Raw genomic sequence first — 115343 nt, 5'->3', positions numbered from 1 at the left:
TCCTTCACACTGCTTTCTAAAAATTGGCTCAAAAAGCGAGCGATTTCTTCCCTCAGTTCAAAAACCACCAAGGCATTTTCAGATTCGATACAAAAATCGTGTTCCGCCAAGCCGTCATCTGCCATGAGTAAATAGCGAAACCCGCTGATCGTCTGTTTTTTGGTTTCCAACAATTCTCGCAACCCTGCAAGGTGCTGCTCTTGGCTGCGAATAGTCACAAATTGATCGGGTTGTTCAAATTGCCATAGCACAGACTCCACAAAAGGCAGGAAGCCTGCTTGCTCGTCTGTAAAACGTTGATTGATCAAGGCTTCGGCGATTGCCGTGCCGTAAGCGATCATTTCTTGCTTTTTCTCTGAGCGAAAGGTGTTGATTTCAGAAACGGCTTCAGCGACATTGGCTTGGGCTTGTGTCATCAATGCTTGCGCGGCTTCTTTGCTGGCATTGAGTCCTTCTTGATAGCCTTGTTGAAAGCCGTCTGCTTGTCCTGCTTGAAAGCCTTCCGTTCTCGCTTCTGCTAGAATTTGCGCCGCTTGCGCTTGTGCATCGGTCAAGATTTGCTGTTTCAAGGCTTCCATTTGCTGCAGATGCCGTTCCTGCTCCAACTGGCGTGCACGTCTAGCCGCTTGCAGTTCTGGGTCTAAGCTCGGTTTCTCAATCGGCGCTTTGATGGTCGTATCCGTCAAAATACTGCGAGCAGCTTCAGTCGTTTTGACCGCCTGCTGCTTCAATAAACTGCTATTTGACCACTGCATCTTGGTCGCCCCTTCCGATGTAGATCTCACCGGTTTCATCTAGCCGTCGAATCACAGCCACCACACTTTGTTGGGCTTCTTCTACAGCAGACAAGCGGGTAGGACCCATAAATTGAATTTCTTCTTGCAGATTTTCCACCGCCCGTGATGAGAGGTTGGAGAAAATAAAGTTCTTGATGTCGTCGGTCGTGCCTTTAAGCGCTAAGACTAAGACATCGTTTTGAACATCTCGCAAGACTTTTTGAACATCCAAGCGATCGAGGGTCACGATATCCTCGAAAGTAAACAAGCTTGATTTCACTTCGTTGGATAGTTCCGGTTGCCGCTTTTCCAAGTCGTTCAAAATGTTCTTTTCAGTACTGCGGCTGACTGAGTTCAAGATTTCTACCAGTGTATGCACACCACCGACATTTTCCGTATCGTTCTCAATGTAATTCGAGAATTTGTTCTCGATCACTTTTTCAATCCGTTCGATCACCAAAGGCGACGTACTGGAGATCGTCCCGATCCGTTCAGCGATCTCCACTTGCAAATGATCGGGAAACTGTGACAAGACGCTGGCCGCTTTGTCCGGCTGCATGTAGCACAAAATCAACGCTACCGTTTGTGGATGTTCGCCGATCAACAGATTGGTCAACTGTTGAACATCGGCTTTGCGAGCGATATTAAAGGGCCGTTCCCGCAGCTGAATCTGAGTCAATACGTCAATGACTTCTTTGGCTTTTTGAGGGCCTAATGCTTGGTTCAGCAAATTTTTGGCATAATCGATCCCGCCGTCTAAGACATATTTGCGGGCCGTTGCGGTATGAGAAAATTCCTCCAACACTTGATCCCGCTCTTCGGGACTGACAAAGTCGATGTTGGCGATCTCATAGCTCACTTTTTGTATAAATGATTCTGGCAGCAGCTTCATGATCTTTGCAGAGGTATCTGATCCTAGAGAAATCAGAAGAATCGCTGCTTTTTTTACCCCGTCTATTGTATCCATGGCTGCCCCCTTATTTTTCTTTCATCCAAGCTTTGATCAATTCCGCCGCTACTTCAGGATTGCTTTCGGCATAATTTCTAGCCGTTTGATCCAATGTTGGTTCTCCTGTATGTTCTGCTGTGGCTTCTTGTGTGGATGCTTCTGGCACCGCTGGTTTCGTTTCAGCAGACCGGTTGCCGACACCGCCAAAAACGACTTCTTGTGCAACTGGGTTACTCGCTCCGATGCTAGCAGCGGACGGTTGTGCAAAAGTGACCATTTCATCCGTCACATCCACTTCCAACTCGTCTTCTTTGCGTCGGCGTCGGATCACGCCAACGATCATTAAGATCACCAAGAACAAGGTCAACACGATACCGCCGATGATGGCATACTTGACATAACCTTTGGCAGCTGCAATCTGTTCATTCCCTTGAGGATCAGCGGCTGGATCAACCTCTGCTTGGGCAAAGTCAAACCCTTGGATCGCAATTTGATCGCCACGGTCATTGTCATAGCCGACGGCGCTAGCAATCAACTGCTGCAATTCTGCTTGATCCGCTTGCGAAAGGTTCGCATTGATCACGATTGAGCTGGTCATTCGTTCGATCATGCCAGGAGCCGTAATGGTCGTAGTGGTCTCGGTATCCAATTCATTTTCAACGGAGCGACTGTAGGAATTGTTCCCCTCTCCGTCCGTGCCCGTCACATTGGAGACATTGTCATCCACAGTCCCTGTTTGGGCTTCTTGGACGGTCCCTTGCGAACCAGCAGCCTGCACTGTTTCACTCTTGATCTCTGGGTCATCATAAGTGACTTTCTTCCGCTCGATCGAATCAAAATTCAAGTCTAAATTGATCGACACTTGGAATTTGTCTGCACCATAGATCGGTGTCAGCAACTTCGCTACTTTTTCTTCTAGCGTTTTTTCATAGGAATCTTTGATGGCAATGTATTTATTGTTTAAGCCACTTAATTGACTGGCTTCATCTTCGGTTCTAGTCAACGTATTGCCCGCGCTATCAACGACTTTTACATTTTCAGGCTTCAGCTTTTCCACTGCGCCGGAAGTCAAGGTAACGATCCCTTGCACGGACTCGTCTGAGATTTGCTGATTTTTCAAGGACAACACGATAGAGGCCGTCGGCGCACTTTCCTCCGAAGAAAAGACACTTTCTTCTGGCATCACGAGTAAAACTTTGGCGGATTTGACCGCATCGATCGACTCGATTGCTCGCTGTAGTTCGCCCGTTACTGCCCGCTGATACATGATTTTGCGGTCTTCATCCGTTGTCATCATGTTGGCATCATCAAATAATTCAAAGCCTGTACTGGTATTTGGTAACTTATTGTCCACGGCAAGATTGATGCGGTATTCATCGACTTGGTCCTTATCGATCAAAATAGTCGTCCCATTGTCGGCTAATTTGTAGGCGATCTGCTGTTCATCCAAATCCTTGCTGATCGTTCCCGCATCGGCATCGCTTAGATCCGTAAACAAGATACCGTATTCAATTCGCGTATTTAAATAATAAACAGCTGCTGTGATTCCGAGAACGCTGATAACGGAAAGAACAACGATCATTTTCTTTAAAGAGCTTTGCATTTGCCAACGGTCTTTGAGTTGTTCTGTCCATTCTTTCACTTTATCCATCATTTATTCTTATTCCCTCACCCACTGCTAAAACTGCATATTTTTCACGTCATTGTAAGCTTCTAAACACTTGTTTCGTACTTGAACGGCTGTTTGTAGCGCCAATTGCGCCTCCGTCATGCGAATCATCACATTGCCTAGATCGCTTTCATCGCCGGTGATCAAATTGACAGTATCTTGATCCATGACCGCCGTTTTTTGATTCAACTGATCGACCGCATTGGTCAAGTAGGAAGAAAACTGGTTTTCCTTGGTGCCCACAACACTAGTCTCTTTTGAAGTAGCCCCCGTGCCTAGTGTCCGCAAAACGTTTTGGTAGTCTGTTAATCCTGTCGTTAAAAGTCCATCCATTTTCTCGTTACCCCTTTGATATTTCTAATGCTTTTTTCAAGATTGTTTTATTCATTTCTGAAGCAGAAACATTGGCTTCGTACGTTCGAACCGCTTGCAACATTGCCACCATTTCATCGGCAATATCCACATTTGATTGACCGACATATCCCTCAGCGTTGGCAGCGGGATTGGTAGGATCATAGGTCAGTTTTTCCGTCTCATCGGCAGCGATCCCCGTCACTTTGACACCGTATGTAGCCGGTGTTCCTTCACGACTATTTTTTAAATTTTCTGAAAAAAGAATACTCTTTTTTTGATAAGCCGCGGTTGTTTGTGTTTGATTTGTATTTACATTTGCGATATTGCTGGAGATCGTATCTAGTTTTAACCGTTCCAATGCTAGACCGCTCGCGTTGATCGTTAGTCCGTTAAATATACCCATTTGTTTTTCCTGCGCTTTCTATCAATTACTCAAGACAAGGTTCATCATTTGCAAGCGTCCGTTGACTTGTGCGGTCAATGCACTGTAATACAACCCATTGGCTGCTTGATCCAACATCTCTACCTCAAGATCCACGTTATTGCCGTTGTCTTTGATACTGGTAGTTGCATTTTCAGTGATTTTCGGTTTTACTTGAGAAACTGACGCTTCTGTTACAGCGTCGGTCCCTGACGAAGCGAGTGCCTGCTTTAATTCGCTTTCAAACACGATGCGTTTTGCTTTGTACCCATCCGTGTTGACATTGGCGATATTAGACGAAATCAATTCTGCGCGTTGTGCAGAAACGTTCATAGCTGTTTTTAATAAATCATAGGTATCCAACAATAATTGCTCCTTCCACCTTCTGTACCAAACGTTTTTTTCATCGATGGAACAGAAACAAATATATTTATTTATTTTTTTGTTATAGATTAAAAAAACAAGAAGACGTGATGTCATTATAGTAGAATTATTTTTATTTTACAATTTGATTTTTGCAACTTTACGGATATGACATTTAAGTTACAGACGTGTTATGTTATTTGTTAAACACTGTTTCATCGCAATTTCGTCCCCAGTTATAAAAAGCAAACGATCGATATAAAGCGTTTTACAAGCATATCTATGCCTTTTGATCAAAATCAGTTTTTTGATAAAAAAACAAGCATTATTCGAAAAATTGATTAAAAAATTTTCATTTGTGCCTGATGACATGACAAACCCTGAGAAGCGCTTCACGAAAAAAAACGGTACCATCTATAAATATTCACAAAAATTGCAAGCTGTACCATTTCAACAATTTGACGAAACTTGTCAAAAAAAGAACAAAAAAAGGAGAAACAGAAAATTTATTTTAGTTATTTTTTGGATTATTTTTTTTTGCTATTAAGAATGATTTTAATTCACCGATAAAATAAATGAGGGTTTAAAACCTGGAAATAGAATTTAGGAGGACGCAACAAATGGATTTTTTCTTGCTGATCGGTATTATTTTAGGATTGATATCTGTGGTGGTTGGGATGATTGTAAAAGGTGCCAATGTGGCCGTTTTGATCAATCCGGCAGCCGCGATTATCATTTTCGTCGGTGTGATCGCAGCCGTTATCAATTCATTTCCCAGCAGTGATATCAAAAAAATCCCGAAGATCTTCGGCGTTCTGCTGAAAAATAAAGAATACGACTTAAAAACAACCATCAATACCATCGTTGAATTAGCTAACCAAGCTCGGCGCGATGGCCTACTATCTCTTGAAGGTGCTATCCAAAACTTAGAAGATCCTTTTTTAAAAAAGGGCTTGGAAATGGTGGTGGATGGCATCGCTGCCGAACAGATCCAAGAAATCATGGAAAATGAGATCTATGGGATCGAAGAACGGCATCGCATCGGCTCGGCTATTTTTAAAACCGCCGGCACGAGTTCCCCGACCTTAGGGGTGTTAGGAGCCGTGATCGGGCTGATAGGGGCGCTAGGCAATTTAGAGGATGTAGAAGCACTGGGTCATATGATCTCGGCGGCTTTTGTGGCGACCCTTTATGGTATTTTCTTCGGTTATGTGCTGTTCATTCCTTTTAGCTCACGATTAACTTTGAAATCGGAGCAAGAAGTCCAAATGATGTCGATCATCGTTGAAGGAGTCTTAGCGATCCAAGCCGGACAATCGCCGAAAAGTATTGAGAAAAAATTATACAGCTTGATCGATCCGAAAAAACGGCAAGAACAATTATAAAGGGTGAAGCGACATGAAGCGAAAAAAGAAACATGAAGAACATGTAGACGAAGCGTGGCTTTTGCCTTACTCGGATATGTTGACCTTGCTGCTGGCCTTATTCATCGTCATGTTTGCCATGGCGAAAGTCGATGATGAGAAGTTTCAAGAAATCCGAAGCGAATTCGGCACCATCCTTTCCAGCCACCACAGCAACGCCTCCGTCATCGGGTCAGTGATCGATATGGGCGAGACCACGCCGCGAAAAAAAGCCGCCACTTCTGCCGAAGCACAAGCGCAAGAAGCAGCGGTCCGGACCCAACTGGAAAATCAGCAGCTAGAAAAAATCAGCGACCAGCTGTCACAAGAACTCGCCGCTTCTGGCTTAAAAGACCAGACAGAAGTCCGCTTGGAATCCGATGGCTTGCATATCACGCTAGCCAGCAGCATCTTGTTTGCCTCTGGTAGCGCCGAGATCACGGACACCACTCGTCAGTCACTGGATCTACTATCGGACTCACTGAAAAAACTAAAAGCCAACAAAATCGTGATCGCCGGGCATACCGATAACGTACCGGAAAAAGGCAATGGCCGCTACCAATCTAACTGGGATCTTAGTTCCGCTCGTGCGATTACCGTTATGGAATACTTCATCAGCAAAGGCGCCGTTTTAGAAAAAAATGCTGCCATCCAAGCCTTTGCCGATACCGAACCGAAAGCCGATAACAACACCCCACAAGGCCGCTCGGAAAACCGCCGCGTGGAGATGATCATCCAGCGGACCGAAACGACACAATAGCCCGTAATAAGGTTTTATAAATATCATTATGAAAAGCCAAGATGAGCAACATTCGTCTTGGCTTTTTTGTAGTCTCCTCCTCAACAAACAAAAATCACTCATCAGCCATTCTTGCGAATAGCTGATGAGTGATTTTTTTGCTTGATTTATTTCTCCACTTCAAAACGATTGGTCAATCGCTTCAACTCTTCTGCAATGTCTCTGAGGTCTGCCACATGGTTGGTAAATTCATCCATGGTTGCCAAGACTTCTTCTGCATTTGCGGAAACTTCTTGTGTGCCAGCGGCATTTTCTTCCGTTGATGCGGAAATGTTTTCTAAGTTTTCCAGTACACTGTTTTGAATATTTTCGATACGGGCACTGGCTGCTTCAATATGATGGATGCCTTCGATCATATAGCTGCTGCGTTGGAAAACTTCTTTTGAAGATGAGATCGCTTCTTTGATCAAGTTGGTTTGGCGAACGCCGCCTTTGACAGACGCCGACGTTTGTTTGACCATTTGACTAGACTGCTCACGAATTTCTTCAATGATCGCTTCGATTTCTTTGGTAGAAGCTTTGCTTTGTTCCGCCAATTTACGGATCTCAGCAGCCACGACGGCAAAGCCTTTGCCAGACTCGCCAGCACTTGCGGCTTCGATCGATGCATTCAAGGCTAGCAAGTTGGTTTGGTAAGAAATATCGTTGATGACCCCAATGATCGAGTTGATATTTTGGATACTATCATTCATTCCCGTCATATTCGACATCAAGCGCTCCATCTGTGCCAACTCTTGTCGCCAACTGTCATCGACTTGATCCATGATCGTTAAGTTTTCTTGATTGATCTTCGTAGATTCTTGCGACTTGCTGCTCATGCCGCCAACATTTTCTCGTAATTCTTTCACGACTTGCGAAAGGTTTTGCATTTGAGACACGCTGTATTCTGTTTCTTGGGCTTGAGCACCGGTCACTTCAGCAATACCCGTAATGGTTTGAGAGACTTCTTCTGTCGCAATATTGGTTTGTTTTGACAATTCTAATAAAGAATCCGACATTCCTGCGACACTGTTGCTTTCTTTTTGTACTTTTTGGATCAATGCACCCGTGCCTTCGATCATCACATTGTAATTGTCCGCCATTTGCTGGATCTCATTGCCTGCTTTGTCTGGATAAACAACTCGGCGTGCCCATTGATCCCATGTCCATTTTTCGCCTTTGGCTCTTTTGGTTTTGCTCATCTTCTCTAGTTTGCCTTCACCGACTTTTCTAAAGTAGCGATTGAAGCAATCGATGATTGCTGCGACTACTTTGATCGCGGCATAAGAAACCAGTCCTACAAAGAGCAGCATCAAGATCGTAACGATAATGGTGGTACGGACCAACGCTCCTAACTCTTTGTCTAGATCACTAGCTTTGACTTCGGAGTACGCCCAAACATTGGAATCAGCAGACTTGTCATACAACACATCATTGACTTTATTCGAGTCGCCTAAACCAACCATGCCTGTCGGATCTTTGGCTTCTTTGATTTTTTGGAACACTTCTTCTTCTTTGATATTCTTACCGATTTGCTTGGTATTTTTTGAGGTCACGATGACCCCAGATTCTGAAACTAAGGTGACATTCCCAGTCCGCCCCACGGTAAAGGAAGACAAGATGTTTTGAATGCTTTCATAGGAAACATCGACGCTTAAAACCCCCACTTGATTATGGGAATTTTTGACCCGGATCGAAGCCGACGTCACAAATTGATTCGACACCGTATCTAAATAAGGTGCTGTCCAATACACTTCTCCTTCGGCTTTTACAGCCCCTTTGTACCACGGCCGAATTGTGGGTTTATAGTCATCCGGTAAGGGATTGAAGGTCACATACTCATCATCTTCTGTCCCAAAAGTTACTGCTAAGAAGCTGTTGCTCCCAGCAATCGCTAAAGAAAGATCTGAACGGATACGTCCCATGCTGAATTCTGTTTTCATCGCTGGCAGTTCAGCCATTGATTTCAATTTGCTTTCCGTCGATCGGCGCAAACTCTTTTCTTCCGCCAAGATCAAATTGACGGCACTTTCTTTGTTCAAATCATTTCGTTCAATCAATAAGTTCTTGGTGGTTAGATAGGAACTTGTCAGCATGACAATGATCGGGATCCCCGCAACCAGCATCAAGGTGATCATCACATAAATTCCTATCGTCTTTTTTCTTTTTTTCACAACTGTGCCACTCCTTCATTTCCAATTTCACACGATCCACTGAAGACTCGTCCGTAGACGACCCTTAGTAAGGATAATCGGTCATTTCTTTGAATATTTAAGAGGATTCATTGTCAGAAACGGCTGCAAGCGCATTTTCTTTTTTGCTAAGGCTTACGGTTGCTGTTGTAACGAATAGAAAAGCTCCTCAGTCATCAAGGAGCGTTACGACTGCATAAAAATAGCCAGCACGGAAGTTTCCGCACTGGCTGTAGGGTCCCTTTAATAGGACCGCTTCTATTGCCTATAATTCTTTGATGACGGCTTTTTCTTCCGCCGTCAAAGCGAAATCAAAGAGCGCTAAATTTTCGGCTTGATGTTTTTCTGAATGGGATTTCGGAATCACGATCACCCCACGCTCGATTTGGTAACGCAAGACCACTTGGCTCCAGTTTTTTTGATGCGCTTCCCCGATTTGGGTCAAGGTTTCCCGTGCCGCTTCCGAAATCCGGGAAAGCGGACCCCAGGCTTCTGGAACTACCTGATTGTCTAAGGAATACGAGATGATCGCATCATTCCACTTGCCTGGATGCGATTCGATCTGATTGACCGCTGGTTTGATCCGACTGTTTGCCAATAAATAGCTGAGTTCTTCTTCTTGGAAATTGGACACCCCGATCGCTTTTAAGACTCCTTTATCGACATAAGCCTCAAGAACCGCCCAGACAGCGGCGATCTCTGCCAAGTTGTCCCACGGATGATGGATCAAATAAAGATCGATCGATTCCGTCTGCAAGGCTGCTAAACTCGCTTCGACAGACGCTTTCACGGCAGCTGCATCTTGCGTATGCTCTGGTTTGCCAGGAATCTTAGAAGTCAGGAAAAATTCGCTGCGGTCAATCCCGCTTTCCTTGATGGCTTTGCCAACCACGGCTTCGTTGCGGTAAGAAATTGCCGTATCAAAATGCCGATACCCAAGCTTGATGGCAGTCAACAGCTCTGTCGTATCATCATTGATCGCACCTTGGTATTCTCGGTTTTCTTTCCCAAATGTATTCGTCCCGCTGCCGATCACTGGAATCTGAATGCCGGTATTCAATTCAATCGTTTCCATGCTGCTTCCCCCTTTGTGTTGTTTCTAGTCTATCAAAAAAGCAGGAGTAAGGGGTAGAAAAACTCTTATTGCCGCTAAAAAACGGGGAAAAGCACAAAACGCATGTTCAAGCAGCCCCTCCTCCGTTATACTGAGGGTAAGATGCGAAACACCCAAATAAGGAGGGTTACTTTTGAAAAAAACACTGTTTTTTCTTTGTGGATCACTGACATTCGGTTTAGGTACTTTAGGAATATTTTTGCCTTTCTTACCTACAACCGTCTTTTACTTGCTGACGGCTTATTTCTGGCTGCGGAGTTCCGATACCTATTATCAACGCTTGGTTCAATCAGAAAATTATCAAAAATACATTGAAAAACCACTCGTACAAAAACAGCTGAGCACCAAAGGAATGCTCCGGATGTTTGCCATGATGCTGGTAGTCTTTGCAATTCCTGCACTATTGATCTCCAATCTGCTGGTACGTTTCGTCCTCGCTGCCATCTACCTCGCCCATGTCATTGGGATCACTTGGTATTTAAAAGGACGCAAACCTGCGATCCAAAAAACGGATCAGCCCCTGTAAGGACAAAACTGTACGTACACACCGTAATCCACCAAGCAAGTGAACCTTGCTAGTGGACTGCGGTGTATTTTTTTCTCCTATTTTAGCGGGTACTCACTGACGCCTCTTCGATAATGGGGGCTGATTGGGCGATCGCTAACCAAGCAGCAGGGATCCGGTATGGGGAACAAGAAACATAGTCGATGCCGATCTCTCGCAAAAACGCAATAGAATAGGGATCGCTGCCGACTTCGCCACAAACACCGATCGAGTGCTCTGGCTGCCGATCTCTTACGCCGGCGATTGCTTGACGCATCAACGCGCCAACACCTACCTGATCTAAGTGCTGGTAAGGATCTTGTTGTAAGATCCCCGACTGCAAATAGGCTTGAATAAAGCTGCCGGCATCATCCCGCGAAAAGCCAAAGGTCATTTGGGTCAAGTCATTGGTACCAAAACTAAAGAACGCCGCCTCTTCAGCACACTCCCCAGCAATCAAGCACGCTCTAGGCGTCTCGATCATCATCCCGATCTCGATGTGCAATGGTTGCTTCAAGGTTGCTTCTGCTTGAGTGATCACCTGTGTCAACGTCTCTTTCAACACCTGCAGCTCTGCGGGCAAACTGATCAGGGGCAATAAGATCGCCGCCTCTACCTCGACTCCTTGCTGCCGCAACTCCACAGCCGCTTCACAAATCGCCGCTGTTTGCATTTCATAAATTTCTGGATAGCTGAGTCCTAAACGGCTGCCGCGATGCCCCATCATAGGATTGACCTCTTGCAGTTCGTCAATTCGCCGCTCGATCACTGCCAATGATTTTTTACTGCGGCGGGCCATCTCAAGGCGTTCATGCTCATGGGGCAAGAATTCATGGAGTGGTGGATCTAATAAACGAATCGTGCACTTCTTTCCTTGCGCGGCCTGCAGCATTTCTTGGAAATCGGCTTTTTGATAAGCCTTGATCTCAGCCAAAGCCGCCAATCGTTCCGCCTTCGTTTCTGCCAAGATGACTTCCCGCATTTTCCACAAACGCGCTTCCCCAAAAAACATATGCTCCGTCCGTGCTAAGCCGATGCCCGCTGCACCAAAGGCCAGCGCAGCCTCAATGTCATTTTTCGTTTCCGCATTTGCGTAAACCTTTAGATCTGCCTGGGCTTGTGCCCACGTCAAAAGCTGATCCAGCAAAACCCGCTCCTGTACACTGGTCATAGGCAGCTGCCCTTGATACAGTTTGCCAGTGCTGCCGTCTACGGAAAGTACGTCACCTTCTTCAATCCACAGCTCGCCGCAGCGGGCCTGTTTCAAAAATGTATCGACACTTAATGCCTCGCACCCTACCACACAGCATACCCCCAGACCACGGGCGACCACCGCCGCATGAGAAGTCATCCCCCCACGAGCGGTAATGATCGCTTCACTCACCACCATGCCTTCAATATCTTCAGGTGAGGTTTCCTGCCGCAGCAGCAGGACTTTTTCTCCTGTGCGGCTGGCTTTTTCCGCCGCCTCTGCAGTGAAATAGACATGTCCTGAAGCTGCCCCTGGACTAGCCGGCAAGCCCTGCGCAAAAGCTTCGGCTTGCTGCAAGGCTTCGGGGGCAAATAACGGGTGCAACAATTGATCGATCATTTCTGGTGTGATTCGGTCTAAGGCTTGCCTGATGGTGATCCGACCTTCTGCGACCATATCCGTTGCAATTTGCGCTGCCGCAGCGGCGGTTCGTTTGCCGTTTCTTGTTTGCAAGACAAATAACTGGCCGTCATCGATGGTAAATTCAATGTCTTGCATGTCTTGATAGTGATCTTCCAAACCCTCAGCCAGTTGCTTTAGTTCCTGATAAATCACAGGATGTTGTTGCGCCAACGCTTGGATCGGTTGTGGTGTACGAATGCCAGCAACCACATCTTCCCCTTGAGCACACACTAGAAATTCGCCGAAAAGTCCCGGTTCCCCGGTTGCTGGATTGCGGGTGAAGGCGACACCCGTCCCACTATTAATCCCGCTGTTGCCAAAAACCATTTCTTGAATCGTTACGGCAGTCCCTAGATCGTCAGGGATCCGATGGAGGGAACGGTAGGTCTTAGCCCGTAGGTTATTCCATGAGCGAAAAACTGCCGTGATGGCTGCCAATAATTGCTGAAACGGGTCTTGGGGAAACGCTTCTTGGGTATGTTCCATATAAATACTTTGAAACACGCGGCAGATCATTTGCCAGTCATTGCCGGTCATCATTTGGTCTGACACATAATTCTGCCGTTTCTTATAATCTGTCAAATAGGCTTCAAAGTGTTCTTTTGCTACACCTTTCACCACATCCCCATACATCTGGATCAAACGGCGGTAACAATCATAAGCAAAGACGGGGTCCCCCGTCTGCTGAGCCAACCCTTGGACGGTTTCATCATTCAACCCAAGGTTTAAGATCGTATCCATCATCCCTGGCATGGAAAACTTGGCACCACTGCGGACAGAAACCAATAACGGCGACTGCAGTCCGCCAAATGTTTTGTTCCTGCGGACTGCCAATTCTTCGATGGCAGCTTTGACTTGCTTGATGATCGCCTCAGGAAGAACCTGTTCTTCTAAATAGGTCAGGCAAATGGTGGCCGGGACGATAAATCCCTGAGGAACAGGCAAACCCAAATTGGTCATCTCCGCAAGATTTGCCCCTTTCCCGCCTAATAATGCTTTTTGCTCTTTCGTGCCTTCTGAAAACCATACGACTGCTTTTTCCATCATGTTCCTCCTTTTAAATGTTATATACTATTTCGATTAATTAGCAGTATATAGTATGACATATTTAATCGTCAAGCCAAAAAAGAAAACTTTTAAGGGATTAATCCTTTTTAAAAGAGAAGGATTGCCTTTTCGTTCGGAAAATCATATAATAAATAGCATAGCACATAAAAGAAAGAAGGTGACACATTGGAATTAAGCCAAAGACAAATGAAAATCATTGAGATCGTCAAAGAGCATCAGCCGATCAGTGGGGAGACCATTGCGAAGCAGTTGGGTTTGAGCCGCGCAACCTTGCGGAATGACTTATCGATTTTGACCATGACCGGTTTATTAGACGCCCGACCGAAAGTCGGCTATTTCTACACAGGACAAACCGTTGAGCCTTTGCTTTTCGAAAAACTCTATCATACCAAAGTTGCAGAAGTCATGATCCCACCGTTGCTGATCTCACAAACGGTCTCCGTTTATGAAGCAGTCACGACTTTGTTTATGTACGATGTCGGTTCCCTCTATGTCAAAAATGACCAAGACGAACTGATTGGGGTACTCTCCCGCAAAGATCTGCTGCGCTTTGCGATCAGCAATGCCGCACCGGAAAAAACACCCGTAGCGATGATCATGACTCGCATGCCAAACATCGTGACCATCACACCGGAAGAAACGATCTTGACGGCTGGTACGTTGTTAGGACGACATGAAGTCGATACCTTGCCAGTGGTCGATCCACAGGAACCAAAAAAAGTCATCGGCAAAATCACGAAGACGCGGCTGATGAATTACTTTATTCAAGCAGGCAATGACAGCGACAACACACACTTTTAGGGGGCAAAAACAATGAAGAACGTTCGAATATATTTGATTTCAGATTCCGTAGGCGAAACGGCACAAAAGCTGATCGCCGCCGTTTCCGCGCAGTTTCCCACGATCGACCTTTCAGATATCCAGCTCTTTCCCTTTACTAATGATGAAGAGAGCTTAGGCGAGATCCTCAAAGATGCCTTGCTAGACAAATCGATCGTCGTTACCACCTTAGTCAATAAAGAATTAGTCGCTTTTGTTGATGCCTTTGCCAAACGGACTGGCTTGCAGCATGTCGACTTTATGTCGCCCTTGACCACGATGCTGGAAAAAACATTCGGTGTAGAAGCCGTCCAAGAGCCTGGTGCCTTGCATCGCTTGAACCAAGCATATTTCAGCCGGGTGGCCGCGATGGAATTTGCGGTGAAATACGACGACGGCAAAGACCCACGGGGATTTCTCGATGCTGACTTTGTCCTATTAGGGGTTTCGCGAACCTCAAAGACCCCATTGAGCCTATACATGGCAAATCGCGGCTACAAAGTGGCGAATCTGCCTTTGATTCCTGAAGTCGCTTTGCCAGCCGAAGTGCACCAAGTAGACCCACGGAAAATGGTCGGTTTGACTACGAATCCAGAATCCCTTACGGAAATCCGGCGGTCCCGGATGCATTCATTGGGCTTGAAAGAAGAAACCCATTACACCAATTGTGAACGAATCGAAGCAGAATTAGCCTACGCGAATGAATGGTTCAAAAAGCTGAACATTCCGGTGATCGATGTCAGCAAACGCTCCATTGAAGAAAGCGCGATGCTGATTGAAGAACAAGCCAAAGAACAGGCCCATGTTCAATAAAGACACCTTGGCAAACCTGACCGAGATCATCAACTTGGAAGCCATCCAGCAGCTGCCGAAAGCTACCGAGCATTTTGTCAGCGATCTGCATGGCGAATACGATGCCTTTGACCATATTTTGCGGAATGGTTCTGGCAGTATTCGAGAAAAAGTCGAGACTTTGTTTACCGGTGTCTTGACGAAAGAAGAACAGACCGAACTCTGTTTTGTCATTTATTATCCAGAGGAGCTATTACAAGAACAGGCCTGGACCCCTGCCGATTGGCGCTTGAAGATGGCACAGCTAGTGAAAGTTGCCCGCTTTACTTCCAGTAAATACACACGCTCCAAGGTACGCAAAGCATTGCCGACTTCTTTTGCTTACATCTTAGAAGAACTGTTGTACCAATATGATGCCGACTTCAATAAAGAAGCTTACTATCAGGCGATTTTTGATAAGATCATTGAATTAGAGGCAGCCCCGCTTTTTTGCCAAGAACTGGCGTACTTGATTCAGCGTTTCGTAGTGGACCATCTCCATGTCTTAGGCGATATCTATGATCGAGGACCGGCGCCAGACAAAATCGTCGATCGCTTGATGACTTTGCCTTCACTGGATATTCAGCTAGGCAACCATGATATCTTGTGGATCGGTAGCTTTTGCGGCTCGCTGCCCTGTTTGGCCAATACGATCCGCATCGCTGCTCGCTACGGCAATTTGGCATTATTACAAGATGGTTATGGGATCGATCTATCAAAAGCACTGGCTTTTAGCCAAAAATATTACACAGAAAATGCCGGCTTTTATCCGCAAAAAACAGTGGACCCTTTATCAAGCCAGCAAAAAAAAGCCGCCATGCTTTTGCAGCAGGCATTTGCCATCATCCAATTCAAAGTCGAAGCAGCCGTGATCCAGCGGCGACCGGCATTTGCGATGGCAGAGCGCTGCTTATTGCATCGCTTGTCTCAAGATCGACAACAAATCCAGCTATACCAGACCTATCCTTTGATCAACGGCTGTTTTCAACTAGTAGATCCCGATGATCCTTACCGTTTGACAGCCGAAGAACATGAAGTATTGCAAGATTTGCTGAGCCAATTTCAACGCTCGCCCCGCTTAGCTGCGCATATGCGCTTTTTGGTCGAGCATGGCACCTTGTACCAGCGCTTCAACGACAACCTACTGTATCACGGCTGCCTGCCTTGTCGGGAAAACGGCGATTTCCTGGCCTTTACTTTCCAGCAGCAGCCCTTAGCAGGCAAAGCGTTGATGGACTTTTTTCAGCAATGTTTGCAGGAAAGTTTTGCCCAACCAGAAAACCAAACAGACCTTGCCACCGATATGATCTGGTATCTTTGGTGTGGCGAAGGCTCTTCCCTCTTCGGCAAAAAAGCCATGAAAACCTTTGAGCGCTACTTTATAGCAGATCGCAACACTCATACGGAACAAAAAAATGCCTATTATTCTTTAAGGGAAAACGAAGACTTCTGCTGCCGTGTCCTAGCTGCCTTCGGTCTGCCGCCGACAGGCCACATCATCAATGGCCACACCCCTGTCAAAGTGCGTAAAGGAGAGACGCCCATTAAGGCAAATGGTCGTTTATTGGTGATCGATGGCGGACTCTCTCGCTCCTACCAATCCGTCACAGGCATTGCTGGTTACACGCTGTTGTCAAATTCCTTCGGCATGACCTTAGCAGCCCATCAACCCTTTACAGATCGCCAGCAAGCCATCCAGCAGCGACGTGACATCGTCACTCAGAAAAAAATCGTCGTGCGGCAAACGGAAAGAACAACGGTAGGGCAAACAGATATCGGCAAGCGGCTGCAGCAAGAAAGCCGAGTGCTTTTTGAAGAATTAAAAAATCATCCGATCCCTTGACGAGTCATTCGTCAACCAATCGGATGATTTTTTTTACAGTCCTTTGGAACTATGAAAGGCTTTGAGTTTTTCCAACGCCTGCAGCACAATGATCAAGACCAAGATCGCTAACGCCAAAAAGAGCGTTTCTAACCCTTTTCCTTGCGCTAAAAGCAGCTCTCTTAAAATTGCTGTGATACTGATCAAAATCAAGTAACGCACCGGAATATGGTGACCTTCTTTTACGTAACGCAATAACATCAAAATAATTTCCAGTAAAATAAACAATGTCGCGATCTCTTCGATCAATAAAGAAAGATCGCTAACTTCATGCAGTGGGATCACATGGACAACGATTTTGTAGATCGCTTCCGCCATCACCACCAAAACCAACAGAACCAACAGTCCTAACATAATATCAACCACAACACTAATCAATTTTTCGAAGTGCTTAAAATACTTTCCCATAACACCCCTCCTCGCACTTATTATAGCGAAACTACTCAGAATCACTTTATGATATGCTTGCAAGTGCAGCTTTTTTTATGGAGGCAGTGAATAAAAACGTAAGACAGCTCTTTTCTGTTCCAGCAATCCTCCAAAAAACCTTCCTCTTTGCTACTTTTTGAAGTCTCAGAGTGAGGAATCGCGCATCCTTCGTGCACTTGGTGTGTTCGTGGCTCTGAACATAAGCAAATAAAAAAGCTAGGCTCAAGGCCTAGCTGAAATGGTCCCTTTAGATGAGATTGATTTTTACAGTCAGGCTCAGTGAGCCCCTTCGACTGTTAGATCAACATTTTCACTCGTATCTTCCGCGGCTTCGTCGTCGCTATTGGAGGTTTCTGAAGACGGCTCAGTCGATTCACTGCTGGAGCTGCTTGTTGTAGTACTGGTCGAACTCGTACTGGAAGAGCTTGAAGAACTGCTGCTAGCGCTACTGCTAGACGTATCGCTGGTGGTGGTTGATCCGCCACTCGGCGCGGTACTCGAACTGCTTTCGCTACTTGCAGAAGTGCTGACGCTAGGCTCTGTCTCTGCTTCACTTACGGAAACAGACGTGTCTTCATTTGTCGACGCTTCGATCGAGCGACTAGTCGTTGAAGACGATGTGTAAGAACTAACACTGGCTTCATAAAAAATCTGACTGGAATCAGAGGTTTCTTCGATACTGCTGCTTGCTGTCTGGTAAGGTGGCTCGGAGGAACTACTGGAAGAATCTCGTACAAAGGGCGCGGCCACAAAGGCATTGGCATCTTGATTGATCGCCACACTTAAAAAAACCGCAACAAAACAACTGACTAATGCCGACTGCATATTGAACTTGAATTTCATCGCACTCCCCATCCTTTCCCCAAAAATGTGGTTGGACCTTCCGATAACGCTCTATCTCATTCTTATATTATACAAAAAAAAGCAATCGTCAACAAATTAAGTTTTATTTTCAAAGATGACAAAGACATGAATGCCCGTTGCGCAACAAAAAAAGCCCGAGGGCGACGGATGCTTGTTCCTCTGGCTTTAATGATTCCTTTATTGTTTAACCCCTTCTATTTATAAGTTACGCAGATGGTTGGGGTCATGGATCGGTGCTTCAATATCGCTGTCTCCCATGCGGGGCGTTGGATGGACGGACTCATCTGGCATTGCTGTTTCGCCTGGTAACGGTTGATCGATGATCGGACCAGTATCTGCATCACGATCGGTTATTTTGTCCATCGGCTGATAATCGTAGACGCCGACAACGAGTTTGTCTCGTTCAAGGTCATCACGATAACCATATAACGGATCATGCTCATCATGCCTATGATCGGAATCGCCGAAAGAAAAAGCATCTTTGATTTTTTCCCAAAGCGAACGATCTTCATCCTCACTAGCTGCCTGCTCCACTTCCACATCATCGATGGATTCTAACCCAAATTGATCGATGACTGTTTGATTCGCAAACAGCCCGATATCCTCTTTGCCATAGCCTTCGTTTGTCAATTGCTCAATAACCGGTAATACTTCTGTTCGAGTGTCGTAACTGCCAATAATCGTTAGGTTTCTGTTGTGCATGTGAAATCCTCCTTATTTTGTGTACGCTTCGATCGTTCTGGTTCTGAAGCAATTCTTTTAAAACTAGCAATTTCTATTGCTTCTTTCATTCTAACGCAGGGTTCTATGATTGACCAAATAGTTTGATTGCGCTTACGAAAAAAAAGTAGTTTCTTGAAAAACCGCTAATAGCTTAGTAAAAGCTTGATCCATCATAAAAAAACCGCGTGAGCCAATGGCTTGCACGCGGTTTTTTTGCTTGTTACTTGGAAACGATCAGTTTTTGACCGACAAAGATCGTATAGCTGCTGTTGATGTTGTTCCATGATGCGAGTTGGCTGATGCTGGTGTTATATTTTTGTGCCAGTGACCATAAGCTGTCCCCTGATTTCACCGTGTGCGTCTTCGTTGAACTGCTGCTGGTATTCGTATTAGAAGACCCACTGCTAGCAGACGTCAAGTAGGCACCACTGACCCAGCCTTTGCCAGAAACATAATACCATTTGTTCGTGCCATTGACGGTCGTCCCGGTTTTTGTTGCGGTAACCGTGACGGTTGCTCCTTTACTTAAAGAACCAGTAATACTACTGCTGGTAGAAGCATCGGAACGAACATTTAAAATCTCGGTGGTTTTCATTTGCTGATTTGTGGTTGTTGAACCGTTATTATTGGAAGAGCTGCTGGTTGTTGTCAAGTAGGCACCACTGACCCAACCTTTGCCAGAAACGTAGTACCACGTTTTATTGCCTTCCACTGAAGTGCCGTTCTTTTTCGCTGTCACGGTAACGGTCACCCCTTGACCAAGCGTTGTCACGACACGGCTGCTGGTAGAAGCATCGGAGCGGACATTCAATGCGGCCGTCGTTTTCATTTGTTGATTGATACTTGAACCATTGTCTTCTTTTTCCGCTTCAGAAGAATTATTGTTGGTCACTTCAGTAAGGTAGGCACCGCTGACCCAACCTTTGCCAGAGACATAATACCAATTTTTGTTGCCATTGACTGATGTGCCGGTTTTCATGGAAGTGGCAGTAAAGGTCGTGCCTTTGCTAAGTGACCCTACCACTGATCCGCTAGTGGACGCGCTAGAACGAATATTCATCGCTTCCGTCGTCTTCATTTGCTTGTTGATCGTCGTACCGGAATTGCCATTGTCAGAACCGGTGTTGCCTGATCCGCTATTGTTGTTTGAAGAGTCGGTCGAAACCTTCGTCAAATACGCGCCGCTGACCCAACCTTTGCCAGAAATCTTATACCACGTGGTGTTGCCATTGACGCTGGTGCCGGTTTTGGTCGCCGTTGCCGTAAACGTCGTATTAGCTGCTAACGAACCAGTAATAGAGGCACTGGTGGAAGCATCGGAACGAATATTCATAGATGACGTGGTTTTCATCTGCTGATTGATCGCTGTTTCATCACTGACGATCGTTTCATTGCTATTGCCGCCACCTGTGTTTGAGCTGCCAGTATCATATTGCGTTAAATTATACGTACTGATCAAATTGTTTAATTTGCTGGCATAAGAAGTATCGGTTGCATACCGCCCTTGTAGCCAAGCGGTTGCTTGCGTGTAAGAGGTCGTATTGCTTTTCCATGCACCGCTGTAATAGTAGTTGCCGCTAGAAAAACTCGTGTTGCGCAACACATATGCATTGTCTTCAAAAGACTCTTTTAATGATGGGTATTTCCGAAACTTAGCGCTGATCAAATAATAATTGCCGGAACCATCATCTTCATAGGTATCCATCGTCACGTATTGGCCGTTGTAGCTGCCTTTGATCCCAAACATATTGTTGGCTGTGGTCGTCAAAGTCGAGGCGCCCCAACCTGATTCCAAAATCGCTTGTGCCATCATAACAGAGGCATACAGATCGTTTGCTGCCGCCACTTCCGTTGCATAGCCGCAAATCTGACTGATAAAGGCAGCCGGATCGATCGTTGCCCGTGAAAATAATGCCCGACTAGTCAAATCAGAAAGGGCTGATGGTACTTCATCTGCTTCTAAGACTTCATCACTAGCGACTGTTGTGCTTTCTGTCGTCGCTGTTTCTGATCCCTCAGTAACTGCTTCAGCTCCTGACTCCTCCGTTATTTCCGAAGTTTCTTCGGTCACAACAGGTGCTGTCGTCGATTCTGTCGTTTCCTCAACCGGCGTGCTGTCGGTTTCTGGTGTAGTGTTTGTTGTTTGTTCAACGACCTTAAGGTCATTGCTGGTCTCTGTCGTTGCCGTTTCAGCCGCATGCCCTAAGGTCGGGATAAACGTTGATCCCGCTACTAAAGTAGTAGCCATCGTAATACTTTTTTGGGTATATTGCGTGCGCTTCAAGCGCTTTTCTAAGCGGCGTCGTTCTTTACGAATTGTCATTTAATCCCTCCGTCGTATTAGCCTTTTTTTATTGTAACACGATTTATTAAAAAATGGGGGGTTAAGATGAAAAAACAGTGAAATCAACGAGATAAATTCTTGCTATGAAACAGTTTTCTCTTTTGCTTCATCAGCCAATACTCTGTTCTAAAAAAAGAAAAAAGAGTTGTTTTAGCACCAAAAAAGCAGCCTTTATCAAAAAGACTACTTTTGGTGAATTGTTATTTAATAACAGGTGCGGGCTTTTTGGTTTTTTTTAGCATCGCATAGCCTATGTTGAGAACAAGCCCAAAAACGGCCAAGAAAATTGCCGTATAGAAGGCTTTTGTATAATCTCCTTGGTTACTTTCTGCGATTGCTGCTGCCACTCTGGGGCCAAAGAATGCCGCCGTAGAATAACCAATAAAGACGATTCCATAGTTGACCCCTTGATTGATCGGTCCGTAATTTTCCATAACGATCGATGGGAATACCCCCATCACGCCCCCGAAGCACAGTCCTAAACCGATGATCCCGACAGTGAAGATCACAGTTGTTTGACCAAGCGTCAATAAGAATAAGGACAATGCCACCACGCCATAGATGATCATCAACGTATTCGTCCGACCAATTTTATCAGAAACGGTGCCCCAAAGGACACGACCAAAACAGTTGCTCAATGAGTACAAGCTGACATAAAAGGCAGCGGCCGCTGCCGTCAAACCAAACATACTTTGCCCGATCACTGAGGCGTTGGAAGCAATCATCAAACCTGAGAAAGCCCCTACCCCTAACATAACAATAATCAAGTAAAAAGTTGGTGTCTTCAGCATGTCCAACCAATTTAGATTGATTTGAGGACCATTTTTTCCTTGATCCGCTGGTTGCCAACCTGCTGGACGGTAATTTTCTGGTGCTTTACGAATAAATAGACTAGCCACCAAGACGATCACGATATAGGCAATTCCTAAAATCCGAAACGCCGCTAAGACATCTTGTGATTCGATCAAACGATTCGCAATCGGTGCGGCAATAATCGCTGCCCCACCCATACCTGCTGTGATCAAGCCCGAAGCCAGTCCCCGTTTATCCGGGAATAACCGAATCGTATTGCTTAAACAAGCCGAATAGGCAAAGCCTTGCCCTAAACCAGCAAAGACTCCATAAGTCAGGTACAGCATAGCGGGTGAGTTGACCAAACCCGTCAGGAAGAAACCTGCTCCGAACAACACGCCTCCACCAGCGATGACCCATCTAGCGGCTCCTCGGTCTGTCAGCAAACCACCCAAAATCATGGTAATCGGGCCAACTGCGGCATTGATGGTAAAGGCTAGCATGATCTCTTCCATGGACCAACCTTTTAATTGACTAAGAGGTCCTGCAAAGACACTAAAGGCATATACAGCGCCCGTACACAGCAACACTGCGGTCGAAGCGATCAGAATCAGCCAGCGATTGATTTTTGTTTCCATTTTTTCTCTCCTTTGTTTTAAGCATGTTACTTTATTCACATGTTTTTTCAAAAGCTAGCGCGCGTGACGAGTCACAACGCGCAAGGCTTTTTATTCGAGATGTTCTGCGACTGCTGTCTTTCCAGCAATCCGGCCAAAAGTGAAGATGTCTGTCAACGAATTGCCGCCTAAGCGATTGCCGGCATGGATCCCCCCAGCAACTTCTCCTGCTGCATACAGTCCTTCAATGATTTGATTTTCCTTCGTCAACACATGGGTTTGCGGATCGATCTTCAATCCTCCCATCGTGTGGTGAACCGCTGGTTTTCTTGGTGTGGCATAGAAAGGCGCTTTTTCCACTTTCAAGTCGAAAACATCTTTGCCAAACTCTGGGTCTTTCCCAGCATCCACATAGCTGTTGTATTTCGCAACGGTCGCTTCTAAGACGGTTGGATCGACATTGATCTGCTCTGCCAGGCCAGCCAAGGTCTCACTACGGAACAGCGTACCAGCAGCTACTTGCTTATCGATTTTTTCTTGGCTCGTGTTATAAGCGGTTTTCTTGATCTCTTCATCCGCGATCAAATAGAACAATCCGCCATTATCGATCGCCGCTTGGGTCAATACATCGCGGCTTTCGTACTCATTGACAAAGCGCTCCCCCTTTTGATTGACCATCACAAAGTTAGCTGGCGGCACTTGCAGCCCACTGAATAAAGCCCCTGTGCTCGGATCAGATACGGGCATCATTTGTGAAAAGCCCATGCCAACAAGGTCCGCGCCAGCACTTTCCCCTAGTTTGATCCCGTCACCAGTGATCGCTGGTGAATTTGACGTTTTGATATCGTCTTCGATCTCTGTCCAATAGGTATTGTATTGTTTCAACATTTTGGTGTTCGCTCCGAACCCGCCGGAAGCCAAAATCACTGCTTTGGCATGGATTGTGATTTTTTGACCGTTACGGCCTTCCCCGATGATTCCAGTAACCTTACCATCTTCGATCAATAATTCTTTGACAGGCGTATCGGTTAAGATCGTTCCGCCATGTTCTTTCACGAATTGATGCAAAGCCGATACAAAGGCATACCCTTCGTTTTTGACTGGTTTATGCCCACGGCGCCATTTCGCTCCTACTGGCATATCGACATTGTTCATATCAAATTCTACGCCGATTTCTTCTAACCATTTCACTGAGGCCAATGCTTGATCCGTCAAGATTTTCACTAGCTCGTACTTCCCATGGATCGGTTGCCCATTCAAATCTTTGCGTTTTCCGCCTAGATAAGTTTGGATTCGATGCCACAAAGCAGAATCAAACAAGTATTCTTTTTCTGGCGTCGTTTCTGAAAGATACGCAGTGATTTGTGCCTTCAAAGCTTTGAAGTCTGGCAAGTATTCTGCATCGATGTCTTGTTCATCGATCGTCAGCACTTCTTCTAAAGCACTGCGTTCGCCAGGCAATGCGGAGAAGCCGTTTTGCCATTTTGGATCCGCAGCATTCATCGGTCCGCCAGTACGTACGGTATTGCCGCCGATCGCTGGGAATTTTTCTACTAAGATCACGTCTTTATTGGCTTGCAGCACACTGGCAGCTGCACTCAGACCTGCGCCGCCGCCACCTACGACAACGACGTCGGTAGTATACGTTTCATCTTCTGTTTGCAAAGCACTGGCGGCTTTTGGACGTTTGCGCAAGACATCTGGGTTCGCACCAGCCATTTTCACGGCTTTTGCTACCCCATCGACGACACCGTTACTAGTAACCGAAGCACCAGAGATCGCATCGACATTTAAGGTTTGCCCTTCAATGATCTCTTGAGGGATCCGTACGAAAACGACATCAGCGATCCCTTCTGATTCACCAGACGTATCGATATCGATGGCTTCGATCCGTTCTTCGCTCAATTTGACGACCATTGGTAGATCCCCGTTATGTCCTGGTGCTGTGACGGTATATTCGCCAGGCTCATAAACGACTTCTTCTGGTACGTTCAACAAATTAGCGACTTCCGTAAACCGAACGAACTTGCGGAAACAGCTTTCCAAAAAGTCGATCGTTCGTTGATCTTTTAAATTGCCTTGTTCATCAAAGGCTTGATGCGCACGTCCCAACAAGAACTCATTTCCTGGCATGACTGTCGCATTGACACCTGGAGCGTCAAGGATTTGGCGCAAATGAAGCTGTGCTCGGGAGGAGCCTTGCACATCGTAGGATGCGCCGACGATCATCACTGGTTTGCCATCAAAGGGATGGAGATTGAAGGAGAGCCATTCCAAGACGCTTTTCAATGCGGAAGGAATCGAATGGTTATGCTCTGGTGTCGCAATGATCACCCCATCGGCTGCTAAAATCTTGCTATTTAACCGTTGGATCACTTCACTATTGGTTTGATCTTGTGTTTCATTGAACATTGGAACATCCTTGATTTCCAGCAGTTCAATTTCTGCTAGGGCAGCAAATTCTCGCTGCATAAACGCTACTAATTGGCGATTGGTCGATTTTTTGGCGTTCGTTCCGATTAGGCCGACAAATTTCATGACTAGTTCCTCTCTTTCTTATGCTTGTTCCCACGAAAATTTCTTTGCTCGTTCTTTAGCCGTTGAATATTCACTGACCAGACGGTTCGTGATTTCGACGAACAAGACAAATTCATTGAAACAGTCTTCTAGTTCGGCAACTTTTTCGTTATCGATCAAGTTTCCTTGTTCATCGAAGGCTTGCATGGAATGCCCTAACAAAAATTCCGCACTCGGCATGATTCGGGCTTTTACTTCAGGCGCATCTAAGATCTGACGCAAGTGGGCTTGGGCTCTCGATGAACCTAATGCACCAAGAGAAGCACCCGTGATCATCACTGGTTTATCGATCAAAGGCCGCGTCGTATAAGAAAGCCATTCGATCATGCTTTTTAACACCGCTGGGATCGAGTGGTCGTATTCTGGTGTACTGATGATTACCCCATCTGCTGCTTCGATCTTCTCTGACAAGGCTTGGACTGCCGCTGGTGCCGTCCGATCTTCTGGTTCATTAAATGCCGGCAGATCACTGATTTCGCAAAGTTCGATCTCCGCTTGGTCACTAAAATGGCTTTGAATAAATTGCAGTAAGCGACGGTTGGTCGAACGCGTCGAGTTGGTTCCTACGATTCCAATCAATTTCATTATCATCTCTCCTAATTGTGAATAATTTAACATTTAACAAAAAATAAAAAGTTTTTGACCATTGGCTTTGATTTCTTTTTTCAATCGTTTCTCAAGTTGATTTTTACGACCTACTGAGATGAAAGGCTTCTTCCTAAACAAAAAAATCTTCCCCAAGTACCCATTAAGTGTACGGCTGAATTCTTTATTTGTGAAATATTTATTTAATTATCTATCGATAACAAATTTGTTATAATGAGAGAAATGACTAGGAGGACAACGCGATGGCACTTAAAGATTCCCATCTGATGCTGCAATACCTCGATACCTTGTTAAAGCATAGCAACTACACCAAAGCCGCCAAAGATCTCTACATTTCACAGCCTTACTTGACGCAAACCGTGAAACGAGCCGAGCAAGAGCTAGGGACCCCCATCATCAATCGGCAGCCGGGACATTTTCAACTGACGGAAGCTGGTAAAATCTATTATCAATATCTAGAAACCTTGGAAACAGAATCTGCCAAATTGAAAAGTCGGCTGTCTTGGTATACCGCGACCGAGAAGCGTTCTTTGCGCTTAGGCATCTTGCCAAGCCTTGGTTCTTACCTGCTGCCGCTCTTTTTGCCTGCGTATTATGAACACTATCCCAACGTGCACTTTTTCTTGCGGGAAGACCTGCCGAAGCACAATGAAAAACGCCTGCTGAATGGGCAGCTGGACTTTTTTATCGGACAAAATCCTGAGACGATCGCACCGAATCTAACGGTCCACAGTACCAATCAAGAACGGTATCTAGCGATCATTCCGCCTTGTTCTTCCCTGTATCAACCAGAGAAGCGGTATTTAGCGCCTGATTCATTGGCCGTCAAAAACTTGCTGCAAAGTCCATTGATTTTGACCGCCAGCGGCTCGGCGATTCGGCGCCAAATCGATCAATTGCTGCAAAAATACAAAGTAGAGGCGACGGTTCTCATAGAAAGCAGCAATATTTATACAGCAGCGGCATTGGCAGAAAACAACCTTGGGATTGCGATCGTACCAGAAAGCGTGCTACAAGCAGCGACCGCGACCCCTTTTAATCTTTATCCAATGCCAGAGGAACTCTTGTCCCTCACCTATTTTATTGCCCACCAAGCCGAACGGGCATTGTCAAACAGCGAAGCCGCCTTGATCGAGACCTTTTTGCACCACGTCTAACTTTCTTTTTTTACAAAAAAAACAAGCAGCGATCACCTATATTCCTAGGTAGTCGCTGCTTGTTTTCATTCTGCTGTTGGCGTTTCGATCAAACGTGCTAATTCTTGCGGATAGATCAATTCACCTTGTTTGGTAATGACTAATCCAGTGATCCCTTCTAACGGCGCCAGCTCCTGCAAGATGGCTGGTGGCTCTTTGCCGAATAAGCGGGTCGTCCAAATCTCTCCATCAACCGATTTGTCGGATAGAATCGTGACACTGGCAATGGCTGACTCTAACGGATAGCCCGTTTCTCGATCAAAGATATGATGATAGGTCTTGCCCGCTACCTGATAGGTTCGTTCATAGATCCCTGATGTAACGACTGACTGATTGTGTACCTTCAACGCGGCGACAAAATTCCCTCTTGGCAAGAAAGGATTTTGGATCCCGATCCGCCAATAGCCATCAGCATGGCTCGGGGCATCGCCGTAAGTCACCACATTGCCCCCAAGATCGATCAAAGCGGCTGTGACACCGACCTGCTTGAAATACGCCATCAACAAATCAGCAAAATACCCTTTCGCAACGGCCCCTAGATCAAGCTTCATGCCGGCAGCTAACCCAACGGTCTGCAGCGTTTCATCCAAAACGATCTTGGCGGGATCAGTCTTTGGCAGCAGTTCAGCGATTTTCTCAGGCGTTGGTAGATGGGCATCTTGAAACCCGATTCGCCATTCCTGCACTAAAGGACCGATGGCAACATTTAAGTAGCTATCTTTTGGCAAGCTATGGGTTTTCCCTAGTGCGATCAATTCAACCAATTCCGGTGTGGCGGCGATCGCTCCTTGTCCTGCCTGCTGATTGATCTGCATCAACTCCGACGTAGGGTCATTGGCACTAAAACGCTGTTCAAAGGCCGCGGCTCTTTTCGCTGCTTCCTCTAAGATCACTTCTGGGGTTTCATGCTGCACCCAAATCGTGATCACCGTTCCCATTCCCTGTAACACTCGTTGACCTTCTGCCATTGTCCTTGCTCCTTTGTCCTCTTCTTTTGGCTATCATAGCAGTTTCTGGGAGAAAAAAGTAGTCTGCGGGATGCCGCCACTGCTTTTTTTGAAAAAAAAACTGCGAGGTCACCCTCGCAGTCTGCTGTCTCTATTGCTCAATGATAAAAGTCGAAGCGGCCTTTCGCCAATACTTCTTTGACCCCACCGGTTTGGTACAAGGAACGGTCCATAATGGCTTTTTTCACCACGGAAGCGGGATAGCCTTTGATGCCCATTTTCCCTACTAAGCCAAAGGCATGGGTATTGCCGATAGACGCCACTGAACCTAATGATTCAAAGTGGAAATCTGTTGGTTTTTCCCCGTTCATTTGACGTAAGATATTTTTACCCGCATGCTGCCCCATCTTCAAAGCGATTTGAGCTGTTGTTGGATACGGGCGATTGGTCGCTGGGTCCATGACTGCTGAAACATCACCGACAACATAGACGTTACTATGATCAGGGTCTGTTAGGTCTTGATTGACCATCACACGACCACGACGAGCAGAAAAGTCTGATTCAGCCATCACATGGCTGCCGCTGACGCCTGTGGTCCAAACGATGGTTTTGGCTGATAATTCAGCTGTTGCTCCTGTATCGGCATCATCTTGATAGACAACGACACCCGGTTTGATTGATTTGATGGGTTTACCAGTCAGGAAGTTCACGCCCCATTTAACGAGATTTTTGATCCCATAATCCGATAGTTTTTCATCAAACATCGGTAATAAACGAGTCACTGCTTCGACACAATACAGTTTGATGTCTTCTGGCTTGACGCCTGCTGCTTTCGCAAAGGTTTTACGGTTTTCCACCAATGAACCTAGCAATTCGATTCCGGTAAAACCAGCACCGCAGACAACGATTTTTAGGTAGTCAGGATTTTGTGTTTCTTTGTATGCCTTCATTTGTTTCAACAAATGATGATAGATGTTTTCTGCGGAGTCGACATCCACCATTTCCAACGCATGCTCCTCGACACCAGGGATCCCAAATGATTCTGATTCAAAGCCTAACGCCACGATCAAATAATCATACGTGCACGTGGATTGATCTTTAAAAACGATCACTTGCTGGTTACGATCGATCGACGCCACTTCCTTTTGAACAAAGGTAGTCTTTTGGGGACGAACGACATCATTGATGGGATAGCAAATGCGGTCTCTTGGTTGCGTACCGGCCGCAACTTCATGAAGATCGGTTGCCTCATAATGATAATCGTTTTTGTCGATCAATGTGATGTGAAACGCTTCTTTTGCTCCTTGCAGTACGTGCAATGCTCGCAATCCAGCATACCCTGCTCCTAAAATGACAACTTCCTTCATGTTTCCTTACTTCCTTTCTTTGCTGTAAAAATTATAAAATCAAACCAATCGCAAAACTCAGCACTTGTACGCATGCTCCGACCGCAAGGATCCGAACGGCACAAATGAAGGTCTCTCTTTTGATTTGTTTTTGCATAAATCGTTTTGTCTGTTGCCAGACAAAGGGCGCCGCGAAAAAGGTCAGAACCAGTGACCAAGGCGCAATGTTGAGGGCAACTGAGGCAATGATCGCAACAAACGCCAAGACGTTCATTGTGATAAATAATTTCAACGCACGGGCTTTACCAAGGTAATGCACCAGCGTATAGCGCTCATTTTTTTCATCCTCTTCCAGATCACAAATGTTGTTTGCCAGCATCAAGTTGGCGATCCATAATGTGTTGGGTAATGAGACCAAGAAAATACTGCCAATCGTGGCAATATTCCATTCAAAGGTTTGATAGGCATTAAGGTAGACACAGATCAATGAGATCATAAAGCCCATCGTAAAGCCAGAAAAGAACTCGCCTAAAGGCAAACTAGAAAGCGGCCGTGGACCAGAGGAATAAAAGATCCCGACTAGGTAACAATACAGTCCCATCCAAAAGAGCGGCCAACCAACCACCATTGCCAAGGCGATTCCCATGGCGGCGGAAACGATGATCATGGAGACCATCAACCAAAAAACCAATTTGACAGACAACTGTTCCCGACCAATGATATTGGTCTTTTCTTTGTAATCATGCCCTTCTGTGGCATGATGGTAATCGTTGTAGTTATCTAAAATATCCACCGCCATATTGAAGATCAGCATGGCAATGAAATACAATAGGACATAGCCAAGATGAATCGTTTGATAATTGTACCAGCTGTAGCAGACACCAATGAAAAATGGCAAAATACTGGCGGTTTTTGCTTTAAATTCGACAAGTTCTAAAAATACAGGTAGCGTCACAACTTCACCTCCTTTAGTGAGTGCATTAAACTAGTCAATCACGCCCCTTTACGCTAGAATAAGGGCTGAATGACTGTTAGAAAGGGTTATACTATGTTTGACTTTTGGATCGATTATCCGACGATCGAACAACGATTGAAAACCGTATGTTCCATCATTGAAGAACACGTTACTGTTCGTAACAAAGAGATACAAGATGTTTTGATCGACTTTACTTATTCAGGTGGAAAAATGCTGCGGCCAGCGCTCTTTTTTTTGTTTGCTGACTTAGGCGATCCCCATTATAAAAAAACCGACCAATTAACAAAAATTGCTGCTTCTCTAGAAATTTTACACATGGCCACTTTGATCCACGACGACATCATTGACGATTCGCCGCTGCGGCGCAGTCAAGTCACTGTTCAAGCCAAATACGGCAAGGATATCGCGGTCTACACGGGTGATCTTTTGTTCACCCAATTTTTTGAGCTTTTGATCGAAAGTATGAATGGCTCCCCGTTTTTAAAAACCAACGCACAAGCCATGAAACGACTCCTTTTAGGTGAACTTGATCAAATGCACACTCGCTACAACATCCATGAATCGATTGACGACTATCTGCAAAGCATCAACGGCAAAACCGCTGAACTGTTTTGGCTCGCTTGTCTCGAAGGCGCTCATTTTGGCGGCCTCGACACAGAAAACCAAGAGCGGGCGGGTGAGATCGGTCGCAACATCGGGATCGCCTTTCAAGTATTCGACGATATTCTCGACTACACCTCTGATAGTGGCACCTTGAAAAAACCGATTCTAGAAGATTTGGCACAAGGAGTCTATACCTTACCGCTGCTATTTGCCAAAGAACAGGCACCTGCAGCATTCGCTCCTTATTTGAATAAAAAAGCAGCACTCTCCTTGGCAGAAGCCCAAGAAGTTGCGGATCTTGTCGTCCGTTACGGCGGTGTCGAAAAAGCGCGCGCTTTCGCGGTCACCTACACGCAAAAAGCCTTAGACGACATCGATCTGCTGCCCGAAGCACCTAGCAAAGCCAAAATTCGTTCATTAACTGAACTGCTCTTGCAGCGCAATTACTGAGCCATAGAGCAATGAGAAGAAAAGCGTCCATCACTGATTGATGGACGCTTTTTTTTATCGTCGTCCTTGGTCAATGGCCAATAAGTGTTGAAAATGTTTGTTTTCTGCTGCCAATTCGGCAGGTGTTCCGCTCATGGTCAACTGACCATCTTCAATAAAGAGCACACGGTCCATCATCGAAATTCCTTGCAAGTGGTGGGTGATCCAAATGATCGTTTTGTTCTCCAGCACTTGGAAAAAGGTTTCGAGCACGCCTTGCTCCGTGATTGGGTCTAAGCCGACGGTTGGCTCATCCAATAAGATGATCGGGGTGTCTTTTAGCAAGATCCGCGCCAATGCCAGACGATGCCGTTCTCCACCAGAAAAACGCAAGCCGGCTTCATCCACCATCGTCGCCAAGCCGTTAGGCAAAGCTGCCACCATTTCTTTCAACCCGACTTGCTCCAGTACGCGCCAGACTTCTTCTTCCGAAGCCGACTCATTGCCTAGCCGAATATTATTCAAGACGGTCGTATGGAAAAGATAGGGACTTTGATTGATGACACCGATCAAGTCACTGATCGACTCACTCAATGCCGTCACAGGCACGTCGTTTAAGGTGATCGACCCTTGCGTCGGTTGCAGATCGCCTCGCAACAAGGAGGCAAATGTACTTTTCCCAGAACCGCTGCGACCAAGGATCGCTAGTTTTTGATGCGCAGGAATCGTTAGATCCAACCCATGAAGCACTTCTTTGCCTTCAGGATACTGAAAATGCAAGTCCTTGACTGTGATCGACACGAGGCCCGTCACTTCAGGTACTGACGGTTGCTCCATGGAGACTTGGCGATTTTCTTCTGGTAATGCATTGAAGCGATCGATAGAGTCTTTGTAGCGATTGGTTTCTTGAGCAGCAGACGGTAATGGCGCAAATGCATCAACTAAAGGAAAGACACACAGGACAAAGGCAGCGATCCAGTTGGCTGCTCCTCCGTGGTTACCTGGAAAGCGAATGCTGGTCCAAAGCAGCAATGCGACAGCGATCACTCCAAAGATGCTTTGTAAAAGAAAATCACGCCGGCGATCAAAGGACAGCATCTGTTCATCCACCGCCCGCAACTGTGTTTCCAGTTCCTTATGGGCAGCCACGTACTCGCTGCCTCTTTGAGAGAAGACCCAATCAGAAACCCCTAATACATTATCCGTCAGTGTCGTATACAAGTTGTTTTTCATGTGTTTTTGCTTTTCTTGCCGCGCGCCGTTGATGATCACCGACCAAAGCGGCAAGACAAAGACGATGATCCCTAATAGCAGCAGCATCACCAAAGCAAACCACCAAGAAAAATAGCCGAGTCCAATGATCAAGAACGCATACAAGATCCAAGCGATCACGGTAGGAAAGATCGTCCGCAAATACAGGTTTTGAATATGGTTGATATCTTCTGCCAATAAGCCCAAGATATCCCCCGTGCGATGCGCTTGCTTAAAGAATATCGCATCTTTTTCTACTACGTTGTACAATTTCAATCGTAAATTAGAGGTCATGCGCAAGACCCAGCTATGACTGGTCAACCGTTCCAAATAGCGAAAGACTGGACGGCCGATCCCAAACGCTCGGGTCAGTACGATGGGGATGTAAACCAATAGAATGTTTTCTGGGATCGATGCCGAGCGGCTGATCAGGTACCCAGAATTAAACATCAGTGCCCCACCACAGAAAAAGGTCAAGAAGCCTAGGAATAAGGCCAGCGCCAAAACGTTTTTGTATTTTGACAAGAAAGGCTTGACCCACGTATCAGTTTTCAATGAGCGCAATAAGCCGATTTTATTCAAGCTGTTCCCTCCTCATTCCATTGACTAGTTCTGTAAAAGCACCTTGCTTTTGCTGCAGTTGTGCCAAGGTTCCTTGTTCCACGATTCTTCCTTGATCCATCACGATGATTTCATCCATTTCTTCCATCCAGTGCAAGCGATGGGTTGCAAAAAAGACTAAACGGTTTTCCATCAGCGGCAGCATCCGTTCCTTTAAGGCAACTTCGGTTTCAATATCCAAATGAGCCGTTGGTTCATCAAACAAAAGAATCTTTCGTTGCTGGTCTAAAAAGGCACGGGCTAGAGCGATCCGTTGGGCTTGTCCGCCACTTAGATGCCGTTCCCCTTCTCCTAACATCGTGTCCAACCCTTGCGGCAGCTCCGCCAAAAGCTCAGTCAAGCCTGCCACTTCAATGGCCTTCAGTACGGCTTCTTTGGTAGCTGTCGGCTGATAAAACGCGACATTTTCCTGCAAGGTCAACCGATAGATATAAGGATTTTGCGGAATATAGATCAGCTGTTCTTGCCAGCTTGCTTGGCGAAAGGCCGTGGTCTTCGCCCCTCCGAGAGTGATCTCGCCACTGTCTGGCACGAGAAAGCCACTCAAGGTATTGATCAAGGTAGACTTGCCAGAACCGCTCAAACCGATGATCCCGATCTTTTTGAAGCCAGTCACGTTCAAGTTGATATCCGTCAAAGCCGCTTTTTCCTCGTAGGAAAAAGCCAGCTGATCGATCGTTAACTGGGCGTCTTCCTGCCAACGAGGAACCGTTACTGCCGGTACTTGGGCTTCGGGCTGATGCAAGATCTCCGTCACCGCAGTCATCGCATTTTTTCCGTCTAAGGTTGCATGGTAATCACTGGAAAAGTCGCGGATCGGCAAGAAGTATTCTGGCGCTAAAATCAAGATGGTTAACGCTGGAAACAGCAAGATTCCTTCATTGATCAGCCGCAAGCCTAGCAAGACTGCCACGACGGCAATCGATAAGGTCGTGAAAAAGTCTAAGGCGAAGGTCGATAAAATACCGACTTTTAATGAAGCCATCGTCGCTTTGCGAAACCGTTCGCTGGAAGCAAAGATACTTTTACCGTATTTTTTACTGACCCCAAACAATTTCAGCGTGTCGATCCCTCGCAGGGAGTCGATGAAATGATTGGACAGTAATTGAAACGTTCGGTATTGTTTTTCCGCTTTGCTTTGCGCGGCATAGCCCAAGATGATCATAAAAATGATGATCAAGGGGAACACCAACAGCAAGACCAAGCCGGATTCCCAATCCAGATAAAAAACGAGTGCCAAAATGACCCAAGGAATGATCGACATATTCATGATTTTGGCAAGAATCAATTTCAAGTAGTTTTCGACTTGGTTGATCCCTTCCAAGACCATCGTTGTTACATTCCCCGTCCCTTGCTGTTGTGCGATCTGAGGACCGACCCGAAACAATTTCTCCAACAATTGATCCCGCAGATCGGCGGCTTGCTGGTAACTGTAATCATCAAGTCTTTTGGAACGGAAATAGATAACGGCTTGTCGGGCGATAAACGAACAAAAGAACAGCAGAATCCAGCCCCACTGTTCCTCTAATGGTAGTCCTTCCCATAAGCCAGTGATGGCACGTGCCAATCCATACGCCTGCCCAATAATGAAGAGCGCCTGCAGGAACGAAAGTCCCGCAAGCAGCCCTAAAAGTTGTTTCATTCCTGGGAGCTTCATGATTTGTTTATCAATCATTTATACCCCTCCAACGCCTCCGTATGACTGATCCGTTTACGGAAGATATAGTAACTCCAAGCCGTATAGGCCAAGACGAACGGCAAGATCGTCAGTGAAAGATAACTCATGATCTTCAATGTGTAGCGGCTTGAAGACGCATCAGCGATCAACAGGTCATAGCTTGAATCGATCGAACTGATCAAGACTCTTGGGAATAACCCTGTGAAGATCAATGCCACCAAAGCGATCAACGTCAAGCCGCTTGCAATGAAAGCCATCATTTCTTTGCCTTTAAAGACGCCGATATTTGCAATCAGTGTCAGGACAACGATCACAAGCAACAAACCAAGCGTTGTCGCAAAATGATTCTCAAAGAAATCCGTTTGGAAGTAAAGCATCACAGCAAAGACGAGTAAGCCTGCATATAGGATGCCATAAAAAATACTTGCATAGTTGCGTGCCCGTGCCCGAATCGGACCTTCCGTTTTCAAAGCGATATAGTTTAATCCGTGCAAGTAGCACAACAAGGTCAACGCGATCCCGCCAACGATTGAAAAGGGATTGACGTAATCCGTAAAGGTTGCGGTCATGTTGCCATCTTCACCCAAAGGCATTCCTTGGATCATGCTGACAAACATCAGACCGAAGAAAAACGGTACGATCGTACTGCCGATCGTCAACGTCCAGTTCCAAATGTTTTTGTGCTCTTTCGGGAAGTTCGCTCGAAACTCAAAGGAGACACCACGAATGATCAACCCAACTAAGATCAACAGCAAAATCAAATAAAACCCGCTGAACAAAGAAGCATACCAGTATGGAAATGAGGCGAACATCGCTCCGCCGGCGGTCAATAGCCACACTTCATTGCCATCCCAGACAGGCCCGATCGTTTTAACGATCTGGTCTTTTTCCTCTTCATTGTGAGCCAATGTCTGCACAGACATCCCCACACCAAAGTCAAACCCTTCTAAGAAGAAGAATCCGGAAAATAAAAGCCCAATCAACGTGAACCATAGTAATTGCAGACCGGTCATCCTTCAAACGCCTCCTTATCAAATGGGTCTTCGTACCCTTCTTGGTTGTCTCCTTGGCTGATTTCGCCGAAAGCTTCTTTTTCAGGTCCATGATCCATTTCCCGTTTCACCAGATAGACCATCGTTCCGCCTAAGCCAGAGAACAAGAGGAAGTAAACGATGTTTGAGATCAAGAGTGAGGTCACGGAAACGTTTGGTGACACACTATCTTCGATCGTAAACAAGCCGTAAACCGTCCATGGGTAACGCCCTAACTCCGTGATCAGCCAACCAGCTGTATTGGCAATAAATGGGGTGAACAAAGTGATTGCCACTACCCAAAGTAACCAGCGTTTTTCAAAGAGCCATGGTTTCTTCTTACGCGTAAAATACAACCCCAGACCAGAAACCAACAGCATCAAGGCACCAAAACCAGCCATGATCCGAAAGCTCCAAAAGAGTGTGTTGACCGGCGGGTAGTAATTACGGTCGCCGTAGGTTTCAATCAATTGCTGATTGACCGTATCCATCCCATCGATGGAGCCGAAGGGTTCATTGAAGGCTAAGATACTCAACATATATGGAATCGAAATACCGAAGACTTGGTGATGTTCCGCTTCATTCGCCCAAGCAACGACAGTCCAAGCCGCAGGACTCCCGGTATCTTCATAAGTTCCTTCCATTGCGGCAAATTTCATTGGTTGTTCTTCAACCAAGTATTTCATTTGTTCATCCCCGGCTAGCAAGACGGTGAATGAACCGAACAATGCCACCGCAAAACCGATCCGCATTGATTTTTTGAAGAAATCGCGGTCAATGTCTTTGTCTTTCTTCAATAGACGAAAGGCTGATAAACCAGCAACAATGATTCCGCCCATCGTGATGGCTGCGGTGATCACGTGTAAAAACTCATACCACACCTGTGGATTTGCCAATAATGCACCGAAGTCAGTCATTTCTGCCCGGCCATTGTTCAAGGTATACCCCACTGGATGCTGCATAAAACTATTGGCAGCTAAGATCCAAAACGCCGATAGCATCGAACCCAGCGTCACCAACCAGAAAAAGGTGGCGTGCAGCTTGGGACTGACCCGATCCCATGTAAAGATCCACAGTCCTAAGAACGTCGATTCTAAGAAGAACGCCAACAAAGCTTCTAAAGCCAAGGGCGCACCAAAAATATCCCCGACAAAACGAGAATAGTCTGACCAGTTCATCCCAAATTGAAATTCTTGAATGATCCCTGTCACGACCCCGACAGCAAAACTCAATAGAAAAATATTTCCCCAAAACTTCGTCATCCGGCGATATTTTTCATCTTTTTTGATCACATAAAGTGTCTCCATAATTGCAACGACGACACCAGTTCCGATCGAAAACGGTACAAAGAAAAAGTGAAAAATCGTCGTCATCGCAAACTGGATTCGCGCTAGTGTCACAATATCCATCCTACATCCTCCTATTTCATAAAAAAGTGCATTAAAATAATTCTAAAGAAAGAAAAATTCCAACTTCGAATATACTCCTCTAATCAGTAAAAAAGAAGCAAATTGCTTGCATTTACTGATTTTTAATCACTTCCTCTCCGATTCTTAAACATAAGGCGCTTTCATCAGCGGAATATAGCTTTTTAGGGCTCTTCCCACCCGTAACGAGTTCCCTCAGAAAGCAAAGGATCACTCAATAAAATTCCCGGGAAATCCTCCTTTAAAACAAACGTGCTTAATGATTGATACATGGAAAACGTGGTCTTCATCCCTAATCTTTCCAATTGATCTAACGTTTGTTGCATTAAGTCCGCCGCTTTTGGCTTGTTTTGTTTTAATAGACATGTCCAGCCTTCAAAAAACGGCATAAAGATCGCTTGCTCAATGTGTTCTTTTTCATAAACATGATCTCGCCATAAATGAAAGGTCTTTTCCGCATAATCCACCTCATCAAAAACAGCAAAGACGGAAAACACCGTCTCAAACGTGTTGTATAGAATATCTTTGTTGCCGGGGATTTTTGCAAAGCGCTGACTCTTTTTGATGGCGATCGTCAAACAGCGCCAAAGCAAAGCTGGCTCCATCGAAACTGCTACGCGGGCAAATAGCCGCAGCTCATAAACACCCCATGTATCGGTATTCAGCAAGTAATGTTTCGCAGAGTCCAAACAATAATTGTGTTTCGGGTACGCCTCCTGGATGGGCATCCCTTTAAAAAGCTCCTCTTTCATCAAGTAGTCAAAACGGATCAGTTGTAAGAAGTGGTCCAGCTCCAAGGAGTAATGTCGTTGAAAGTAGGCGGTCAGCTTTTGATATTTCTTTTTTAGTTTAGGTACTTCATCAATAGATTCGATCCCCATCGAACGGACATAGTCGACCATTAGCTTTTGAGCCTCCGAATGATGCTCCCCAGTATGCAGCAGTTGAAATTCGGCAAAACTCACTTCTAGTTTATCTAGCAAACGATGAAATCGTTCGCAGGAAATCGTCGTTTTGCCATTTTCAAATTGCGATAACAAAGACATCGACAATTGTTCGTCCACTAATTCCTTCAATAGTAAGCCTTTGCTTTTGCGAAGCTCTTTCACTGTCGCACCATAATTGTTCATTTTTTCACCTTCTTTTTCAATATATTGAAATAAGCAGTTGCTTTTTCCGAAGAGCCTTTATAGTTGAATTATCTTATAGAAACGAGGGAAAAGCTATGGATACCCATATAAAAAAGAAAATGCTTCACGTGAAACATTTACAAAAGAGCTTCAAAGACAAAACCGTTTTGAAAGAGGTCACTTTTGACGTCACTCCTGGCGAAGTATTTGTCTTACTAGGATCAAACGGCGCTGGAAAAACCACTCTAGTCAAAATTTTGTCTACCATCCTGCCTTTTGACCAAGGAACCACGCTGATCGATGGGATCGACTTGACTAAAGATCCAGCAGCGATTCGCGAGAAAATCAGTCTGACGGGGCAATTTTCCGCCGTCGATCAAGAACTAACCGGACGAGAAAACTTGCTGATGATTGCTGCCTTGCGCCATGTCAAAAACAAACAATTGATCGTCCAACAGTTGTTAGAGCGTTTTGATTTGGTGGATGCCAGCAACAGACTAGTCAAAAACTATTCTGGTGGCATGCGACGGCGCTTAGACATCGCCATGAGTTTTATCGGCGAACCTGACCTGCTCTTTTTAGATGAACCGACGACCGGGTTAGACCCGCAAAACCGCTTAGCCACATGGCACATGATCAAAGAGATCGCCGCTCAAGGACGAACGATTTTCCTGACGACCCAATACCTAGAAGAAGCTGAATTTTTAGCAGACCAAGTCGCCATTTTGCATGAAGGGAAAATCATCTTGCAAGGAACACCAACGGAAGTCAAAGCACTGCACCCTTCGCAAACGATGGAAATCAGCGTATTGACAAAAGAACACTTGCAAACCGTGCGTCAGCATCTGTCTGATTTTCCGCTGCAAGTCAATGAGTCCAGTCTCTCTCTGGCATTTCCCGTCAGTCAAGACTTCCAGCATTCCTTCACGCTGTTGCAGGAACTCAATCAACTACCGATCACCATCACCAGTTTTAATCAAAAGAATGCTTCTTTAGAAGATATTTTTCTAACACTTGTCCAAGGAGGAAACCAATGAAAGCAATTATAGAAACCAACACCTTATTCAAGCGCAACCTCTTGCTATCGATTCGCAGTATGGAGACTCTGCTAAGTGGAATTTTGACCCCAGCGATTTTAATGATCCTCTTTGTCTATGTTTTTGGTGGCGCTATGAACGTCGGTGATACCTCTTATGTCGATTTTGTCGTTCCCGGTGTCCTCGTCCAATGTATCGCCCAAAGTGCTTCCTCCGTTGGGGTAACGGTGACGGAAGATTTGAAATCCGGCATGGTGGAACGGCTGATGACCTTGAATATTTCTAACTCAGCCTTTTTAAACGGCCATGTCTTCGCCGCGACCCTTCGGAGCTTGATCAGTACCTTGGTCGTATTGATCGTTGCCATGGTCATCGGTTTTCGCCCTCAAGCCACAGTTGCTGGCTGGGGGCTCGCCTTCCTATTGATCTTTTGCTTCACCTTCGCTTTTACTTGGGTCTCAGTTCTGGTTGGTCTCATCGCCAAAAGCCCCGAGACAGCTACCTTGTTTACTGTCTTGATCACCCTGTTGCCCTACTTAAGCTCTGGTTTCGTCCCTACGGAAACCATGCCGCGCCCGTTAGCCATTTTTGCTGAATACCAACCAATGTCGCCGATCATCCATTCTTTGCGAGGGCTTTTGTTAAACTTGAAAGATACCACCTTGATCAGTGCCTTTAGCTGGTGCGGTGGTATCGTAGTCGTGAGCTGGTTCTTGGCACGAATGCTTTATCAGAAACGGATACGCTAGGTAAAAGGAATCAGTGGTATAATATAAGTAGTTTTCTATTATAAAAAGGCAGGGATACCCATGGATCTTAAAAACCGGCTGATCGCCTTCGCTCAGACCTTCAATGATGTTCAGATCGACCATCCATTTGCAAAGTTTCCCGAGTACCAAGTCTTGCGGCACCGTAAAAGCGGCAAATGGTTTGGCTTGCTGATGACTGTAGAAAAGCAAAAATTAGGCTTGGAAGGAACGGAAATGATCGAAATTTTAGATGTCAAAGCAGCGCCCGAAATGGTTTCGATCATCAATCAAAGTCGCGGCTATTTACCCGCTTATCACATGAATAAAAACCATTGGCTCACCGCATTACTAGATGGCTCTGTATCAGAAAAACAACTCCAATCTTTGTTACGAGACAGCTATGAACGTACCCGTTAAAACTAAATATCAAAAAAAACCGATCAACGATGCGCCTATATAGGAGCACCGTTGATCGGTTTTCTTTTATAACGGATCCTGTGTCATCCGTGAGTCTAACGAAACACTTAGGCCAACTCTTCTCCGTTTGTTGCAATGACTTGTTTGTACCAATCGAAGGATTTTTTCTTGGAACGATCCATCGTGCCGTTGCCTTCGTCATCAAAGTCAACATAAATAAAGCCATAGCGTTTGCTCATTTCGCCTGTTGAAGCACTGACAAGGTCGATACAGCCCCATGGCGTGTAACCGATCAAGTCTACGCCATCAGCAATCGCTTCGCCCATTGCTTCAATGTGGCGGCGCAAGTAATCGATACGATAGTCATCTTCGATCTTACCTTCTTCGTTAAAGGTATCAATGGCTCCTAGGCCGTTTTCCACGATAAACAACGGTTTTTGGTAACGATCATACAATTCATTCAACGCGATGCGCAGCCCTTCTGGGTCGATTTGCCAGCCCCATTCACTTGCTTCTAAGAATGGATTCCGGACGCCGCCCAACAAGTTTCCTTGCACTTCATCGGCTTCTTCTGTGGTGATATCCACGGCAGAAGACATGTAGTAGCTGAAGCCAACATAGTCAACAGTATGTTCAGCAATCAAGGCTAAGTCTTCTTCGGTAATCTCAAGATCCTCTTTATTGACGCCGTGTTCTTTGTACAAACGATCCGTAAAGGATGGGTATTTGCCACGTACCTGCACGTCGGCACAGTAGTAGTTGAAGGCTTGATTATGGATCATCGTCGCCACTTGGTTGACTGGGTTCGCATCAATGCTGTAAGTCGTTGCATAAATGATCATACAACCGATCTGTAACTCTGGGTTTAATTCATGGCCGATTTTGACTGCTTTACTGCTGGCAACAAATTGGTTGTGCCACGCTTGGATCACGTTTGTAAAGTCGCTGGCCCCCGTGCTGTTGACCATTCCTTGACTCAATGCAGAGAAATGGAAAGCAGAGTTGATCTCATTGAAGGTCATCCAGTATTTGACTTTGCTGTGGAAACGTTCCAAGACGACTTTTGCAAAACGTTCATAGAAATCGATCAATGCTCGATTTTTCCAGCCACCGTATTCTTTGGCTAAATGCAAAGGCATTTCATAGTGGGAGATCGTAACCACTGGCTCGATCCCGTATTTCAAACATTCATCGATCAGCGCATCGTAAAATGCTAGCCCAGCTTCGTTTGGTGTCGTTTCATCGCCTTTTGGAAAGATACGTGTCCAAGCGATAGAAAAACGATAGCTCTTGAAGCCCATTTCTGCAAACAACGCAATGTCTTCTTTGAAACGGTCATAATGGTCGATCCCGCGATGATTTGGGTAGGTGTATTTGTCCTCATCGATCGTCCAATCAAACGTATCACTGCCTAAAATCGCTAAACGCTGTTTGCCGCCAGGCATTGCATCCGCCACTGACAAGCCTTTGCCATCGCGATCGAACGCCCCTTCTAATTGATTCGCTGCGGTCGCGCCGCCCCATAAGAAATTTTCTGGAAATTTTGCCATTTGCTCGTTCTCCTTTTGTTTTCTTTTGATAAACCTACCTAGCTGGTTACTGAAAAATCTCCGATAAAAAACAAAAAACCTAAATAAGAGCCGCTGCTAAAACGAGAATAGCGCTTTCTTATTTAGGTCTTGCCTGATCGAGTCAGTAACAATCCACGTGGGTTTTCTTTCTTTAACTATAGCACTAACTCGTTGGCTTGTCATCATAAAATCGGTTTCTTTTAAACCGTTTCCCCCGTTGCATCGATACTTTCAGTTTGTGGGTGACCCTCCGCTTGCGCAGCTTCTGCTTCGGTTTTTAATTTTCCTTTATCTAAGACTTTAACAAAAGGAATGTACAGCAAGCAGCCTGCCAAAACGCAAACGACTTGTAGAACTGCGACCTGCCAGCCTCCAGCTAGAAACCCATTTAGAAAAATCGGTGTGCCAAAGGGAACTTGTACGCCACTAAGTCGTGGAACGATCCCACTCCAGATCGCTAGGTACGCCACAAGCACTTGAACCAATGGTGTTAATATGAACGGAATCGCCATGATTGGATTCAAAATCAGCGGTAAGCCAAAAATCACCGGCTCATTAATGGTGAACAATCCAGGAACGGCACTTAGGTTAGCGACTGTCCGTGATTGTTTTGATTTCGCCAACAGCAAAATAACGATAATCAATGACAATGTTCCCCCAGCCCCACCAATACCAGCAAACAAATCATAAAACGACTTGCTCAAAATATTTGGCAGCTCGGAACGAGCAACACCGCTAGCTAAAGCATCCATATTTTCTACATCCATTGGTAAGTACAAAGCGGTGACAAAGCTACCCACCACCAACGAACCATGGATACCGAAGAACCATAGCACCATTTGGATCAGTACAATAAATAGCAACGAACCGACACTAGAAGACAAGCTTTGCAGCGGCATTGCCAAGATTTGATAGATGAAATCTGAAAATGAGCCATAAGAAGTAAAACTGAATGCCCAGCTAATGACGATCGCGGTAAACCCAGAAATAATTGCTGGAATCAAACCGGCGAAGGTATCCGTCACAAATTGCGGCACGCCTGCTGGCATTTTGATGGCGATATTTTTTTCTAAAATAAAGCAGTACAAACGAGCAAAAACTAAGCCGCAGATCATAGCGGTAAACAAGCCTTGAGCGCCGAGTTTGCTCATGTCGAGGGTCGTTGTTTCCTCCAAGGTGACCATTGGCGTCATCATCAAAAAGGCAAACAACGAAACGATGCCGGCAGGGACTGCCGACTGCTTAAATTCTGTCGCTAAACGGTGACCGACAAGAAAGGAAGCGTACACTGAGATAACCCCAACGGTCATACTGTAACCGACGGAAAAATAACCGCCAATATTGATCGAGTTGATAAAATCTGTCCACCCTTGAATCGGCAAAACTGCTAACAACAAGGCGATCGAGCCAATAATGTTGATCGGCAGCGTCGCCATCAACCCGTTTGAAATTGCCTTTAAATACCGATTGTTGGAGATTTTATCTGCAAATACTAATACCTTATCCATATATTTATCCATTTTCTTTTCACTCCTTTATTTGGATGACGAACAATACATCTTCGTGACAATTGTGGGGATGGAAAACAGTGATACCATCAGTAACTGTCAGTTTTGGTTTCAAGAAACGATTGGTGTTCAAATCGATCAATGTGACGGTCGCTGTAGAAAGATCTCCTTGCAGGCGAACTGTTGTATTGCTTGGCAAGTAAAGCAAGGCATCCTTCCTTCCTGCGATAGCTGCCATACGAATCTGTTCATCTGCATCGATCAAGCGCTCTTGGCAAGGCACAAGCTCCTGAATATTTAATAATTCAAATAATTGCTTGATAAAGCTATAATCATCTGCCCCAGGAAAAGACAAAGCTTCTGGCCAAATCATCGGACGATCAAACGCTTCCCCGATTTCTTCCGCAAAGGTTGCCGTCGGGGTTTGCCAACTCCAGATGCCGTGGGCACCGTACGTGATCCCAGCCGAGCCGCCGGCTAACAATGATTGCCATGCTGCTTTGCGGACATCTTTTTGACCAAATCGACCGTATACGTGACGGGCATAGCCCATTTGTTCATAGCAAGGTTCTGAGTTGATGATCGGCAGTTGCGGTTCTCGTTGATAAAAACGCTCTGCCAAATAATAAGGCATATTCAAAAAGGCGCTGTTATGACCTGATTGGTATAAAAATAAGTCCAAATGTTCGACGATAGGTTCAGGGATTTCTTCAAAACGTCCCTTGATATGAATCGTTTTCAAGGTATTGGGCGAATGCTTTTCAAAGAAAACAAAGGCTTCTAGATACGTATCGATGGTTGGCTGTGTTGGGAAGTCCGTATCGCCACCAATAAAGTAGATCGGATGGAAGGCATCAAACGTCTTAATCACTTTTTGATAGTAGGCCTGGCGGCAATCCTCCGGCAACACGTTGCGTTCTTTGTCCAACTGGCTAGCCCAAGTGCCAGCGACATAGTTTGACCACAAGACAACCAATGCTAAATTAAAGCCTTTTTCATCGGCAATTTTACAAAGACGCTGAGCCCGTTCGAAATAGGCATCCTCCCAAACCGTAAAATCAAAGACACCCGCATCAAGGGGAAACGGCAAGCAGTCAAATTGACCACGGCTGCGATCCCATTGCGGTAACACATTGATTTGAAGGGTGTTGAATCCCTGCTCTTTGCGTTTGTCTAAGTAGGTGATCCAGTCATTTTCTTGAATACTAGTAAAAGCACTCCAGCAAGTATCGGCTAAATAAAAGAAATGCTGTCCGTCTCGCAATAAGGTGCGTTTGTTTTGGTTTACGGTGATTTTCACGGTGGAGCTCTCCTTTCATCGGCACAAGTTGTGCACTGGCGGTTATTAATCAATATAACTACTGAGCCAGCCTTCGCACAGCTCAAACCATTTGGCGACATGGGCATTGAGGTGACTTGACTTGCGTGCCGTTGTTCGATCCGCTAATGCCAGTCCGTGTTCGCCTTTTTCAAAAATATGCAGTTCGAATGGAATTTCTGCTTCTCTTAATTTGACCGCCAACTTCAACGAGTGCGCCACATCGACTAAGACGTCTTCCGTCGTATGCCAGAGAAACATCGGAGGTGTCCACTGATCGACATGATGCAAAATGTTCATGGATTGAATGGCTTCTTCCGTCGGTTGTTTACTCCCAAAAAAGCGCTCGTTGGCAGTTAAAGGTGTTTCGATTAGACGAGCGGCAAAGCCTAGCTCATCGATTGGGAAAGCATGCTCTTGATAAACCAATGGGTAGCCAGCGATCGCCAAATTCACTTTCAGTAAGTCACTGCTGACGCCCAACGCTTCTGCCAGCTCAGCATCGTGCCAGCGCGTCGCTAGCTGCAACGCTAGATGTCCGCCTGCTGAAAAACCGCAAACGATGATTTGCTCCTCATCCACCAACCATTCTTGAGCATGCGCACGAATGATTTTGACGGTTTGGGCGGCTTCCATCAAGGCATTGTGGGGAACGTTTTTCACCTGATCACCGGTGGTGTACCATAAAACAACGCTATTTAGCCCGATACTATTGAATTTCAAGGCAATGACTTCCGCCTCTCGATCACTGGTAAAGGCGTAGCCGCCGCCTGGACAGACGATCACTAGCGGTCGTTTCTTGCCGACATTGTACTCTTTGGATTGGTGCAATAAATAGGTATCCACGTAAGCCGTTTGATTCAGTTGAATTCGTTGAATCTCCATATAGTTCCTCCTTTATCCTTCACTAAAAGCAGCTGACTTCTCAATGAACCGTTTCCATTTTTCATATTTCAAACGGATCACGGCCTGTTCGGCTTGCGGAACGATCGTGGTTTGCTGAATAGCTGGTTCATTCATGGTTGGTTTGGCAACAAGCATTGTGCCGATGGCTGAAAATTCTTCGACTTCGCTGACGATGACGGGTTTATTGATCAAAGTCGCCAATAAGCTCATCAAGGCGCGGTTTTTCGAAACACCGCCATCGATCATTACCTGATTGATCAGTCGTTCAGCGACTTCTTCCATCACATCGATCACTGCTTTGATTTGAAAAATGATGCTTTCTAAAACGGCTTTCAACAGCTCATGAGTCGTCGTTGTGCGTTTCATGCCGACAAAGCTGGCAGTCATCGTATTATCCCAAAAAGGGGCACCCATTCCTTGCAATGCTGGGATAAAATAGATGTCTTCTTGACTGTCACTGGTCAGCACTTCTTGACAGATCTCAGCTACATCTGGCAGCGGAGCCACTTGCTCACTGAACCAGTTGATGGCGTCACCACAGGAACGGATGATGCCTTCTAGCGCAAACGCTGTTTCCTGGCTAGTTTGCCAGCCGACCGTCGTCAAAATGCGGCGATCCCGCAACGTCTGCTCCTGCTGCACTTGCATCATGATCGAACAACCGGTGCCCATCGTGATTTTTACATCCCCAAGGCTTTGACAACCTTCCCCAAATAATGCCGCTTGTGAATCGGCTAAGATCCCTTTGATAGGGATTCCGTGATAGCTACCGAAAACCGTATCAGCAGGTTTGATCGCTGGCAAGTCTGCTAAATGGATGCCAAAAAGTTTGACGAGTTCTGCATCCCAACGGCCCTCTTCAATATTGTAAAACAATGTTCGGCAAGCGTTGCTGGCTTCTGTCGCAAATACTGTCCCTTGCGTTAAATTCCACAACAGCCAGCTGTCCATCGTACCGATCGCCAATTCGCCAGTCCCCGACTTTTCTTTGATGGCTGATAATTCTTGGGCCAACCATTTCACTTTGGTGCCGGAAAAATACGGATCTAAACGCAAACCGGTCTTTTGATTGATCGTCTTTTCCCAGCCTTGTGCCGTCAATTCTTCACAAATCGTAGCGCTGCGGTTGCATTGCCACACGATCGCATTGTACAGGGGATTGCCGGTCAATCGATCCCAAGCAACGATCGTTTCTCGCTGATTGGTCAATGACAAGGAAACGATTTGATCTGCAGTGATCGCTTGTTCTTGCAACACTTGTGCCAGCAATTCTTGGACATTTTGCCAAATCTCAAGGGGATCATGTTCGACCCACCCGACTTTTGGATAAATTTGGCGATGTTTTTTATCGTAACGCTGCAGGATTTTCCCTTCTTGAAACAGTAAGAGCTTGGTACCGGATGTACTCTGATCTAAAACAAGCTGATAGGTCTTGTCCATCTTAAGCTCCTAGAAACGCAACCGCTGTTTTCGCTATGGAGCCACCGTCTAAGCCATAATGGGCAAACAGTTCTGACGAAGAACCAGTAATCAAGGCTTCATCCGGAAAAGCAATGATTTTTTGTCGAATGCCCGTTTCTTCTGCCAGCGTTTCCGCCACGGCAGCTCCTAAGCCGTTGTATCGGCTGTGTTCTTCCACAGTGATCACGGTGCCTGTTTCTTTCGCCACTCGTTTGACCGTTTCTGAATCAAAGGGCTTCAAGGAATGAACATTTAAAACGGTAGCAGTGATACCTTGTCTTTCCAATAGCTCAGCAGCATCCAACGCTTGGCGCACGGTTTCGCCAGTGGCGAGCAATGCGACATCTTGACCGCTTCTCAGCTCAATGGCTTTGCCGATCTCAAAAGGATAATCTGCAGAATCATAACAATCTTCAACAGGATTGCGACCGAGACGGATATAGGCTGGTTCATTTGATGCCGCTAAGGCTTTAAACATTTGGATCGTTTCAAAGCGATCTGCTGGCAACAGCACTTGCAAATTAGGGATCGCTCGTGCCACTGCGATGTCTTGCAAGGAATGATGACTCATGCCTAATGCCCCATAGCTGACACCGCCGCTGATGCCTACGAGTTTGACATTTTTATTCGAATACGCGACATCGACTTTGATCTGCTCGATACTGCGCATGCTGAGAAAACAAGCAGGGGATGCAACGAAAGGGCGTTTGCCCATATGGGCTAAGCCGGCCGCAATACTGACGATGTTTTGCTCTGCGATCCCTACTTCCACCAATTGTGTCGGTAATTCCTTGGCAAAAGGTGCTAACGAAGCGGAACCACGAGAATCACTGGTCAACACCGTGATCGCAGGATTCTTTTTTCCTTCTTCAATCAATACGTCGCACATCGCTTGGCGATTGGCAATATTATTTTTTCCCATGAGTCAAAACCTCCATTTGCTGATCAAGTTCGGCAATAGCTTGTGCAAGCTCTTCTGCCGTTGGCACTTTATGATGCCATTGCGCTTGATTTTCGGCTGCAGAATAGCCTTTGCCTTTGATGGTTTTAGCAATGACCAGCTTCGGTTGATTGGGCTGATGCGGTTTTTCTAATGCAGCCACCAAGGCAGCCATATCATTGCCATCAACGATATGCACATCCCAACCAAAGGCACGCCATTTTTCATCTAGCGGCTCCACTGCCATCACATCTTCCGAGGCTCCAGTGATCTGCAAGCCGTTGCGATCAATGATGGCGGTCAAATTGTCCAGCTGGTAGTTGGCAGCCGCCATGGCTCCTTCCCATACCGAGCCTTCTGCTAATTCGCCATCTCCCAACAACGTATAGGTTTGATACGTGCGGTGATCCAGTTTGCCTGCCAAGGCGATCCCTACTGCGACGGGTAAGCCGTGACCTAGCGAACCAGTATTCATCTCAACCCCAGCTACTTTATTGTTTGGATGACCGATCAGTCGTGAACCAAATTGCGAAAAGGTGGCTAATTCTTCTTTCGGCAAAAAACCTTTGTCCGCTAAAACGGCCCATAGTACTTCTGCCGCATGTCCTTTACTTTGGATATACTGGTCACGATCTTGCTTTTGGGGATCTTTCGCATCCACATTCATTATCTGATAATACAGGGCCACTAAAATATCGGTACAAGAAAGATCCGAACCAGTATGACCCGTTTTTGCTTGATAGATCAGCTCTAACACGGATTTTCGAATCGTTAAAGCCTTCATTTCCAGCTCGTTTATTTCCATGATTGATCCCCTCTCAAGTATGCTTTGACGTCTTCTTCGATCGGATCATAAAAATCTGGCTGCACGCCGATATATTTGCACGCTTCGTACAAGATCGGCACCACATTTTTTCTGACCGCCGCAACATGATGAATATAAGGTCCTTCAACGAGTTTGAATTCCAAGCGATTCAAATTCGCAAATTCTAGATAGAGATAGGTCCCTTGATTGTATGGTCCATCGATCCCTTTGCCGGTGCCCATCAGCAACGAATACTCGCCGTTGTCTCCATCAAAGCGACACAACGTATACTCGTCTTTGATTGCCCGAAAAGCGACTGATCCCGGATAGTCAAAAACAAAATGCCGTTGCGGCAAAATGGGTTTGGTCTCCGCGGTGGAATAAGCAAAAACCCCTAAGTGCTGCAGCAATTCGCCATTCTCGTTTTCTGGATGGCGGCAGTTGACATCCGCAAAGATCGCACGGTGTTCCCCCAACGAAGCGGCTTCGACCAACAGTTCCGAGATCGCCCCATGAACATCCGTCTCACAGACAAAAGGCAGACCTTCTTCTTGTAAAAGCGACAGGGAGGCATACGGTAAAATACCGATTTCGTCTTGTAAAGCCGTCCAACACTGGATGACCCCTGCATTGCAGCCGTAGCTTTCACATAAGTTTTGCAAGGCCACTTTAAGGGCTGCCACCATCTCCAAATCTTTCGCCGAAATTTGGACTTCCGTATTGGTTTCGAAATAATCAATGACTGCTTGCAATTTATCTGGCTGCTGTTCTTTGACTTTCTTGATTTCTTGCACCACTTCTTGGATCGGTACTGGTGATAGCGAGATATTGAAACGCTCCAATAGTTCGCCTTCGTTGCAGATCACGGTCCAAAAATCAAAGGGGCGTGGGCCAACTTGCAAGATTCGTGTTTGTTTGAAGGTCTTGACGACATTGCAGACTTTGATAAAGTCTTGCAAGCCGCGGGCAAATTCCGGTGAATCAATATCAGAATTTTTGACATAGGTGAAAGGTACCTTGAAACGGCGCAAGACTTTCCCGATAGCGAAAAGACCGCATTGCGTATCCCGCAAACGTGAACCATCGGCGGCTGGTGTCTCGTCTTTGGGTCCCCATAGTAAGACGGGGACATCTAGTTTTTTGGCTAGACGAGCACAGGCATATTCCGTACCAAAGTTTTCATTGGCTAGAAAAAGACCGTCGATTTTTGCTGCTTTGAATTTTTCGGCGATTTTTTCAACCCCTTCATCATCGTATAGCAAGCCATCTTCGTTGATATCTAAAATATCTACATAATCAATGGCCAGTTCGTCCATTTTTTGTCGTGTCAGATTGGCGTACTCAATGGCTGCTTCTGCACTAAATAAATTTCTTCTAGTCGGGGCGAACCCGATTGTTACTTTATCCATAAAACCACCCTTTGCGTTTTAGTATATTTAGCTAAATTTTTATTTCTTCGACGATTCGTGCTACATTTCTGCTCAGAAATTCCTTATCCGTCAGTAAAACGATTTTTTTATTAGGAAAGGCTGTTACGACTTTCGCTTGATTGAAGCGGGTTTGAGGAGCTAAAATCAAAAAATCATAGTCATTTCCCACCATAAATATTTCTGAAAAAGGCGCGGAATTCACTTGGTAATGCTGATCATCCGCTAGTTGTTCTTTGAGCGCTTTGACGAGCAGTGCGCTGGAGAGCCCAGTTGCACAAAAGAGACCGATCTGTGTCATCTATTCACTTCCTCAAAATGTAATCCCTTACTTTTTACACCTTAAATATAGCATAAGCTAAATATTTTGCAACAGTTTTAGATAAATATTTTTGTTTAATAACTAAAAAAAGACAAAACGCTTGCTAAACGTTTTGTCTTCTTCTTATTTTTTTCTTATTTGATGCTTTCGCGTTCGACGATCGTCGTGGCGACCAGCATTTTCAGATGGTTTTCATCTTCACTGGTGATTTTCTCGATCAAGCGTCGCACGGCTTGGCGACCAAGGTACACTTTATCTACTTTGACGGTGGTCAGCGGTGGGTTGCAAAATTCCGCCAAAGGAATATCATCGAACCCAACGATGGCCAACGGATGATCGGGGAACACTTCGCGAATGGCTTTCATTGCACCGATGGCGATATTGTCATTGACCGCAAAAAAGGCGCTTGGTAACGGCCGCTGATCGGCACGCAAGGATTCCAAATAGACCTTCATGTCTTGATATGAGCCCTCCAAGGTGGGTTCTACTAAGGCTTCCGTCTCTTCATAATGGATCAGATCATGCTCTTGGATCGCTTGAATAAACCCTTGCTTGCGTTCACGGAAATTGTTGATTTGAAAGGTTGAGTTGATGATGCCAATGTCTCGGTGGCCTTTTTCGATCATCTTTTCAACGATCTCATAGGCGCTGTCACGATTATTGATGGCGACAAAATCAAAGTCCTGCGAATTAAAAATCGTATCTAAAATCACTAAGGGTACTTCCAAATGACGGAAGACTGCTAAATCTTGTTTTTCCAATTCCGTTCCTAACAATAGCAAACCATCTACTAATTCTGGGCGGATCTTTTCGATCGGGTCTTCCTCTGGCGCCAATGTGATATGGGAAATGACCAATTCATAGCCTAACGCGCTGCATTCCATTTCGATCCCCCGGATCAATTCAGAAAAGAAAGGCGTATCCCCTACGACATTTCCTTGTTTGTTCATTACAACAAATTTGATCTTTTGGCTTTCCGTTTTTTTAATTTCTCGCTGATCAAAATACCCCATCTCACGAGCGATCTTCAAGATCGCTTGCCGTTTTTGTTCACTGATCCCCTTACGATTGTTGATTGCATTAGAGACAGTTCCGCTGGAAACGCCAGCTTTTCGGGCAATATCAGAGATCACAACTTTCATTTGCTCACCGCTTTCTGCTTCTCATTCTGTTAAAAGTATAGCAAAAGAATTGTTTTTTTACTACCAAAAAAGCTAAAACAAACTAAAATTTTTAGTTTGTTTTAGCTTCTACTTTGATTAGTTACTTTGTTCCGCCAAAATGCAGAAGGACAAGGGGTCGATGGTTATTCTTGGCGCTGCTACGCCGCGAGAAGTGATCCCAGCTCCTTTGGGGTCAGCAATGATGTGCCAAGAAGCATTTTCTGTTGCCGTCGGTAAGTCAAAGGACCAGCTTTCTTCCGTGCTATTGAGTATAACGAATAAAGAACGCCATGGATGCTGTTTGTCACGATTGGGTACTTGATACGCCAAGCGATTTTCATTCTTTGTCTCATAAAAGACCATGCTTTCAGCCGTTTGGGTCGTGGCATCTCTCAATGGTGCATAGGACTGCCGCAATGCCCACAAGCCCCGATACAGCTCGCGCAACTCTTTGAAGGTTTTGGCACGTGACCAATCCAGCTGATTGACTGCCAGTGGCGAACGGAAGGAATTTTCATCGCCTTCTTTGGTACGGCCAAATTCTTCCCCAGCTTGAGTCAGCACTGCTCCTTGGCTAGTAAACAAAATGGCTGCTGCTAGTTTATTGCGGGCTAAAAGCTCAGGATCAAACTCATAATTTCTTTCCTTCACTGAAGCCTGCATGGTTGCCACCAGCTTGTCCCATAAGGTCAAATTATCATGGACTGAAGCATAGGCGATCACTTGGCGGGGCGATTTTGCCCAGCGCTCGGCGCCTTCTTGTGCGGCAACTTTCGTATTTCCTTGAATCGCCGTTGCCAAATTTGCTGCATAAAAGGTTTGCTTGACTTGCGGTTGACCATTCATTCCTTGAATAAACGCGCCGTCTGTTTCTTCAAAGACATCGCCTTTGATACTGTCTCTTAAATCATTGCTAAAAACCGCAACGCCTTCTGACAGTGCCCAAACATTACTTTTATTTGCTGGGATATTCGGCTGAATAATTTGATTGCTGCCGGCATCCCATGGCTCGCCGTATAAAATCACATGGCTGAAGCCGGCATCATCTAGGCGTTGACGCAATTGGTTCATGGTTTCCACATCGATCAAGCCCATCAAATCAAAACGAAAGCCGTCGATTTTGTATTCTTGCGCCCAATATAAAACTGAATCAATGATAAATTTACGCATCATTTTCCGTTCAGAAGCCACTTCATTGCCGCAAGCAGAACCGTCCGCAAAATTCCCTGCATCATCTTGACGGTAGTAATAATCAGGAACCGTCAAATTAAACCATGATTCTTCCGTGATCGCAGTGTGATTAAAGACCACATCCATCACAACGCCGATGGCTTCTTCGTGCAGCGATTGGATCATTTGCTTGCATTCACGAATCCGCGCCTTGGGATCACTAGGATCAGAAGCGTATCGTCCTTCAGGTACATTGTAATTTTTCGGATCATAGCCCCAGTTGTAGGCAGACGAAGTTTCATCATTGTCAAAATCGAAGATCGGCAGCAGATGAACATAATTGATCCCCAGCTCTTTTAAATAGGCCATGCCAGTTGGTTGACTTTCATCTCCCACCAGATGGGTCTTTTTTTCAGTGAAGGCTAAATATTTTCCGCTATTTTCTGGTGAAATACCGCTGTTTTCGGCACCACTGAAATCTTCGACATGTAATTCCCAAATATAGGCATCTGTGATCGACTGCTGACCGACGCCGTGACTTTCCTGCCAACCTTCAGGATCTGTTTCCTTTAAATCAATGATCGCACCGCGGTTTCCGTTGATCCCTACTGCCTTGGCATAAAGATCCATCGCTTCTATTTTCTGCCCATCTCGTTGAAACTCAAAGGTATAAAACAGCTCCTTGACGTTTTCTTCCGTCGTGACTTGCCAACAGTTGTCTTCTTGAACCATCGGCAGCGTCAGCAGACGATCGTCAGTCCCAGCAACACCGCTTTGATAAAGCAATACTGAAACGGCCTCTGCCTCTGGTGACCAGCATTTGAACGTGGTTTGCTGTCCTTGAAAAGTCACACCAAGATCATTCCCGTGATACGTATGTTCTTCTAAAAAACCGATCCTGCGATCGATCGCAATCTTTTTTTCTCCATACTGCGTGTTTTGTCCCATCAAAATTCCTCCATTCAACGTTTCTAACTATAAAAGCCAGTTACTTTTCTGCTATTTCTACCTTCTCATATTTCTTGAAAATTGCCAACAATAACTGACAGCGTGCATACAAAAAACAGCTAAGACCAAAAAAGCAGGCAATGTACATGCTGAAAACCAGCGCATAGGGTGAAAGAAGCATGATGACAATAGGGGCTGCAGTCAGAATATGAAGACTAAGTATTTTAAAAGGGTGCTTTGCGGCGACTTTTATGCTGTTCAAAAGGATCGTTTTGATTCCGCTATCGTAACGTGCGAGTAAGAAAAACGAAACTTGGAAAAATTGAAGCCACATGAACGTACAAATTACTAAGCCTACGGTAAAAAGATCAGGCGTCCCTTTTAGTTGGAAATAATACAACCAATCAGCAGTCAAAAGCCACAAAGAAAAAAGTAGACTGAGCCAGATAAGAGTGCTCTTTCGAAAGCTTTGGCAAAAGACCGACCAAAACTGCTGAACAACAGCCGGTGCTTTTCCTTCTATCAGATCAGTCGCCACTTTAGAACCCGCAGTAATGGCTGCACCGATCGTGAAGAGCGGCAAACTAAAAAACAAGAGTAGTACATTTAATAGGAGCAACTGGCTGAATTTCCAAGCGATTCGTGCGAAGAAGTTTTCTGAATGAAAAAAGTGTATCATGTGGGTTTACTCCTTTACTGATCCGACAACGATTCCTTGAACGAAATATTTTTGTAGAAGCGGATAAATAATCAATAACGGCACCACTGCCACCACGATCTTCGCTGCATTCAAGTTTCGATCAGAGACCGCTAGTAGACTTTGTAGCTGCTCGGAAGTCAAATTCCCGGCTTGTTGCATTGTTTCAGCAATGTTGACTGATAGTGTTTGGATATAGGTCATTAAAGGATAGTTTTCAGTCTTGGTCATATAGATCAGTCCACTAAAAAAATCATTCCAACTACCGACAATACTGAATAGAGAAACGGTTGCCAAACACGGCAAAGACATTGGAATATAGATTCGTCCCAAAATCTGCAGTGGGTTGGCCCCATCGATCCGAGCAGATTCTTCCAATGATTTGGGAATTCCCCGAAAGAAATTCATCACCAAGATCACACTGCCGATAGGGACTGCACTAGGTAAAATCAGGGACCAAATCGTATTCAATAATCCTAGATTGCGAACGACCAAATACGTTGGAATCATGCCGCCACTGAAGAGCATAGCGAAAACCATCACACTCATGAATAATTTTCTCGTTCGAAATACTTTTTTTGATTTAGATAGCGGGTAAGCCATCGTTACGATCATCACCAAATTCAGCAATAAAGAGATCACCACACGAATGACTGAAATACCAAAAGAACGCCAAAACTGCTGATCGCTCATGATGCGCTCATAAGCCGCTAAGGTCAGATCCACTGGCCATAGCCCCACAGCATTTGCAGCGACCGCACTGCTGCTGCTTAAAGAAAGTGCCACGACATTCAACATCGGTACTAAACAAGAAAGAGCCAAAACAATGACGATCAAATAAATTACTGCATGCCGTATACTAAATTTTTCTTTCATCTCTTTTTTCCTTTCCTTAAAACATCACTCTGTCAGTCTTCTTCTCCGCAATTTTGTTGGAAGACCAAATCAAGAATAGACCGATCACCGATTTGACCAGACCAACGGCGGTTCCTAAGCTATAGTCTCTACCGATCAGACCGATTCGGTAGACATAGGTATCGATAATATCGCCGCTTTGATACACAACCGGAGAATACAGGTTATAAATTTGGTCGAAGCCGGCATTCAAGATATTAGGCAGCGACAAAATCGTCATCAGCAAAATAAAAGGCATCATCCCCGGCAGGGTTACGTGCCAGACTTTTTTTGACCAAGAAGCACCATCCATCGTTGCTGCTTCATATAATCCCGGATCAATCGAGGTAATGGCAGCAAGGTACACGATTGAACTGTAACCAAAACTTTTCCAAACATCGGTCCCGATCAGCAAACGAGGAAACAGCTGATTACTACCCAAAAAGTTTAATGGTTCTACACCAAAGTTTTGTAAAATCTGATTCACCGTTCCATCAAGACTGAATAAATTGACCACTACTGAAGCCAATATGACCCATGAAAGAAAATGGGGCAAATATACGATGGTCTGAATGGAGCGTTTCATCCACTTTACACGTACTTCATTTAATAGAATCGCAAAAAGAATCGGTACGATCGTATTAAAGACAATTTTCCAGAAAGCGATGAAAATCGTGTTTTTAGTTACTAAGAAAATATCCGGTAAACTGAACAAATAGCGAAAGTGCTCGAATCCCACAAATTCAGAACCAAATACACCTTTCGCTGGCACATAATCTTGAAATGCCATCAACAACCCAAACATAGGACCATAAGAAAAAATCAAAATAAAAATTATGCCTGGTAAAATCATCCCTAGAAAGAAAAGCTGATCTCGAGAAAACCACTTTTTCTTTTCTTTTTTGCTTTCTTTTTCAACAGAAAGTTCCATTTACTTACTCCTCCATAAATTTTTTGCCTCACCAGCCGCTTGATGAAAAAATTCGAACAAAGAAAAGGCACCTGCAGTCGGTTTTCCTGCATACAACCTTGCTTTTCTTTGTTCGAAAGACGAGTGTCAGAACCGCTGGAGTGGCCGCTTAATTATCTGCTCGCTGATCTACTACTTCTTGCATTTCTTCAAGTATGGCTGTCCCACCCTGGCTATTCCAGGTTTCAACATAGTTGTCGAAGTTTTCCAGGGGTTCTTCTCCAGTGATAAACTTAATGAAGGTCTCTTCCTCCAGTTTCCCTACTTGTGCGCCGTTTCGTTCATTGGCTTTGATCGAATCAAAACGCGGTGGTTTCACTTCATTCAAGCGTCCTTGCTCTCTGATACCGCCCATCACATTATTGACGGCTAAATAGCGGGAGGCATAGCGGGTCCAGTCCACCGGATCAGTTTCTTCAGGGCTATCCAGATATTGCTTGATTTTTTCGGCGTTTTCTTTGATGAAGAAGTTGGAGATATCCTCGATAGATGTTTCGCCAACCGCCGCCTTGGAAGCTTCTACTGCATCATCAATCTCACTATAGGCTTTTAAGAAAACAACATTCCATGGACGAACCGTCCCATCGACATCCACTTTCGCATAGTCATAAATTTCCGGAAACTCGGTTTCAATATCTTCCGAGTTGGCAACTTCACCATAAATCAGATTGATCATCTCCATGATTTTTTCCGGCTCAGAAAAACCTTTGCGCACCACGATGTATTGCCCAGTGCCGCGGTTAGCCACGGCATTGACCCCTCCATCGCCGTTAGCATTTTCAAGGGCATAAGGAACAAATTCAGCATTTGGATCATTTTGTTTGGCTTGTACTAAGCCCCAGTCAGGCATGTGCCAAGGACCAAAAGCGATGCCCGTTTCTCCATTAACCATCATGGCATGGATATCGTCATACGTGCGGGTACCAAATTGCGGATCCATGAACCCTTCATCTTGCCAGTCCTTCAGTAGCGTTAGTGCTTCTTTCATTTCTGGCGTATTGGATCCATAAAACATCTGCCCATTCTCATCTTGGAGATACGATTTTGGGTAGGCTCCAAACGCATTCATGATGGCTGTTCCGGTATATGCCGTGCCGCCATGATTTGGCGAAGACAACCAGAAGGCCAATGGCAAACCAACTGCTTTTCCGGTATTGGCTAAATCATTTTCTTGAAAAGCAATCGCTGTTTCCTTCAACTCATCCAATGTAATTGAGCGATTGCCATCTTTATCCAGTTCAATACCTAGCTCATCTAGCCAGTCCTGGCGCAACCAGACAAGATTGGGCCCGAAGTCATCGCTAGTAGATGGGATCGCCATCAAGCGATCATCAAGCGTGGCTGCTTCTAACTGAATCCCATCAAACGAATCATAGATGTCTTTTAGAAAATCGTCGGCATGCTCCTCAAATACTTCGGTCAAGTCTTCCACTAAATCATTGTTAACTAATTCTTCCAATTCATCTCTTGATCCGACGATCATCGTATCCGGTAGTTCCCCTGAAGCGATCGCTAGCGATACTTGACGATCATAGTCTTCCCCATGGGCTTCAAAGGCACTCTCCAGCTCGATGCCCAAGCGTTCTTGAATCAATCGAGTATATGCGTTATTGCTGTAAGAATCCCCCTCAGGCAGTTTCGAGTTCGGTGCGGTCTGGCGTCCGATCGTAATCACGGTATCCCCATTTTCATTGGTCTTTGCTTCTTCTGAACTGCATCCTGTCATAATAAGTGCTGAAGCAACTGCTGTTAACATTGCTGTCCCCCGCCTAAATTTCATTGTTTTCCTCCTCAAACTTTTTTGATATCCTTATTATACGCAATCGCTTCCACAGAAAATATAGCACTTTTTTCAGATTCATAGCACGATTTCCAGAAAAATAAAACGTTTACAAATTCGCTCTGTTGCTTTTTTTGTTTATCGCTTACTATAGAAAGAAGAAGCGACTGCGTAATTTTCTCTATACGAAAGGACGGCGAAAACCATGTACCGACTGCTGCTTGCTGATGACAGCTACGATCAAAGAGAAGTGATCAAATACTTCTTGAGTCAGCATGAAAAAGAATGGCTGATCGAAGAAGCCAAAAATGGCCGCGAAGCCTGGCAACTTTTTCAGGAACAGCCCTTTGACTTGATAATTACCGACGTAAAGATGCCCTTTATGGATGGACATGCCCTCGTAGCGAGAATCAAAGAAGCAGTTCCTGAAATTCCTGTGATGTTTATCAGCGGCTTTGAAGATTTTCATTATGTAAAAAAAGCCATACAGTTACAAGCGGTTGACTACCTCTTAAAACCAATCGACCCTGATGATTTTTATGAACAAATAAATAAAATCATTCTTTTTATTGATCAACAAAAGCAGCGCGCTTACACAAAAACAATCGCACAAACCCATTACTTGAAAGAGATTTTGAGTAAACTTTTTTATGGCTATCCTTGGCATTCACTGCCGAAGGAAGAGCAATCGATTGCACAAGATTTTTTTAAGACTCATCCCTCTTTTTTTCTCGTTACTTGGCCGCTGGATTCTTGGAATGCGCCGGATTTTGTCCCTTCGCTATCTGCTGCATTTCCTGAAATGTTCAGTTTGTTTTTAGCTCCAGCACAACTGCTCTTTTTTAACGAACCTTTGCCAAAAAGGGAAATCGAAGAGCGAAAAAACAACTTAACTACCTATTTTTCCGAACAGTTTCAGCAAAAAATAACACTTTTTGACAGCGGACCAGTTCCCCACCATTCAGGGGTGTATGGCACCTATCATGACTTACTGAGAACCAGTCAGCGGTCTTTTTATCAGCAAAACAAAGGGAAAATCTGCCAGCTGCTTCCGGGAGATCACTACATCGTCAAGAAAGCGCTTTTTGAAAAAACCGTTTCGTATGTGAATCAATACGAAAGTAAAAAAGCCCACGCGCTTGTGAAAACAGTTTTCGACTGCTTTGAAACAAATGGACGTGAGGAACCAACCAATGCCAAGTTTTATTTTGCGACCTTTTATCAAACAATCATCGATCAGTGCACGATCACTTTTGATGCGGAGTGTGGCGCTAATCAGATTGGAAAAATACTGGAAGCGCCAAGTCTGCAACTAATTGCGGATATTTTTGATGCCCTCTTCCATTATATCCATGATGCCTTGCTTCAAATCAACGGGAGCCAGTCAAATGACTATGTGCGCCAAGTAAAATCCTATATATTCGCTCATTTTCACCAAGAGTTGAGCTTGGAGCGGTTAGCAAAGGAAGTCAATATCAATCCTAACTACCTAAGCGAATTATTCAGTACTTCTGAAGGCATGGGTATCACCAAATACATCAAGTCTTACCGTATCAAACAGGCTCAGAAGCGTTTAAAGAACTCGAACTGCAGCATTCGAACTATCTCCAAACAAGTTGGCTTTAATCATTATTCCTATTTTTGCAAAACGTTCCGAGAAATTGTCGGAATGACGCCGGATGCGTATAGAAAGAGAGGTCCCTCTTGTTAAGAAAAGTCCACGATTGTTTTAAAAATTTTCGTTTTCAAAAAAAGATCGCCCTTATTTCAATTCTTTCAAGCATTGTTCCTCTGATCGTTTTGACCTTTGTCGGGGTATCTATCATCCGAGCCTTTATCCAACAGCAGGAAAAAAGTGCTTACTCCGATAATCTCAAAAGTATCAGCTATCAGTTAGAAAGCAAGATCCACACCTATCGGGACAGCCTGCTCTTTTTAGCCAACAATACCGCCTTGACGCAAGAGCTTTCTAGTCAACGCTTCTCAAACTTTGATCAATACAATCTCTTTCAAAATACGATCGTGCCTTTGTTTCACAGTGTTCGTTTTCCGCAAGCAGATATTAAAGGCATCACGCTATACACCACGATCGATCTTTATGATCATGGGCAATACGTCAAAAAAATCACGGCTGATACAGCACTGCCTTTTCTAAAAGAAAAACCTTCGACCGAGATTCGAACGTATTTTGACAAAGAACGGGAGGAACTTTCTTTTTATACCAACCTTTTTTTAAAAGGCCATACCGCAGATTCCTTAAACTACATCGTTTTAACCATCGATCGAGCAGCATTGTTCACGAATCTGGATGCAGTCACTGAGGAGCCTTATGATTTGACCATTCAGTCAGAGACCGGGCAGACGCTTTACCGCATTGATTATTTGACGAAGCAGCAACGTACTCAAAAACAGTGGCTGGTTGGAAACGCAGTTATTGAAGAGGCTCCTGTACTGCTGGATAATCATTGGCAAATCGTTTTTGTTAAAACCGCACAGTCATTTTTCAGCAGTTTACTGTATCTAGTTGGTGCGGCACTTATTATCTTTGATTTTGTATTAATGATATTGGTTTTATCCAGCTGGTGGTTGGCTAAAACCGTGGTACAGCCGATCAACTCTTTGACCCAGCAAATGGCCTCTTTATCAATGGATCAATTCAAAATCCAGCACACATATTCTTCAAAAGATGAAGTCGGACAGTTATACACCAATTTTCAAAAAATGCTAGATAAAATCGCTGAGCTGATCAATGAAGTATATGAAGCCGAATTGAAACAAAAAGAATACGAATTGCGGGCTCTGCAAGCCCAGATCAATCCGCATTTCTTTTATAATTCCTTAGCACTGATCAGCAATACTGCCACACTAAACGGCAATCACGAGATCCGTGAGATGGCTCAGCTGCTGTCTCGATTCTACCGTCTCAGCCTAAACCAAGGATCCAACCGGCTATCCATCACCAAAGAACTCGATCTAACAATCACCTATGCTAAAATCCAGCAAAAAATGCATCACCATTCCTTTGATTTAGTCCTCGAAATTGACTCAGATATCGATGAGTATCCGATGATCCATCTGCTCTTGCAGCCGTTTGTCGAAAATGCCGTCTTTCATGGGCTTGATCATATTGAAGATGACCGCAGAGGGGTATTGACGATCCGCTGCCTCAAAGAAGGACAATGGCTACGGTTTGAGATTCAAGACAATGGTCCCGGGATTGATCCTGAACAGCTAAAACAACTGGAGGAACCTTCTGATCAACATTATGGTATCAACAATGTACGCCAGCGGCTAGCATTGTACTATGGCACGCAAGCTTCCTTATCGATTCAATCAGTAAAAGGTGAAAACACCACAATTGTTCTACTCATACCGCAAGACTTACCTCCTCAAAAAAACCGTCAGTGAAGAATGTTTAATCACTAACGGTTTTTTGGTGTCAAAATATTCAGATATTTATTTTAATGCTTGATTTCAAGTACCTATTCCTCTACAGCAAACGCACCAACCTCTAATAATCCTTGCCGACCCTGGTCTCGCGTCACGCCTTTTGCTTTCTTTAACATTCGTTCCCAATACTCCATGGTATCTTTTATAAAATCCTTGTTGCCGTCAGTACACCCTTCACGAATAAACAGCAATACCAAACCGCTAAAAAAAATCAAGGCTTCTTCATGGTATTTCCTCAGATCGTTTTCTTGCTCACATTGAAAAACAGCTGATTCAGCGATTGCTTCTTGAAAATATGCAAAAGAACACTCTTTTATGTAGGGACCACAACCAATATCATTTAAAAATAATGCAAAAAAGAGGGCTCGATTGCGACTGGCGAACACGTAATAGTCATGCCAAAAACAGTATAGAGGATCCAGTGTCATCACCGTCTCTTTTTTTGCTTCATGAATGTCATGGAAGACATCATCGACCATTGCCTGTTTATAATTTTGCATGTTTGAAAAATTCAAATAGATTGGTTGGGTCGATGTTCGTGCATATTTAGCAATGTCGCGGACAGTGATTGGCCGATAAAGATATTCCACCAGATATTTTTTTAAACAGTTGATCAAATATTTTTTCGTAATCGTTGCTTTTCTCATAATACCCCTTCCTTTCTTGAGGCGATCAGCTCTCGCTAACGCTCCTCTACTCTCACTTGCTTTCTTCCAGTGAAACACCACCAACACCCAATTTTCTTACTGAAAGTAATCTGCATACTTCTACTTTAACAAAAAAGAGAACGTTAACATATACTTTCTGCCGAATTTCTTAATTTTGTTTTATATTTTTGACCATTTTTCTAAAAACCTTCCTGTTTTCCTCGGCTAAGTCTTAAGACTGATTTTTTTGATACTACTTGTGAAATGATACTATGTAATGTATAGTATGGATATGAACAGGAGGAGAGCCTTTGGATGCCCAATTAAAAAAAGGATTATTGGAAATTTGTGTTTTAGCCTATTTGCAGCACGGGGACTCTTATGGCTATGAATTAGTCAAAAATATTTCTCCTTTACTACCAATCTCAGAATCCACCCTCTACCCTATCTTGAAGCGCTTAGAAGCCAGCCGAGCGGTTGAGACTTACAACAAGAGTCATCAAGGACGGACCCGAAAATATTACCGCTTGACCAAACTTGGCAAACAGCGGATCGACGATTTTTTAACCAACGACTGGCCCCAATTGACATTGATCCAGCGATTTATTAAAGGAGGAACACTAGATGAACAGAGTTGATTTTATCAAGGCATTGGCTGCAGAATTATCTGAAAAAGTCAGACCTAGCGAGATTCATCAGCTGATCAACTATTATGACGAGATGATCGAAGATTTGATGGAAGAAGGATACACTGAAGAAGAAGCCGTGGCACGCCTTGGCTCCCCAAAAGAACTGATCCAAACAGTCACAGAAACAGAAGAGGTCGTGGTAGAGATTCCCCGCCGCTTTCATCCCTTTTTGCTCTTAATCTTAGTGCTAGGCTTTCCATTGTGGGGCAGCTTATTGTTAAGTGCCGCTTTGCTGATCCTAAGCTTTTTAATAATCATCTGGTGTGTGCCTTTCACCACTGGCATGATTGGTGTCACTACGTTTATCGGTGGGATTGCTAGCGTTGTCTTAAGTCCCATGCTGATGGCGGATGGTTTCTATCTCTTTTTAAGTCAGTTAGGCGTGGGAATTTTCTTATTTGGTTTAGGGCTTCTTTGTCTGATCGCCACTTATAGTATGAGCCGACCTTTTTCACGTCTTACCCACTCCCTTGTCGTTTGGCCAAAATCATTTGTTCAAAACTATCGAAAGAAGGCAGTCCTATGATCAAAATCAATAAGCGCTTTTTCGTTTTTCTCAGTCTGTTGTTTATTATTCTCGGACTGGTCATCACCTTTATCGGTTTTTCAATGTCAGGGTACTCACCTGATGCCTACCATATTGAGCATCGTCGTTGGTATCAACTGATTGGTTTCTACACAGACTAATCGGCAAAAACAATTATAAGTTGCTTTTTTCGTCATAAAAACAAGTGATTTTCATCAATTTCATGTATTGATGAAAAAATTGAACTTTCCTTTTTGACCTCACCATATTACTATATAGGTACATCCTGTATCCTATTTCATAGGGTAACCAGAAAAACCCATACCATCCTATGGGTTTTTTTGTTGTTTATAAAAGCAAAAAAGCGTGCCGCAAGTCCAGTTATCGCCAAGCCAGCTATTTTTAGCTAACCTTGGTAGAGCCTGTCTGCAGTACGTTTTTTCTACTGATCGATTATTCCCCTAGTACTGGCTGTTCTTGCACAGTGCCAATAGGAAACAAGGCGCGAAACACCCGGCGAACGATTGGGCCTGCAATGAACAATTGCAATGGCAATGCGACAATCACATTTTTCCCAATGTTGCTTAGCCAATTGACGAACACCGAGTGATCAGGGTTTGGATGCATCAACGCACCAAAGAGTGACATACAGATCACCATGCCGGCGATCATCAATGAAGAAATCAAACCGATTTTTTTCCAAGTAGCTGATTGATGGTCCAAAAATCGAAATGCCAAACCTTTTGCTGGACCCGAAACAATGAACCAATCCAAAATAAAGGCGACACAAAGAGCTAATGGCAATTCATTCCACGCCAATTGGAATGCCAATGCAGAAACACCGACTTGGAACATGAGGTTGTAAACACTCATAAAATACACCATGAAAATACACATAAGTGTCGTATAGATCAAACTTTCTTTTTTGTTGATGGGCATGTAACAACTTCCTTTCTCTTTTTCGTACTCGACTATTCTAGCAGAAGAAAATTTTTCGTGTAAGTAAAAGTTTGAAAACTTTCAAAAAAGTTTTTTGCTATTTTTTTATCCACTTCTCTTGACACTTTCTTATGAAGTCAGTAGAATAGCGATAGATTAAATCGTACAGATAACAAGCGGGTTCGCTTGTCGAGAGAGAGGCGGTTTCTATGAGAATAGAAACGGTCTCTTTTTTTGCGAATTTTTTAGAGGTGAGAATATGGAAAACAACAAAAAACTCGTGGGGGCGATCCTCGCAACCGGATTGATGTCATTTGCAGGCGTGCTGATTGAAACAGCCATGAATGTAACGTTTCCGACATTGATCGATCAATTTACGCTTTCAACATCCGATGTTCAATGGGTGACGACCATCTACTTACTGGTCATCTCCATCATTGTCCCAATATCGACCTACCTTTTGAAACGCTTCTCATTGAGAACCTTGTTTCTAGCTGCCAACGCCTTTTTCCTTGTTGGCTTGGTGATCGACTTTTTATCGCCGACGTTTGCCATTTTGCTGATTGGCCGCTTTTTCCAAGGTGCCAGCACAGGGATCGCACTGCCTTTGATGTTCCACATCATTTTGACTTACTCCCCCTTTGAAAAACGGGGAGCGGCAATCGGCTTAGGGAATTTGACCACTTCCATCGCTCCAGCGATCGGACCGACATATGGGGGCTTATTGACCGCCCATTGGTCTTGGAATGCGATCTTTCTTTTCTTGATCCCAGTCTTGCTGATCTCCCTAGTACTCGGCCTTTACTCGATCCCTAAAACGGCTGGGGCAAAAGACACTTCCCTGGATTTACTGAGTGTATTAGGAATCGTCTTGATGTTCAGCGGCTTCTTATTGTTCTTGAATCAAGTAGGCACCTTAGCGAGTCTACTGCCGCTGCTTTTCGGTTTCATTGGTGCTGGCTTGTTTTATCAACGCTCAAAAGGCCCGAACCCTTTGATTCGTTTGGCTGTTTTGAAAAACCGTAGCTTCAGTTTGTTTCTGTTTGGCTTTCTTGTTTGTCAGTTCCTTTTACTGGGCATTTCCTTTGTCTTGCCGAACTTTGTCCAACTCGCTTTGGGAAAAGATGCCTTTACTGCAGGATTAGTTATGCTGCCCGGGGCGGCCATCGGGGCGATCCTTGCGCCGATCTCTGGTCGGTTGCTGGATAAAGTTGGACCGAAAAAACCGATCCTGTCTGGTTTGACGTTGATTGCCATCGGTTGGCTTGCCTTAGCCCTCGTTTTGCGTTCGCCTTTCATTTGGAGCCTAGTTGCTGGACATGTCTTTTACATGATCGGGATCGGCTTAGCCTACAGCAATATGATGACCACCGGCTTAAACAAGCTGACTCCTGCGTTGTACGCGGACGGTAATGCGATCTTTAATACGCTACAGCAATTTTCTGGTGCAGTGGCGACGGCTGTGGTGGCGACCATTATCAATTTGGCACAAAATGCGGCGACCGATTACACCCAAGGGACGGTCATCGGCTCTCAAATCGCCTTATTCTTTTTGTGGGCCTTGGTCTTACTGACTTTCCTATTAACGATTAACTACTTCCGCAAAAACACCGACAAAAAAGCTGTCAGCTAACTGCGGCTTTGCCAATTGAAAAACAACGAAAAAAAGCCGCCCTCCCTTGAGGACGGCCCATAAAAAAATCCGCTTCCGATTCCCCTTCTTAGTCAAAGGGCGCTCTCGGAAACGGATTATTTTTTTAGTTTAATTCAGCTGAACCAACCGCTGTTTTGGCTGTCACTGTGCCTGTAGTCGTCAATGAAAGCTGACGCACTTTTTCGGCATTCGTGATGACCGTCAAAACATCTGTCTGTTTGCCAGCTGCGATAACGGCATCTAGATCCATCACTGCAAGCTTCGTTTCTGGTGTGACCGTATCACCTTCAGAAACAAGAACCTCAAATGGCGCACCTTTTAGTTCTACAGTATCCAAGCCCATGTGGACGAGAACTTCCGCGCCACCAGGCGTTAAAATCCCGATTGCATGTTTCGTTTCAAAAATGCTAGAGATCGTACCTGCAACAGGAGCATAAATCGTTCCGTTCGTTGGCTGAACAGCAAAGCCGTCACCCATCATTTTTTGAGAAAAGACAGGGTCAGAAACTTCAGTGATGGCAACTACTTTCCCATCAGCTGGAGCATAAAGGGTTTCTTCTGAAACTTGTGTTGCTTCTGGGGCTGCAGTTGTCGGTGCAGCAGTCGTTGGTGCAACAGCCGCTGCTGCAGCTGTATCAGCAGCCAATTGCGGTTCTAATTTATTTAAGAAGGTAACTTTTCTAAAGACGATAGTGCAAACAAAAGTGATCGCAATCGTCACCGCCATTGAGATGAAGACCATTGGATAGTTTTCAATTTTAAATGATAAGAAGCCAGGCAGTCCCCCTACACCAATACCTAATGCACGGGTATTCGTTGCAGTGATCAGCATTCCACCGAAGGCAGAACCTACCATTGCTGCGACAAATGGGTAAACATATTTCAAATTGATCCCGAACATCGCTGGTTCAGTAACCCCCATGTAAGCAGAAATCGTTGCTGGAACAGAGACTTGTTCTTCTTTTTTATTGCCACGGTGAAGGAACCAAATCGCCAATACTGCCGTACCTTGCGCAATATTTGACAGCATGATCATTGGCCAAAGGTTTGTTGTCCCAAAATCCGCTACTAATTGAGAGTCGATCGCTAGCGTTGTATGATGCAATCCGGTAATAACCAAAGGCGCATACAAGCCACCGAAAATGAAACCAAATAACCAGTTTAATGGTGAGGTCAAGCCAGCATTTACGACCCAAGAAATGCCTGATCCGATTTGCCAACCGATTGGACCTAATACCATGTGAGCTGCTAAAATAGTTGGCAGCAATGAGAACAATGGAACGAAGATCATTGAAACCGCTTCTGGAATCCATTTCCGGAAGAATCTTTCAAGATAAACCAATAAGAAACCTGCCAGCATTGCTGGGATCACTTGTGCTTGATACCCAATTTTATCAATAGTGAAGAACCCGAAGTCCCACGTATAATTTTGGGCGATTTCTGCAGCAGAAGTTGAACTTACTGAATAAGCATTTAATAATTGCGGTGAAACCAATGTAATCCCTAAAACAATCCCTAATATTTGCGTGGTTCCCATCTTACGTGTAATACTCCAGGTAATCCCTACTGGTAGAAAGTGAAAGATCGCTTCACAGGGCAGCCATAAAAAGCCGTTGACACCGTTCCAAAAAGTAGAAGCTTGCGTAATGGTTTGTCCACCTAGAGCTTCTAACGGTACACCTTCTAAGAAATTTCTCAGCCCTAGCATCAAACCACCGACAATAATCGCTGGTAATAACGGGGTAAAGATCTCAGCTAACGTAGCAATCGCTCGTTGCACGATATTTTGATTGTTTTTTGCAATCGCTTTGCTTTGTTCTTTAGAAACACCTTCTATTCCTGATACATCGGTAAAATCATTGTAAAACGTTGAGACATCATTGCCGATAATGACTTGGAATTGTCCCGCATTCGTAAACATCCCTTTGACACTTGGAATTTCTTCAATTGCCTTTTCGTTTGCTTTTGTCTGATCGTTCAAAACAAAACGCATCCGTGTCGCGCAATGTGTTACTGCGGCGATATTTTCTTTGCCGCCAACATATTCCAGCAGCTTCTCAGCATCATCACGATACTTTCCCATAATTAATAAACCCCTTTCATATCCACTTGTATATATATGTTTTAATTACGCACTAATCATAACTTGATAGTTTTGATATTGCAAGCGTTTCAAACCAATTTTTTTCACTTTTTCTACAAACAATACAAGTGAATAGAAAAGGTACCGTATTAAAACCTTAATAAATAAACGTTTTTTAAAATATTTGATTAATATAAAATAATATTGCCAATGACTTTATTTACTGTTTATTTAACAAAAAAGAATAAAAAAACAGGTGAGATAAATTGAAATAGCTTACAAATTACGTTATAATCATCTTGCATGTATAGACAAGTTTAAAGGAGGACAACTATTGTGAATACGATTATATTGTCTAAGGAAGAATGGCTGTTAACGGATCAAACCGGTACGACCTATCCGTTTTCTGGGACAGACAGTGAACGAGTTGCTGCACTGACCGCGCAGCTGCAGAAAATGGAAGGTGGCGGGATCGTCTCTGAATCGCTGGTGTTTACGAATGAAGAAGGGACTTTTTCACTGGACCAATGGTTGACAGAAAAATTGAATCGTCCCTTTGTTTGCACCACGAAAGAACAGTATGAAGAAAAAAGTGCTGAAATTCCTTGGAACCTCGAATACTATGGCTACACCCCTGGTAAAGATGAATACTCGGTGGAGTCACTTTTAACCGTCGGCAACGGCTATCTAGGGCTGCGAGGCACGACGCCTGAGATGACCATTTGTGAAGCGAACTATCCAGGGCTGTATTTAGCAAGTCTTTACAATACGGTAGAATCGGATGTTTCTGGTCATACCATCAGCAATGAAGACTTCGTCAATGCACCGAATCTGCAAAAAATGTACGTGAAGATCGATGATGAAGTGATCGACATTGCCAACAATCAGCTTCTTTCCTTTAAACGGACATTAGATCTGAAGACCGGCTTGTTCCAATCAGTGGCAGAAATTGAAACAAAAAAACAAAAGCGTCTGCGAATCGAAACGAAGAAAATCGCCAATATGCAAGACGTTCACCAATATAGCTTGGTCTATCAGTTTACCCCGCTGAACTTTTCCGGCACCGTTACTTTCGTCAGTGAAGCCGACGGATCGGTCTATAACTATAACGTCGCTCGTTACCGTAGCTTAACCAACCAGCATTTGACCGTGAAAGAGACAGCAGCTGAACAAAACAAAGCGCATTTAGTGGTCACCACTAACCAATCACAGATTACCGTTGTCCAATCCTCTGAACTGTTTTCAAAGGACCTGCCATTGGCTGAGCTGCACGCTGAAACAAACGACCAGCTCGTCCGTCAGCAAGTAGCCCTTGAGGTGACGGATGGACAAACTTATCGGGTCGAAAAATCAGTCACTGCTGCCGCTTATCGGCAAGAGGATCCGCAACCGGCATTTACGTTTTCTTCCTTAGCATTACCTGATTTTGCGACGATGTATACCGCCTCAAAACAAGCCTGGGCTGAATTATGGGCGAAAGCGGCCATCGAAGTCACTGGTGACTTGATGTCGCAAAAAATGCTGAATCTGCATACGTATCATCTGCTGGTCTCCGCAGCACCGAATGCTTATCAGGAGTCCTTAGATGCCAGTATCACTGCCCGTGGCCTACATGGTGAAGCCTATCGCGGTCATATTTTCTGGGATGAACTGTTTATCTTACCCTTTTACATTCTACATTTTCCTGACACCGCCAAAGAAATTTTGCTGTATCGCTACCGCCGCTTAGCTGCTGCCAAAAAAGACGCCCAAAAAGCCGGTTACCAAGGCGCCATGTTCCCATGGCAATCAGGCTTGGATGGCAGTGAGCAATCCCAAGAACTGCATTTGAATCCTATCAGCGGCGAATGGAAAGAAGACCACAGTCGCTTGCAGCGCCACGTCTCCTTAGCGATCGCTTATAACATTTGGCAATATTGGCACAACACACAAGACCGTCCCTTTATGGAACAATATGGATTAGAATTGATGTTAGAAGTCGCCCATTTCTGGCAAAGTGCTGCCACCTGGGATGATACTGCTCAACGTTACTTTATCGATAAAGTCATGGGACCAGATGAATTTCATGAAAGCTACCCAAATAGTGAACAAGGCGGCTTGAAAAACAACGCCTATACCAATATGATGGTAGTATGGTTGTTTGAAGAGATCGAGAACCTCCAACAACAACTATCAGCAGAGAGCTTCCAAGCAGTATTGGAGAAAACGGCTTTAACCCCAGCGGATATTGCTGCTATGGCAGATATTCGTACCAAATTAGGCTTAGAGATCGATCACGAAGGCATCATCGCACAGTTTGAAGGGTACTTCCAGTTGGAAGATCTGGATTGGGCCCATTATAAAGAGAAATATGGCAACATTTATCGGATGGATCGCATCCTAAACGCTGAAGGCAAGAGTGCTGACAGCTACAAAGTCGCGAAACAAGCCGATAGTTTGATGATTTTCTATAATTTCTCAAAAGAGCAAGTCAATCAAATTTTGGCGGATCTTTCTTACCAACTGCCAACAGACTATATTGAAAAAAATCTCCATTATTATTTGGCTCGCACCTCCCACGGCTCGACTTTGTCGCGGATCGTTCACGCTCAGTTAGCGGCAATGGTGGATGATCAGGAATTGGCTTGGTCGTTATACCAAGAAGCCCTCTCTTCTGATTATCGTGATATCCAAGGCGGGACCACGGCAGAAGGCATTCACGCCGGTGTCATGGCCGCTACGTTGTTTATTCCGTTAACCACTTTTGCTGGGATTGATATTCGAGAAGAGCAACTGCAGATCACACCAAACTTGCCAAAAGCTTGGGACAGCTTAGCCTTTCAGCTAGAAGTTCGCGGCACCCGCTTTGCATTGAATGTTACACATGAAACATTGACGATCACCGCTGATCAGCCAGTCACGATCTTAGTGAATGGGCAGCAAGTTTCTCTAGAAGCAAAGAAAGAAGCAACGATTACTTACTAAAAGGAGTTTTACACATGAAAAAAGGATTTGTTTTTGATTTAGACGGCGTTATCACGGATACAGCTAAATACCACTACATCGCATGGAAAGAATTAGCTGCGGAGATTGGGATCGAGATCGATTTGAAATTCAATGAGCAGTTAAAAGGCATTAGCCGCATGGATTCTTTAGAGCGAATCTTAACACTAGGCAACAAAAATGATGCCTACACAGAAGTCGAAAAAGAAGCCTTAGCGACAAAGAAAAATACCCACTATGTACAATTATTACAAAGCTTGACTCCTGATGATCTATTGCCGGGGGTAAAGACGTTCCTTGATGAAGCCAAAGCAAAAAATATTCCTTGTGCCATCGCTTCGGCATCCAAGAATGCGCCGTTTATTTTGGACAAACTAGGTGTCATGCAAGACTTTGATACGATCGTTGACCCAGCAACCTTGAAAAAAGGCAAACCAGATCCAGAAATCTTTATCCAAGCAGCGCTAGCACTAGGCATTGAACCGGCAGAAGCAGTTGGGTTTGAAGATGCTCAAGCAGGGATCGACGGCATCAAAGCTGCTGGTATGTACGCGGTAGGCGTTTATTCAGGAGAAGAACTACACGGTGCAGATGTGATCGTTGAAAAATTGACGGATCTAAACATTGACGAACTTTTGGCGAAATAGTCGATTGCATTTCCAAATTGGCCTCGCTATAATAGCCAAAGAGGGGGCAATCCGATGAACAAGTTCAAAGAGATATTTTTAGATTTAGAACAAAAAATTCTAGCAAACGAATACCCTCCGCATTCTTTGCTGCCTAGCGAAAACCAATTGATCAAAACTTATGGTGTCTCCCGCGAGACTGTCCGTAAGGCATTGAATTTATTGCGGGATGCTGGTTATATCCAAAAGAAACAAGGGAAAGGTTCGATCGTTTTAGACTTGAATCGCTTTGATTTCCCGATTTCTGGCTTGACGAGTTTTCGTGAGCTGCAAGATACCCAACGCATTCCTAGTGAAACAAAGGTTGTCGAGATCCGTAAGATCGCCGTTTCGCCAAAGCTGCACGAGACCACTGGTTGGCCTGTCGCTTCTGAGGCATGGAAACTGATCCGTCAGCGGAGAATCGATGGAGAAGTGGTGATTTTGGATAAAGATTACCTTGATGCTTCTATCATCGAAGAGTTGCCAGAAAACCGAGCGAAAGTATCGATTTTTGATTACTTTGAAAATGATCTTGGCCTTGAGATCGCTTATGCACAAAAAGAAATCACTGTTGACCCCGTCAACAAAGAATTGCGGGATCTAATGGATCTGCGTCCTGAAGATCAGCATGTCGTTACGGTTCGCAGCCTCGTGTATCTAGAAGACACGCGCTGTTTTGAATACACCGAATCGATCCACCGACTGGATAAATTCCGCTTTGTGGACTTTGCCCGTCGACGCAAGATTTGATGGACGTATAGACGTGAAAAAGACAAAACAGACCTAGACTTCACCGAGAAGTCTGGGTCTGTTTTATCTTTCAATCCCCCCCTCTCGAGATGATGCTGGATCGATCCTTCCTCTTTTCGCCTCTGTCGCTAACGATTCATCCTTTTGCTTTCCCGGCGTTTGGCTGCCGACGAACAAAAAAGGCTCAATCATTTATGGGACTGATGAAAAGCACAGTTGATTTTGAACAACTCAGTCGTCCTTATTAACAGTCAGCCACACAAAAAAAGCAGTACCCTCTGAGAGGATACTGCTTTTGCTTGCTATTTGGCGTAATCCGTTGCGCGGGTCTCGCGAATAACGGTTACTTTGATATGACCTGGGTAATCCAAATCGTCTTCGATCTTCTTGCGGATGTCGCGAACCAATCGTACAGCATCCAAATCAGAAATCTCTTCTGGTTTGACCATTACACGGACTTCACGTCCGGCTTGGACGGCAAAACTGGAATCGACACCTTTGAAGCCGTTGGCGATATTTTCTAGGTTTTGCAAGCGGCGAATATAATTTTCCAATGATTCGCTGCGGGCACCTGGACGGGCTGCTGACAAGGCATCTGCGGCTGCAACTAAAACAGAGATAACCGATGTTGCTTCAACATCTCCATGGTGAGAAGCGATCGCATTGATCACCACACCATTTTCTTTGTATTTGGCAGCTAACTCAGCCCCGATCTCAACGTGAGAGCCTTCGATTTCATGGTCAAGGGCTTTCCCGATATCATGCAAGAGTCCGGCACGTTTAGCTAACTGAATATCTTCGCCTAATTCTGCGGCAAGAACACCGGTTAGTTTTGCGACTTCGATCGAGTGGTTCAAGACGTTTTGTCCGTAGCTGGTACGGAAACGCAAACGACCTAAAATCTTGATCAAGTCTGGATGAAGGGTGTGAGCACCGACTTCAAAGGCTGCTTGTTCCCCATATTCACGAATATGCTCATCCATTTCTTTCCGAGATTTTTCGACCATTTCTTCAATTCGAGCTGGATGGATCCGGCCGTCTTGAATCAGTTTTTCAAGGGTCATACGAGCAATTTCACGGCGAATCGGATCAAATCCTGATAAGACGACTGCTTCTGGCGTGTCATCGATGATCAAATCGATCCCTGTCAATGTTTCAAGGGTCCGAATGTTCCGACCTTCTCTTCCGATGATTCGACCTTTCATCTCATCATTTGGTAATGATACGACCGATACCGTGGTTTCAGACACTTGGTCTGCGGCACAACGTTGGATTGCTAGGGACAAGAGATTTTTTGCTTTTCGATCTGCTTCTTCCTTCGCACGCTGTTCAGATTCTTTGACCATGATCGTTAATTCATGGTTCAATTCCTCTTCCGTTGATTTCATGATCAACTCTTTTGCTTCATCTCTAGACAGCGCGGCGATGCGCTCTAATTCTTTCTGTTGTCCATCGATTAAGTTTTCTACTTCTTTTTCTCGCTCGTCAATTAATTGTTGTTTCTCACTAAGTCTGCCTTCTTTATCTTCAAGTGAGCGTTCTCGTTTTTCCAAAGAATCGTCCTTACGATCAAGTACTTGTTCTCTTTGGAGTAAACGATTTTCTTGTGATTTTAAATCAAGTTTGCTTTCTTTCAACTCACTTTCAATCTCTGACCGATACTTCTGATTTTCTTCCTTAGCTTCTAACAATGCTTCTTTTTTAAGAGTTTCTGCTTCTTTCTTAGCGCTTTCGATAATTCCAGCTGCAGAATTTTGGGCGCCGTTGATTTCTTTCTCATGACGAGATTTCGTCACATAAACTCCTAATCCAAGACCGACAATTAAACCGATGATAGCGAGGAGAATGTAAAGTAGTTCCAATGAATCCACCTCCATACTATCTTTTTAAATATTTTGTAATTTTGATTAACAAAGGATAACAAAATTATCAATTCGCTACTTCTTATGTGGAAATCCACATACGTTTATTCTAATGTTTGAACACAAGAGTGTCAACTTTAAATAATAAAGTAAACTTTCGCAACCCTTCCTTTTTACGGATGTTTTTTCAACAATAGATGAATCTAGCAAAAAGCCACAAAAAAGCCAAACAACCTCGTTGTTTGGCTTTTCAAGACTTATTCGTCTAATGGTAATTCTTCTTGCGCTTCCTCGAGGGTTACGGTCTCTCCTGTTCCAATCCCGTAAGCATCGCGGACGCGAGCAGAAACTTCTAGCATCATTTCTTGGTGTTCACGCATATAGTTTTTGGCGTTTTCACGACCTTGACCGATGCGATCCCCTTTATAGGCATACCACGCACCGCTTTTATCAACGATGTCTTGTTCCACGGCCATATCCAATAATTCACCTTCTTGTGAAATACCTAGACCATACATCATGTCGACTTCCGCTACTTTAAATGGTGGCGCTACTTTGTTTTTGACTACTTTGATCTTCGTGCGGTTCCCGATGATATCTGTACCGGATTTCAATTGCTCAGCACGACGTACTTCCAAACGGATGGTTGAATAGAATTTCAACGCACGTCCACCAGGTGTCGTTTCTGGATTCCCAAACATGATCCCAACTTTTTCGCGAATTTGGTTGATAAAGATCGCGATCGTTTTCGTTTTGTTGATGGAACCAGAAAGTTTCCGTAATGCTTGTGACATCAAACGAGCTTGCAAACCAACGTGGGTATCACCCATTTCACCATCGATCTCCGCCCGTGGGACTAAAGCTGCTACCGAGTCAATAACTACGATATCAACCGCACCACTTGAAACTAAGGCGTCAGCGATCTCTAATCCTTGTTCCCCTGTATCTGGTTGTGATAACAAAAGATCATCGATATTTACACCTAATTTTTGCGCATACTGAGGATCTAACGCATGTTCGGCATCGATAAATGCTGCTGTTCCGCCATTTTTTTGGACTTCCGCAATGGCATGTAAAGCAACTGTCGTTTTACCAGAACTTTCTGGGCCGTAAACTTCTACGATCCGTCCTCGTGGGTAACCACCTACACCTAATGCAACATCCAAGGCCAATGAACCACTTGGGATCGTTGAAATTTGTTGATCAACTTTTTCGCCAAGCTTCATGATGGCACCTTTACCATAGTTCTTTTCAATCTTCTTTAGTGCAGCATCTAAGGCTGCTTTACGATCATCTGCCAAACGGATAATCCTCCTTATATTCATCACTTTCGTGTGTCGTTCATAAGATAATAATAGTCCTTCTGAAGGGAAATTGCAAGAAAAAACGAACAAACATTCGCATTAATTTAATAATTCCTTACGTATTTGATTTAAGCCTGCCATGACAGCACTATGCCGAATATAGGCGCGGTCGCGGTTGAAGTGATACAGCTGGCTTGAGACGCCTTTGTCAGAAGCTAAGGCGATCCAAACAGTGCCTTTGGGCTGGCCTTCTAATTCGTCTGGACCAGCAACACCGGTGAAGGCCACCGCATAATCGGTCTCTGCTTGTTTGCGGGCATAGACGGCCATTGCTTCCGCACACTCCTGACTAACAGTCCCATAGCTTTCTAAAAGCGCTGAATCGATGCCTAAGAGCTTGCTTTTTGTTCCAGCAGAATATGTCACGAACCCACCGGGAAACACCTCAGAGACGCCAGGAATCCCTCCTAGGGTCGCTTGAAACAAACCAGCGGTCAAACTTTCCGCTGCGGTGACGGTTTTCTTTTTCTCGATTAGTAGATCGACGACTGTTTCTGCCAGCGAATTTTGTTCCCCATATCCATAGAAATACGCACCGACCCGTGCTTGGACGGTTTCTTCTAATGCATCCAATTGTTTGATTCCTTGCGCCTCATCTGCGGTTTTGACCGTCAGACGCAATGTGACCTCATTGGGTTTGGCATAAGGGGCGATGGTGGGATTGACTTGGTTCTCGATCAAATCGGCCAATTCTGTGACCAACGCCGATTCTCCGATCCCGTAATAGCGCAAAACGCGAGAAAGCAAGACTTCTTCTTGGGGAAACTGCTCTAACAGAAGTGGTTTTGCGTGGGTAAGAAACATCGCCTGCAGTTCACTTGGCGGTCCTGGCAGCAGCAAATAACTGGTAGCGGCTGTCTGATAAAAAATCCCGATCGCTAGTCCATTGGGATTTGGCAAAGACACACCGTCTTTGAAGACTAAGGTCTGCCGCAAATTGTTTTCCGTCATCCTCCGTTGACTATTTTCAAAGAAGGCTTTCAATTGGTGATAACCTGGTTCATCTCGCACTAATTCCTGTCCCACATGGCGCGCAGTGACTTGTTTCGTCAAGTCATCGTCGGTGGGCCCTAAGCCGCCGCACAGCACGATCAAGTCGCTGCGTTTGTCGGCGATCGTCAGCAATTCCTCTAAGCGATTGGGGTTGTCCCCGACAACACTATGATAAAAAACATCGATCCCTAGACTTGCCAGTTCTTCTGACAAGAAGGTCGCGTTCGTATTCACCACCTGTCCTAAAAGTAATTCGGTCCCGACTGCAATAATTTCTGCTTTCATTCTTTTACTCCTTCATTTATCAGATACGTAAAAGTCTTTCATATTGACAAAAAAAGTCCAGAAAACTTCTGAACTTTCGTGACTTGTATCCTTGTTTTTATCGCTTCTTTATCTAGATCTAGAAATTTTACATAGAATCTTTAAAAACATTCGTATTTTTTATGAAATAATCGACCCCGGAATAGATCGTGAAGATCAAGCATAGATACAACATGATTTGATCGACAGGTAAACCGATCATTGAAAAGGGAATGTTGTTCAAGAACAAGAAAATGATCGCAACCATTTGTGTCGCGGTTTTGATTTTCCCCGGCCACGCAGCAGCCATGACTTCGCCGCTTTGTTCCACTAACAACAAGCGTAAACCTGTCACTGCCAACTCACGGCAAACGATGATCGAAACTACCCAGCCTGGGGCTTTGTTTAATTCGACCAGCATGATAAAAGCCGTCATGACGAGCATTTTATCTGCTAACGGGTCAGCAAACTTCCCGAAGTTGGTAACAAGGCCTCTGGAACGAGCGATCTTGCCATCTAGCCAGTCCGTAATGCTGGCTGCCGCAAAAAGGATCGCTGCAATAAGGTGCGTGTTTTCTAATTGTGTCGTACCAACGGTCATCGTGCCAAGATCGATCGGCAAAACCAAGACCAAAATAAAGATGGGGATCATAATGATTCGTAATACAGTTAATTGATTGGGTAAATTCACGAAATAGACTCCTCTCTGCCGACTATTGTACGAAATAACGGCAAATCATGCCACTACTTCTGCTTTTCACCAGTCGGGTGCAACAGATAACTTTTTAGCTAATGATACCTCAATAAGGCGCATTTGTCAGATTTATGCCGCATCGTCTTGGTATTCAATCACGAGACGGACCGTCTTTTGTAACAATTCAAATTGCGGATCAGAAAAGTCCACTTCCTGTCCATTGGCCTTGATGGAGATATTTTGGCTTGCTCCCAGGGTCAAAGTCGCATTCGTGGCGCCTTCTGGCAGCGTCATTGATTGCGTTTCCCCTGCTTGTAGAGTGTATTGGTACACATAAGCATTGTCAACTTGTACACCGACCCAACAAGAAGCATCTAGCCCAGTAAATGCCAATTCAATAGGGTTTTCCGCATCTTTCATCGTGATCGTGATCGAGGATTGCGTGGAATCGCTAGCCGTCATCGTCATTTTCGCTTCGCTGGATTCCGTCGTACTTGAGGACTCCGTCGCTTCACTCGAAGTACTGGTTTCTTCCGTACTTGTCGTGGTGGAAGCTGTAGACGCCGAATTTTCTACCACGAGAGAAGAACTCCCTTGGATCATCGGTGTTGTATTACGGTCTTGCCAAGCCATGTAGCCCACGATACTCACGATCGTAATGGCAACCAGGCCTAATAGAATCATCGGCAAATAGCGGACGACAAATGAGCCGCTTTTTTCTTCTACGTGCTGTGCTTTTCGTGAGCCGCTGACGGTTTCAGGCTGCGGTCTTTTTGGTAAGGGGGCGTCTAACGTATCTTTGCCATCAAAAACGGCCACCAATTTGTCGCCGTCTTCTCCAACCGCTGCTGCATATTGGCGAATAAACGCGCGGACATAAAAAGTGCCTGGCAATTGATCAAAACGCTCCGCTTCAATTGCTTCTAAATAGCGTTTTTGGATCTTTGTCATTTGTTGTAATTCAATCAATGAAATGTTCTTATCTAAACGGGCTTGCCGTAATTTTGCTCCAATCGTTGTTTCGTTGGCCACTCGATCATCTACTCCAGTCTTTTATTCATCTTTAAAAAAAGCCCTAAAATCGCTGCGCTGCTTGTCGTAAGGTCAGCAAAGCTGCTCTATCATTTTAAAACAGGGGTTCCCTGTATCAGTCAATAAAAAAAACTCCGTCACGCCGATTTCCATCTGGGCGCGCCGTCTACTAAATATAACATTTTTTCCGTGATTTTTTGCAAAAAAACAAAAAAAGATTTTGCTTCAATAATTAAAGAATACCATAAAAGAAAAAGTCTGAGGATAGCCTAACCACAACTCGCAAACAAATTTTAATACTTTTCGCCAAATTGGCATCAAAATGCAAGAAAAAACCACCCTTTGACGCAAAAAGAAAACACTGAATGATCTAGGAGTTGGGCAGCCCTTGAGCTGTTGGGCCTTCCTCCTTGAATCATTCAGTGTCGCTTAAATGACAGCTGTTTGACAAAACCAGCCTTCGCTTAGGCTTTTTCCGTTGGATACATGTAAAAACGGCTAAACGCTTTAGGATCGATAAAGGAACGAGCCGCTTGCTGAACATCTTCCAAAGTGATCGATTGGATCACCTCCGGTAGATCAAAGAGCGTCGTTTCACCGAATAAGCTTTGGGTAAACTGGTTTGCAATAAACTCCAATGAGTTCAGTGATTGGAAATATTTCCCTAGCATTTTCTTCTTCAATAACGTCAAGTTTTCTTCATTAATCTCTGGGTCGTGCTGGAAATTCATTAAGATCGCTTCGATCTCTGCCAACATTTCTTTTGGCTCTTCAGAATCCCCCGAGAAATCGGCAAAGTAAAAGCCGCGATCCAAGTTCACTTCAAATCCAAACGTGTCATCGATGATGCCTTGATCATACAGACGCAAATAATTGGCGGAAGTATTGCCTAAAACCAATTGGCAGAAAAGGTTCAACGCATTTTTGAAGCGTAAGAGCTCTCTTCCTGATTCCGGCAGTTTGTTCAAGTCCCCTTTGATCCCTAACACGCCTTTAGCACGTGTCACTGGCATGGTAAGGCTTGATTCTGCTTGAATATCGGCAAAGGTTTCTTCAGGAAACTGGCGAATGATCGCTTGCGTTTCTGGAAAGGTCTTGGCCGCTTGATTGGTCCGAATCCACGCCATCGTTTCTTCCGGATCGATGTTGCCTACCACAAAAAGTGTCATGTTGCTTGGGTGATAGAAGGTATTGTAGCAAAGATACAAGTCTTCTGCGGTGATCTGCGCAATGCTTTCCACCGTACCAGCGATATCGATATGCAGGGGGTGCTTCGGATACAAATTTTTGATGATGCCGAAAAACTGCTGCCAGTTCGGATCGTCATCATACATTTGGATTTCTTGGCCAATGATCCCTTTTTCTTTTTCGACGGTTTCTTCTGTGAAATACGGGGCTTGAACGAAATCGATCAACGTTTCAAGGTTCAGCTTGATTTGATCGGTTGCCGAAAAAAGGTAGCTGGTTTTCGTGAAACTGGTAAAGGCATTGGCAGAAGCCCCCTGCTGACCAAAGGTTTGAAAGACATCGCCGTCTTCTTTTTCAAACAGTTTGTGCTCTAGAAAATGGGCAATGCCATCTGGAACTTGATGCAATGCTTCGGGTGAAAACCCGAAATGATTGTCGACAGAGCCATAGTTCGTACTGAAAAGTCCGTAAGTTTTATGGAAATCGGCTTTTGGCAGCAAATAAACTTTCAAGCCGTTTGGCAATACTTCTTCATAAAGGGTCTCATTGATTTGCTGATAGACTTTTTTATTCATGGGTCGTCTCCTTATCCAGGAAGAATACAGCTTGCAAGGACACGTTTTTGGCCAATGCTTGGACATCTGCTACGGTCACTTGAGCCAATTTCTGCATAAATTCATCTTCCGTCATTTTCGTATTCGGTACCCACTGATTCAGATAGGCTGTTTCGATCAGTGCTTGTGGGTTATCCAACGAAAGCAAGTACTGGTTTTTCAACATCGCTTTTGTTTGTGCCAGTTCTTCCGCTGTGACTTCGCCACGCTGCAAGCTTTGCAGCTGTTGTTCGATCAATTTGAAGACCTTGTCGCGGTTTTTGCCGTCGATTCCTGTTTGGACCGACAAGTACCCGCGAAACGTATCGATACTGCTGGAAGCATAATAAGCCAAACTTTCTTTCTCTCGGACATTCATAAACAGTTTTGAATGAGGGAATCCGCCAAACAACCCGTTGAAGACCATAAAGGCGATCCGCTCGGCTTGGTCATAATACACGCCAGTATGATAGCCTAAGTTCAATTTGGCTTGAATGATTGGTTCCCGCAAGATTTTCTCGCGAATGATATTTTCCGCCGCTTGCTGATAAAAGACCGGTATTGCTTGGTCTGGCCGATCGGTAAAGGCCATGTTCTGGAAAATCTCCGCGACTTCTGCTTCAACCACATCGCCGATCACAAAAAGATCGATTTGGTCATTGTCCATCATTGAGCGATAGGTTTGGTAAAGCTCTTTTGCGGTCACAGCTTCTAAGTCTTGGGGACGGCCAAAGCTCGGATACTTCTGATTCTGATCGTTTTCGAAATACAACTCTTGCAGCCCTAAAGAAGCCAATGCTTGCTTATCTTCTGCCACGCTGTTCATATAGGCGATCAAGTTGTGCTTTTCGATGGTAAAGTTCTTTTCCTCAAATTGCTCCTCGTGGGCATTCGGATGGAACAAAACTTCTGCTAAAAAAGCGGCTGCTTGCGGCAAGACTGCTTCATCTGACACATACTTCCCGTTGACAAAGGACATCGCTGCATTGATTTGATGCAGATTGCCCCGTTTGTTGACATTCATTCCAAAGCTGGCACCGTAAAGCTCCGCCAGTTGACTGCTAAATGCGGTCTGCGTCGGATAAGCCAAACTAGTCGTTTCTAATAAACTAGTCAATAAAGTCCGTTTGGCGGTCATTTCGGCCTGCAATGGTGCAGTGAACCGAACGAAAAAACGGATCGTTTTATACTTTTTGGTCGGCAGCACCGTTAACCGAACACCTTTTTTTAATTCAATAGACATGTGACACCCCTTCTAGAAGCAAAATTATCTCTTCAATTATAGCATAGCTGACAAACTTTCTCCTTGGCTCATTGATCAAACCTGCTGCAGCGAGCGTTTTTTTTTATAAATCTTGCATTTTTCGCTATACTGTCAGTAAGATTTAGAAGGGAGGATACAGGATGATTAAAGAATTTAAAGAATTTATTTTACGAGGAAACGTCATTGACTTGGCGATCGGGGTCGTGATCGGGAGTGCCTTCACCGCAATCGTCACTAGTTTAGTTGAAGGATTGCTGACACCATTGGTTTCATGGATCTTATCACTCTTCGGTAACGCCGATGCCTTTTCTGGCTTGGTCTTTGAACCCGCCAAAAATGTAGTCTTTGATTTTGGCCGCGTCATCACTGCCATTATTACGTTCTTGATTACCGCATTTGTCTTGTTCTTGATTGTCAAAGCAGTGAACAAATTACGCAATCTGAAACAACAACCTGAGGAAGACGAAGTACCAGAAATCACTGCAGAGGATTATTTAGAAGAGATTCGTGATCTTTTAAAAGCGCAAACGCCTACTGCCAACACCGTTGATCCACGTCCAACATCATTGGACGATACGATCAGATAAGAAACCGGCTCTTTGTCATTAAGGACAAAAGAAGCAATTCGGATTCATCCGATCCATCAATCATAGCGCTAAAAGAAGCAAGCACGGCGAACCTCTCTAGAGAGTCGCTGTGCTTGCTTCTTTTTTCATCCCGACATGCAGGATCCCGTCTTCATAAAAAGGCGGTGTAATGGTTTTAAAGCCATACTGGCCGTAGAATTTTTCTAAGTGGGCTTGTGCTTCGATCTCAATAGGCAAAGCCGGATAACACTGCTCAATGCGATGCAAAACTTCTTTGATCAGACGATGGCCTTCTTTTTGCCCCCGGTATGCCGGTGCCACAATGACCCGACCAAAATGCACCGTTTGTTCCTGCTGGAAAATACGGGCGTATGAAACGACCTGCCCGTCCTCATCAAGGGCCCATAAATGTTTGGCCTGTGCATCGATCACATCGATCTCCTGATACGCACACGCTTGTTCCACCACAAAAACTGCTGTGCGCAAACGGGCAAGTTGATAAAACTCCACCCCAGTCATTTCCCCTAACTCTTTTAGAAAAAACGCCATCCCATCACTCCTTATCTTGTTGAACCAAAAAAGAGTCAACAAAGTGTCAACTCTTTTTGTTTCAAACAGCTTCCGATAAAAATTCAATCTCAACAGTTCTGGTTAAAATATCTGAATAACTATAAGAAACCCGCTCGAATGAATTCTCGTTTGGATCCAAATCTACAACAAAAACTGAAGGATAAGTTTCTGTCAAAACGCCGCGACGTTCAGTTTGACGCTTACGTCCAGTCTGAGCAACTAGCATAATCTCACTACCGATACGGCCTTCTAAATCTTTCTTGATTGTAGCTAAAGTTGTTGGCATCGCATTCACCTCGAGCATCATTATACCACGAAATGCAGAAAATTTCAAGTTTACCATAAAATAATTCTACTTTCAATAAGATTTTTGTTAAACGTCTTTGATAAGCGCTATCAATTTTGTCCTACCACGGCTGAAAGCGCTTTTTATTTTTTCGTAAGACAGCTTTTCTTGAGCCGCAATCTGATCAAGTTCTAATCCTTTTAAATAATTCATTATAACCATTCTTTCTAAAGACGATAAACTTTTCGGATACTCTACCAACGATTCATTAACAAACAAATAGGTCTCTGCAGTTTCCGCACAGCGATTATGATCGGTCAAAAACCGATTGCCTTCTTGTGAAAGCTTTTCTTCCAGCGAGCAGGCATCGACTTGGGCTTTGCGTTTTTGGGCATGCTGCGCCCGCAACAAGCTGCAGATACGGTTTTCAAAGGATCGCTTAAACAAGATACCCAGCGTCGTTCCTTTGTCCTGATCGTAAGTCTTTAGACACTTATTAAAAACGATCCGGCCTTCTTGCAGCCAATCATCTAAGTCATAATCCCGCAGATAATATTTTTTATGCAAAATCTCAACGATCGGTCGATATTTTCTGAACAACTCTTCAAATCTATCAGAAGGGTGTGATACTTGTCCTTCTTCCCTGCGCATCGATATCACTCCTTTTGTTTTTGCTTCATTTGCTACAAAAGGAGCGTATCATAAATGGCTGGGACATCTTCTAATTTACCAGACCAACTTTGTCCCTAACTAAGGTCGCGCAATTTCTTTTCAAGTTCAGCTAATTGTTCCGGTGACCAAGGGGAATTGCGCCGGAAATTTTCAAACCGCAAATCGGTTTGATGCTCGTGGATGTCTTTTTCCGTTTTTTCCACGCTTTTGTACAATTCCCGTGCCGAAGTTCGTAAGGCACCTTGAGAGAAGATCACCCACTGTTCGGCTAAATCGCTGGTAGCGACGGTGACTTGCGTCAATCGATTGTTTAACTCACCAGCGATTCGTTCAATGTAGCTGTCGGCGGTCTCTCCTTCTTCGGTAAAAATAACTTCCAGCTGATATTTGGTGTAACTTTGTGTCACACCAGGCACCAGTTGGGCATCAAAAACAACGATGATTCTCAAGCCTTCATATTTTGCATAATTCGATAGCCGGTTCAGCAAAGCTTCTCTCGCATCTTCTAAACGGTCCTGATTTTTCAAAAGAACCAGCTCCGGCCAAGCGCCAATCATATTGTAGCCATCCACGATCAGCAAAGGGGTTTTCATTGGGATGCCCCATTTCGGCTAGTAAAGGCCTGATACATCAACAAGCCTGCCGCCACACTGGCGTTCAAGCTCTGCACGTGCCCGGTCATTGGGATCGTCAGCATTTGATCCACTTCTTTTTTCAAACCTTCCCCCATGCCGCGACCTTCGTTACCGATGATCAAACCGACCGCCCCTTGGGCATTCCATGTACGGTAATCACTGCCGCTCATATCAGTACCGAAGATCCAAAAACCAGCTTTTTTCAGCTGCTGGACTGCTTGGGTCAAGTTGGTCACTCGAGCCACAGGGATATGTTCCACTGCGCCGGTCGATGTTTTCACCACGATCGGCGTGATCCCCACCGCACGGTGTTTCGGAATGATGATCCCGTCTACGCCGCTGGCATCAGCGGTTCGCATGATGGAGCCGAAATTATGGGGATCTTCTAGATTATCTAAAATCAGATACAGCGGCTGTTCTTTCGTTTGGGCCAACAATTCATCCAAGGTCAAATACTGGTAAGGGGTGATCGCCAAGATCATGCCTTGATGGACCCCTTGGTCACTCATCGTATCCAGCTTTTGTTTTGGCACCCATTTGACAGGAACTGCCTGTTCCCGTGCCATTTCTTTCAGACGATCGATCTTTTCTCCCCTTGCCTCTTCAGAAAGAAACAGCTTGTTGCCTCGCCCTTCTTTCAAGGCTTCAGCAACCGCATGATAGCCAAAGACAAAATTATCTTCGATGGCTTCTCCCTCGGCTTCTTTGCGGCAATCCGGTCTATTTTCTTTTCTAGCTTCTGATTGGCCAGCTGTTTTTTTATTTGGACGCTTTCTTTGCGGTTTTTCTCGCATCTTCTTCTCCTACTTTCTTTATACACCAGTCTACCAGCTCGTCTAAGCGTTCTTTTTGCTGCGTGAGGTGCAAATACCCGATCAGCGATTCAAAGCCAGTAGCGATGCGATACGTCGTGACATCGGCATTTTTGGCACCCGTATGACTTTTACTATTACGGCCGCGGCGATAAAAATCATGTTCTTCTTCGGTCAAGATCTCTTCATCCAACATCTTTTGGATCAACGCTGCTTGGGCCTTGGCAGATACATAGTGGGTCGCCATATGGTGCAGTTGGTTTGGTCGGGTTTGGCCTTGGGCGACTAAATAATCGCGAATATAGACTTCATAGACCGCATCCCCCACATAGGCCAATGCCAAACCATTCAATTGTTTATAATCTCTCATATTTCTCGTCTCCATCGGGTTCCTTGCGGGGTATCTTCTAAGATGATCCCTTGTTCTTTCAACTCATCACGGATTTGGTCGCTGCGGGCAAAATCTTTGGCTTTGCGGGCGGCGATTCGTTCATTGATCAGCTGTTCGATTTCTTCATCTAGCAATTCTTCTGATACAAAATAAATCCCGAAAATCGTCAGCCATTCGCTGAACTTGGCTAATCCAGCGGTTAATAAAGCCAAGTCTGTTTCTGGGTCTTCGCTAGCTAAGTTCAGCCACTTCGCCAATTCATAGACCACTGTGATCCCATTAGCCGCGTTGAAATCATCGTCCATTTCTTTGATGAAACGTTCTTCAAATTCTTCCAGAACCGGTGCATTGACTTCCTCATCGCTGGCTTGATAGTGACTGCTATTCAAGCGGAATTTGGCATTTTCATAGGTCGTACGCAATTTTTGCAGATTGGTTTGTGCTTCATGCAAGGTAGTCTCGCTGTATTTGATTGGTCGGCGGTACTGAGTCGTTGCCAAAAAGAAACGCAGCACCTGTGGATCAACTTTTTTGACCATCTCATGCACCGTGACGAAGTTGCCCAGCGACTTACTCATTTTTTCTTCGTCTTCACCGATCGTCACATAGCCATTATGCATCCAATAGTTGGCAAAGGTCTTGCCGGTTTTTGCCTCGCTTTGGGCGATCTCATTTTCATGATGAGGGAAGGTCAAGTCTTGTCCGCCTCCATGAATATCGATGGTCTCGCCTAGGTGTTTGGTCGCCATCACCGAGCATTCGATATGCCAGCCGGGACGGCCGGCTCCCCAAGGAGATTCCCAAGCGATCTCATCGCCTTTTGCCGCTTTCCACAAAGCAAAATCCAACGGATCTTCCTTGATTTTTTGTTCTTCACCGGTTCGCTGGCTTGCGCCGACTTCCAGCTCGTCGATGGATTGGTCGCTTAATTGCCCATAGTGAGCAAATTTACGGGTACGGTAATAAACATCGCCATTGACTGGATAGGCATAGCCTTTTTCTACAAGAGCAGCAATAAAGGCAATGATGTCTTCAATATGATCCATCACACGAGGATTCATCGTAGCAGGTTTGACATTCAGCGCTGCAGTATCTTCATTGAAGGCGTTGATAAAACGCTCTGCCACTTCTGGGGCCGTCGTACCTAATTCTTTTGCTGCACGAATGATTTTATCATCGACATCGGTAAAATTCATCAAATAGTCCACTGTATAGCCGCGGTATTCGAAATAACGACGTACGGTATCAAATGAAACAGTACTGCGGCCATTCCCGATATGGATATAGTTATAGACGGTGGGTCCGCAAACATACATTTTTACTTTCTTTTCTTCCAATGGCTGAAACACTTCTTTTTCTCGTGTCAGCGTATTATAGATTTTAATCATCGTGGGTAACCTTCTTTCCTTTGATTCGAACGATCTTTGCCGGGATGCCGACAGCAGTTGCTTCTGCGGGGATATCCTTCAAAACCACTGCATTGGCGCCGATCTTTGCACGCTCACCGATCGTGACAGGACCTAAGATCTGCGCATGGGCTGAGAGAAACGCACCGGTTTTAACCGTGGGATGACGCTTGCCCCGCTCTTTGCCGGTTCCCCCCAGGGTGACTCCGTGAAACAAGACGACATCATCTTCAATGATCGCCGTTTCCCCAATCACGACCCCCATCCCATGATCGATAAAGACCCCTTGACCGATCTGGGCACCAGGATGAATCTCGATCCCGGTCAAGAAACGCCAAAACTGGGCCGTCAGTTTTGCCAAAAAATACCAGCGATGCTGAAACAAAAAGTGCGCCCAACGATGCCAAAATAAGGCATGGAATCCCGGATACGTGATGATGATCTCCAACGTTGATCGCACCGACGGATCGTGTTTTTTTGTTGCCGCAATTGCTTTTTTGAACCAAGTCATCTTCTCACCTGCTTTATCCAAACTTCTTGATACGAAAAAAGCGTCTTTCAAATAAGTTTCCTTATTCAAAAGACGCTTTTTTGCGTGGTCCCACTTTTGTTCGCAGTTCGGCACTGCCTTCAAGCGGGTAACGTCCGCTGCTTCGTCTTTGACTTGCGCCAAAGCCACTCCTAGGTGCATTTCCTAGCCTTTTTTGACCACTCTCACCTTCCGTGGCCTCTCTGAAAAAAATCGGCTAGTACTTCGTCTATTCGCTGTGTTTATAACACGTTATTCAAATGATCAAGGGCTTTTTCTTTCCCTAATAATTCAACGGTATCCGGTAGTTCTGGTCCATGGGTTTGGCCTGAGACTGCCACTCGGATCGGCATGAATAAATTCTTGCCTTTGATGCCTGTTTCTTTTTGGATCTCCTTGATAGCTGCTTTGACTGCTGCAGCTTCTACGACTGGCATCGCCAGCAATTTTTCTTTAAATGCTGTTAAAACCGTCGGTACGGTTTCCCCTGCCAAGACTTCTTTGGCTGCATCATCTAATTCAGGATGTTCTTCGAAGAACAATTCCGAAAGATCGACGATTTGAGCCGCAAAACTCATTTGTGGTTGATACAAGGATACGATTTTTTTCAACCAAGCAGCTTTTTCTTCGGTCAATGTTTCTTCGATGCGGCCAGCTTTTACCAAGTAAGGAACGCACATTGCCGTCAATTCATCCAAATCCATTTGTTTCATGTATTGGTTATTGACCCATTCCAATTTCTTGGCATCGAAGGCAGCTGGTGATTTGCTCAACCGTTCAGGATCAAAGATTTTGATCAATTCTTCTTGAGAGAAAATTTCTTCCTCCCCAACTGGTGACCAGCCTAAAAGTGCAATAAAGTTGAACATAGCATCTGGCAAATAACCCAATTCACGGTATTGCTCGATGAATTGCAGAATCGATTCGTCCCGTTTGCTTAATTTTTTCCCAGTTTCGCTATTGATGATCAACGTCATATGCCCGAATTCCGGTGCTTGCCAGCCAAATGCTTCATAGATCATCAACTGTTTTGGTGTGTTGGCGATGTGGTCATCTCCACGCAACACATGGGTGATTTTCATATGATGGTCATCCACTGCTACTGCAAAGTTGTAGGTCGGCATGCCATCACGTTTTTGGATGACAAAATCGCCACCGACATTATCTGATTCAAAAACGATCTCGCCTTTGACCATGTCATGGAATTTGTATTCAGTATTGCGAGAGACACGGAAACGAATCACTGGTTTCAAGCCTTGTGCTTCTTTTTCGGCTTGCTCTTCCGGTGTTAAGTTGGCACATTTCCCTGCATAATGAGGCATTTCGCCACGCGTTCTTTGGCCTTCGCGTTCGGCTTCCAACTCTTCTTCCGTACAATAACACTTATACGCACGATTACTTGCGAGCAATTGATCGACCAGTGGTTGGTAGATATCGCCGCGTTCTGATTGACGATACGGCCCATATTCCCCTGGATTTTCAGGTGATTCGTCCCAATCCATCCCTAACCATTGCAAGTTTTCAAGCTGGCTTTTTTCACCATCTTCAATGTTTCTTTTTTGATCGGTGTCTTCGATTCGGATAATAAATTCACCGTCATTGTGACGAGCAAACAAATAATTGAATAAAGCCGTCCGAGCATTCCCGATGTGTAAATGTCCTGTTGGACTTGGCGCGTAACGTACACGTACTTTTGTCATTGTTTTCCTCTTCCTTCATCTGATTTCCAAGCCAGCCAAGCTGCTTGGGGCTTATTGTTCAGTTTAGTGGGAAAGACCCGCGTAAAAAACAGAACCCTCAAGTTGAATTGTACAATCAATAACCCAATTAGTAAAGGCAGCTGGCATATTTTACGCCAGCTGCCGAGGATTATTTCTCTGATTTTGATCCTTCTTTGTTGTCGATGCCGCGACCAGAATGGGCTGGTTTGGCAAAAATCATCCGCCCAGCTGCCGTTTGCAAGGCGCTGGTGACGATCACTTCGATGTGTTCGTTCATGTAATGCTGGCCATCTTCCACCACGACCATCGTCCCGTCATCTAGATAAGCGACCCCTTGCTGCCGCTCCGTGCCAGCTTTCACTACTAAGACGTGCATGCTTTCTCCTGGAATCACCACTGGTTTGACCGCATTGGCCAACGCATTGATATTCAAGACCGGCACATTTTGAAATTCAGAAACTTTGTTTAAATTGTAGTCATTAGTCACAACGACACCATCCAGCAATTTCGCTAACTTGATCAGCTTGCTGTCGACTTCGGAAATGTCTTCAAAATCGCCTTCGTACATCTCAACTGCGATGCCTTCTTCTTTTTGCAAAGCATTCAAAATATCCAAGCCGCGACGGCCCCGGACCCGTTTCAAACTATCGCCAGAATCTGCGATGTATTGCAATTCATACAAAACGAAATTCGGGATCAGCAGGACGCCTTCCAAAAAGCCGGTTTTGGCAATATCATAGATCCGGCCATCAATGATCACGCTGGTATCCAAAATTTTGTATTTGTGGAAATGGTCCGCGATTTTTCTTTCTAGCATCTGCTGTTCATCTTGCTCTTGAGGCTCTGCCTTTTTGTTTTTCGGGGCAAAGACTTTTTTCCATTCATCGATCCGTGTCGTCCCGATCTGAAAACCGAGATACCCTAACAGGACCATCACTAAGATTGGGGCGATCCCGTTGATAAAAGGAATATCCCAATTGTAAAAAGGAATCGACACGATCACACCGATCATCAGACCGATGATCGAACCAATTGCGCCAAACAAGAGATAGGTTAAGCTCAATTCACTTAGTTTTTCTTCAATTTTGCGAATACCGGCTGCAATATATTTCGCTAATAGTAAAGATAATAAAAAGAAAATAAGGGCTCCAAGCAAACTATTAGTGATGTTATTATTCAGCCATTCATTTTGGGTTTGCCCAATGGCTTGCCATGCGATGGGCATCAGTGAGATCCCTAGACTTGCACCGGCAAGTACCATTAGTGCGGTAATGACTCGTTTCTGCATACATGTTCCTCCATACTCCAGTAGGTTTCTTTTGTTCAAAAATCCGTGCTGCCAAACTGACTCCTTCCACCAGTCAGCGGCTGTCGGTTGGTTCAATGAATGAACCAGCAGCGTCAGGGCAAGAGGAAGGGAGATTGCCCCTTGCTCTTGCAGTGACTCCACTTTAACGGAAGACTTTCCGTAAGGTTTCGGCTAAGGTAGACACGCCTTCGACTTCGATGCCTTTTGGCGGCTGCCAACCAGTCAGATTGTTTTTAGGCAAATAAACTTTTGTAAAGCCCAGTTTCTGCACCTCTTTGACCCGTTGTTCGATCGCATTGACTCGGCGAATCTCACCCGTCAAGCCAATTTCACCGATAAAACACTCCGTCGGGCTGGTGCCTTTTTCTTTATAGCTGGAGGCGATACTAACAGCGATCGCTAGATCGATCGCGGGTTCATTTAATTTGACCCCGCCGGCTGCTTTTAAGTAGGCATCTTGATTTTGCAGCAGCAAACCTGCCCGTTTTTCTAAAACCGCCATGATCAGCGAGACCCGGTTGAAGTCTAGCCCCGTCGTCGTGCGTTTGGCATTGCCGAACATCGTTGGCGTGACCAATGCTTGGATCTCCACCAAGATTGGCCGACTGCCTTCCATTGCCACTACGATCGCCGATCCGGTTGCGCCTTCTAAGCGTTCTTCCAAAAAGACTTGTGACGGATTGGCGACTTCTTTCAACCCGCCTTCTTCCATTTCAAAAATCCCGATCTCATTGGTGGACCCAAAGCGGTTTTTGACGGCCCGCAAAATCCGAAAGCTGTGGTGCTTTTCGCCTTCGAAATACAAGACGGTATCCACCATGTGCTCCAGCATCCGCGGTCCTGCGATCGAGCCTTCCTTCGTCACGTGGCCAACGATAAAGATGGCGATGCCATTGGTTTTAGCGATTTTCAGCAATTCTGCGGTCGTTTCTCGCACTTGGCTGACACTGCCTGCCACACTGGTGATATCCGGTTGGGTCATGGTTTGGATCGAATCGATGATCACATAATCTGGGCGGATGTTTTCGATCGCTTTACTGATCTCTGACATGTCCGTTTCCCCATAGAGATAAAATTCCGTGTCGATGGCGCCTAAGCGCTGCGCCCGCATTTTGATCTGCTCGGCACTTTCTTCTCCTGACACATACAAGACCGTTCCGCCGATCGCTGCTAATTGCTGGGAAACTTGCAAGAGCAGCGTCGATTTTCCGATCCCGGGATCCCCACCGATCAAAATTAAGGAACCTGGGACCACGCCGCCGCCTAAGACGCGATTCAACTCAGCGAGTTTCGTTTGGACCCGCGGTTCTTTTTTCGGTACGACATCGGCAATTTTCGTCGGCTGCATCTTTTGCCCCGTCAATGTCGTACGTACACGACGATCAGCGGTTTCTTGGATCACTTCTTCTACCATTGAATTCCAGCTGCCGCAATTGGGGCATTTTCCTAAATATTTAGGGGAACTATACCCGCAATTTTGACAGACAAATTGACTTTTTGCTTTTTTTGCCATTGATCTCCTCCACTACTTCTATCAAACAGACCCCCAGGCAGGATTTACTGATTCGAGGAGCCAAAGCCGCCGGTTCGGCTGGCAGTGGTTGTATCTTGATCAGCTTTTAAGAACGGCAAGAAAATTCCTTGGCCGATCCGCTCGCCTTTTTTAATGACGACATCTGTGGGGCCGAAATTAGTAAACTGGAACATAATATGCCCTTCATTATCTGGATTGTCATAGTAATCGCTGTCGATGACGCCGACACCATTCGTCAAGACTAAGAAACGTTTCAAAGGATTGCTGGAACGATTTGTCAGCTGCAAATACTCGTCTTCCCCCATATAGGCTTTGATCCCAGTGGGAATCAAGGTTGGCTTCAACTGTTTTGCGGTCTCTTTCGCAAAAAGCGCTTTGACCCCATCGATCACGCCCGCTTTCCAAATGCTTGGCACCACGATTTCTTCCGCGGCTTCAAAGTCATAACCAGCCGCATGATGGGTGGCACGTTGAGGCAAGGTGATGCTTTTTTCTTTATATGATGTAATAATTTCAAATCCTCGTAATTTCATGGGTTCCTCCAATAATAAAACATATAGCTATTTTAGCATAGGAAGAACTATTTTCTTCATGGAAAACACAATTATCGAAAAGTCTTTACAATTTCTTCGTTTAAAATAGCTCAAAAAGAAAAAAGAGCATGACGAAACGCCCGTTTGCGAGTACAATAGAAAAAATATCAAAAAATAGGCGGTGGCATATGCGCGCAGATCTTTCAAACAAAAACCGAATCGTTGTAAAAATCGGCACCAGCTCGTTGATTTATCCCAATGGTGCCATCAATCTAGCTGGCATCGATGAATTAGCCTTTGTCTTAGCAGCTTTGCAAAACCAAGGCAAAGAAATCATCTTAGTTTCTTCCGGGGCGATCGGTGTTGGCATGAACAAGTTAAATTTGAAAGAACGACCCGTGGAGATTCCACAGCAGCAAGCCGTGGCCGCCGTTGGCCAATCGGAACTGATGACGATCTACAACCAGCGTTTTCAAAGCTATAGCCAGCAGACTGCACAAATTCTGCTGACCAGAGACATCATCGAATTTCCCCAAAGCCGTCAAAACGTTAGCAACACCTTAGAGCAACTACTTACGATGGGGATCATCCCGATCATTAATGAAAACGACACGGTGGCAGTAGATGAATTGGACCATCTCACCAAATTTGGCGACAATGACCAGTTGTCAGCGATCGTCGCTCAGTTGACGAAAGCCGAGCTTTTGATCATGCTTTCTGATATCGATGGCTTTTATTCCGCCAATCCGCTGAATGATCCTGATGCCGTTTTGTATTCCGAGATCAATGAAATCACCCCGGAACTTTTAGAACAAGCTACGGGAAAAGGCAGTCCTTATGGAACCGGCGGTATGACCAGTAAACTAAAAGCCGCCCAACGCATCTTAGACGTGAACAGTCACATGCTGCTCGCTAACGGCAAGCAGCCGAAAATTATTTTTGACTTGCTCGCAGGGGAACCTGTCGGCACCCACTTTTATCAACGAACGGAGGATGAGCAATGAGCAACTTGCAAACGATCGGTCAACAAGCTCAAGCAAGCGCCCAGACATTAAGCTTACTGAGTGCCAGTGAAAAAAATCACCTACTGGTAGCGATGGCCGATGCTTTAGAAAAAGCTACTGAGACGATTTTAGCTGCTAATCAACAAGACCTAGCTGCCGCAAAAGCCAAAGGAACCAGCCAAACGATGCTGGATCGACTGTTGCTGACAGAACAACGGATCACAGAGATGGCTAACGGCATCCGAGAAGTCGCCCAATTGCCCGATCCAATCGGTGCCGTGGATAAAATGTGGCGCAATGCTGACGATCTTTTGATTGGTCAACAGCGGGTGCCCTTAGGGGTCATCGGCATCATCTACGAAGCTCGTCCTAATGTCACCACTGACGCCGCTAGTCTGTGTTTCAAATCAGGAAATGCCGTGATTTTGCGTGGTGGAAAAGAAGCCTTCCACTCCAATCAAGTCCTCGTGACTATTTTACAAGAGGCATTAGCTGCCAATGGACACTCCCGCCATGCGATCCAGTTTATCGAAGACACGAGCCACGAAACAGCGGCTGAACTAATGCGTCTGACGGATTACTTGGATGTTTTGATCCCCCGTGGGGGCGCCGGCTTGATTCGTCGCGTCAAAGAGACCGCCACAGTACCAGTGATCGAAACCGGCACCGGCAACAATCATATCTACATCGATCAAGCCGCCCAGCTGCCGATGGCACTGGCGATCGTTACGAATGCAAAAACGCAACGCCCTTCTGTCTGCAATGCCATCGAAACGATCCTCGTCCATGAAGCAGTGGCAGCGGAATTTTTGCCAATGGTAGAACAGCAATTTGCCAATCAAGTCGAATTGCGAGGAGATGAAAAAGCATTGGCGTTTTTAAACAATGCACAGCTTGCCACTGAAGAGGACTGGGCAACCGAGTTTTTAGACTATATCTTAGCGATCAAAGTGGTGGCTTCGCTAGAAGAAGCCATTGCCCACATCAATCGCTACAATACGAAGCACTCCGAAGCGATCATCACTGATGATTATTTCGCTTCCCAACGCTTCTTGAAAGAAGTTGATGCGGCGGCGGTTTACGTCAATGCCTCGACCCGTTTCACGGATGGCTTTATGTTTGGCTTTGGTGCCGAGATCGGCATCTCGACGCAAAAACTACATGCCCGTGGGCCAATGGGGTTAGAAGCACTGACTTCCACCAAATACATTATTTATGGCGAAGGACAGATCCGTAAGTAACGATATGCAAAAACAGCCCCCTGCTGTAGTGTCCCCCAAAAAGTTCGATCAAAAGCGAACTTTTGGAGGTCGGTACACCCGTGCAAGGGGTTGTTTTTGCGTCTTCTTATGCTTGTGCAGCCCGCAAAACGAAGGAAAGCGGGTCGATGCCAAACAATTCTGTCAGCACCCGATTGGTTGTGGCAAAAACGTCTGCTTCACAACTCTTTTTCGGACAAGCAATCGTCTGTCCTTTGCTGGAAAACGTATCCTGGCGGCTGCCTTCTACAAAAATCACTTCTTGTGTTCCTTTGCGATAGATCAGCCCTTCGTCTTCTTCCAATAATAAGCGAGTCTGCCACTGATTGATTTGAGCGATGGGCATCACCAAGGATGCAACATCCAAGTTTTCTAACGAAAAACTACGACCATCTGGCAGCTGCAGCGTGAAGGTATTGAGTTCATAAGGCAAACAGGCATTGCACCCTCCTTCTGTGATGACTTGGCTCGTGAGGATTTCTACGTTCATTCGTTTCGCCTCCTTTCATGAATACTTCATGTTTAGTTTATCACAAAACCTATGGCCCACGGCGGAGCAATTATTCCGCCTTAAGTTGGATGTGTTTCTTCTTCCTTCTTGCTATGCTAAGGATAAGAAAAAAAGTCTAGGAGGAGTCGCTATGAATACAGAAAGTTTATTAGGAAGAATCGTTACTGTCGTGGCAGTTTTAATCGCAGCATCTCTTGTTTTATCTGTCGTATTAGGCATTGTTGGTGGGTTGATCGGATTGATCTTCCGTTTCGGGATTCCTTTACTGCTGGCCGTTTTGATTGTTCGCTGGTTAACCTCGATTCGCCAAAAACCAAGAAAATATTATCGTTAATTGCAGGAAAACCAAAACCACCTGACTTTCCAACAGTCAGGTGGTTTTTTCTATCCATCAGCCTAATGCGACATCTAGAACCATCATTAAGATAAAGCCTAACATGACGCCAAAAACCGCAAAATGGCGGCGACTCGTCAAGGTTTGCTGCGCTTCTGGAATCAATTCTTCCACCACCACATAAATCATAGCACCCGCTGCAAAAGCCAACGCATACGGCAAGACAGCGGACATACTCGTTACCAACAAAGCCCCGATCACACCCGCGATCGGTTCAACGATCCCAGATGCTTGCCCATACATAAAGGCTTTGGTTCGGCTTAACCCTTCTTGGCGCAAGGGGATCGAAACGGCTGCGCCTTCTGGAAAATTCTGGATCCCGATCCCGATTGCCACCGAAAGTGCTGCTAAGATCGCAGCTCGCGGATCATCAGCACTAGCCGCCGCCCCAAACGCTACCCCTACCGCCAAGCCTTCCGGGATATTATGTAGTGTGATGGAAAAAACCAGCAAGATCGTTCGCTTCAAATGACTAGGCAATCCTTCTGTTTCATGATTCGGACCAAAATGCATATGTGGGAGTGTCTTATCTGCTGCATAAAGAAACAAACCGCCCAAACCAAACCCGATACTGACCACCAGCCACGGAATGTCGCCATTTTCTTCGGCTCGTGCGATCGCAGGATCTAATAACGACCAGAAACTAGCGGCGATCATCACTCCAGAGGCAAACCCCAGCATCGTGTTCAGGACATTTTTATTGATTTCTTTGAAGAAAAAGACTAGCGCTGCCCCAAGCGCCGTCATACCATACGTAAAGATCGTCCCCGCCAGCGCTTGCTGCCATGGCGACAATCCAACCAACCAATCCACCATTCGTCTGCTCCTTTGTCTAACTATTCTACCAATACTCTAGCATAGGAAGCCGTCAGGTTCTACTAGGAAGGCAGCAGCAGCCATAATTTTTCTTTCACCAGGCCTATGCCTTTCCTGACGAAATCCGCGGCTTTACTTGAAAGTTTCAACATTCATCGCTATAATGCTAGGAGACTCCATGTCAATTTATATAAAGTGAGGAAAAGAATTGATTACAGTAAGTGATGTAAGTTTGCATTTTTCAGACCGCAAACTGTTTGATGATGTTAATATTAAGTTTACGCCTGGTAATTGTTATGGTTTGATTGGTGCAAATGGTGCTGGTAAATCAACTTTTTTAAAAATTTTATCTGGTGAGATCCAACCTTCGACCGGGAACGTTTCTTTAGGTCCTGATGAACGGATGGCTGTCTTGAAACAGAACCACTATGATTACGAAGAGTTTCCAGTGATCGAAACGGTCATCATGGGCCATAAACGTCTCTACGAAGTGATGAAAGAAAAAGACGCGATCTACATGAAGGAAGACTTTTCTGATGAAGATGGGATTCGTGCCGCCGAACTAGAAGGCGAATTTGCGGAACTTGATGGTTGGGAAGCAGAGCCAGAAGCAGCCGTTCTTTTGCAAGGCCTGAACATTCCCGATGAATTGCATCATGTCTTGATGAAAGATCTAACTGCTGGTCAACGGGTAAAAGTCTTGCTCGCACAAGCCCTTTTCGGTAAGCCAGACGTCTTGCTCCTAGATGAGCCTACCAACGGATTGGATATCCAATCTATCAACTGGTTAGAAGAGTTTCTAATCAACTTTGACAACACTGTCATCGTTGTTTCCCATGACCGCCACTTCTTAAATAAAGTTTGTACCCATATGGCCGATCTAGACTTCGGCAAAATCAAATTGTTTGTCGGCAACTATGATTTCTGGTTGGAATCAAGCCAATTAGCGGCGAAATTACAATCACAATCAAATGCCAAAAAAGAAGAACAGATCAAAGAACTGCAAGACTTTATCGCACGCTTTAGTGCCAATGCATCAAAATCCAAACAAGCAACGTCTCGGAAAAAAATGTTGGATAAAATCACCCTTGATGATATTCAACCTTCGTCCCGCCGTTATCCGTTTGTTGGTTTTAAACCAGAACGTGAAATCGGGAATGACTTGCTGCAAGTCGACAATGTCAGTGTGACGATCGACGGCAAAAAGATTTTAGACAATATCTCTTTCACCTTGAATAAAGACGACAAAGTCGCTTTTGTTGCCAATAGCGATATCACCACCACGACGCTATTCAAAGTCATCATGGGGGAAATCACTCCTGATACAGGTAGTGTTCGTTGGGGCGTCACCACGCAGCATGCCTACTTGCCAAAAGATACGACCAGCGAATTCGATACGGATACCCCGATCGTTGATTGGCTGCGTCAATACGCAAGCAAAGAAGAAGACGACAATACCTTCTTGCGCAGCTTCCTAGGTCGCATGTTATTCTCTGGTGATGAAGTATTAAAACCCGTCAACGTTCTTTCCGGGGGCGAAAAAGTTCGCTGTATGTTGTCGAAAATGATGCTTTCAAAAGCCAACGTATTGGTGTTGGATGATCCAACCAATCACTTGGACTTAGAATCGATCACCGCATTAAACGATGGTTTGATGGCCTTCACCGGCTCATTGTTGTTTGCTTCTCATGACCACCAATTTATTCAAACCCTTGCGAACCGTATCATTGCGGTCTCTAGCAAAGGCGTGGTGGATCGTGCCGAAACGACCTACGATGAATTCTTAGAAAATAAAGATGTCCAAAAACGCGTAGCAGAAATGAATCAATAATCTGCTTCTACAAAAAAGAACGCTCCAGTTGCAGCCTTGGTGGCAGGCAACTGGAGCGTTCTTTTTATTTTGTCTAATACTTCGGGCATGTTGGGCAGGTTACGCTTGTTCTAAACGGGCTTTGCCGAATGAAAACAGCGCCAAGCAGCCGTAGCCGGTATGACTGGAGATCGTTGGACCTAATGGATAATGATGAATAATAATGTCAGGAACTTTTTCGGTCAAACGCTTGATGACTTTCTCCGCTGCTTCGGCATCGCCAGCATTGGCAAAATAAACCGTATTGGTTTTTGATTCGTGAAGATTGGCGATGGTTTGATCCACGATTTTTTGGATCGCTTTGTTGCGTCCCCGCACTCGATCAACACTGCGTAATTTTCCCGCGGTATCTACGGTAATGATTGGTTTCACATTCAACAATCCACCGATCGCTGCGGCTGTTTTAGAGATTCTGCCGCCGCGTTCCAATTGTTTTAAATCATCGACGGTGACCCATGAATCTAAACGCAGTTTATTTTCTTCTACCCATTGGCTGACTTCCAGCAACGAACGCCCTTGGGCTTTTTGTTGGGCTGCTTCAGCAACTAAGAAGCCTTCGCCTAAACTAGCAGAGCGCGTATCGATCAAGGTGATCGCGACTTCTTTGTATTCTTCTTTTAGTAAGGCTACGGCTTGGACGGCACTTTGGAATGAGCCGCTCATTCCTGAAGAAAAACCTAAATAAAGGACCGGTGTGCCCGCTTCGACATATGGCCGAAAATATTCCATATAACGTCCGACATTGATTTGAGAAGTCGTCGGTTGCGCATGCTCTTTTAGTTTTCCTAAAAACCATTCCGTATCAAATTCTTTGCCCATATCATCGATATATTCTTTGCCATCTAATTCAATCAGCATTGGAATATAGGCGACATCTAGCTCCGCTAATCTTGCTGCTGGTAAATCACAGCAGGAATCTGTCATGATTTGAAACATGGTTTCACCCCTCTCGTTACCCCCTATTATAGCAAAAAAAGAACAAGACAGAAGAAATTCTCATCAAAAGCAGCCAAACTTATCGTTGACTGCTTTTGACACAGGAGTTCTTTGTCTTGTTCTGATGCTTTCGCGTCAGGTTAAATTTGCGCCCAAACACTTTCTAAGATGTTGGTTTGGCTGCGGTCTGGTCCTACCGAGAAGGTCGAAATGCGGACACCGACCAATTCAGAGATGCGATGCACGTAATTGCGTGCATTTTCTGGCAGATCCGCCAATGTTTTGCAGCCAGTAATGTCTTCAGACCAACCAGGAAGTTCTTCGTAGACTGGTTTGCAGCGGTTCAACTCTTTCAAGCTTGCTGGGTAATGATAGATCAATTCGCCGTCTAGTTCATAAGCGGTACAGATTTTCACGGTTTCTAAACCGCTCAAGACATCGATCGAGTTAAGGGATAGGTTCGTAATCCCTGAGACCCGTTTTGAATGGCGCATCACGACGGTATCAAACCAGCCCACACGGCGAGGACGTCCTGTCGTTGTTCCGTATTCACGACCGATCTTACGAATTTGTTCACCTGTTTCATCAAACAGTTCCGTTGGGAAAGGACCATCGCCTACCCGAGAGGTGTAAGCTTTGCAGACACCAACGACTTTGTTGATTTTTGAAGGGCCCACACCACTACCGATAGTGACACCTCCAGCAACGGGGTTGGATGACGTTACGAAAGGATAGGTTCCTTGGTCGATATCCAGCATCACGCCTTGTGCCCCTTCAAATAAAACCCGTTTGCCTTCATCTAAGGCATCGTTAAGGATCACCGAAGTATCCGTCACATATTTTTTGATTTGTTGGCCATATTCGTAATACTCTTCAAAAATGTCTTCAAAGGCAATTGGTTCTGCATCGAACATTTTCACGAATTGACGATTTTTTTCTTCTAAGTTGATGCGTAGACGTTCTTCAAAAATTTCCTTGTCTAAAAGATCAGCGATCCGAATGCCGACTCTGGCCGCTTTATCCATGTAGGCTGGTCCGATCCCTTTGATCGTCGTACCGATTTTGTTGTCACCTTTGGCATCTTCTTGCAGTTGATCCAAATGGATATGGTAAGGTAAAATAACATGGGCACGATCAGAGATCTTTAAGTTTTCTGTTATTATATTGTTTTCTTTCAAGTATGCTAATTCTTTAACTAATGATTTCGGGTTCACAACGACCCCGTTTCCAATGACACTGATTTTATCTGCATAAAAGATCCCTGAAGGAATCAAATGCAGTTTATAGGTCACACCGTCAAATTTAATCGTATGGCCGGCATTGTCTCCACCTTGATAACGTGCAATGACTTCCGCGTTTTCACTCAAAAAGTCCGTAATCTTTCCTTTACCTTCATCGCCCCATTGTGTACCTACTACTACTACAGATGACATATAATGACCTCTTTCTTTAATTAGTGCATTCCTTAAGTATTGTAACAAGATTCGCAAGCTCTTTCAATCTAAAATCGAATAATCGTTTTAAATTCTCATTTTTCAGGGGTAAAAAACGAACTATTTTCTTTGGATTAATTATTTATACACGTAAAAACGAATAAAGTCGGCACATAAAAAAAGCCCTACTACCATCAGCGCGATGCAGATGGTAGCAAGAGCTAGTGTTTCTCAGATAGCTAGTTGTCTTACCCGAACTCTTCTCGTGGCGAGACCGAGGAGAATTTATTGTATTCTTTGATGAATAGAAGTTCGACCGTCCCCCGGGCACCACTCCGGTTTTTCTCAATAATGACTTCGATCACATTGTTGTTTTGTTGTTCTTCTGGTTCATCGTCATCGTCGCCTTCACTGCGGTAGTAGTCATCTCGGTACAAGAAAGCAACGATATCGGCATCCTGCTCGATCGACCCTGATTCCCGGATATCACTTAAAACAGGACGTTTGTCTTGTCGCTGTTCCACACCCCGAGAAAGCTGAGACAGTGCAATCACCGGCACTTTCAATTCCTTCGCCAGTTTCTTTAATTGGCGAGAGATCTCAGAGACTTCTTGTTGGCGGTTTTCGCGACCCGTTCCTTCAATCAACTGCAAATAGTCGATCAATATCAAGCCGAGATTGCCTTTTTCTTGCGCGAGTTTCCGACAACGTGCCCGAATCTCAGAGATCTTGATCCCGGGGGTATCATCGATATAGATATTAGCGTTAGAAAGACTGCCCATGGCAACGATCAAATTCCGCCACTCTTCTTCTGAGAGCTGCCCCGTCCGCAAGTGACTGGCCTCAATCGAGCCTTCCGCACAAAGCATCCGGTTAACCAATGATTCAGCCCCCATTTCCAGACTAAAGATCGCCACGGAACGATCGGTTTTCGTTCCGACATTTTGTGCGATATTCAAGGCAAATGCGGTTTTCCCTACCGCGGGGCGGGCAGCGAGAATAATCAGCTCTTCTTTTTGCAGCCCCGCCGTCATTTTGTCTAAAGCCGCATAACCCGTAGGTAATCCGGTGATTTCTTCATTGTTTTGCGCCAATTGATCGATCGTTTCGATCGTCCGATTCAAGACTTCCGCTATCGATTGGAAGCCATTACTGTTGCGCTTTTCGGATACTTCTAAAATACTTTTTTCTGCTTGATCAATGATCGACTGCACATCTTCATCTTGTTCAAAGCCTTTGGTTACGATACGGCTCGCTGTTTGGATTAGATTGCGCAGCGTGGCTTTGTCGTCAACGATCTTCGCATAATAAGCAATACTTGCTGCTGATGGTGAAGCTTGACTCAATTCAGTCAGATACGTCAGACCGCCAACATCTTCAAGACTATTGCTTTTTTCAATTTCTGCTTTCAACGTGATCAAGTCGATCGATTCACTACGGTCGTTCAACTGGATCATTGCTTGAAAAATTATTTGATGGCTGCGGCGATAAAAATCTTCTGGGGCGATTACTTCCATTGCATCGATGATCGCATCGGCATCTAAAAAGACTGCCCCTAGGACCGCTTGTTCCGCTTCAATATCTTGTGGGGGAACTTGATTTTGCCAAACTTCATTCATGCCATTCGCTCCTTCGTCCATTCATTCTACAAGATTCCCATCCAAAGTACAAGATTGCTTGGACGTTTGCCGAAAAAAACCCCAACATGTGACTGTTGGGAGTAATACTTATTCTTGAATGGTATGAACATTGATCGTTGCTGTTACTTGTGGGTGCAATTTTACAGGTACTTGCGTAAACCCTAATGCACGAATCGGCTGATCCAATTCGATTTTGCGTTTATCGATTTTGATTTTGTATTGCTTGTTCAAAGCATCGGCAATTTGTTTTGATGGGATCGAACCGAACAAGCGGCCATCTTCCCCTGCTTTGGCATTGATCTTCACGACGGTTTCTTCTTTTTCAAGAAGTGCTTTTAACTCTTTCGCTTCTGCTAAGACTTCCGCATCTTGTTTTTCTTTGGCTTTTTGTTTGCCTTTTAATTCTGCCATGCTTTCATTGTTGGCAGGTTTGGCTAAGTTGTTTTTGATCAGGAAGTTTTGTGCGTAGCCATTAGGGACTTCCTTGATATCGCCTTTTTTGCCTTTGCCTTTGACATCTTGTAAGAAAATAACTTTCATCTTGGTCACTCCTTGTTATTGTTCATTTTTCGTTAATTCCGCTCGCAACTGGTTTTCTACATCGCCAATGCTGCTGTTTTTTATTTGCGTGGCTGCGTTGGTAAAATGTCCGCCGCCGCCTAATGCCTCCATCAAGGTTTGTACATTGACTTTTCCGGTACTTCTAGCACTGATACCGATCAAATCTCCTGGCTGTTTAGTAATGACAAACGCGGCATGGATCCCATTGATCGATAGCAGAGTATCGGCCGCTTTTGCAACGGTGACACTATCGTACACCCGATCTTCATCCGCTGCAGCAATCACGATATCTTCTCGGAAATGCTGGCTGCGAGAAACCAGTTCACTGATCATCAAATAGGAATCTAAATCCGTACTCAACATGTATTGAACCAATGACGTATCTGCGCCTTGATTTTTCAAATAGCCAGCAATATCAAAGGTCCGACCAGTGGTTCGCACCGTGAAGTTCTTCGTATCCACGTAGATTCCCGCTAATAAAGAAGTCGTAATAAATTTAGGGACTTGCGATCTGCGAGAAGCGCGATACTGGATCAATTCTGCTACCAGTTCCGATGCTGAAGACGCGGAAGATTCAATATACGTCAATAATGGCTTATCGGGAAACTCATCCCCGCGACGATGGTGATCGATCACTGCGATTTTGTCAAATTCATCATAGACCGCTTGCGAGATCGACATCGACGGCTTATGGTAATCTACCATCACTAAGACACTTTCTTCATTTGATAAATTGACTGCTTCTTCCCCAGTGATCACAAATCGTTCCAGCTCGGGGTATTTTTTCAATTCTTCCAATGCCCGCTGAATGTCGGCGGTGATCTCTTTCGGATTTAAAATGATGTAGCATTCTTTGTCGCTCATCATCGCCATGTAAGCCACCCCAAAAGCCGAACCTAAAGCATCCATGTCCGGGTAACGATGTCCCATGATAAAGATCCGCTGGTTTTCAGCAAAAATCTTTCTCAACGCCGTACTCATGGCACGAGAACGAACACGCGTTCTCTTCGGCGTACCATCCGTATTACCGCCAAAGAATTGCGGTTTTGCTTCTTCTTTGGCTTCTTTTAAAACGACTTGATCGCCGCCACGAACTAACGCAATGTCGAGATTGTTTTGTGCCACTTCACCAATCTCTTCAAAAGACTCTTCCCCATAGGAGATTCCCATACTGATCGTTAATGCCAGATCATTTTTTTCCGCAACTTGCCGTACTCTAGTCAAAAATTGGAATTTCTCTTCCTTCATCCGCTCAATATCTGAATACTTCGCGACGAAAAGAAACCGCTCGGAATTGATTCGTTTGTAAAAAACATGATTCTCACTTGCCCAATCAGAAATCAGTGTCGTGATCAGCGAGTTCAAATAAGAAACTTGTTTGTCGTCTTTTTTCTCAATCAAATCATCGTAATTATCAATTGAAATCAACCCAATTGCTGCCATCTTTTTTACCCCTCAATGTATCATCCCATTTTTTTGAAGCTTTGTTCCTTATTTTACCACAAAACAATCAAATAGGCGATTGATGCAAAAAGTTCCACGTGAAACTTTTTTGGTGAGATAATCATGGGAAAATTTCTGTCACTCGTTATTCTATCTGTATATAAAATAACAAGTATTTCTTCAGTAGATAAAAAAATTGACAAGCTTCAAAAGAAACTTGTCAATGAAAATCATTCGATTTATTCTTCGCCTACGAATGGAAGTAATCCCATAATACGCGCACGTTTGATTGCAATGGTAAGTTTGCGTTGGTTTTTCGCACCAGTACCAGTTACACGACGTGGTAAAATTTTACCGCGTTCTGAAATGAAACGTTTTAGTAATTCAATATCTTTATAATCGATATGTTCAATATGGTTTGCAGCAATGTAGTCTACTTTACGACGTTTGCGTCCGCCTCTTCTTTGTTGTGCCATCCTATTTCCCTCCTATCAATTTCTTAGAATGGTAAATCATCGTCTGAAATGTCGATTGATGAGTTTCCGAATGGATCGGAGTTGTCTCGATCAAAATTAGGCATTCCTGATGGTTGAGAGGATTGAGTTTGATTTGAGTTATTGTTACCAAATCCAGAAGAACTATTTGAGTTATACGTATTGCTGCTGCCAGATCCGCTATCAGTTGTGCGTCTTTGCTCGGAAGCATTTCGCGATTCTAATAATTGGAAGTTGTCAGCAACGACTTCTGTTACATAAACACGTTGGCCTTGTTGGTTGTCGTATGAACGGGTTTGAATACGTCCAGTAACCCCTAATAAAGTTCCTTTGCGTGCATAGTTTGCTAATGTTTCCGCTGGTTTTCTCCAAATAACACAGTTGATGAAATCAGCTTCGCGCTCTCCACTTTGGTTGGTAAAATTGCGATTTACCGCCAAGGTAAAGGTTGCGACACCAGTGCCATTAGAAGTGTAACGTAAATCAGGATCTTTGGTTAGTCTTCCTACTAGTACAACATTATTAATCAAAGTTCATCATCTCCTCATCGCTTTTGTTTCATGTGAAACAATATTATGCTTCTTCTTTGACAATCATGTGACGGATAATGTCATCATTGATTTTCGCAAGACGGTCAAACTCGTTGATTGCACTTGCAGTTGTTGAAGAAGAAACTTTAACGATGTGATAGATACCCTCACGGAATCCATCCATTTCATACGCTAGACGGCGTTTTTGCCAATCTTTTGATTCGATAACTTCAGCGCCGTTATCAGTTAAGATTGAGTCAAAACGAGCGATCAATGCGGCTTTTGCTTCTTCATCAATGTTTGGACGAATGATATATAAGATCTCATATTTCGTGTTTTCCATTGATTTTTCACCTCCCTGTGGACTTTGGCCCCTAGTTTTCTAGGAGCAGAGAGAGTGGTCTAATTAGACTACTCACAAATAATTATTATACACTTTTTTCGTCCCTACTGCAAGCTATTTTTTTGCGTCCATGCATCTACCCATCACTGCAAACAATCGCTTACACTGATAAATACGTCAGCTGCTGCCGATTTTTTGAAAAAGAGTAAAAAGACAGCAAGCTGCAGGTTCGCAGGTTGCTGTCTTCCTAGAAAATGTATTGCTTATTCTTGTGTATCCGTGGTGTCTTCCGTTGTTTCTTCCACAACTGGCACGTCTTGTACCGCTGTTTCTTCGGCAGTCGTTAGTTCTTCTTCGACTTCCGGTTCAACCGTTGCCATCGTCACTACTTTGGCATTGTTTTCCATCTTCATCAAACGAACCCCTAAGGTTGCCCGACCAGTTTGGGAAACAGTCGCTACATTGAAACGAATCAAGACGCCTTTATTGGTGATCACCATGATGTCTTCCTCACCGCTGACCGTCGTCAAGCCGGCTAATGGACCGTTTTTCGCCGTAATGTTGGCTGTTTTGATCCCTTTTCCGCCACGACCTTTGATTGGGTATTCAGAGCCTTTGGTGCGTTTGCCATAGCCGTTCTCAGTGATGACCAAGACTTCACTGTCTTCTGTGATCACAGCGGCACCTACGACGTAGTCTCCATCTCTTAGACGAATGCCTCTCACACCAGCAGCTGTTCGGCCCATATCCCGCACAAGGGCTTCTTTGAAAGTCACAGAGTAGCCATCGTGGGTGCCGATGATCACGACATCTTCGCCATGGGTTTCGATCACGTTAACCAACTCATCATTTTCCCGAAGACCGATCGCAATCAGACCATTGGCACGGATATTTGAAAAGGCCGTCACTGAGGTCCGTTTGACCACACCTAGACGCGTCGTGAAGAACAAGTAGCGTCCTTCTTGAGGCCCACCAGAAGCCGAAATGATCGCTTCGATCCGTTCGCTAGAATCGATCCCTAGCAGATTGATCACAGGGATCCCTTTGGCTGCCCGACCATACTCAGGAATTTCATAGCCTTTGGCTTTGTAAACTTTCCCTTTATTGGTGAAGAACAGTAATGTGTCGTGAGTCGAACAAGAAATCAACGTCTTCACGAAGTCTTCATCGTGGATCCCCATTCCTTGAACGCCACGTCCGCCGCGACGTTGTGCACGGAATTCAGACTTAGCTACTCGTTTGATGTATCCATTGTTCGTCAAAGTAATGACGATTTCTTCTTCTTCGATCAAGTCTTCATCTTCAAGACTTAAGACTTCCCCAACCAATAATTCAGTCCGGCGATCATCGCCAAAGCGTTGGCCTAATTCTTGCAACTCCGTTTGGATGATCTCTAGGACTCGTTGTGGATTTGCTAAAATGTCTGTCAAATCAGCGATAAATTCTAACAAACCTTGGTACTCGTTTTCGATCTTGTCGCGTTCCAAACCGGTCAAGCGACGCAAACGCATATCTAAAATTGCTTGCGCTTGGCGATCGGACAATTTGAAGCGCTCCATCATGCTATTTTTTGCTTCATCATCAGAATTTGATGCCCGGATCAAAGCAATGATCTCATCGATATGATCCAATGCGATCCGTAACCCTTCTAAGATGTGGGCACGGGCTTCTGCTTTGTTTTTATCAAACTGTGTCCGACGAGTTACCACTTCTTGTTGATGCTCGATGTAATTTTCTAAAATTCGTTTCAAACTCAAAATCTTCGGCACGCCTTTTTCAATGGCTAACATATTAAAGCCAAAAGAAGATTGCAGTGCAGTCATTTTGTAGAGATTGTTTAAGATCACCGACGCACTGACGTCGCGACGAACGTCGATAACGATCCGCATGCCTTCACGAGACGATTCATCCCGCAGATCGGTGATTCCTTCGATCCGTTTGTCACGGTGCAGCTCAGAGATCCGCTCGATCAACTTCGCTTTATTGACCATATACGGCAATTCAGTCACTAAGATCCGTTCTTTACCGTTGGGCATTTCAGTCACTTCGACTTTTCCGCGAACAGTGATCGAACCTTTCCCTGTTTCATAGGCACGGCGAATACCGGATTTTCCCATGACGATCCCGCCGGTTGGGAAATCTGGTCCCGGCAGGACTTCCATCAATTCACTTGTCGTGACTTCTGGATTTTCCATCAATAGATCGATGGCTGCAATAACTTCATTCAAGTTATGAGGCGGGATATTGGTCGCCATCCCAACAGCGATCCCCGTCGTGCCGTTGACCAAAAGGTTCGGGAAGCGTGCTGGTAATACCGCTGGTTCTCGTTCTGTATCATCATAATTGCTTTGGAAATCAACAGTATCTTTGTTGATGTCCCGCAGCATCTCCATCGCCAGTTTGCTCATGCGGGCTTCGGTATACCGCATCGCAGCGGCACCGTCACCATCGACTGAGCCAAAGTTTCCGTGGCCATCGACTAACATGTAGCGATAGCTGAAGGGCTGTGCCATCCGCACCATTGATTCATAGATCGCACTGTCACCATGGGGATGGTATTTCCCCATGACATCGCCGACGATCCGGGCTGATTTTTTATGGGGCTTGTCTGGTGTGACCCCTAATTCATTCATTCCATATAAAATTCGGCGGTGAACCGGCTTTAAGCCATCCCGCACATCTGGTAAAGCCCTAGCAACAATTACACTCATTGCATAATCGATAAAGGACTCGCGCATTTCACTGGTCAGATTGACGTCATGAATATTTTGTTTTGCTTCTTCACTCAAGCTGTTTCCTCCTCTACGATTGGCTAGATGTCAAGATTTTTCACGTAGTGCGCGTTTTCTTCGATAAAGGCCCGTCTTGGTTCGACGCGATCCCCCATCAGCATTTCAAAAATTTGATCGGCTTCAATGGCATCATCTACGCTGACCCGCAGCATCATCCGATTGTCAGGATCCATCGTGGTTTCCCATAACTGGTGGTCATCCATTTCCCCTAGACCTTTGTATCGTTGAACTGTTGGTTTTGGTGTCGCAGGTAGTGATTCAATCGTATTTTTCAAATCTTGTTCGGCATTCTTGCCGGGTTGGATATAATGGATATTTTTCCCTTGTTTGACACCGTACAATGGCGGTTGTGCGATATAGACATAACCGGCTTCAACGATGGGACGCATATAACGATAGAACAGCGTCAAGAGTAGGGTCCGGATATGGGCACCATCGACATCGGCATCGGTCATGATGACTAGCTTGTGGTAACGGGCTTTTGCTACATCAAAATCAGCACCAAACCCGGTACCCATTGCCGTAAACAATGAACGGATCTCTTCGTTTGCTAAGATTTTGTCCATGCTGGCTTTTTCGACATTTAAAATCTTCCCGCGGATCGGTAAGATCGCTTGGAATTCCCGACTGCGGCCTTGTTTTGCTGAACCGCCGGCAGAATCTCCTTCGACGATAAACAATTCGCATTTTTCTGGATCATTACTGGAACAGTCGGCTAATTTCCCAGGTAAGTTACTGATTTCTAACGCACCTTTTCGGCGAGTCATTTCCCGGGCACGTTTGGCTGCTTGACGGGCTTTTGATGCCAAAAGTCCTTTTTCCACGACTTGACGACCCACATTCGGGTTTTCCATCAAGAATTTCGTGAAATGTTCGGAAAAGAGACGATCGGTGACTGTCCGCACTTCGGAATTTCCTAATTTGGTTTTCGTTTGTCCCTCAAACTGAGGATCTGGATGCTTGATGGAGATAACCGCCGTCAAGCCTTCCCGAACATCTTCTCCGGTCAGGTTTTCGTCGTTTTCTTTCATCAATTTTGACTTGCGGGCGTAATCATTGATCACCCGGGTCAAGGCAGTCTTAAACCCGAATTCATGGGTTCCGCCTTCATAGGTATGGATGTTGTTGGCAAAACTTAGCAGGTTGCTATGGTAGCTATCGGTATATTGCATGGAGACTTCAACCGTGATTCCTTGTTGTTCTCCTTCTAAATAGATCGGATCTGGGAAAATCACTGTTTTACTCGCATTCAAATGCTCCACATAGCTCTTGATCCCGCCGTCGTAATGATATTCTTTCAAAACGGGTTTTTCTTCCCGTTTGTCTTCGATCGAGATTTTTAAACCACGGTTCAAGAAGGCTAATTCCCGAACCCGCGTCGCTAATTTATCAAAATTGAATTCCGTTGTTTCCGTAAAGATCTCTGGATCTGGAACAAAGTGGACGGTCGTTCCATGGCGGTCGGTTTCATCGATCACTTTTAAGTCATCAACGACTGCTCCACGATGGTATTCTTGATAATACACTTTGCCTTCTTTATAGACTTTTACGTCTAAAGTCGTGGACAACGCATTAACGACGGAGGAACCTACCCCATGAAGTCCGCCGGAAACCTTGTAGCCGCCGCCGCCAAATTTCCCGCCGGCATGCAGGATCGTAAAGACGGTTTCTACCGCTGGACGGCCTGTCTTGGCTTGGATATCAACGGGGATCCCCCGACCGTCATCGACGACCGTAATACTATTATCTGGTTCAATGATCACTTGAATACTTGAGGCAAAGCCTGCTAGTGCTTCGTCGATCGAGTTATCGACGATTTCCCATACTAAGTGGTGCAAACCTTCTGAACTGGTAGAACCAATGTACATCCCAGGTCGTTTGCGGACGGCTTCTAGTCCTTCCAGCACTTGGATCTGACTGGCATCATAGGCTTTCGCACGTTCAACTAAGCTTTTTTCTTCTTCTGTCATTCAGTCTATTCTCCTTTAATATGTCCTTGCTCTACATAAAAAATCTCTGCTTCCACAGACATTTTGTCTTTTACATGTTCTAATGTCGTTGTTGTCAGAAAGGTCTGAACTTTTCCTTCAATGGTTTCCAATAAATGCAGTTGTCGGGAATCATCCAGCTCACTCATGACATCATCTAATAAAAGGACGGGATATTCCCCTGTTTCTTCTTTCATCAAATCGATTTCTGCCAATTTGACACTTAGGGCCGTTGTTCGCTGCTGTCCTTGCGAACCAAAGGTCTGAACATTTTTCTCATTGATCAAAAAATCCAGATCGTCTCGATGGGGGCCTGCCAACGTGACTTGCCGAAATCGTTCACGGTCTTTGACTTGTGCCAAGGCTTTGACAAATTGCTGTTGGATCTCCTCCAGCGAGGTCGCCTCACCGGGCACATTTGATAAATAGTCGATCTGCAAGGTTTCTTTTCCTTGGCTGATCTTTTGGTGCAGCTGATTTGCCCAATACGCCAAGCGCTGAACAAACCGTTGTCTGGCTAAAATGATTTTACTGCCGAAAGCCACCAGCTGTTCCGTCAAAACATCTAAATAGATCTCATCGGTCTGTTTTTTTTCATTCAGCTGTTTTAAGTATTGATTGCGCTGTTTCAAAACGGATTGGTATTGAACGAGATCATAGAGATAAATTGGATCGATCTGCCCAATTTCCATATCGAGAAATTTGCGGCGGACTTGGGGACTTCCTTTTACAAGGGAGAGGTCTTCTGGAGCAAATAAAATGACATTCAGCTGCCCTATGTAACTACTGAGCTTTTTTTGCTCAATGTGGTTTACTTTCGTTTTTCGTCCTTTTTTTGACAAAAACAGTTCTAACGGGATCGTTGAGCGTCCCCGACTGACACTGCCAGAGATCCGCGCACCTTCCGTGTCCCAACGGATAAGTTCTTGCTCGCTGGAGGTGCGGTGGCTTTTGGTCATCGCCAATACATAGATACTTTCTAAAATATTGGTTTTTCCTTGCGCATTTTCGCCTAAAAAAATGACCAGACCTTTCTCAAAAGTCAGTGTCAGCGAATCATAGTTCCGATAATTGCTTAAATGCAACTCATTCAGCCGCATCTGCGTCTTCCTTCTTCACCATAAAAAAAGTACCTTCATCAGGTAGCTCAACACGCATTCCCGCATACAATTTGCGCCCTCGTCGATTTTCCGGCTCGCCGTCGACAAAAACGGTGTGCTCTGCAAGGTACCATTTCGCTTGGCCGCCGCTGCTGATCACACTGACTTCTTTGAGCATTTGTCCAAGTGTCATATATTCCGTTTCTAACGGTATTTGCATTTTCATAATTCCCCTCAATTCTATCAAAGAGCGTTTAGCTCTATTATACTCTTTTTTTGCCAAGAAAACAAATTCATCGGCATATTTTTCATTCTCAGAAGACTTACTGCTTTTAGACAAAAAAGAAGCCAAAATAGAAAAAAGGGCTTAAAAACGATTTTAAGCCCTTTTAACTCATTTATTCATTTTCAGATGATTGTTTCAACTTTTTTCAAAAGACATGAAAAACTAGTTGGTGCGCACCGGTGTAATCAGCTGGATAAAGCTGCCTTTGCTCTCTGTTGGCTCCAACGTAAAGGGACGGATCGCTGAGATAAAGCGGATCACGATGCTGGTGTCACCAAATGCTCGTAGTGCAGCTTTCATATAATCAGGATTGAAAGAGATCTCTAATGGGTCGCCGGTCACTTTTTCAAAAGAAAGGTCTTCTTCCACTTTCCCGATTTCTGGTGAGTTTCCATATAAGACAACAGCTTCCTCGGAGATCGCCAAACGAACGATGTTGTTTCGGCCTTCATGGGAAAGCAATGACGCCCGTTCGATAGCCTGTAACAATTCTGGCACAGAAAATTCAATTTCAGTATTGAAGCTTGAAGGGATCAGACGGTTGGTATCTGGGTAAGTTCCTTCCAATAAACGAGAATAGAATTTCATAGTTTTCGTTTGGAACAACACTTGGTTATCCATAATGCTGATTTGGATCGCTTCTTCTTCATCCGTTAAGGAACGAGAAAGTTCCGTTAGGCTTTTGCCGGGAATCACGATATTGAAGGCTGTTTCCCCGCTTTCCAAGGGAATCACCCGTTGGCTCAAACGGTGTGAGTCCGTTGCAACAGCTAATAATTTTTGATTTTCTAAGACAAAGTGGACCCCAGTTAAGATTGGACGGCTTTCGTGTTGCGAAACCGCAAAGACCGTTTCACTAACAACCTTATTCAACACGTGCGCTGGAATCACGATCGAATCTTGACTTTCGACAACTGGTAAATGTGGATAACTATCGGCATCCAAGCCGTTGACGGTAAAGTTGGCTTTTCCAGAAGTGATCGCTACTTGATTATTGTCTAAAACTTCTAACGTTAAGGTACTTTCAGGCAAACGACGAACGATTTCGCTGAAGAAACGTGCTTGTAAAACGATTGCTCCTGTTTTTTCGATTTGCATTTGCGCTTTTTCGTTTTCCACACTTAAAAAAGTTTCAATGGAAATATCGGCATTGCTCCCAGTCATGGTCAATCCTTTTTCTGAAAGGGACAATTTTACTCCGGTTAAGATCGGGATGGTGGTTTTGGTTGAAATCGCCCGTTGGACAGTTTGTAATTCTTGCATGAACTCTGTTCGGTTTAAAGTTAGCTTCATAGCGATACTCCTTTAATTTATAGTTATTAAATAAAAGTAATAGTAGTAATAGGCTTGTTAGTAATGTGGATAACTCGAGAAAAGAGTGATTAGACTAACGAAAATGCCTGTGAATAACTTGTGGACAACTTTTTTGGTTCTTCTTTTCTTATCCACAGATCAGCTGAAGAGGATTTGTTTGATTTCAGCGATTTCATTTTTGATCGTGGGATCTGTTTCGACTAAATGCTGAATTTTTTCATGGGCATGAATGACCGTGGTATGGTCTTTGCCACCAAATTCGCCGCCGATTTTTGGTAAAGAACTATCGGTCAATTCTCGAGAGAGATACATCGCGATCTGCCGTGGGACAACGATGCCTTTGACCCGTTTTTTCCCTTTTAGATCATTGACATGAATGTGATAGTATTTTGCGACTTCTTCTTGGATCTGCAAAATCGAAACTTGGGTCGAGCCATGGCTTGATTTCAAGGCTTTGATGGCTTCAGCTGCCAAGCTCGTTGTAATGTCTGAGTTTTGCATCGTAGCAAAAGCTTGCACCCGCACGAGTGCTCCTTCAAGTTCCCGGATATTTGAATCGATCTGTCCAGCGATATAACTTAGCGTATCGTCGGGGATCTCCAAGCGTTCGGCTTCGGCTTTTTTCCGCAAAATCGCAGTCCGCGTCTCTAGATCCGGCGGGGTGATATCAACGGACAAGCCCCAAGCAAAACGGGAAACCAAACGTTCTGGTAAAGTCGGGATCTCATTTGGCAAACGATCACTTGTGAGGACGATCTGTTTATTATTGCGATACAGTTCTTCGAAGGTATTAAAGAATTCTTCTTGGGTTCCTTCTTTATTGACTAAGAATTGAATATCATCCACTAGCAAAAGATCAACATTGCGGTATTCGTTTCGAAAATCTTCCATTTTGTTCTTTTGAATAGAAGTAATGAAATCATTGGTGAAATTTTCACTACTAACATACTTGATTTTGGCATTGGGACGTTTCAGCAACATTTGATGACCGATCGCATGCATCAAGTGGGTTTTCCCTAAACCAACGCCACCATAGAAGAACAGCGGATTATAAATAGACCCAGGATCTTCTGCAACAACTAAAGCAGCAGCGTGGGCCATCTGATTGCCTTTCCCGATGACAAAGGTATCAAATGTGTATTTTTCATTTAAGATCGATTTCGGCGGCCGCTCGTTTTCTTTTGCAGCTGTTTGAATAGTAGAAGGGGCTGTTTTTAAAGCTTCTGCTTCTTCGACAGTCACAAAACTAGGAATCAATTCTTCACCAGTTTTCATAAATCCCATTTCAACAATTTTGGCAGCTAGATTTTTTTCCCAATAAGATTTATGAAGATCGCTGGGTACTTCGATCAGCAGCTGATTTTTTTCAAACGACAAGACATTGGCAGTCTCGATCCAAGCACTATAACTGGCCGGATTCAGCTCTTCTTTAAAGGAACGTTGAAGATCTTGCCAAATAGAATCAGCAGATGGCAT

Annotated in this window: 102 protein-coding genes and 1 other annotated feature (1 of these 103 running past the window's edge); of the genes, 25 read left to right on the top strand and 77 right to left on the bottom strand. The window is 44.8% G+C overall.

Annotated features, from left to right (window positions below):
* The 6 genes in view from IGJ42_RS00510 to flgB are tightly spaced (at most 27 nt apart) and all read right to left on the bottom strand, a layout consistent with a single transcriptional unit that may run on beyond the window.
* Positions 1 to 755, bottom strand: partial view of a hypothetical protein gene (locus IGJ42_RS00510; RefSeq protein WP_005232791.1) — the 5' portion only. It extends 4 nt beyond the left edge of the window; only the first 755 of its 759 coding nucleotides appear in the window; the start codon lies at positions 753 to 755; its stop codon lies off the left edge, out of view.
* The gene (gene fliG, locus IGJ42_RS00505; RefSeq protein WP_005226586.1) at positions 739 to 1743 is read right to left on the bottom strand and encodes a flagellar motor switch protein FliG; all 1005 of its coding nucleotides are present in this window, start codon (positions 1741 to 1743) and stop codon (positions 739 to 741) included. The genes IGJ42_RS00510 and fliG overlap by 17 nt, the downstream gene beginning before the upstream one ends.
* 10 nt (positions 1744 to 1753) lie before the next feature.
* Positions 1754 to 3376 (bottom strand): flagellar basal-body MS-ring/collar protein FliF, encoded by a 1623-nt coding sequence (gene fliF / locus IGJ42_RS00500; protein WP_050790974.1) that lies wholly within the window; start codon positions 3374 to 3376, stop codon positions 1754 to 1756.
* 27 nt (positions 3377 to 3403) lie between these two features.
* Positions 3404 to 3727, bottom strand: a complete 324-nt coding sequence (gene fliE, locus IGJ42_RS00495) for a flagellar hook-basal body complex protein FliE (protein WP_016619528.1) — start codon at positions 3725 to 3727, stop codon at positions 3404 to 3406.
* A gap of 7 nt (positions 3728 to 3734) precedes the next feature.
* Positions 3735 to 4151, bottom strand: a complete 417-nt coding sequence (gene flgC / locus IGJ42_RS00490) for a flagellar basal body rod protein FlgC (protein WP_005232807.1) — start codon at positions 4149 to 4151, stop codon at positions 3735 to 3737.
* Positions 4152 to 4172: 21 nt separating this feature from the next.
* Positions 4173 to 4532, bottom strand: coding sequence for a flagellar basal body rod protein FlgB (gene flgB / locus IGJ42_RS00485; RefSeq protein ID WP_034872092.1), 360 nt, complete (start codon positions 4530 to 4532; stop codon positions 4173 to 4175).
* Positions 4533 to 5152: 620 nt separating this feature from the next.
* On the opposite strand from flgB, the gene motA reads away from it, so the two are divergent.
* Positions 5153 to 5917, top strand: coding sequence for a flagellar motor stator protein MotA (gene motA / locus IGJ42_RS00480; RefSeq protein WP_005232810.1), 765 nt, complete (start codon positions 5153 to 5155; stop codon positions 5915 to 5917).
* A gap of 13 nt (positions 5918 to 5930) precedes the next feature.
* Positions 5931 to 6695, top strand: a complete 765-nt coding sequence (locus IGJ42_RS00475) for an OmpA/MotB family protein (protein WP_008376629.1) — start codon at positions 5931 to 5933, stop codon at positions 6693 to 6695.
* A 146-nt stretch (positions 6696 to 6841) separates the two neighbouring features.
* Here IGJ42_RS00475 and IGJ42_RS00470 read toward each other — a convergent pair whose 3' ends face one another.
* Both IGJ42_RS00470 and IGJ42_RS00465 read right to left on the bottom strand, forming a co-directional pair.
* Complete coding sequence (locus IGJ42_RS00470; protein ID WP_008376630.1) at positions 6842 to 8887, bottom strand: methyl-accepting chemotaxis protein; 2046 nt, start codon at positions 8885 to 8887, stop codon at positions 6842 to 6844.
* Positions 8888 to 9170: 283 nt separating this feature from the next.
* Positions 9171 to 9980: an aldo/keto reductase family protein gene (locus tag IGJ42_RS00465; protein ID WP_144330744.1), complete on the bottom strand. Its 810-nt coding sequence runs from the start codon at positions 9978 to 9980 to the stop codon at positions 9171 to 9173.
* Positions 9981 to 10152: 172 nt separating this feature from the next.
* On the opposite strand from IGJ42_RS00465, the gene IGJ42_RS00460 reads away from it, so the two are divergent.
* Positions 10153 to 10545 (top strand): YbaN family protein, encoded by a 393-nt coding sequence (locus tag IGJ42_RS00460; RefSeq protein ID WP_144330743.1) that lies wholly within the window; start codon positions 10153 to 10155, stop codon positions 10543 to 10545.
* A gap of 82 nt (positions 10546 to 10627) precedes the next feature.
* Here the strand turns inward: IGJ42_RS00460 and ppdK are convergent, their stop codons facing one another.
* Complete coding sequence (gene ppdK / locus IGJ42_RS00455; protein ID WP_144330742.1) at positions 10628 to 13261, bottom strand: pyruvate, phosphate dikinase; 2634 nt, start codon at positions 13259 to 13261, stop codon at positions 10628 to 10630.
* 189 nt (positions 13262 to 13450) lie between these two features.
* Here ppdK and IGJ42_RS00450 point away from each other — a divergent pair, with 189 nt between their 5' ends.
* The 3 genes from IGJ42_RS00450 to IGJ42_RS00440 are packed head-to-tail and all read left to right on the top strand — an operon-like array spanning position 13451 to position 16778.
* Positions 13451 to 14086, top strand: a complete 636-nt coding sequence (locus IGJ42_RS00450; RefSeq protein WP_005232817.1) for a helix-turn-helix transcriptional regulator — start codon at positions 13451 to 13453, stop codon at positions 14084 to 14086.
* A gap of 12 nt (positions 14087 to 14098) precedes the next feature.
* Entirely contained in the window at positions 14099 to 14917 is an 819-nt protein-coding gene (locus tag IGJ42_RS00445; protein WP_005232818.1) for a pyruvate, water dikinase regulatory protein, read from the top strand.
* Positions 14907 to 16778 (top strand): fructose-1,6-bisphosphatase, encoded by a 1872-nt coding sequence (locus IGJ42_RS00440; protein ID WP_429968964.1) that lies wholly within the window; start codon positions 14907 to 14909, stop codon positions 16776 to 16778. The genes IGJ42_RS00445 and IGJ42_RS00440 overlap by 11 nt, the downstream gene beginning before the upstream one ends.
* A gap of 33 nt (positions 16779 to 16811) precedes the next feature.
* On the opposite strand, the gene IGJ42_RS00435 is transcribed toward IGJ42_RS00440, so the two are convergent.
* The 7 genes from IGJ42_RS00435 to IGJ42_RS00405 form a co-directional block, all read right to left on the bottom strand.
* Entirely contained in the window at positions 16812 to 17225 is a 414-nt protein-coding gene (locus IGJ42_RS00435; protein WP_005232820.1) for a phosphate-starvation-inducible PsiE family protein, read from the bottom strand.
* 297 nt (positions 17226 to 17522) lie between these two features.
* Positions 17523 to 18089, bottom strand: coding sequence for a hypothetical protein (locus IGJ42_RS00430; RefSeq protein ID WP_144330740.1), 567 nt, complete (start codon positions 18087 to 18089; stop codon positions 17523 to 17525).
* 219 nt (positions 18090 to 18308) lie between these two features.
* Positions 18309 to 18812 (bottom strand): general stress protein, encoded by a 504-nt coding sequence (locus tag IGJ42_RS00425; RefSeq protein ID WP_430615851.1) that lies wholly within the window; start codon positions 18810 to 18812, stop codon positions 18309 to 18311.
* Positions 18813 to 19053: 241 nt separating this feature from the next.
* Positions 19054 to 21156 carry an SH3 domain-containing protein gene (locus IGJ42_RS00420; RefSeq protein ID WP_016611624.1) on the bottom strand — a complete coding sequence of 701 codons (2103 nt, stop codon included), beginning with the start codon at positions 21154 to 21156 and terminating at the stop codon, positions 19054 to 19056.
* A gap of 221 nt (positions 21157 to 21377) precedes the next feature.
* Positions 21378 to 22607, bottom strand: a complete 1230-nt coding sequence (locus IGJ42_RS00415) for an L-lactate MFS transporter (RefSeq protein WP_016611625.1) — start codon at positions 22605 to 22607, stop codon at positions 21378 to 21380.
* A gap of 90 nt (positions 22608 to 22697) precedes the next feature.
* On the bottom strand, positions 22698 to 25124 hold the full coding sequence (locus tag IGJ42_RS00410; protein WP_429968963.1) for a flavocytochrome c: 2427 nt from the start codon (positions 25122 to 25124) through the stop codon (positions 22698 to 22700).
* Between the two features lie 18 nt (positions 25125 to 25142).
* Complete coding sequence (locus IGJ42_RS00405) at positions 25143 to 25748, bottom strand: NADPH-dependent FMN reductase (protein ID WP_008376652.1); 606 nt, start codon at positions 25746 to 25748, stop codon at positions 25143 to 25145.
* 263 nt (positions 25749 to 26011) lie between these two features.
* Here IGJ42_RS00405 and IGJ42_RS00400 point away from each other — a divergent pair, with 263 nt between their 5' ends.
* Complete coding sequence (locus IGJ42_RS00400) at positions 26012 to 26926, top strand: LysR family transcriptional regulator (protein WP_430615850.1); 915 nt, start codon at positions 26012 to 26014, stop codon at positions 26924 to 26926.
* 65 nt (positions 26927 to 26991) lie between these two features.
* Here IGJ42_RS00400 and IGJ42_RS00395 read toward each other — a convergent pair whose 3' ends face one another.
* The 3 genes from IGJ42_RS00395 to IGJ42_RS00385 all read right to left on the bottom strand — a co-directional run bounded on the left by IGJ42_RS00395 (position 26992) and on the right by IGJ42_RS00385 (position 30213).
* Complete coding sequence (locus IGJ42_RS00395) at positions 26992 to 27933, bottom strand: FAD:protein FMN transferase (RefSeq protein ID WP_429946929.1); 942 nt, start codon at positions 27931 to 27933, stop codon at positions 26992 to 26994.
* 137 nt (positions 27934 to 28070) lie between these two features.
* Complete coding sequence (locus IGJ42_RS00390; protein WP_429946928.1) at positions 28071 to 29279, bottom strand: NAD(P)/FAD-dependent oxidoreductase; 1209 nt, start codon at positions 29277 to 29279, stop codon at positions 28071 to 28073.
* Positions 29280 to 29310: 31 nt separating this feature from the next.
* A complete protein-coding gene (locus IGJ42_RS00385; protein ID WP_429968962.1) occupies positions 29311 to 30213 on the bottom strand; it encodes a prenyltransferase in 903 nt (300 codons plus the stop codon).
* 93 nt (positions 30214 to 30306) lie between these two features.
* Here IGJ42_RS00385 and IGJ42_RS00380 point away from each other — a divergent pair, with 93 nt between their 5' ends.
* On the top strand, positions 30307 to 31287 hold the full coding sequence (locus IGJ42_RS00380; RefSeq protein WP_005226544.1) for a polyprenyl synthetase family protein: 981 nt from the start codon (positions 30307 to 30309) through the stop codon (positions 31285 to 31287).
* A 54-nt stretch (positions 31288 to 31341) separates the two neighbouring features.
* Here IGJ42_RS00380 and cydC read toward each other — a convergent pair whose 3' ends face one another.
* From cydC to IGJ42_RS00355, 5 genes are all read right to left on the bottom strand, one after another.
* A complete protein-coding gene (cydC, locus tag IGJ42_RS00375; RefSeq protein WP_010748518.1) occupies positions 31342 to 33099 on the bottom strand; it encodes a thiol reductant ABC exporter subunit CydC in 1758 nt (585 codons plus the stop codon).
* On the bottom strand, positions 33092 to 34813 hold the full coding sequence (gene cydD, locus IGJ42_RS00370) for a thiol reductant ABC exporter subunit CydD (RefSeq protein WP_196043899.1): 1722 nt from the start codon (positions 34811 to 34813) through the stop codon (positions 33092 to 33094). The genes cydC and cydD overlap by 8 nt, the downstream gene beginning before the upstream one ends.
* Complete coding sequence (gene cydB / locus IGJ42_RS00365) at positions 34810 to 35829, bottom strand: cytochrome d ubiquinol oxidase subunit II (RefSeq protein WP_167822589.1); 1020 nt, start codon at positions 35827 to 35829, stop codon at positions 34810 to 34812. Before cydB ends, cydD begins: the two co-directional genes overlap by 4 nt.
* On the bottom strand, positions 35826 to 37256 hold the full coding sequence (locus IGJ42_RS00360) for a cytochrome ubiquinol oxidase subunit I (protein WP_005226527.1): 1431 nt from the start codon (positions 37254 to 37256) through the stop codon (positions 35826 to 35828). The genes cydB and IGJ42_RS00360 overlap by 4 nt, the downstream gene beginning before the upstream one ends.
* A gap of 182 nt (positions 37257 to 37438) precedes the next feature.
* Positions 37439 to 38404, bottom strand: a complete 966-nt coding sequence (locus tag IGJ42_RS00355) for an Rgg/GadR/MutR family transcriptional regulator (RefSeq protein ID WP_008376669.1) — start codon at positions 38402 to 38404, stop codon at positions 37439 to 37441.
* 95 nt (positions 38405 to 38499) lie between these two features.
* Here IGJ42_RS00355 and IGJ42_RS00350 point away from each other — a divergent pair, with 95 nt between their 5' ends.
* The 3 genes from IGJ42_RS00350 to IGJ42_RS00340 are packed head-to-tail and all read left to right on the top strand — an operon-like array spanning position 38500 to position 40607.
* Entirely contained in the window at positions 38500 to 39441 is a 942-nt protein-coding gene (locus IGJ42_RS00350) for an ATP-binding cassette domain-containing protein (protein ID WP_429968961.1), read from the top strand.
* On the top strand, positions 39438 to 40190 hold the full coding sequence (locus IGJ42_RS00345) for an ABC transporter permease (protein WP_016611635.1): 753 nt from the start codon (positions 39438 to 39440) through the stop codon (positions 40188 to 40190). Before IGJ42_RS00350 ends, IGJ42_RS00345 begins: the two co-directional genes overlap by 4 nt.
* Before the next feature lie 60 nt (positions 40191 to 40250).
* Positions 40251 to 40607, top strand: a complete 357-nt coding sequence (locus tag IGJ42_RS00340) for an MmcQ/YjbR family DNA-binding protein (RefSeq protein ID WP_010748512.1) — start codon at positions 40251 to 40253, stop codon at positions 40605 to 40607.
* Between the two features lie 107 nt (positions 40608 to 40714).
* Here IGJ42_RS00340 and IGJ42_RS00335 read toward each other — a convergent pair whose 3' ends face one another.
* The 15 genes from IGJ42_RS00335 to IGJ42_RS00265 all read right to left on the bottom strand — a co-directional run bounded on the left by IGJ42_RS00335 (position 40715) and on the right by IGJ42_RS00265 (position 58487).
* On the bottom strand, positions 40715 to 42157 hold the full coding sequence (locus IGJ42_RS00335) for a glycoside hydrolase family 1 protein (protein ID WP_005226517.1): 1443 nt from the start codon (positions 42155 to 42157) through the stop codon (positions 40715 to 40717).
* 221 nt (positions 42158 to 42378) lie between these two features.
* Positions 42379 to 43698, bottom strand: coding sequence for a PTS sugar transporter subunit IIC (locus IGJ42_RS00330; protein ID WP_016611642.1), 1320 nt, complete (start codon positions 43696 to 43698; stop codon positions 42379 to 42381).
* A 7-nt stretch (positions 43699 to 43705) separates the two neighbouring features.
* Complete coding sequence (locus tag IGJ42_RS00325; protein WP_430615847.1) at positions 43706 to 44986, bottom strand: DUF4038 domain-containing protein; 1281 nt, start codon at positions 44984 to 44986, stop codon at positions 43706 to 43708.
* Positions 44987 to 45031: 45 nt separating this feature from the next.
* Positions 45032 to 45889: an alpha/beta hydrolase gene (locus tag IGJ42_RS00320; RefSeq protein ID WP_430615845.1), complete on the bottom strand. Its 858-nt coding sequence runs from the start codon at positions 45887 to 45889 to the stop codon at positions 45032 to 45034.
* Between the two features lie 12 nt (positions 45890 to 45901).
* Positions 45902 to 47350, bottom strand: coding sequence for an FGGY-family carbohydrate kinase (locus IGJ42_RS00315; protein WP_008376697.1), 1449 nt, complete (start codon positions 47348 to 47350; stop codon positions 45902 to 45904).
* Between the two features lies 1 nt (position 47351).
* Positions 47352 to 48293: a transketolase family protein gene (locus tag IGJ42_RS00310; RefSeq protein WP_008376699.1), complete on the bottom strand. Its 942-nt coding sequence runs from the start codon at positions 48291 to 48293 to the stop codon at positions 47352 to 47354.
* Positions 48280 to 49116, bottom strand: a complete 837-nt coding sequence (locus IGJ42_RS00305; protein WP_005232864.1) for a transketolase — start codon at positions 49114 to 49116, stop codon at positions 48280 to 48282. Before IGJ42_RS00305 ends, IGJ42_RS00310 begins: the two co-directional genes overlap by 14 nt.
* The gene (locus IGJ42_RS00300; protein WP_005226500.1) at positions 49107 to 50525 is read right to left on the bottom strand and encodes an L-fucose/L-arabinose isomerase family protein; all 1419 of its coding nucleotides are present in this window, start codon (positions 50523 to 50525) and stop codon (positions 49107 to 49109) included. The genes IGJ42_RS00305 and IGJ42_RS00300 overlap by 10 nt, the downstream gene beginning before the upstream one ends.
* A 31-nt stretch (positions 50526 to 50556) precedes the next feature.
* Positions 50557 to 50844, bottom strand: a complete 288-nt coding sequence (locus IGJ42_RS00295) for a PTS cellbiose transporter subunit IIB (RefSeq protein WP_086372491.1) — start codon at positions 50842 to 50844, stop codon at positions 50557 to 50559.
* Between the two features lie 155 nt (positions 50845 to 50999).
* Positions 51000 to 52007 (bottom strand): LacI family DNA-binding transcriptional regulator, encoded by a 1008-nt coding sequence (locus tag IGJ42_RS00290; RefSeq protein ID WP_016611647.1) that lies wholly within the window; start codon positions 52005 to 52007, stop codon positions 51000 to 51002.
* Positions 52008 to 52124: 117 nt separating this feature from the next.
* Positions 52125 to 54146, bottom strand: a complete 2022-nt coding sequence (gene pulA, locus IGJ42_RS00285; RefSeq protein ID WP_086372490.1) for a type I pullulanase — start codon at positions 54144 to 54146, stop codon at positions 52125 to 52127.
* Between the two features lie 40 nt (positions 54147 to 54186).
* The gene (locus IGJ42_RS00280; protein WP_016611649.1) at positions 54187 to 54825 is read right to left on the bottom strand and encodes a DUF624 domain-containing protein; all 639 of its coding nucleotides are present in this window, start codon (positions 54823 to 54825) and stop codon (positions 54187 to 54189) included.
* Between the two features lie 6 nt (positions 54826 to 54831).
* Positions 54832 to 55719 carry a carbohydrate ABC transporter permease gene (locus IGJ42_RS00275; RefSeq protein WP_005232877.1) on the bottom strand — a complete coding sequence of 296 codons (888 nt, stop codon included), beginning with the start codon at positions 55717 to 55719 and terminating at the stop codon, positions 54832 to 54834.
* Positions 55720 to 55735: 16 nt separating this feature from the next.
* Complete coding sequence (locus IGJ42_RS00270; protein ID WP_008376715.1) at positions 55736 to 56668, bottom strand: ABC transporter permease; 933 nt, start codon at positions 56666 to 56668, stop codon at positions 55736 to 55738.
* A 148-nt stretch (positions 56669 to 56816) separates the two neighbouring features.
* Positions 56817 to 58487 (bottom strand): extracellular solute-binding protein, encoded by a 1671-nt coding sequence (locus IGJ42_RS00265; protein ID WP_422705516.1) that lies wholly within the window; start codon positions 58485 to 58487, stop codon positions 56817 to 56819.
* Between the two features lie 205 nt (positions 58488 to 58692).
* On the opposite strand from IGJ42_RS00265, the gene IGJ42_RS00260 reads away from it, so the two are divergent.
* Together IGJ42_RS00260 and IGJ42_RS00255 are read left to right on the top strand one after the other, a co-directional pair.
* Positions 58693 to 60198, top strand: coding sequence for a response regulator transcription factor (locus IGJ42_RS00260; protein ID WP_008376719.1), 1506 nt, complete (start codon positions 58693 to 58695; stop codon positions 60196 to 60198).
* Positions 60192 to 61895: a sensor histidine kinase gene (locus IGJ42_RS00255; protein WP_101698727.1), complete on the top strand. Its 1704-nt coding sequence runs from the start codon at positions 60192 to 60194 to the stop codon at positions 61893 to 61895. The genes IGJ42_RS00260 and IGJ42_RS00255 overlap by 7 nt, the downstream gene beginning before the upstream one ends.
* A 74-nt stretch (positions 61896 to 61969) precedes the next feature.
* Here the strand turns inward: IGJ42_RS00255 and IGJ42_RS00250 are convergent, their stop codons facing one another.
* Positions 61970 to 62671: a TetR/AcrR family transcriptional regulator gene (locus IGJ42_RS00250; protein ID WP_035006404.1), complete on the bottom strand. Its 702-nt coding sequence runs from the start codon at positions 62669 to 62671 to the stop codon at positions 61970 to 61972.
* 224 nt (positions 62672 to 62895) lie between these two features.
* On the opposite strand from IGJ42_RS00250, the gene IGJ42_RS00245 reads away from it, so the two are divergent.
* From IGJ42_RS00245 to IGJ42_RS00235, 3 genes are read left to right on the top strand one after another with little or no spacing between them, the layout of a single operon-like run.
* On the top strand, positions 62896 to 63222 hold the full coding sequence (locus tag IGJ42_RS00245) for a PadR family transcriptional regulator (RefSeq protein WP_005232883.1): 327 nt from the start codon (positions 62896 to 62898) through the stop codon (positions 63220 to 63222).
* Positions 63209 to 63799: a DUF1700 domain-containing protein gene (locus tag IGJ42_RS00240; protein WP_005232884.1), complete on the top strand. Its 591-nt coding sequence runs from the start codon at positions 63209 to 63211 to the stop codon at positions 63797 to 63799. The genes IGJ42_RS00245 and IGJ42_RS00240 overlap by 14 nt, the downstream gene beginning before the upstream one ends.
* Positions 63796 to 63960 (top strand): hypothetical protein, encoded by a 165-nt coding sequence (locus IGJ42_RS00235; protein WP_005232885.1) that lies wholly within the window; start codon positions 63796 to 63798, stop codon positions 63958 to 63960. Before IGJ42_RS00240 ends, IGJ42_RS00235 begins: the two co-directional genes overlap by 4 nt.
* A 292-nt stretch (positions 63961 to 64252) precedes the next feature.
* On the opposite strand, the gene IGJ42_RS00230 is transcribed toward IGJ42_RS00235, so the two are convergent.
* Complete coding sequence (locus IGJ42_RS00230) at positions 64253 to 64738, bottom strand: hypothetical protein (RefSeq protein WP_005226468.1); 486 nt, start codon at positions 64736 to 64738, stop codon at positions 64253 to 64255.
* Between the two features lie 259 nt (positions 64739 to 64997).
* Between IGJ42_RS00230 and IGJ42_RS00225 the strand changes: the two genes are divergently transcribed.
* Positions 64998 to 66371 (top strand): MFS transporter, encoded by a 1374-nt coding sequence (locus tag IGJ42_RS00225; RefSeq protein ID WP_008376728.1) that lies wholly within the window; start codon positions 64998 to 65000, stop codon positions 66369 to 66371.
* A gap of 124 nt (positions 66372 to 66495) precedes the next feature.
* Here the strand turns inward: IGJ42_RS00225 and treP are convergent, their stop codons facing one another.
* A complete protein-coding gene (treP, locus tag IGJ42_RS00220; protein ID WP_008376729.1) occupies positions 66496 to 68475 on the bottom strand; it encodes a PTS system trehalose-specific EIIBC component in 1980 nt (659 codons plus the stop codon).
* 336 nt (positions 68476 to 68811) lie between these two features.
* On the opposite strand from treP, the gene IGJ42_RS00215 reads away from it, so the two are divergent.
* The 3 genes from IGJ42_RS00215 to treR are packed head-to-tail and all read left to right on the top strand — an operon-like array spanning position 68812 to position 72875.
* Positions 68812 to 71439 (top strand): glycoside hydrolase family 65 protein, encoded by a 2628-nt coding sequence (locus tag IGJ42_RS00215; protein WP_061053524.1) that lies wholly within the window; start codon positions 68812 to 68814, stop codon positions 71437 to 71439.
* Positions 71440 to 71453: 14 nt separating this feature from the next.
* Entirely contained in the window at positions 71454 to 72104 is a 651-nt protein-coding gene (gene pgmB, locus IGJ42_RS00210) for a beta-phosphoglucomutase (RefSeq protein WP_005232889.1), read from the top strand.
* Between the two features lie 54 nt (positions 72105 to 72158).
* Positions 72159 to 72875, top strand: a complete 717-nt coding sequence (gene treR, locus IGJ42_RS00205; protein WP_005226457.1) for a trehalose operon repressor — start codon at positions 72159 to 72161, stop codon at positions 72873 to 72875.
* A gap of 302 nt (positions 72876 to 73177) precedes the next feature.
* Here the strand turns inward: treR and rny are convergent, their stop codons facing one another.
* From rny to yfmF, 7 genes are all read right to left on the bottom strand, one after another.
* Positions 73178 to 74752, bottom strand: a complete 1575-nt coding sequence (gene rny / locus IGJ42_RS00200) for a ribonuclease Y (RefSeq protein WP_005232891.1) — start codon at positions 74750 to 74752, stop codon at positions 73178 to 73180.
* A gap of 242 nt (positions 74753 to 74994) precedes the next feature.
* Entirely contained in the window at positions 74995 to 76038 is a 1044-nt protein-coding gene (gene recA / locus IGJ42_RS00195) for a recombinase RecA (protein ID WP_008376737.1), read from the bottom strand.
* Between the two features lie 102 nt (positions 76039 to 76140).
* Positions 76141 to 77379, bottom strand: a complete 1239-nt coding sequence (locus IGJ42_RS00190) for a competence/damage-inducible protein A (RefSeq protein ID WP_005232893.1) — start codon at positions 77377 to 77379, stop codon at positions 76141 to 76143.
* A 127-nt stretch (positions 77380 to 77506) separates the two neighbouring features.
* The gene (pgsA, locus tag IGJ42_RS00185; protein ID WP_042890631.1) at positions 77507 to 78088 is read right to left on the bottom strand and encodes a CDP-diacylglycerol--glycerol-3-phosphate 3-phosphatidyltransferase; all 582 of its coding nucleotides are present in this window, start codon (positions 78086 to 78088) and stop codon (positions 77507 to 77509) included.
* A 132-nt stretch (positions 78089 to 78220) separates the two neighbouring features.
* Positions 78221 to 79123 (bottom strand): helix-turn-helix domain-containing protein, encoded by a 903-nt coding sequence (locus IGJ42_RS00180; protein ID WP_005232895.1) that lies wholly within the window; start codon positions 79121 to 79123, stop codon positions 78221 to 78223.
* 464 nt (positions 79124 to 79587) lie between these two features.
* On the bottom strand, positions 79588 to 80886 hold the full coding sequence (gene yfmH, locus IGJ42_RS00175; RefSeq protein WP_005232896.1) for an EF-P 5-aminopentanol modification-associated protein YfmH: 1299 nt from the start codon (positions 80884 to 80886) through the stop codon (positions 79588 to 79590).
* A complete protein-coding gene (gene yfmF, locus IGJ42_RS00170; protein WP_005232897.1) occupies positions 80879 to 82147 on the bottom strand; it encodes an EF-P 5-aminopentanol modification-associated protein YfmF in 1269 nt (422 codons plus the stop codon). Before yfmF ends, yfmH begins: the two co-directional genes overlap by 8 nt.
* A gap of 161 nt (positions 82148 to 82308) precedes the next feature.
* Between yfmF and mscL the strand changes: the two genes are divergently transcribed.
* Positions 82309 to 82755, top strand: coding sequence for a large conductance mechanosensitive channel protein MscL (gene mscL / locus IGJ42_RS00165; protein ID WP_005232898.1), 447 nt, complete (start codon positions 82309 to 82311; stop codon positions 82753 to 82755).
* A gap of 96 nt (positions 82756 to 82851) precedes the next feature.
* Here the strand turns inward: mscL and IGJ42_RS00160 are convergent, their stop codons facing one another.
* From IGJ42_RS00160 to IGJ42_RS00105, 12 genes are all read right to left on the bottom strand, one after another.
* Complete coding sequence (locus IGJ42_RS00160; protein WP_086298923.1) at positions 82852 to 83304, bottom strand: GNAT family N-acetyltransferase; 453 nt, start codon at positions 83302 to 83304, stop codon at positions 82852 to 82854.
* Positions 83305 to 83365: 61 nt separating this feature from the next.
* On the bottom strand, positions 83366 to 83611 hold the full coding sequence (locus IGJ42_RS00155) for a Veg family protein (RefSeq protein WP_005226417.1): 246 nt from the start codon (positions 83609 to 83611) through the stop codon (positions 83366 to 83368).
* 87 nt (positions 83612 to 83698) lie between these two features.
* Complete coding sequence (locus IGJ42_RS00150; RefSeq protein WP_005232901.1) at positions 83699 to 84262, bottom strand: sigma-70 family RNA polymerase sigma factor; 564 nt, start codon at positions 84260 to 84262, stop codon at positions 83699 to 83701.
* Between the two features lie 95 nt (positions 84263 to 84357).
* Positions 84358 to 84876, bottom strand: coding sequence for an NYN domain-containing protein (locus IGJ42_RS00145; RefSeq protein ID WP_005232902.1), 519 nt, complete (start codon positions 84874 to 84876; stop codon positions 84358 to 84360).
* Positions 84873 to 85712, bottom strand: coding sequence for a 23S rRNA (guanosine(2251)-2'-O)-methyltransferase RlmB (gene rlmB, locus IGJ42_RS00140; protein WP_430615839.1), 840 nt, complete (start codon positions 85710 to 85712; stop codon positions 84873 to 84875). The genes IGJ42_RS00145 and rlmB overlap by 4 nt, the downstream gene beginning before the upstream one ends.
* Positions 85678 to 86100, bottom strand: coding sequence for a Mini-ribonuclease 3 (locus IGJ42_RS00135; RefSeq protein WP_005232904.1), 423 nt, complete (start codon positions 86098 to 86100; stop codon positions 85678 to 85680). Before IGJ42_RS00135 ends, rlmB begins: the two co-directional genes overlap by 35 nt.
* Positions 86097 to 87509, bottom strand: a complete 1413-nt coding sequence (cysS, locus tag IGJ42_RS00130) for a cysteine--tRNA ligase (protein ID WP_016619443.1) — start codon at positions 87507 to 87509, stop codon at positions 86097 to 86099. Before cysS ends, IGJ42_RS00135 begins: the two co-directional genes overlap by 4 nt.
* Positions 87502 to 88038 carry a serine O-acetyltransferase EpsC gene (gene epsC / locus IGJ42_RS00125; RefSeq protein ID WP_061054472.1) on the bottom strand — a complete coding sequence of 179 codons (537 nt, stop codon included), beginning with the start codon at positions 88036 to 88038 and terminating at the stop codon, positions 87502 to 87504. The genes cysS and epsC overlap by 8 nt, the downstream gene beginning before the upstream one ends.
* Positions 88039 to 88103: 65 nt before the next feature.
* Positions 88104 to 88302: a binding site (T-box leader), on the bottom strand.
* The gene (gene gltX / locus IGJ42_RS00120; protein WP_086372485.1) at positions 88299 to 89756 is read right to left on the bottom strand and encodes a glutamate--tRNA ligase; all 1458 of its coding nucleotides are present in this window, start codon (positions 89754 to 89756) and stop codon (positions 88299 to 88301) included. Its footprint overlaps the feature before it by 4 nt.
* A 169-nt stretch (positions 89757 to 89925) precedes the next feature.
* A complete protein-coding gene (locus IGJ42_RS00115) occupies positions 89926 to 91065 on the bottom strand; it encodes a PIN/TRAM domain-containing protein (protein WP_005232908.1) in 1140 nt (379 codons plus the stop codon).
* Between the two features lie 163 nt (positions 91066 to 91228).
* A complete protein-coding gene (gene radA / locus IGJ42_RS00110) occupies positions 91229 to 92599 on the bottom strand; it encodes a DNA repair protein RadA (RefSeq protein ID WP_005226394.1) in 1371 nt (456 codons plus the stop codon).
* 44 nt (positions 92600 to 92643) lie between these two features.
* Positions 92644 to 93153, bottom strand: a complete 510-nt coding sequence (locus IGJ42_RS00105; protein WP_005232909.1) for a dUTP diphosphatase — start codon at positions 93151 to 93153, stop codon at positions 92644 to 92646.
* 188 nt (positions 93154 to 93341) lie between these two features.
* Here IGJ42_RS00105 and proB point away from each other — a divergent pair, with 188 nt between their 5' ends.
* Entirely contained in the window at positions 93342 to 94157 is an 816-nt protein-coding gene (gene proB / locus IGJ42_RS00100) for a glutamate 5-kinase (RefSeq protein ID WP_034872095.1), read from the top strand.
* Positions 94154 to 95398, top strand: coding sequence for a glutamate-5-semialdehyde dehydrogenase (locus tag IGJ42_RS00095; RefSeq protein WP_061053519.1), 1245 nt, complete (start codon positions 94154 to 94156; stop codon positions 95396 to 95398). The genes proB and IGJ42_RS00095 overlap by 4 nt, the downstream gene beginning before the upstream one ends.
* Positions 95399 to 95504: 106 nt before the next feature.
* Here IGJ42_RS00095 and IGJ42_RS00090 read toward each other — a convergent pair whose 3' ends face one another.
* Entirely contained in the window at positions 95505 to 95906 is a 402-nt protein-coding gene (locus tag IGJ42_RS00090; RefSeq protein WP_086316721.1) for a DUF4809 family protein, read from the bottom strand.
* Positions 95907 to 96057: 151 nt separating this feature from the next.
* Between IGJ42_RS00090 and IGJ42_RS00085 the strand changes: the two genes are divergently transcribed.
* Positions 96058 to 96261 carry a hypothetical protein gene (locus tag IGJ42_RS00085; RefSeq protein WP_008376766.1) on the top strand — a complete coding sequence of 68 codons (204 nt, stop codon included), beginning with the start codon at positions 96058 to 96060 and terminating at the stop codon, positions 96259 to 96261.
* Positions 96262 to 96318: 57 nt separating this feature from the next.
* Here IGJ42_RS00085 and IGJ42_RS00080 read toward each other — a convergent pair whose 3' ends face one another.
* Positions 96319 to 97137, bottom strand: a complete 819-nt coding sequence (locus IGJ42_RS00080) for a ZIP family metal transporter (RefSeq protein ID WP_005232914.1) — start codon at positions 97135 to 97137, stop codon at positions 96319 to 96321.
* Positions 97138 to 97345: 208 nt separating this feature from the next.
* Between IGJ42_RS00080 and IGJ42_RS00075 the strand changes: the two genes are divergently transcribed.
* Complete coding sequence (locus tag IGJ42_RS00075; RefSeq protein WP_005226380.1) at positions 97346 to 98968, top strand: ABC-F family ATP-binding cassette domain-containing protein; 1623 nt, start codon at positions 97346 to 97348, stop codon at positions 98966 to 98968.
* A gap of 99 nt (positions 98969 to 99067) precedes the next feature.
* On the opposite strand, the gene IGJ42_RS00070 is transcribed toward IGJ42_RS00075, so the two are convergent.
* The 14 genes from IGJ42_RS00070 to dnaA all read right to left on the bottom strand — a co-directional run bounded on the left by IGJ42_RS00070 (position 99068) and on the right by dnaA (position 115343).
* Positions 99068 to 99943: a DegV family protein gene (locus IGJ42_RS00070; RefSeq protein WP_016611673.1), complete on the bottom strand. Its 876-nt coding sequence runs from the start codon at positions 99941 to 99943 to the stop codon at positions 99068 to 99070.
* 140 nt (positions 99944 to 100083) lie between these two features.
* A complete protein-coding gene (locus IGJ42_RS00065) occupies positions 100084 to 101376 on the bottom strand; it encodes an adenylosuccinate synthase (RefSeq protein ID WP_005232916.1) in 1293 nt (430 codons plus the stop codon).
* 248 nt (positions 101377 to 101624) lie between these two features.
* On the bottom strand, positions 101625 to 102995 hold the full coding sequence (gene dnaB / locus IGJ42_RS00060; RefSeq protein WP_005226374.1) for a replicative DNA helicase: 1371 nt from the start codon (positions 102993 to 102995) through the stop codon (positions 101625 to 101627).
* Positions 102996 to 103103: 108 nt separating this feature from the next.
* Complete coding sequence (gene rplI, locus IGJ42_RS00055; RefSeq protein ID WP_005226371.1) at positions 103104 to 103556, bottom strand: 50S ribosomal protein L9; 453 nt, start codon at positions 103554 to 103556, stop codon at positions 103104 to 103106.
* A 15-nt stretch (positions 103557 to 103571) separates the two neighbouring features.
* Positions 103572 to 105020: a DHH family phosphoesterase gene (locus IGJ42_RS00050; protein WP_005232918.1), complete on the bottom strand. Its 1449-nt coding sequence runs from the start codon at positions 105018 to 105020 to the stop codon at positions 103572 to 103574.
* A 239-nt stretch (positions 105021 to 105259) separates the two neighbouring features.
* Entirely contained in the window at positions 105260 to 105496 is a 237-nt protein-coding gene (gene rpsR / locus IGJ42_RS00045; protein ID WP_005226367.1) for a 30S ribosomal protein S18, read from the bottom strand.
* 23 nt (positions 105497 to 105519) lie between these two features.
* On the bottom strand, positions 105520 to 106044 hold the full coding sequence (ssb, locus tag IGJ42_RS00040; protein WP_005232920.1) for a single-stranded DNA-binding protein: 525 nt from the start codon (positions 106042 to 106044) through the stop codon (positions 105520 to 105522).
* A 43-nt stretch (positions 106045 to 106087) separates the two neighbouring features.
* Complete coding sequence (gene rpsF / locus IGJ42_RS00035; RefSeq protein WP_005226363.1) at positions 106088 to 106387, bottom strand: 30S ribosomal protein S6; 300 nt, start codon at positions 106385 to 106387, stop codon at positions 106088 to 106090.
* Positions 106388 to 106650: 263 nt separating this feature from the next.
* Positions 106651 to 109176 (bottom strand): DNA gyrase subunit A, encoded by a 2526-nt coding sequence (gene gyrA / locus IGJ42_RS00030; protein ID WP_005232921.1) that lies wholly within the window; start codon positions 109174 to 109176, stop codon positions 106651 to 106653.
* Between the two features lie 23 nt (positions 109177 to 109199).
* Positions 109200 to 111149 (bottom strand): DNA topoisomerase (ATP-hydrolyzing) subunit B, encoded by a 1950-nt coding sequence (gene gyrB / locus IGJ42_RS00025; RefSeq protein ID WP_005232922.1) that lies wholly within the window; start codon positions 111147 to 111149, stop codon positions 109200 to 109202.
* Positions 111150 to 111154: 5 nt separating this feature from the next.
* A complete protein-coding gene (recF, locus tag IGJ42_RS00020) occupies positions 111155 to 112267 on the bottom strand; it encodes a DNA replication/repair protein RecF (protein ID WP_005232923.1) in 1113 nt (370 codons plus the stop codon).
* Positions 112254 to 112493: a S4 domain-containing protein YaaA gene (gene yaaA, locus IGJ42_RS00015; protein ID WP_008376781.1), complete on the bottom strand. Its 240-nt coding sequence runs from the start codon at positions 112491 to 112493 to the stop codon at positions 112254 to 112256. The genes recF and yaaA overlap by 14 nt, the downstream gene beginning before the upstream one ends.
* A gap of 222 nt (positions 112494 to 112715) precedes the next feature.
* Positions 112716 to 113846 carry a DNA polymerase III subunit beta gene (gene dnaN / locus IGJ42_RS00010; RefSeq protein ID WP_194187794.1) on the bottom strand — a complete coding sequence of 377 codons (1131 nt, stop codon included), beginning with the start codon at positions 113844 to 113846 and terminating at the stop codon, positions 112716 to 112718.
* Between the two features lie 159 nt (positions 113847 to 114005).
* Positions 114006 to 115343, bottom strand: a complete 1338-nt coding sequence (gene dnaA, locus IGJ42_RS00005; protein ID WP_005232925.1) for a chromosomal replication initiator protein DnaA — start codon at positions 115341 to 115343, stop codon at positions 114006 to 114008.

The sequence above is a fragment of the Enterococcus sp. DIV1067f genome (assembly GCF_050543505.1).
Taxonomy (GTDB): domain Bacteria; phylum Bacillota; class Bacilli; order Lactobacillales; family Enterococcaceae; genus Enterococcus_D; species Enterococcus_D entomosocium.
This window is presented reverse-complemented; position numbering and strand designations above follow the sequence as displayed.

Bases quoted from the DNA above. Each gene is read 5' to 3' on its own strand.
- IGJ42_RS00105 (WP_005232909.1), bottom strand. From the start codon at position 93,153: ATGAAATTACGAGGATTTGAAATTATTACATCATATAAAGAAAAAAGC.
- mscL (WP_005232898.1), top strand. From the start codon at position 82,309: ATGATTAAAGAATTTAAAGAATTTATTTTACGAGGAAACGTCATTGAC.
- IGJ42_RS00335 (WP_005226517.1), bottom strand. From the start codon at position 42,157: ATGGCAAAATTTCCAGAAAATTTCTTATGGGGCGGCGCGACCGCAGCG.
- IGJ42_RS00150 (WP_005232901.1), bottom strand. From the start codon at position 84,262: ATGCGCAGGGAAGAAGGACAAGTATCACACCCTTCTGATAGATTTGAA.
- IGJ42_RS00405 (WP_008376652.1), bottom strand. From the start codon at position 25,748: ATGAAATTGATTGGAATCGTAGGAACCAACTCGACGCGTTCGACCAAC.
- IGJ42_RS00050 (WP_005232918.1), bottom strand. From the start codon at position 105,020: ATGGCAGCAATTGGGTTGATTTCAATTGATAATTACGATGATTTGATT.
- IGJ42_RS00360 (WP_005226527.1), bottom strand. From the start codon at position 37,256: ATGGATATTGTGACACTAGCGCGAATCCAGTTTGCGATGACGACGATT.
- IGJ42_RS00065 (WP_005232916.1), bottom strand. From the start codon at position 101,376: ATGTCATCTGTAGTAGTAGTAGGTACACAATGGGGCGATGAAGGTAAA.
- IGJ42_RS00305 (WP_005232864.1), bottom strand. From the start codon at position 49,116: ATGGAAATAAACGAGCTGGAAATGAAGGCTTTAACGATTCGAAAATCC.
- IGJ42_RS00330 (WP_016611642.1), bottom strand. From the start codon at position 43,698: ATGGATAAATATATGGATAAGGTATTAGTATTTGCAGATAAAATCTCC.
- dnaA (WP_005232925.1), bottom strand. From the start codon at position 115,343: ATGCCATCTGCTGATTCTATTTGGCAAGATCTTCAACGTTCCTTTAAA.
- IGJ42_RS00430 (WP_144330740.1), bottom strand. From the start codon at position 18,089: ATGAAATTCAAGTTCAATATGCAGTCGGCATTAGTCAGTTGTTTTGTT.
- IGJ42_RS00115 (WP_005232908.1), bottom strand. From the start codon at position 91,065: ATGCAGAAACGAGTCATTACCGCACTAATGGTACTTGCCGGTGCAAGT.
- IGJ42_RS00445 (WP_005232818.1), top strand. From the start codon at position 14,099: ATGAAGAACGTTCGAATATATTTGATTTCAGATTCCGTAGGCGAAACG.
- IGJ42_RS00300 (WP_005226500.1), bottom strand. From the start codon at position 50,525: ATGGATAAAGTAACAATCGGGTTCGCCCCGACTAGAAGAAATTTATTT.
- IGJ42_RS00350 (WP_429968961.1), top strand. From the start codon at position 38,500: ATGGATACCCATATAAAAAAGAAAATGCTTCACGTGAAACATTTACAA.
- IGJ42_RS00435 (WP_005232820.1), bottom strand. From the start codon at position 17,225: ATGGGAAAGTATTTTAAGCACTTCGAAAAATTGATTAGTGTTGTGGTT.
- pgmB (WP_005232889.1), top strand. From the start codon at position 71,454: ATGAAAAAAGGATTTGTTTTTGATTTAGACGGCGTTATCACGGATACA.
- rpsF (WP_005226363.1), bottom strand. From the start codon at position 106,387: ATGGAAAACACGAAATATGAGATCTTATATATCATTCGTCCAAACATT.
- rlmB (WP_430615839.1), bottom strand. From the start codon at position 85,712: ATGCGAGAAAAACCGCAAAGAAAGCGTCCAAATAAAAAAACAGCTGGC.
- IGJ42_RS00465 (WP_144330744.1), bottom strand. From the start codon at position 9,980: ATGGAAACGATTGAATTGAATACCGGCATTCAGATTCCAGTGATCGGC.
- cysS (WP_016619443.1), bottom strand. From the start codon at position 87,509: ATGATTAAAATCTATAATACGCTGACACGAGAAAAAGAAGTGTTTCAG.
- IGJ42_RS00145 (WP_005232902.1), bottom strand. From the start codon at position 84,876: ATGAAAACCCCTTTGCTGATCGTGGATGGCTACAATATGATTGGCGCT.
- rplI (WP_005226371.1), bottom strand. From the start codon at position 103,556: ATGAAAGTTATTTTCTTACAAGATGTCAAAGGCAAAGGCAAAAAAGGC.
- IGJ42_RS00310 (WP_008376699.1), bottom strand. From the start codon at position 48,293: ATGGGAAAAAATAATATTGCCAATCGCCAAGCGATGTGCGACGTATTG.
- IGJ42_RS00095 (WP_061053519.1), top strand. From the start codon at position 94,154: ATGAGCAACTTGCAAACGATCGGTCAACAAGCTCAAGCAAGCGCCCAG.
- IGJ42_RS00085 (WP_008376766.1), top strand. From the start codon at position 96,058: ATGAATACAGAAAGTTTATTAGGAAGAATCGTTACTGTCGTGGCAGTT.
- rpsR (WP_005226367.1), bottom strand. From the start codon at position 105,496: ATGGCACAACAAAGAAGAGGCGGACGCAAACGTCGTAAAGTAGACTAC.
- IGJ42_RS00390 (WP_429946928.1), bottom strand. From the start codon at position 29,279: ATGAAGGAAGTTGTCATTTTAGGAGCAGGGTATGCTGGATTGCGAGCA.
- gyrB (WP_005232922.1), bottom strand. From the start codon at position 111,149: ATGACAGAAGAAGAAAAAAGCTTAGTTGAACGTGCGAAAGCCTATGAT.
- dnaN (WP_194187794.1), bottom strand. From the start codon at position 113,846: ATGAAGCTAACTTTAAACCGAACAGAGTTCATGCAAGAATTACAAACT.
- IGJ42_RS00225 (WP_008376728.1), top strand. From the start codon at position 64,998: ATGGAAAACAACAAAAAACTCGTGGGGGCGATCCTCGCAACCGGATTG.
- IGJ42_RS00160 (WP_086298923.1), bottom strand. From the start codon at position 83,304: ATGGCGTTTTTTCTAAAAGAGTTAGGGGAAATGACTGGGGTGGAGTTT.
- fliG (WP_005226586.1), bottom strand. From the start codon at position 1,743: ATGGATACAATAGACGGGGTAAAAAAAGCAGCGATTCTTCTGATTTCT.
- motA (WP_005232810.1), top strand. From the start codon at position 5,153: ATGGATTTTTTCTTGCTGATCGGTATTATTTTAGGATTGATATCTGTG.
- recF (WP_005232923.1), bottom strand. From the start codon at position 112,267: ATGCGGCTGAATGAGTTGCATTTAAGCAATTATCGGAACTATGATTCG.
- IGJ42_RS00340 (WP_010748512.1), top strand. From the start codon at position 40,251: ATGGATCTTAAAAACCGGCTGATCGCCTTCGCTCAGACCTTCAATGAT.
- flgC (WP_005232807.1), bottom strand. From the start codon at position 4,151: ATGGGTATATTTAACGGACTAACGATCAACGCGAGCGGTCTAGCATTG.
- IGJ42_RS00135 (WP_005232904.1), bottom strand. From the start codon at position 86,100: ATGAGAGATTATAAACAATTGAATGGTTTGGCATTGGCCTATGTGGGG.
- IGJ42_RS00345 (WP_016611635.1), top strand. From the start codon at position 39,438: ATGAAAGCAATTATAGAAACCAACACCTTATTCAAGCGCAACCTCTTG.
- IGJ42_RS00235 (WP_005232885.1), top strand. From the start codon at position 63,796: ATGATCAAAATCAATAAGCGCTTTTTCGTTTTTCTCAGTCTGTTGTTT.
- cydB (WP_167822589.1), bottom strand. From the start codon at position 35,829: ATGACCGGTCTGCAATTACTATGGTTCACGTTGATTGGGCTTTTATTT.
- proB (WP_034872095.1), top strand. From the start codon at position 93,342: ATGCGCGCAGATCTTTCAAACAAAAACCGAATCGTTGTAAAAATCGGC.
- gltX (WP_086372485.1), bottom strand. From the start codon at position 89,756: ATGACAAAAGTACGTGTACGTTACGCGCCAAGTCCAACAGGACATTTA.
- IGJ42_RS00475 (WP_008376629.1), top strand. From the start codon at position 5,931: ATGAAGCGAAAAAAGAAACATGAAGAACATGTAGACGAAGCGTGGCTT.
- cydD (WP_196043899.1), bottom strand. From the start codon at position 34,813: ATGATTGATAAACAAATCATGAAGCTCCCAGGAATGAAACAACTTTTA.
- yaaA (WP_008376781.1), bottom strand. From the start codon at position 112,493: ATGAAAATGCAAATACCGTTAGAAACGGAATATATGACACTTGGACAA.
- yfmH (WP_005232896.1), bottom strand. From the start codon at position 80,886: ATGAATAAAAAAGTCTATCAGCAAATCAATGAGACCCTTTATGAAGAA.
- IGJ42_RS00240 (WP_005232884.1), top strand. From the start codon at position 63,209: ATGAACAGAGTTGATTTTATCAAGGCATTGGCTGCAGAATTATCTGAA.
- IGJ42_RS00425 (WP_430615851.1), bottom strand. From the start codon at position 18,812: ATGCACAACAGAAACCTAACGATTATTGGCAGTTACGACACTCGAACA.
- IGJ42_RS00420 (WP_016611624.1), bottom strand. From the start codon at position 21,156: ATGACAATTCGTAAAGAACGACGCCGCTTAGAAAAGCGCTTGAAGCGC.
- fliF (WP_050790974.1), bottom strand. From the start codon at position 3,376: ATGGATAAAGTGAAAGAATGGACAGAACAACTCAAAGACCGTTGGCAA.
- IGJ42_RS00355 (WP_008376669.1), bottom strand. From the start codon at position 38,404: ATGAACAATTATGGTGCGACAGTGAAAGAGCTTCGCAAAAGCAAAGGC.
- IGJ42_RS00190 (WP_005232893.1), bottom strand. From the start codon at position 77,379: ATGAAAGCAGAAATTATTGCAGTCGGGACCGAATTACTTTTAGGACAG.
- IGJ42_RS00295 (WP_086372491.1), bottom strand. From the start codon at position 50,844: ATGACACAGATCGGTCTCTTTTGTGCAACTGGGCTCTCCAGCGCACTG.
- fliE (WP_016619528.1), bottom strand. From the start codon at position 3,727: ATGGATGGACTTTTAACGACAGGATTAACAGACTACCAAAACGTTTTG.
- IGJ42_RS00070 (WP_016611673.1), bottom strand. From the start codon at position 99,943: ATGTTTCAAATCATGACAGATTCCTGCTGTGATTTACCAGCAGCAAGA.
- IGJ42_RS00380 (WP_005226544.1), top strand. From the start codon at position 30,307: ATGTTTGACTTTTGGATCGATTATCCGACGATCGAACAACGATTGAAA.
- treR (WP_005226457.1), top strand. From the start codon at position 72,159: ATGAACAAGTTCAAAGAGATATTTTTAGATTTAGAACAAAAAATTCTA.
- IGJ42_RS00270 (WP_008376715.1), bottom strand. From the start codon at position 56,668: ATGGAACTTTCTGTTGAAAAAGAAAGCAAAAAAGAAAAGAAAAAGTGG.
- ppdK (WP_144330742.1), bottom strand. From the start codon at position 13,261: ATGGAAAAAGCAGTCGTATGGTTTTCAGAAGGCACGAAAGAGCAAAAA.
- IGJ42_RS00155 (WP_005226417.1), bottom strand. From the start codon at position 83,611: ATGCCAACAACTTTAGCTACAATCAAGAAAGATTTAGAAGGCCGTATC.
- treP (WP_008376729.1), bottom strand. From the start codon at position 68,475: ATGGGAAAGTATCGTGATGATGCTGAGAAGCTGCTGGAATATGTTGGC.
- dnaB (WP_005226374.1), bottom strand. From the start codon at position 102,995: ATGAATGAAGTTTGGCAAAATCAAGTTCCCCCACAAGATATTGAAGCG.
- IGJ42_RS00410 (WP_429968963.1), bottom strand. From the start codon at position 25,124: ATGAAATTTGTCGGCCTAATCGGAACGAACGCCAAAAAATCGACCAAT.
- IGJ42_RS00280 (WP_016611649.1), bottom strand. From the start codon at position 54,825: ATGATACACTTTTTTCATTCAGAAAACTTCTTCGCACGAATCGCTTGG.
- yfmF (WP_005232897.1), bottom strand. From the start codon at position 82,147: ATGTCTATTGAATTAAAAAAAGGTGTTCGGTTAACGGTGCTGCCGACC.
- epsC (WP_061054472.1), bottom strand. From the start codon at position 88,038: ATGACTTGGTTCAAAAAAGCAATTGCGGCAACAAAAAAACACGATCCG.
- IGJ42_RS00440 (WP_429968964.1), top strand. From the start codon at position 14,907: ATGTTCAATAAAGACACCTTGGCAAACCTGACCGAGATCATCAACTTG.
- IGJ42_RS00275 (WP_005232877.1), bottom strand. From the start codon at position 55,719: ATGAAAGAAAAATTTAGTATACGGCATGCAGTAATTTATTTGATCGTC.
- IGJ42_RS00090 (WP_086316721.1), bottom strand. From the start codon at position 95,906: ATGAACGTAGAAATCCTCACGAGCCAAGTCATCACAGAAGGAGGGTGC.
- IGJ42_RS00290 (WP_016611647.1), bottom strand. From the start codon at position 52,007: ATGAAAGTTGTGATCTCTGATATTGCCCGAAAAGCTGGCGTTTCCAGC.
- IGJ42_RS00395 (WP_429946929.1), bottom strand. From the start codon at position 27,933: ATGGCAGAAGGTCAACGAGTGTTACAGGGAATGGGAACGGTGATCACG.
- IGJ42_RS00260 (WP_008376719.1), top strand. From the start codon at position 58,693: ATGTACCGACTGCTGCTTGCTGATGACAGCTACGATCAAAGAGAAGTG.
- rny (WP_005232891.1), bottom strand. From the start codon at position 74,752: ATGGAGGTGGATTCATTGGAACTACTTTACATTCTCCTCGCTATCATC.
- IGJ42_RS00230 (WP_005226468.1), bottom strand. From the start codon at position 64,738: ATGCCCATCAACAAAAAAGAAAGTTTGATCTATACGACACTTATGTGT.
- IGJ42_RS00080 (WP_005232914.1), bottom strand. From the start codon at position 97,137: ATGGTGGATTGGTTGGTTGGATTGTCGCCATGGCAGCAAGCGCTGGCG.
- radA (WP_005226394.1), bottom strand. From the start codon at position 92,599: ATGGCAAAAAAAGCAAAAAGTCAATTTGTCTGTCAAAATTGCGGGTAT.
- IGJ42_RS00415 (WP_016611625.1), bottom strand. From the start codon at position 22,607: ATGGAAACAAAAATCAATCGCTGGCTGATTCTGATCGCTTCGACCGCA.
- IGJ42_RS00265 (WP_422705516.1), bottom strand. From the start codon at position 58,487: ATGAAATTTAGGCGGGGGACAGCAATGTTAACAGCAGTTGCTTCAGCA.
- pulA (WP_086372490.1), bottom strand. From the start codon at position 54,146: ATGGGACAAAACACGCAGTATGGAGAAAAAAAGATTGCGATCGATCGC.
- IGJ42_RS00400 (WP_430615850.1), top strand. From the start codon at position 26,012: ATGGCACTTAAAGATTCCCATCTGATGCTGCAATACCTCGATACCTTG.
- IGJ42_RS00315 (WP_008376697.1), bottom strand. From the start codon at position 47,350: ATGGACAAGACCTATCAGCTTGTTTTAGATCAGAGTACATCCGGTACC.
- IGJ42_RS00320 (WP_430615845.1), bottom strand. From the start codon at position 45,889: ATGGAGATTCAACGAATTCAACTGAATCAAACGGCTTACGTGGATACC.